The 98,029-nt window shown below is 56.0% G+C and carries 73 protein-coding genes and 1 tRNA gene (1 of these 74 running past the window's edge); 41 read left to right on the forward strand and 33 right to left on the reverse strand.

Features of this window, described 5'->3' with window-relative positions:
• The 9 genes from B5D61_RS19705 to B5D61_RS19745 form a co-directional block, all read left to right on the forward strand.
• Nucleotides 1–2,679, forward strand: partial view of a DUF1592 domain-containing protein gene (locus tag B5D61_RS19705; protein WP_139373382.1) — the 3' portion only. Its footprint begins 51 nt before the window's first position; the window shows 2,679 of its 2,730 coding nt (coding positions 52–2,730); its start codon lies beyond the left edge, outside the window; it ends in the stop codon at nt 2,677–2,679.
• Between the two features lie 119 nt (nt 2,680–2,798).
• Entirely contained in the window at nt 2,799–3,593 is a 795-nt protein-coding gene (locus B5D61_RS19710; protein ID WP_078815152.1) for a hypothetical protein, read from the forward strand.
• Nucleotides 3,594–3,691: 98 nt separating this feature from the next.
• A complete protein-coding gene (galU, locus tag B5D61_RS19715; protein WP_078815153.1) occupies nt 3,692–4,579 on the forward strand; it encodes a UTP--glucose-1-phosphate uridylyltransferase GalU in 888 nt (295 codons plus the stop codon).
• A gap of 363 nt (nt 4,580–4,942) precedes the next feature.
• Entirely contained in the window at nt 4,943–5,386 is a 444-nt protein-coding gene (locus B5D61_RS19720; protein WP_078815154.1) for a hypothetical protein, read from the forward strand.
• A gap of 94 nt (nt 5,387–5,480) precedes the next feature.
• The gene (locus B5D61_RS19725; protein WP_078815155.1) at nt 5,481–6,554 is read left to right on the forward strand and encodes a CHC2 zinc finger domain-containing protein; all 1,074 of its coding nucleotides are present in this window, start codon (nt 5,481–5,483) and stop codon (nt 6,552–6,554) included.
• Between the two features lie 160 nt (nt 6,555–6,714).
• Nucleotides 6,715–7,821 carry an AAA family ATPase gene (locus tag B5D61_RS19730; protein ID WP_078815156.1) on the forward strand — a complete coding sequence of 369 codons (1,107 nt, stop codon included), beginning with the start codon at nt 6,715–6,717 and terminating at the stop codon, nt 7,819–7,821.
• 1,046 nt (nt 7,822–8,867) lie between these two features.
• Nucleotides 8,868–9,527 (forward strand): hypothetical protein, encoded by a 660-nt coding sequence (locus B5D61_RS19740; RefSeq protein WP_078815157.1) that lies wholly within the window; start codon nt 8,868–8,870, stop codon nt 9,525–9,527.
• Between the two features lie 187 nt (nt 9,528–9,714).
• Nucleotides 9,715–9,888 carry a hypothetical protein gene (locus tag B5D61_RS26440; protein ID WP_176159550.1) on the forward strand — a complete coding sequence of 58 codons (174 nt, stop codon included), beginning with the start codon at nt 9,715–9,717 and terminating at the stop codon, nt 9,886–9,888.
• Nucleotides 9,889–10,163: 275 nt separating this feature from the next.
• Nucleotides 10,164–10,406: a hypothetical protein gene (locus B5D61_RS19745; protein ID WP_078815158.1), complete on the forward strand. Its 243-nt coding sequence runs from the start codon at nt 10,164–10,166 to the stop codon at nt 10,404–10,406.
• Between the two features lie 12 nt (nt 10,407–10,418).
• Here the strand turns inward: B5D61_RS19745 and B5D61_RS19750 are convergent, their stop codons facing one another.
• Complete coding sequence (locus B5D61_RS19750) at nt 10,419–11,141, reverse strand: CDP-alcohol phosphatidyltransferase family protein (RefSeq protein WP_217699020.1); 723 nt, start codon at nt 11,139–11,141, stop codon at nt 10,419–10,421.
• 116 nt (nt 11,142–11,257) lie between these two features.
• On the opposite strand from B5D61_RS19750, the gene B5D61_RS19755 reads away from it, so the two are divergent.
• Entirely contained in the window at nt 11,258–12,100 is an 843-nt protein-coding gene (locus B5D61_RS19755; RefSeq protein ID WP_176159551.1) for a helix-turn-helix domain-containing protein, read from the forward strand.
• A gap of 151 nt (nt 12,101–12,251) precedes the next feature.
• On the opposite strand, the gene B5D61_RS19760 is transcribed toward B5D61_RS19755, so the two are convergent.
• The 3 genes from B5D61_RS19760 to B5D61_RS19770 form a co-directional block, all read right to left on the reverse strand.
• Nucleotides 12,252–12,863 carry a hypothetical protein gene (locus B5D61_RS19760; RefSeq protein ID WP_078815160.1) on the reverse strand — a complete coding sequence of 204 codons (612 nt, stop codon included), beginning with the start codon at nt 12,861–12,863 and terminating at the stop codon, nt 12,252–12,254.
• Between the two features lie 73 nt (nt 12,864–12,936).
• Nucleotides 12,937–13,554, reverse strand: a complete 618-nt coding sequence (locus B5D61_RS19765) for a hypothetical protein (RefSeq protein ID WP_078815161.1) — start codon at nt 13,552–13,554, stop codon at nt 12,937–12,939.
• A 111-nt stretch (nt 13,555–13,665) separates the two neighbouring features.
• Nucleotides 13,666–15,255: an excinuclease ABC subunit UvrC gene (locus B5D61_RS19770; RefSeq protein WP_245846573.1), complete on the reverse strand. Its 1,590-nt coding sequence runs from the start codon at nt 15,253–15,255 to the stop codon at nt 13,666–13,668.
• A 168-nt stretch (nt 15,256–15,423) separates the two neighbouring features.
• Between B5D61_RS19770 and B5D61_RS19775 the strand changes: the two genes are divergently transcribed.
• The 3 genes from B5D61_RS19775 to B5D61_RS19785 are packed head-to-tail and all read left to right on the forward strand — an operon-like array spanning nt 15,424 to nt 19,404.
• Complete coding sequence (locus tag B5D61_RS19775; RefSeq protein ID WP_078815162.1) at nt 15,424–17,703, forward strand: FdhF/YdeP family oxidoreductase; 2,280 nt, start codon at nt 15,424–15,426, stop codon at nt 17,701–17,703.
• 24 nt (nt 17,704–17,727) lie between these two features.
• Entirely contained in the window at nt 17,728–18,501 is a 774-nt protein-coding gene (locus B5D61_RS19780; RefSeq protein WP_078815163.1) for a dienelactone hydrolase family protein, read from the forward strand.
• Between the two features lie 6 nt (nt 18,502–18,507).
• A complete protein-coding gene (locus B5D61_RS19785; protein ID WP_078815164.1) occupies nt 18,508–19,404 on the forward strand; it encodes a hypothetical protein in 897 nt (298 codons plus the stop codon).
• 23 nt (nt 19,405–19,427) lie between these two features.
• On the opposite strand, the gene B5D61_RS19790 is transcribed toward B5D61_RS19785, so the two are convergent.
• Nucleotides 19,428–19,916, reverse strand: a complete 489-nt coding sequence (locus tag B5D61_RS19790; RefSeq protein WP_139373383.1) for a hypothetical protein — start codon at nt 19,914–19,916, stop codon at nt 19,428–19,430.
• A gap of 246 nt (nt 19,917–20,162) precedes the next feature.
• Here B5D61_RS19790 and B5D61_RS19795 point away from each other — a divergent pair.
• A tRNA-Leu gene (locus tag B5D61_RS19795) sits at nt 20,163–20,247 on the forward strand.
• A 293-nt stretch (nt 20,248–20,540) separates the two neighbouring features.
• On the opposite strand, the gene B5D61_RS19800 is transcribed toward B5D61_RS19795, so the two are convergent.
• The 16 genes from B5D61_RS19800 to B5D61_RS19875 all read right to left on the reverse strand — a co-directional run bounded on the left by B5D61_RS19800 (nt 20,541) and on the right by B5D61_RS19875 (nt 46,021).
• Entirely contained in the window at nt 20,541–25,166 is a 4,626-nt protein-coding gene (locus B5D61_RS19800; protein ID WP_139373384.1) for a beta strand repeat-containing protein, read from the reverse strand.
• A 262-nt stretch (nt 25,167–25,428) separates the two neighbouring features.
• Nucleotides 25,429–26,244 carry a sugar phosphate isomerase/epimerase family protein gene (locus B5D61_RS19805; RefSeq protein ID WP_078815167.1) on the reverse strand — a complete coding sequence of 272 codons (816 nt, stop codon included), beginning with the start codon at nt 26,242–26,244 and terminating at the stop codon, nt 25,429–25,431.
• A 78-nt stretch (nt 26,245–26,322) separates the two neighbouring features.
• Nucleotides 26,323–27,267: an ADP-ribosylglycohydrolase family protein gene (locus tag B5D61_RS19810; RefSeq protein WP_176159552.1), complete on the reverse strand. Its 945-nt coding sequence runs from the start codon at nt 27,265–27,267 to the stop codon at nt 26,323–26,325.
• Nucleotides 27,268–27,326: 59 nt separating this feature from the next.
• Nucleotides 27,327–29,516, reverse strand: a complete 2,190-nt coding sequence (locus B5D61_RS19815; RefSeq protein WP_078815169.1) for a molybdopterin oxidoreductase family protein — start codon at nt 29,514–29,516, stop codon at nt 27,327–27,329.
• Nucleotides 29,517–29,518: 2 nt separating this feature from the next.
• Nucleotides 29,519–31,147 carry a DmsC/YnfH family molybdoenzyme membrane anchor subunit gene (locus B5D61_RS19820; RefSeq protein ID WP_078815170.1) on the reverse strand — a complete coding sequence of 543 codons (1,629 nt, stop codon included), beginning with the start codon at nt 31,145–31,147 and terminating at the stop codon, nt 29,519–29,521.
• 20 nt (nt 31,148–31,167) lie between these two features.
• Nucleotides 31,168–32,919 (reverse strand): NirA family protein, encoded by a 1,752-nt coding sequence (locus B5D61_RS19825; protein WP_078815171.1) that lies wholly within the window; start codon nt 32,917–32,919, stop codon nt 31,168–31,170.
• A 73-nt stretch (nt 32,920–32,992) separates the two neighbouring features.
• Entirely contained in the window at nt 32,993–34,642 is a 1,650-nt protein-coding gene (locus B5D61_RS19830; RefSeq protein WP_078815172.1) for a diflavin oxidoreductase, read from the reverse strand.
• A 36-nt stretch (nt 34,643–34,678) separates the two neighbouring features.
• The gene (locus B5D61_RS19835; protein WP_217699021.1) at nt 34,679–35,098 is read right to left on the reverse strand and encodes a globin family protein; all 420 of its coding nucleotides are present in this window, start codon (nt 35,096–35,098) and stop codon (nt 34,679–34,681) included.
• Between the two features lie 45 nt (nt 35,099–35,143).
• Entirely contained in the window at nt 35,144–35,734 is a 591-nt protein-coding gene (locus B5D61_RS19840; protein WP_078815173.1) for a Tll0287-like domain-containing protein, read from the reverse strand.
• Nucleotides 35,735–35,755: 21 nt separating this feature from the next.
• Entirely contained in the window at nt 35,756–37,123 is a 1,368-nt protein-coding gene (locus B5D61_RS19845; RefSeq protein WP_078815174.1) for a cytochrome c3 family protein, read from the reverse strand.
• On the reverse strand, nt 37,120–39,120 hold the full coding sequence (locus B5D61_RS19850; RefSeq protein ID WP_078815175.1) for an FAD-dependent oxidoreductase: 2,001 nt from the start codon (nt 39,118–39,120) through the stop codon (nt 37,120–37,122). Before B5D61_RS19850 ends, B5D61_RS19845 begins: the two co-directional genes overlap by 4 nt.
• A 39-nt stretch (nt 39,121–39,159) precedes the next feature.
• Nucleotides 39,160–40,542 carry an alginate export family protein gene (locus B5D61_RS19855; protein WP_078815176.1) on the reverse strand — a complete coding sequence of 461 codons (1,383 nt, stop codon included), beginning with the start codon at nt 40,540–40,542 and terminating at the stop codon, nt 39,160–39,162.
• A 41-nt stretch (nt 40,543–40,583) separates the two neighbouring features.
• A complete protein-coding gene (locus B5D61_RS19860; protein WP_078815177.1) occupies nt 40,584–42,368 on the reverse strand; it encodes an ABC transporter ATP-binding protein in 1,785 nt (594 codons plus the stop codon).
• A gap of 11 nt (nt 42,369–42,379) precedes the next feature.
• Nucleotides 42,380–43,519, reverse strand: coding sequence for an ABC transporter permease (locus tag B5D61_RS19865; protein ID WP_139373385.1), 1,140 nt, complete (start codon nt 43,517–43,519; stop codon nt 42,380–42,382).
• Nucleotides 43,520–43,550: 31 nt separating this feature from the next.
• Complete coding sequence (locus tag B5D61_RS19870; protein ID WP_078815178.1) at nt 43,551–44,906, reverse strand: CmpA/NrtA family ABC transporter substrate-binding protein; 1,356 nt, start codon at nt 44,904–44,906, stop codon at nt 43,551–43,553.
• A 17-nt stretch (nt 44,907–44,923) separates the two neighbouring features.
• Entirely contained in the window at nt 44,924–46,021 is a 1,098-nt protein-coding gene (locus B5D61_RS19875) for a CmpA/NrtA family ABC transporter substrate-binding protein (protein ID WP_176159553.1), read from the reverse strand.
• A 94-nt stretch (nt 46,022–46,115) separates the two neighbouring features.
• Between B5D61_RS19875 and B5D61_RS19880 the strand changes: the two genes are divergently transcribed.
• The 12 genes from B5D61_RS19880 to mnmE all read left to right on the forward strand — a co-directional run bounded on the left by B5D61_RS19880 (nt 46,116) and on the right by mnmE (nt 58,337).
• Nucleotides 46,116–47,018, forward strand: a complete 903-nt coding sequence (locus B5D61_RS19880) for a LysR family transcriptional regulator (protein WP_217699022.1) — start codon at nt 46,116–46,118, stop codon at nt 47,016–47,018.
• 142 nt (nt 47,019–47,160) lie between these two features.
• Entirely contained in the window at nt 47,161–47,610 is a 450-nt protein-coding gene (locus B5D61_RS19885) for an NUDIX hydrolase (protein WP_176159554.1), read from the forward strand.
• Nucleotides 47,607–48,377 carry an SDR family NAD(P)-dependent oxidoreductase gene (locus tag B5D61_RS19890; protein ID WP_078815181.1) on the forward strand — a complete coding sequence of 257 codons (771 nt, stop codon included), beginning with the start codon at nt 47,607–47,609 and terminating at the stop codon, nt 48,375–48,377. Before B5D61_RS19885 ends, B5D61_RS19890 begins: the two co-directional genes overlap by 4 nt.
• A gap of 52 nt (nt 48,378–48,429) precedes the next feature.
• Nucleotides 48,430–49,683 (forward strand): ArnT family glycosyltransferase, encoded by a 1,254-nt coding sequence (locus tag B5D61_RS19895; RefSeq protein WP_217699023.1) that lies wholly within the window; start codon nt 48,430–48,432, stop codon nt 49,681–49,683.
• Nucleotides 49,684–49,784: 101 nt separating this feature from the next.
• Nucleotides 49,785–50,999 (forward strand): bifunctional 3,4-dihydroxy-2-butanone-4-phosphate synthase/GTP cyclohydrolase II, encoded by a 1,215-nt coding sequence (locus B5D61_RS19900; protein WP_078815183.1) that lies wholly within the window; start codon nt 49,785–49,787, stop codon nt 50,997–50,999.
• Between the two features lie 41 nt (nt 51,000–51,040).
• Nucleotides 51,041–51,544 carry a 6,7-dimethyl-8-ribityllumazine synthase gene (gene ribH, locus B5D61_RS19905; RefSeq protein WP_078815184.1) on the forward strand — a complete coding sequence of 168 codons (504 nt, stop codon included), beginning with the start codon at nt 51,041–51,043 and terminating at the stop codon, nt 51,542–51,544.
• A gap of 3 nt (nt 51,545–51,547) precedes the next feature.
• A complete protein-coding gene (gene nusB, locus B5D61_RS19910; protein WP_078815185.1) occupies nt 51,548–51,967 on the forward strand; it encodes a transcription antitermination factor NusB in 420 nt (139 codons plus the stop codon).
• A gap of 215 nt (nt 51,968–52,182) precedes the next feature.
• Nucleotides 52,183–53,589: a MotA/TolQ/ExbB proton channel family protein gene (locus B5D61_RS19915; RefSeq protein ID WP_078815186.1), complete on the forward strand. Its 1,407-nt coding sequence runs from the start codon at nt 52,183–52,185 to the stop codon at nt 53,587–53,589.
• 57 nt (nt 53,590–53,646) lie between these two features.
• Nucleotides 53,647–54,540 carry a coiled-coil domain-containing protein gene (locus B5D61_RS19920; protein ID WP_078815187.1) on the forward strand — a complete coding sequence of 298 codons (894 nt, stop codon included), beginning with the start codon at nt 53,647–53,649 and terminating at the stop codon, nt 54,538–54,540.
• Nucleotides 54,541–54,619: 79 nt separating this feature from the next.
• Nucleotides 54,620–56,119 carry a hypothetical protein gene (locus B5D61_RS19925; protein ID WP_078815188.1) on the forward strand — a complete coding sequence of 500 codons (1,500 nt, stop codon included), beginning with the start codon at nt 54,620–54,622 and terminating at the stop codon, nt 56,117–56,119.
• Between the two features lie 146 nt (nt 56,120–56,265).
• Nucleotides 56,266–56,874 carry a hypothetical protein gene (locus B5D61_RS19930; RefSeq protein ID WP_078815189.1) on the forward strand — a complete coding sequence of 203 codons (609 nt, stop codon included), beginning with the start codon at nt 56,266–56,268 and terminating at the stop codon, nt 56,872–56,874.
• A 116-nt stretch (nt 56,875–56,990) separates the two neighbouring features.
• On the forward strand, nt 56,991–58,337 hold the full coding sequence (gene mnmE / locus B5D61_RS19935) for a tRNA uridine-5-carboxymethylaminomethyl(34) synthesis GTPase MnmE (RefSeq protein WP_078815190.1): 1,347 nt from the start codon (nt 56,991–56,993) through the stop codon (nt 58,335–58,337).
• Between the two features lie 23 nt (nt 58,338–58,360).
• Here the strand turns inward: mnmE and B5D61_RS19940 are convergent, their stop codons facing one another.
• Both B5D61_RS19940 and B5D61_RS19945 read right to left on the reverse strand, forming a co-directional pair.
• On the reverse strand, nt 58,361–58,816 hold the full coding sequence (locus B5D61_RS19940; protein WP_217699024.1) for a hypothetical protein: 456 nt from the start codon (nt 58,814–58,816) through the stop codon (nt 58,361–58,363).
• A 181-nt stretch (nt 58,817–58,997) separates the two neighbouring features.
• On the reverse strand, nt 58,998–59,471 hold the full coding sequence (locus tag B5D61_RS19945) for a peroxiredoxin (protein ID WP_078815225.1): 474 nt from the start codon (nt 59,469–59,471) through the stop codon (nt 58,998–59,000).
• Between the two features lie 99 nt (nt 59,472–59,570).
• On the opposite strand from B5D61_RS19945, the gene B5D61_RS19950 reads away from it, so the two are divergent.
• From B5D61_RS19950 to queD, 3 genes are all read left to right on the forward strand, one after another.
• Nucleotides 59,571–61,076, forward strand: coding sequence for a sulfatase family protein (locus B5D61_RS19950; RefSeq protein ID WP_078815192.1), 1,506 nt, complete (start codon nt 59,571–59,573; stop codon nt 61,074–61,076).
• A 148-nt stretch (nt 61,077–61,224) separates the two neighbouring features.
• Nucleotides 61,225–63,267, forward strand: a complete 2,043-nt coding sequence (locus B5D61_RS19955) for a sulfatase (protein ID WP_078815193.1) — start codon at nt 61,225–61,227, stop codon at nt 63,265–63,267.
• Nucleotides 63,268–63,310: 43 nt separating this feature from the next.
• On the forward strand, nt 63,311–63,676 hold the full coding sequence (gene queD, locus B5D61_RS19960) for a 6-carboxytetrahydropterin synthase QueD (protein WP_078815194.1): 366 nt from the start codon (nt 63,311–63,313) through the stop codon (nt 63,674–63,676).
• A 205-nt stretch (nt 63,677–63,881) separates the two neighbouring features.
• Here the strand turns inward: queD and B5D61_RS19965 are convergent, their stop codons facing one another.
• Together B5D61_RS19965 and B5D61_RS19970 are read right to left on the reverse strand one after the other, a co-directional pair.
• Nucleotides 63,882–64,352, reverse strand: coding sequence for a hypothetical protein (locus tag B5D61_RS19965; RefSeq protein ID WP_139373387.1), 471 nt, complete (start codon nt 64,350–64,352; stop codon nt 63,882–63,884).
• A 391-nt stretch (nt 64,353–64,743) separates the two neighbouring features.
• The gene (locus B5D61_RS19970) at nt 64,744–65,583 is read right to left on the reverse strand and encodes a ParA family protein (protein WP_342753395.1); all 840 of its coding nucleotides are present in this window, start codon (nt 65,581–65,583) and stop codon (nt 64,744–64,746) included.
• On the opposite strand from B5D61_RS19970, the gene B5D61_RS19975 reads away from it, so the two are divergent.
• Nucleotides 65,573–68,722, forward strand: a complete 3,150-nt coding sequence (locus B5D61_RS19975) for a DEAD/DEAH box helicase (protein ID WP_078815197.1) — start codon at nt 65,573–65,575, stop codon at nt 68,720–68,722. The two genes, B5D61_RS19970 and B5D61_RS19975, sit on opposite strands and share 11 nt — an antisense overlap.
• A gap of 44 nt (nt 68,723–68,766) precedes the next feature.
• Here B5D61_RS19975 and B5D61_RS19980 read toward each other — a convergent pair whose 3' ends face one another.
• Together B5D61_RS19980 and ligA are read right to left on the reverse strand one after the other, a co-directional pair.
• Nucleotides 68,767–70,038 carry a hypothetical protein gene (locus B5D61_RS19980; protein ID WP_217699025.1) on the reverse strand — a complete coding sequence of 424 codons (1,272 nt, stop codon included), beginning with the start codon at nt 70,036–70,038 and terminating at the stop codon, nt 68,767–68,769.
• Nucleotides 70,039–70,130: 92 nt separating this feature from the next.
• Nucleotides 70,131–72,137 carry an NAD-dependent DNA ligase LigA gene (gene ligA, locus B5D61_RS19985; protein WP_078815198.1) on the reverse strand — a complete coding sequence of 669 codons (2,007 nt, stop codon included), beginning with the start codon at nt 72,135–72,137 and terminating at the stop codon, nt 70,131–70,133.
• A 208-nt stretch (nt 72,138–72,345) separates the two neighbouring features.
• Here ligA and B5D61_RS19990 point away from each other — a divergent pair, with 208 nt between their 5' ends.
• Nucleotides 72,346–73,128 (forward strand): PEP-CTERM sorting domain-containing protein, encoded by a 783-nt coding sequence (locus B5D61_RS19990; protein WP_078815199.1) that lies wholly within the window; start codon nt 72,346–72,348, stop codon nt 73,126–73,128.
• 24 nt (nt 73,129–73,152) lie between these two features.
• Here B5D61_RS19990 and menD read toward each other — a convergent pair whose 3' ends face one another.
• Together menD and B5D61_RS20000 are read right to left on the reverse strand one after the other, a co-directional pair.
• Entirely contained in the window at nt 73,153–74,694 is a 1,542-nt protein-coding gene (menD, locus tag B5D61_RS19995; RefSeq protein ID WP_078815200.1) for a 2-succinyl-5-enolpyruvyl-6-hydroxy-3-cyclohexene-1-carboxylic-acid synthase, read from the reverse strand.
• Nucleotides 74,695–74,718: 24 nt separating this feature from the next.
• On the reverse strand, nt 74,719–75,669 hold the full coding sequence (locus B5D61_RS20000; RefSeq protein WP_176159557.1) for a chorismate-binding protein: 951 nt from the start codon (nt 75,667–75,669) through the stop codon (nt 74,719–74,721).
• Between the two features lie 159 nt (nt 75,670–75,828).
• Here B5D61_RS20000 and B5D61_RS20005 point away from each other — a divergent pair, with 159 nt between their 5' ends.
• Both B5D61_RS20005 and B5D61_RS20010 read left to right on the forward strand, forming a co-directional pair.
• Nucleotides 75,829–76,464 carry a hypothetical protein gene (locus tag B5D61_RS20005; RefSeq protein WP_139373388.1) on the forward strand — a complete coding sequence of 212 codons (636 nt, stop codon included), beginning with the start codon at nt 75,829–75,831 and terminating at the stop codon, nt 76,462–76,464.
• Nucleotides 76,464–77,213 carry a TlyA family RNA methyltransferase gene (locus B5D61_RS20010; protein ID WP_078815203.1) on the forward strand — a complete coding sequence of 250 codons (750 nt, stop codon included), beginning with the start codon at nt 76,464–76,466 and terminating at the stop codon, nt 77,211–77,213. Before B5D61_RS20005 ends, B5D61_RS20010 begins: the two co-directional genes overlap by 1 nt.
• Here the strand turns inward: B5D61_RS20010 and B5D61_RS20015 are convergent.
• On the reverse strand, nt 77,202–77,636 hold the full coding sequence (locus tag B5D61_RS20015) for a hypothetical protein (protein WP_078815204.1): 435 nt from the start codon (nt 77,634–77,636) through the stop codon (nt 77,202–77,204). The two genes, B5D61_RS20010 and B5D61_RS20015, sit on opposite strands and share 12 nt — an antisense overlap.
• A 416-nt stretch (nt 77,637–78,052) precedes the next feature.
• Here B5D61_RS20015 and B5D61_RS20020 point away from each other — a divergent pair, with 416 nt between their 5' ends.
• The 6 genes from B5D61_RS20020 to B5D61_RS20045 all read left to right on the forward strand — a co-directional run bounded on the left by B5D61_RS20020 (nt 78,053) and on the right by B5D61_RS20045 (nt 86,707).
• Nucleotides 78,053–79,342 carry a sulfatase family protein gene (locus B5D61_RS20020; protein WP_078815205.1) on the forward strand — a complete coding sequence of 430 codons (1,290 nt, stop codon included), beginning with the start codon at nt 78,053–78,055 and terminating at the stop codon, nt 79,340–79,342.
• A 14-nt stretch (nt 79,343–79,356) separates the two neighbouring features.
• Nucleotides 79,357–81,153 carry an arylsulfatase gene (locus B5D61_RS20025; RefSeq protein ID WP_078815206.1) on the forward strand — a complete coding sequence of 599 codons (1,797 nt, stop codon included), beginning with the start codon at nt 79,357–79,359 and terminating at the stop codon, nt 81,151–81,153.
• A 44-nt stretch (nt 81,154–81,197) separates the two neighbouring features.
• Entirely contained in the window at nt 81,198–82,859 is a 1,662-nt protein-coding gene (locus tag B5D61_RS20030) for a sulfatase family protein (protein ID WP_078815207.1), read from the forward strand.
• A 36-nt stretch (nt 82,860–82,895) separates the two neighbouring features.
• Nucleotides 82,896–84,464 (forward strand): sulfatase family protein, encoded by a 1,569-nt coding sequence (locus B5D61_RS20035; protein WP_078815208.1) that lies wholly within the window; start codon nt 82,896–82,898, stop codon nt 84,462–84,464.
• 90 nt (nt 84,465–84,554) lie between these two features.
• Nucleotides 84,555–85,559: a methyltransferase gene (locus tag B5D61_RS20040; RefSeq protein WP_078815209.1), complete on the forward strand. Its 1,005-nt coding sequence runs from the start codon at nt 84,555–84,557 to the stop codon at nt 85,557–85,559.
• Between the two features lie 59 nt (nt 85,560–85,618).
• Nucleotides 85,619–86,707, forward strand: coding sequence for an SAM-dependent methyltransferase (locus B5D61_RS20045; RefSeq protein ID WP_078815210.1), 1,089 nt, complete (start codon nt 85,619–85,621; stop codon nt 86,705–86,707).
• A gap of 51 nt (nt 86,708–86,758) precedes the next feature.
• Here the strand turns inward: B5D61_RS20045 and B5D61_RS20050 are convergent, their stop codons facing one another.
• The 3 genes from B5D61_RS20050 to hisB all read right to left on the reverse strand — a co-directional run bounded on the left by B5D61_RS20050 (nt 86,759) and on the right by hisB (nt 88,473).
• The gene (locus B5D61_RS20050; protein WP_139373389.1) at nt 86,759–86,941 is read right to left on the reverse strand and encodes a hypothetical protein; all 183 of its coding nucleotides are present in this window, start codon (nt 86,939–86,941) and stop codon (nt 86,759–86,761) included.
• Nucleotides 86,942–87,246: 305 nt separating this feature from the next.
• Entirely contained in the window at nt 87,247–87,864 is a 618-nt protein-coding gene (gene hisH / locus B5D61_RS20055) for an imidazole glycerol phosphate synthase subunit HisH (RefSeq protein WP_078815212.1), read from the reverse strand.
• A 9-nt stretch (nt 87,865–87,873) separates the two neighbouring features.
• On the reverse strand, nt 87,874–88,473 hold the full coding sequence (gene hisB / locus B5D61_RS20060; RefSeq protein WP_078815213.1) for an imidazoleglycerol-phosphate dehydratase HisB: 600 nt from the start codon (nt 88,471–88,473) through the stop codon (nt 87,874–87,876).
• A gap of 597 nt (nt 88,474–89,070) precedes the next feature.
• Here hisB and B5D61_RS25865 point away from each other — a divergent pair.
• A complete protein-coding gene (locus B5D61_RS25865; protein WP_139373390.1) occupies nt 89,071–89,643 on the forward strand; it encodes a hypothetical protein in 573 nt (190 codons plus the stop codon).
• A gap of 69 nt (nt 89,644–89,712) precedes the next feature.
• The coding region (locus tag B5D61_RS20070; RefSeq protein ID WP_078815215.1) for a hypothetical protein at nt 89,713–98,029 on the forward strand (8,317 nt) is incomplete at its 3' end.

A 98,029-nucleotide genomic window follows, 5' to 3' on the forward strand; every position in this document is an offset into this window, starting at 1 on the left:
GCCTTTGCGGCCGAGCCTCTGGCGACGCGTGGCCAGGCGGCCTACGAGCAGAAGATCAAGCCGATGCTGGTGCAGTATTGCTTCGATTGTCACGCCGATGGCATGGACAAGGGCAACTTCACCTTCGACAAATACACGGATTACACCGCCCTCCGTGCAGACATGAAGTTTTGGGATCATGTGCGTCAGCAGATCGTCACCCACGTCATGCCTCCAGAGAAAAAGGAGAAGCCCAGCCTGGAGCAGCGGGATGAAATGGTGGCCTGGATCGATGATGCGATCTTTTGGTTTGATCCTGCCAGGCCGGACCCTGGCCATGTCACCTATCGCCGACTGAACCGCACGGAGTATAACAACACGGTTCGGGACCTGCTCTTGGTGGATAGCCGTCCGGCACGTGAGTTCCCCCCCGATGACACGGGCTATGGCTACGATAACATCGGGGATGTGCTCAGCCTGTCTCCGATGCTGATGGAGAAATACATGCGTGCGGCTAGGTCAGTGGCCACGGATGCCATGGATGCCAGCTCTCCGGGGCATCTCGACACCGAGATCCAAGGGCGCAAATTTTACAAGCAGAAGGGCGAGACCCAGGAGGACGGCACCTTCCGTTGGTTCTTTGCCAATGCCGAAGTCTCGCAGAAGTTCTACGCACCTGCGGATGGAGCCTACACCATGGAGCTGGAAGCCGCGGCCACTCAGGCTGGCACAGACCCCGCCCTGATCGGTATCAAACTGAACGGCAAAGAACTCTCCACCTTTGAGATCAAACAAACCTGGAAGGCTGAGAATCCGAAGTGGGAGACCATCACCTACACGCTCAATCTCAAAGCGGGTGAGTCCAAGCTCTCTGTCGCCTTTCTCAATGACTTCAGTGATGAGGCCAATCCCGATGCCTCCAAGCGTGATCGCAATGTGGTGCTGAAGGACGTGACCATCCGCGGGCCTCATAGCTTGCTGCCTCCACGCGGTAGCCGTTTCCTCCGTTGGTTGACGGATAACAAGCCTGTGGCACGCCCCTTCCTTCAGCTTACCGGCGAGGATTTTGAAAAAGGGCAGGGGAGTGCCCATAAAGACACGGGGGGCATCCTCCTGGGGAGCAGTGGTTATGTGAAGCATCCCATTCAGCTCACGACCGCGGGCAAGTATCGCATCAACATCAAGGCGGGGGCTCAACAGGCTGGCGACGAACCCGCCAAGTTTGATGTGCGTATCGCGGGTAAGACCGTCGGAGCCTTTTCCGTGACGGCCAAAAACCAGACGCCTCAGACCTTCGATCTCCAGACCGAGCTCCCCGCAGGCAGTCACGAACTCCAGATCTGGTTCCTCAACGATTATTATGAGGCGGAAACCAAAGCGGATCGAAACCTGTGGATTCATCAGGCGCGTGTGGAAGGTCCCTTGAACCAACCCGCAGGCATTGCGGCAGAAGCGGTCCCGGCCCTGGTGGAAAAGATGGGCACCCGTCTTTTCCGTCGCCCGATCCGTGAGGATGAAAAGAAGAAGTGGCAGGACTTTGCCAGCCTGGCGCTCCAGGAAGGGGAAAAGCCGCTCGGTGCGCTCAGCTTCGTTCTCGAAGGAATGCTGGTGTCTCCGTCCTTCCTCTTCCGGGGGGATCCCCAACCTGTCGGCGAGGTCAAAGACGGTGTCGCACTCGTGGATGAATACACCTTGGCCAGCCGCCTCTCTTATTTCCTCTGGTCCGCTCCACCGGATGATAAGCTGCTGCAATTGGCCGCTAAGGGCGAGCTGCGCAAGAACCTCGCGACTGAGATTAAACGCATGATCGCGGATTGGCGTGGCTGGGCTCTGACCGAAGACTTTGCCGGTCAATGGTTGCAAATTCGCGACATGGACATCGTCTCCCCAGATACCCGCACTTTCCCGGAGTGGAAGGGCGGTGTGGCAGGCAGCATGAAGAAAGAGACGCAGCTTTTCTTCGATCACATCCTGCGTGAAAACCGCAGCGTGGTGGAGTTCCTCAACGCCGACTACACCTTTGCCGATAAGAAGCTGGCGCAGTGGTATGGCCTCAAAGATGTCAAAGGTGACAAGTTTGAAAAAGTTTCCCTCCAGGGCACTCCCCGTGGCGGCGTCTTGACTCAGGGCACCGTCCTTCTCGTCACCTCCGGGCAAACCCGCACCTCACCGGTGAAGCGTGGGAAATACCTGCTGGAAAACATTTTGGGCACCCCACCCCCACCAGCTCCCGGGGGCGTGCCGCCTCTGGATGAGGCCAAGGTGAAAAAGACCAAGATGACCTTGCGTGAGCAGTTTGCCCTGCATCGCGAGCACACCTCCTGCGCCGGTTGTCATGCTTTCCTCGACCCGATGGGTTTTGCCTTCGAGAACTACGACGCGATCGGTCGTTACCGGGATTCGGAAAAAGGCCTGCCCATCGATGCCGCAGGGCAGCTCGTGCGCGGACAGCAGTTTAAAAACATGGTCGAGCTGCGCAATATCCTGGCCAAGGACATGGCCGGTGATTTCACCCGCAATCTCACCGAAAACCTTCTCACCTTCGCCCTAGGACGTGGTCTGGAACACAGCGACAAACTGGCCGTGAAGGAGATCACGCAGAAGACCGTGGCGGCTGAATATCACTTCCAGTCCATGATTCAGGCTGTGGTGGAGAGCGTGCCCTTCCAGAAGATGCGTGTCAGCGCCGAGGCTGAATGAGTGGGCGTGGTGGGTGAGAGGTAAGACCCCGAGTGTGCTTCCTCTCCACCTTGCGCCCAAGCCCGCCCCGGCCTATGCATGGCGCTTGAGGCCCGTTACCCACCGGGCTTTTCCCCACCATGTCCGACGTTCCTCCACCTTCCTCTGCGACTCCAGCCAACGCCACTTCAGGGCGCGTCATTCGTGCGGCCCTCATCATCTTCCCCCTAGGCACCGTCATCTTGGGCATCGCCTCCTTTGGCATCTGGTGGGTGAAGCGGGTCCAGGTGGAAGAGCGTGGCTACAAGTATGCCTTGGCCCTGCGTCGAGACATCACTGAAGCGGGGCTGGCCCGACACATCAGCATTCTTCAGGACGTTTACCGTCAAACGCCGGATAAGCTTCTGCCCTCCGTGGCGGCCTATCTGGAGTCCAGCATGGGCGCCGAAAACATGGGCTACCAAGTCCGGCGCGATACCTTCCAGCAGGGCGGGATTGACCTCTCCAACGTGGATGTCGAGCTGACGAACAAAAAGCGTTTCCGCGAGATCCTTCTCGTGCTCGTGCCTTACGGTGACACGGATCCTGCCCGTCAAACCGCCGAAGTTCAGGCCCTCGCCACCCTCTTATCGGTCGCACACGCCATCACCGGAGAGTCCGGTTCTCAGACGCTCCGTCTCGCCGCCATCCCCGCCGCCCATGATGCCACCAGTCTGGAGCGCTTCGTCGCGGCGGCTCGGGGTAAAGAAGAGCGCTTCATGCAGGTCTTCGTGCTCGGAGATCCCTCCCCGGCCACCCAAACCACGCTGCAAAAGGCCTTCCGAGTCGAAGAGACCGGCACCGTGATCCATCATCTCCCCGCCACCCAGGACTCCGCGACGACCTTGCCCGCCGCCCAGGCTCTGAAGACGCGCTTGCTTGAGCTGTTGAAGTGAAGTCAAGGCGGCGGACGGGCCTTGATCGTCGGCAACACCTTTCACAGATGTCCGCCCTCGCAGTTGCAGCCCCGTGCACCGCTGCTAGGCTCGCCCCCATGTCTTCCGCTCCCGTTCGTGTCCGTAAAGCCGTCATCCCCGCCGCCGGTTATGGCACCCGCTTTCTGCCCATCTCCAAGGCCGTGCCGAAGGAGATGCTGCCCCTCGTGGATAAGCCCGTGATCCAGTATGTGGTGGAGGAAGCCGTCGCCTCCGGCATCACCGACATCCTCATGGTCATCAGCCGCAGCAAGCGCGCCATCGAGGAGCATTTCCACCCCGCCTTTGACCTGGAAGCCGAGCTGGAGGCCAAGGGCCGCACGGAGGATCTCCACGCGCTGCGCCGTCTGCAATCCATGGCCCGCATTCACTTCATCTGGCAGCCGAAGATGGGCGGCCTCGGCGATGCCATCCTCTACGCTCGGGACCATGTGGGGGAGGAGCCCTTCGCCGTCTTGCTGGGAGATACGGTGGTGACGACGCAGGATGAAACCCGCCCCGTCACCCGCCAGCTCGCCGATGTGGTGGAGCAGCATGGTGGCTCCGCCGTGGCCCTGCAGCAGGTGCCGGTGGAAAAGGTCAGCCGCTACGGCATCCTCGGCGGACAGGAGATCTCCCCTGGCCTCATCCGCGCCACCCAATTCGTGGAGAAACCCAAGCCCGAGGAAGCCCCCAGCAACCTCGCCGTCAGCGCCCGCTACGTCCTTTCCCCCCGCATCTTTGATCATCTGGAAAAGACCCCGAAAGGCAAGGGCGGCGAGCTGCAACTCACCGACGCCATGGCCTCCCTCATGCAGGAGGAGACCCTCCACGGCCTCCGCTACGACGGCCAGCGCCACGACATCGGCAACAAGCTCGACTTCATCAAAGCCAACCTCCACTTCGGCCTCCAGCACCCCGACATCGGGGAGGCGCTGAAGGCGTGGGTGAAGGAGTTGGCTCTTTGACCTGCCCGCGGGGTCTTGGGCATTCACCGTTCGGAGCCCCGCCTTCAGGCGGAATCTCGGGAGCTGGCTGAGGTCAAAGAGTCCGGCTCAAGCCGGGGCTCCGAGCGGCGGAGGCAGAGCGAAGGGTAGGCCGGATGTGTTCGGTCGAGGACATGCAGCTGCATCGAGCGACTTTGCGACCGAACTATCCGGCTGTCTTTGGATACGGCAGTCGTGACAGTGAACGACACGTCTTCCGCAGCCGGATCGTTTGGCCAAGGAATGGGCTGGTGTCACCAGATCATTTGCGCCAAACACGATTGTGCTTGGAGGACGTTGATGAGTCGGCACACCGTGGATGAGGCCCCCTATCCCCCGACGTGTATGAAGACCTGGCCCAAAGTTCTCCTCGTTTTGGCACTCGTGGCGGTTGTCGGTTGGGCTGCGGGGCCGGTGGTGACACGCATCCTGCATTTTCGGCCTCGGGCTTGCAATCTGAAGAGTCTGTCACCCGATGGCTCGGTGTGGGTGTATGGCCTGCCTTTCCAAGGCGTTGAGCCGCATCCGTTGGATCGTTGCCTCCGACTTTACATGCCAGAGCATGCCTGCTGCCAGACGACCATCCTCTGCGAGGGCGACATCCGCATCGTTTGGCTGAACGACCCTGATCGGAGTTTTTCGGTGTTCAAGAGGGAGGAGCGGGTGATGACCTGGCGCACGGTGGGAGATGAGCCCAAATGCACCTTCGGCGCCCATCGGATCACCTATGATCCCCATGAGCTATGGGCCCGCACGGGCCGTGCGGGCCCTGAACCGAGTCTGCCGTGAATCGGTGTTTAAAACTCAATGATTCACTAAAAACGCAAATAATCACATTTCGGGTTTGATTTCTGGTTAGCCTGTTCCATGAAGGCAGGCAGGTATGCAAAACGATTTGCGGTTACTGAAAGACAAGCTGCTCATCCCTGAGGTGTGGCAGAGACTCGGCCTCCAAGGCTCCCCGGGAAAAGCTTGCCGATCCCCGTTCAGGCAGGATCGACACCCCTCCTTCTCCATCCATGAGGCGGGCCGCCGCTGGAAGGATCACGGCACGGGGCAGAGCGGGGATGTCATCGACTTCATCGCCGCGGCGTGTCAGGTGGACAATGCCGAGGCCACGCGGCGTTTCCTGGCGCTGGCCGGGGTGCAGCCTCAGCCCAGTGGCTCGACATCCCAATCCTGCGCGACGAAGGCCCACCGTGGCGGTCGTCCGGTGAGCCTCAAGAGCCAGCGCCCCAATTCAACGCCAACCCCAAGTCCCGGCCCAGGCCCAGGCCCAGGCAATCCCGGCACGGTTTTGCATCGCGGTTCCGCCGCCAATGTGGAGGCCGTGGCCCGCTCACGCGGCCTCGATCCTGCCGCGGTCGCCCTGGCGCGAGGGCTGGGCACGCTGGCCTTTGCCGAGATCTGCGGCAGCCCCTGCTGGCTGCTGGGGGACGGTGCGCAGCGCATCGTCGAGGCTCGGCGTATGGATGGTCTGCCCTTCCCCGAGTATGCGGGGCTAGGCGAGCGCAAGGCGCACACGCTGCGCGGGAGCCACAAGGACTGGCCGGTGGGCGCGGCGGTGCTGAAGGACCTGCCCCACATCCGCGCCCTCATGCTGGTGGAGGGCGGGCCGGATTACCTGGCTGCGCTGCATTTCATTCTGAGGGCCGAGGCCTGGGATGTGCTGCCCATCGCCATGCTGGGGCGCAGTGCAGGCAGCCGCATCGCCCCCGAGGCGCTGGACCTCATCGGCGGACGCCCCGTGCGCATCTATCCGCATCAGGATGCCGATGGCGGCGGACTGGCCAGTGCCAAGACCTGGGCCGACCAACTCCACGCCCATGGCAGCGCGGTTCAGATCTTTCAGCTCTGCGAACTTCACCGTCAGGATGGCCGCCCGATCAAAGACCTGAACGACGCGGTGGAACTGGACTCGACCGAGCACCTGCATCTTCAAAAACTCACCCCCTAACAAATTTTGATATCAAATAAACGCGGGCGAAAAGCCCAGACTCCCCAAACCCTACCGGCTGAAGCCGGGACTCCGAACCCGTGACTCGGTCCAATGACCCCACCTTCGGGAAACCAAGAACCAACAACAACGAACCAAGAACGAACACCCACACCCTCCCATGACCCCGGAAGAACGCATCATCACCTACATCCCTGAGCCTGTCACCGAGACCCTCAGCGCCCCATCGGCTGAGGTTCAAGAGGAGCCACCACCGCCGCGCATCACCTTCGAGCCGCCTTCGTTTTACCTGAATTACGTCGTGCCGCCCGATGCTCTGCTCATCGGGGAGCATCACTTCGTCCGGGGAGACATCACCGTCATCGGCGGCGTGCCTGGCTGTGGGAAATCTCGCCTGCTCACCTCCCTCGCCATCGCCGGGAAGCTCGGCCCAGGACACGAATGGATGGGCCTCTCCGTCAATGCCCATTTCAAGACCGCCATCATCCAGAATGAAAACGGCCTCGTGCGCGTCCGCAATGAATTGCGCGCCATCCAGGTGCAGGGGCATGATCTGGATGACTGGTTGCACATCACCCCGCCACCGCCCTTTGGCATCGGCTTTACCGACCCTGTTTTCCGCGAGGAACTGCAAGTCTGGCTCCAGCAGATCCAGCCCGGCATCCTGGCCATTGATCCCTGGAACCGCTGTGTGGACGATGATAAGGCCAGGGACTACCGGGCCGTCATCGAGGCCATCCACTCCGTCATCCCCGCCGAGATCCCCAAGCCCGCCATCGTCATCGTCCATCACCTGCGCAAGCAAAGCCTCGGTGACCCGCGCCGTCGTGGGCGTGACCTGCTCAATGAACTCTCCGGCAGCTACATCATCGGCAGCGCCTGCCGCGCCGCCTTTGTCCTGGAGCCCGTCACCGCCCAGGGCAGCGATGACCGCCTCCTCTTCACCTGCGCGAAGAACAACGACGGCCCCATGGGCGAGCCCACCGTCTGGCACCGTCGCGATGGCCTCTTCGCCCGCTGCACAGACTTCGATTGGGATGAGTGGGAGAATGGTGGGCCTAACAAACGACGTGCCATCGACCTCGAAGACCTAGCCGCCGTCTTTGAGGACGGAGATAAAACGATGTCGCGAAAAGAGGCTGCGCTTGCCCTTCAAAGCCATTGCCCCGCTTCCGCCCGAAGCTCCGTTTATGAAGCCCTCCGGACGGACGGGCGCTTCAGCCGCCACCTTTCGGAGGTTAGCGGATTCCTGATCTTCCGTCCGTGAATGAAAGCGTGGCAGCGGTGCAGGGCTGACTCGGCAGTCCAGAAGTCAGTCCTGGAAAAATCCGGGATTGGCCGGACTGGACTGGAATGAAATCAGATCAAAGTCGCCCGAGCTTCCTCAAGTGTCATCCATCGGCCGGTATGAGCGATCAGGCGGTGTAATAGTCGGTGGCAGTTCGCACATAGTAAAGCCACATCCTGCAAGCTGGATACACGCTCGCCTGTGAACAAAGGATTTAAATGATGGGCTTCAAAAATCGCATCTTCATAGGACTCATTGGCCGACTTTGCCACGACTTGACAGATATCGCAGCTTAACGCTCCTTTACTGCGCCTGTGCTTCAGCAATCGGCTTCGGAGTCTAGGATCTCGTTCACGTCGTTTGTGCAGTTCTGTGACCAGTCGTCCCTCCCTAAACTGGTCATCTTCCACCTCAAGGCGCAGTTTATCCAAGGAGTCTAAAGCCCGGTGAATCAAGTCGGCCTGATACCGAAGTTCGTCAGCATTTTCTCCCAACTCCTCCCATATCTGACGATCCATATTCGACACATGCGCCAAGCCCTTTCCAGTCGCCACATTTCTGAAGTTTTGTATTTTAAAGGCGACGCCTGAAGGATTTCGAAACGAGGGTTTTCGGGCTGCCAGGGCATGGTATGGCAGCCGTCTTAGGTCCTCTGATAGCTTTTGAACAAGGGGGTGCTTTGAAGACACTCCCTCTCCCCGAGTTGAACATAGAGGGCCAAAGCGAGAATGGTCTCCTCGCGAGTCCAATCGGGGTTGCCATGTCCATTGGTTTTTGCCATGCGTAAATGATTCACTGTAGAAAATGCTGAAGGTCAAGCCTGTCCAGTCCGATCAATGACCGGACTTTTATCGGACTCGGAATTCGGACAACCCCCAGCCAGCTTTCTGACCCATCAATCGGCGATAGCAAACTCGCACGCTCCGTTTGCACACCCGTCGGGGGGGGGAACCGGACTGGGAAAAAATAGAGGCCTTGGAGAGTTGAATCTCGACATCGGAAGCCGGGGGAAATAGAACAGGCCCATGCGTGTGAAATGGACTGTGGGGAGGATCATTCTGGCTGTCCTGGCTGTTGGCTTTCTAGGCATCGGGTTGACCTCGTTATGGCTGGGTTTTCAAAACGACCGCGATTTTGAAACCTGGGGAAACCACCTTCTAATGGAAGGCCCAGTGGATCTCTCGGAGCCTGGAGAGTTTACCTTCTCCTGCGTGCAGCTCAGCAAGATTCCCCACTCCGCTCAACTGCGGTTAAAGCTGCCCGAAGAGTTTCAGGAAAAAGATCGCGAAGAACTGATGGAGATGATGGCACCTTTAGAGGCCACCTTAACCGTCGGGCCGGAGGTGGAACTCAATATGCCCCTCTTACTTAAACATCGGACCTTGAGAGACAAACAGGTGCCGCTTTTTCGAATCCCTTTGTTAGGCAAGGGAACCCATGAGGCTAAACTGAAAGTCGAGCACGGCGTGCCTGCCCTGAAAGGTGTGCCCCAGAGGATCGAAGGGCGTTACCGTCTATGTGGCTGCGAACAGCTGGTGGGGGTAGTTGGCAAAGTGTTGGGAACGGTCTTGATCCTTCTGGGCCTTCCCTTCGCCATTCCGCTGGTGTGCGGCATTCTCCGGGAAAGGAAAGTCACGGTCACTGCTGATCCCACTCGGCCAGGAAAGACCGACGAGCCATCCTAGTTCCAGTTTTCCATTCCAGTCCAGTCCGGCCAGGGCCGGATTTTTCCAGGACTGACTTCTGGACAAGCGTCCTGAGCGACGACGCGAACCGGGCCACTGACGCCGGGCTCGCTTTGGTCTGGACTCCTTTTCGCCAGCGTGTCAGACTCTGGGGGATGAAGGGCGCAAATTAACCGCAAATCCAACCATGAAATCGTTCTTCTTTTGGCTCAGTGTCGCTCTGGGGATAGGGGCCTTGATGGGGTCCATCTTGCGTCCAGGTGTCTTGGAGATTGTGATCGTCATCGCCGCTTTGAATGGCCTTTTTTATGGTCTCCGAAGCTTCAAAAGCCGCAAGGCCGATCCCAAGGTGAGCTGCTGAAGTTGGGGCCATCGTCTCACTTGCGAAGTGGGTGAAACGATGACGTGAAGATGGGGGTGGCCCGAGGTCCATCCATCTCCGGTTGCGTCATGAGGCTTGGATGAGTTTGAAGCCGGGGCTCCGAGCCATGCCAGCGGCGTGGTGGACGCTTTTGCTCTATTGGCTAGCGCGTGGGTCGGTTTCCGTTTTGATAGGAATCACGAATGGCGGTCTGACCCATTCGTGGAGCTTGACTGTTCGCCCAAACCACAGAGTCTAGCCAGTCATTGATCCCCATGAAATCCTGCACCGCGAAGAAGGCTGCCATCCTGAGTTTGATCTTCGGTGGATTGGTCATTGCCATCGGGATGTATGTCACCGACGTGCATCTCGCGGGAAGAATCACACCCGCTCAGGATGAGGAAATCAGCGGATTGTTCGGTAATCTCCTGGGGATCGGACTCGTGGCGATTTGGGTGCCGTTTTTTTTACGCTGGATGACGGGCATCCGGGATCGGTTGCTCAAGAACCCGAAGTGAAAACAGCCTCTTTTACCTGCCTGCCTGCAAGCCCCTGACGATGAGGTTTAACCGGCGGGCAAAGGTGATGAGGGAGCCGATGAGGATGACGACCAAGGCCCAGTAGATGGCCACGGGCTCGCGACTGGCGAGGCTCTCGCCCAGGGCGATGAGGCTGCCGAGGGTGAGGACGGCCATGCGGTGTTGTTTGGCCATGGGGCCCATGAAGCTCTGCTGGCCGGTGAGGGTGCCCTGGAGGAGGCGGACGTAGGCGGTGGCCATGGCGAGGACGGCGCAGGACCAGCCGAGGGGGAGGGCCTCGAAGAGCTTGATGACGCCGGGCTCGATGCGGGTGCTGTAGCCGGCACCGACGAGGATGAGCACATCGGCGATGCGGTCAGGCACTTCGTTGTAGATGGGGCCGGTGGCGGAGGCCTTGCCTCCTTCCACCGCCACCATGCCATCCATGAGGTTGCACAGGAGGCGGAACTGGATGCCGGCGGCGGCTCCGAACCAGAGCAGGGCATTGCCCAGAGGGGTGGTGGCGTCGGTGACGAACAAAAAGCATGTCATGGCCCCGGCGGCAAAGAGGATGCTGAGCACGGAGATGGCATTGGGTGAGATGCCGGAGGCGATGAGGGCGCGGGAGAGCAGGCGGGCCCATCCGGTCTGGCGGGACTTCAGCTCGCGGCGGGGGCCGTGTTTGGCGTCGGCCTCGGGGGTAGGGGCTGGGGCGGAGTCGGGTGAAGAGGCCATAAAAGGAGATTTGTCACAGAGAATACCCATCGGCGAGACGTTCAAGGGGGACGTTTGTTTACGATGCTATCATGGTGACCCAGTCGCGAACCAAATCTCAGTTTGAGCGCATTGACATGCCGGAAGACTCTTCCTTTGCCTGGAAAGAGATCTCGGGGCGGCATTTCATGGCGCCGTTTCATCATCACCCGGAGATCGAGCTGACGCTGATCACGGCGGGGTATGGGCAGCGTTTTGTGGGGAATACGGTGGAGCCGTTCCAGGCGGGGGATGTGGTGCTGCTGGGGCCGCACCTGCCGCATGCGTGGTTCAGTGACAGCCGCTGCCGGAAGTCCGAGGCCATCGTGGTGCAGTTTCACCCGGAGACGCTGGGCGGCGGGGTGCTGAAGGCACCGGAGCTGGAGGCGGTGCGGCAACTGCTGAAGGAGGCCGTGCAGGGCATCATCGTGCAGCGGGCGCTGGCGGGGGAGATGCTGCGGCGGCTGGGGGAGCTGAGCGGGCTGAGCCCGGTGCAGCGTCTGACGCTGCTGCTGGATGTACTGGAGCAGGTGGCCCGCGCCCCGGAGTCCACCGCACGGCGGCTGAAGGCGGCCATGCCTGAGGAGACGGTGTCTCTGGTGGACCGGAAGCGGCTGGATGAGGTGCTGCGCTACATCCATGCGCATCATCAGCAGGCGGTGACGCTGACGGATGTGGCCAAGGTGGCGGGTCTGGGGCCGGAGTCCTTCAGCCGTTTCTTCCGTCGGCTCACCGGGCGCACCTTCATCGAGACGCTGATCCAGATCCGCCTAGCTAGTGCTCAGGCGCTGCTGCGGGAGAGCACGGACACCATCGCGGCGGTGGCCTATGCCTGTGGGTTTGAGGACTTGTCCAATTTCAATCGCCAGTTCCGCCGAGCCTATGGCATCACACCGAGTGAGGCACGGCGCCAGAGCCTGACGGGGCCGCTGGGGGGATAGAGCGCTGGAGAGGCCAAGGCGGGAGTGAAAACAAGCTCGTTGTTAGGCTGAGCTCATGGTTCCATCGTTGCGCACCAGCTTCCGGCTGAAGGCGGGGCTCCGAACTTGGAATCCCGAATCAGTAACTCTGAATGGAGCCGACTGGGCGGGATCAGGAGAGTTTACTCCGGATGGTCTGCAGGAGGCTCTTGGACTCTTTAGGAGCAGCTTCCTGAGCCGCTTTTTCGGCCATGGCTTTTTTGACGGGGACGGACTGATCGGTGGGATCGTTTTTCACAGCGGTTCCCACGGCGGCTTGGGTCACCCGTTTCATTTGGTCCTCAATTTGGGTAACGCGGGTGGCATTTTCTGTGACTAGCGGCAAGTCTTGGTCGATCCTTTGCTGGTTATCCCGGATGCGGCGCTGGAGCTCCGCCTCGCGCGCAGATCCTGGCACAGCGGTCGCCAGTTCTTCCTGAGCGAATTTCACATTGTCGCGACAGTCGTTGACCATCGCCGTCACCGCCTTGAGCCGATCAATGGCACGGTCCCGATCTTCCATCAGGGCAGGCAGGGTTTTGGTGAGCTCTTTGGCTTGGTCCAGTCGGTCCTTCACAATCGCTTGGACTTTGGCTTTTTCTTCTTTGGTCATGCCATTGCAGAGTGGGTTTTCCACGCCGCAGGCGGCTTTGAGTTTACTGGAGGAGGGATTGAAGCTGCCGCTGCTGACCAGTTGCTTAGCGGCTTCTTGGGCGGCGAGTTCGATTTCTTGTGGAGTGGCCATAACAGGTGTCTATTTGGCGACGGTTTCGGAAGTGTGACGAGATTTTGAAAAGGGTTCACATTTCCAGTCGGGCTCAAGCCCGCGACAGCTTGCTGGGAAAAGGCAGGAGGGGGCTCGGAGTGGCCTGCGGGGTGGCGGCGATGGCGGCTTTTTCGGCAAGGCCTGGATTCACGGGGATGGAAGCATCCATGAGATTGCCCCTGATGGCGGCGGCGAAGGCGGACTGCGCGGTCTGCTGCATCTGGGCATCCAGCTTGGTGATCTCACGCTCAAAGTGGGCTTCTTCCCGCCGTGTCTTGACGAGGCCCTGTTCGTTTTGCTGAATGCGGTCGGTGTAGTGCTGGACGAAGAGGGCATCCAGGCCGGTCTGGCGGAGCTGCTGACTGGCAAAGGCCTGGTCCATGAGGTGGTTCTTGGTCAGGTTACGGGCGGCATTCTGGCGGTTGATGGCGCGGTCACGTGCCTCTTTGAGTTCAGGCAGCATATGCGCGATCCGGCGCGCTTCCTGGAGGCGCCGGGTGACGGTGCGCTGTAGAAGGGCCCGTTCCTCATCGGAAAAACCGAGCGCGAGGGGATTGCCCACTTCACAGGCATCTTGGATGCGGTTGGAGGCATGATGAAAACAGCCCTGAGCGGTCAGCTCTGTCGCCACGAATTGGGCGGCTGTTTCGATTTGTTCGGGAGTTGCCATAGTATAGGTAATACCGTGTGGGCAAATCTCTGTAACAGACTTTCGTCAGAACAGGCTGATTCGAACCATTTTGGGTTCCTGACGAAAGAGGGGCTGCGGTGTAACCGCCCTTCACTCCGCACTGCTGCGGGAGGCGAGGAAGTCCACGATGGTGGCGGCTAGGGTCTGGCTGATGCCGGGGATCTCGGCGATCTGGGTGGCGCTGGCTTTACGCAGGCGGGTGACGGAGCCGAAGGCTTTCAGGAGGGCGGCTTTACGATTCTGACTGACGCCAGGGCAGTCATCGAGCAGGCTTTCCTCCACACGACGTCCGAGCAGGAGTTGGTGGTAGCCATTGGCCCAGCGGTGGGCTTCGTCACGAATGCGCTGGAGCAGCTTCAGAGCCCCCATCTCATGGGGCAGCACGAGCGGGTCGGGATCATGCGGGCGATAGATTTCCTCATGCTCTTTGGCCAAGCCGATGAGGGGGAGATCGGAGAGGCCGAGGCGCTGAAGTTCCTTCATGGCCATGCCGAGCTGGCCTTTGCCTCCGTCCACGATGACGAGGTCCGGCAGGCGGATGAACTTGGTTTTCTTACCCTTGCTTTCAGCGGGGGCAGGGGGCTCCTGGGTCTCCAGGCGGCGCATCATCTCCAGCGGGGTTTCCTGCGAGTAGTCGCCATCTTCCCCCATGACCTCGCGGCCCTCCAGGAGGATGCGGGAGAAGCGGCGGCGGATCACCTCAGCCATGCTGATGAAGTCGTTTTGACCCGTGACGGCCCGGATGCGGTAGCGGCGGTAGTTGGCATTGTCCGGCACGCCGTCTTTAAACCTCACCATGCTGGCCACGCAGTGGGCGGTGCCGATGTTGGCGATGTCGAAGCACTCCATGACGAGCGGTGGCTTCTCCAAACCGAGAGCTTCCTGCAGTTCTTTGACATCCGCCATGGGGTCGATGGTGGAGATGACCTTGGCTCGTGCTCCGCGCTGGAAGGTGCGGGTGGGGCTGAAGGTCTTTTTCAGATCTTCCACCATGTCTCGGAGTTCGGCGGCTTTTTCGAAGTCCAGCTTCTGCGCCGCTTTCTGCATCTCTTCTTCGAGGAGGGAGATGAGGCTCTTGCTGCCTTTACCGTCCAGGTAGGCGCAGGCTTGCTCCATGAGAGCCCGATACTCGGTGATGCTGACGCGGCCGATGCAGGGGGCGGAGCAGTTTTTGATGATGTCGTTGGAGCAGTGCTTGTAGGTCTGCTCATCGGGCCGGATGGGCTGGCAGACGCGCAGGCCGAATTTCTTATTCAGCCAGTTCAGGGTGGTGCGCAGGGCTCCGGAGTGGGCAAAGGGGCCAAAGTAGCGGGCGCCGTCGTCGCGCTTTAACCGGGTGAGGGTGAAGCGGGGGAAGTCGTCCTGCAGGTTCACCCGCACCATGAGGAAGCGTTTATCGTCACGGAAGCTGATGTTGTATTTCGGGCGAAATTCTTTGATCAGCTTCCCCTCCAGGAGCAGGGCCTCGGGCTCGTTGCGGACTTGATGGATGTCGAAGTCCCAGATGCTGGCGATGAGGGCGCGGGTTTTCCGATCCACCAGCTTCGACCTCGCGGGGGTGAAGTAGTTGGAGAGGCGTTTGCGCAGATCACGCGCTTTTCCCACGTAGATGACGCTGTTGAGGCGGTCGCGCATGACATAGACGCCGGGCGTGTGGGGCACGTCACGGAGCTTCGCCATGAGGTCAGGTTTGGAGCGGGGATCTGGCACAGGAATAAGATGAACGTCCCTCAGGCGGGCGCAAGATGCGGGCAGCGGAGGATTCTTTTATCCGCGACGTGCTGAATTGTCTTGTGCGGTTGGCTTGCATTTGGGCGTAATTAGATTTGCTTGCCCACCCCACCAACCATGTCTGCGCCCATCATCCCTGCCCAGCCGCCGGAAAAGCTCACCGGCATCCAAGTCGGTAAGACGAAGCTTTCCGCAGCCGGGGTGCCTGCGGTGGCCAATTCCCTGAAGCATGTCTATGGCAACAGCGGGCTGCTGCGCGGCACGGCGGCCATGCTGAAGCTGAATCAGATGGGCGGCTTTGACTGCCCGAGCTGTGCTTGGCCAGACCCGGATGACCATCGCAGTGCCTTCGAGTTCTGTGAGAACGGGGCCAAGGCGATCGCTTCCGAGACGACCAAGAAGCGGGTGACACCGGATTTCTTTGCCGATAACAGTGTGGCGGAGCTGGCCGAGTGGAGTGACTACGAGATGGATCAGGCCGGGCGCATCACGCAGCCCGTGGTGCTGCGTGAGGGGGCCTCTCACTATGAGGAGATCTCCTGGGACGATGCCTTTCAACTCATCGCGCATGAGCTGAATGCCCTAGCCTCCCCAGATGAGGCGGTGTTTTACACCTCCGGTCGTGCCACCAATGAGGCGGCGTTTTTGTATCAGCTTTTCGTCCGTCAATTCGGCACCAACAACCTGCCGGACTGCTCCAACATGTGCCATGAGTCCAGCGGCGCGGCTTTGAATCAAAGCATCGGCGTGGGGAAGGGGACTGTGACGCTCAAGGACCTGGAGACGGCGGAGACGGTCCTGATCATGGGGCAGAACCCCGGCACGAATCACCCGCGCATGCTGAGCAGCCTGCAAAAGGCGGTGGAAAATGGAGCCACGATCATCGCGGTGAACCCCATGAAGGAAGCGGGTCTCACCGGCTTCATGCATCCTCAGCAGATGAAGGGCATGCTGGGCAGGGCGACTCCGCTGGCCAAGCATTTCCTCCAGGTGAAGCTGAATGGCGACCAGGCTCTGCTGAAGGGCATCGCCAAAACGCTGGTGGAGGATGGCACGCTGGATCAGGCCTTCATCAAGGAGCACACCCACGGTTTTGAAGCCTACCTCCAGCATCTAGTCGGGCTGAACTGGGCTGACCTGGAAAACCTGAGCGGTATCTCCCAGGCGGACATGCAGATGGTGGCCCGCCAATGTGCCAGTGGGGATCGCAAACTGATCACCTGCTGGGCCATGGGCCTGACCCAGCATAAGAACGCGGTGGCGACGATCCAGGAAGTGGTGAATATCCACCTGCTGCTGGGTGCCCTCGGCCGTGAGAGCGCCGGGGTCTGCCCCGTGCGTGGTCACAGCAATGTGCAGGGAGACCGCACCATGGGCATCTTTGAAAAGATGCCGGAGTGGTTCATGGATAACCTGGACCGGGTCTTCGAATTCAAATCCCCTCGCCATCATGGCTGGGATGTGGTGGCCGCCATCAAGGCCATGCATGAAGGGCGCGGCAAGGTGTTCTATGCTCTGGGGGGCAATTTCCTCCAGGCCACGCCGGATACGGAATACACCGCCGAGGCGCTGCGCCGCTGCAACCTCACCGTGCACATCTGCACGAAGCTGAACCGCAGTCACTTGGTCACAGGCCGCACCGGGCTGATTCTGCCTTGCCTGGGCCGCAGTGAATGGGAGGAAGGGGGAGATCTCACGCAGTTTTGCTCGGTGGAAAACAGCATGAGCGTCGTGCATGCCTCCCATGGCACTCTGGAGCCTGCTTCACCCCACCTGCTCAGTGAGCCCGCCATCATCGCCCGCACCGCTGCCGCCACACTGGGGGATCGCTCGAAGGTGAATTGGCTGGAGCTGGCCAGCAATTACGACCTGATCCGTGACCTCATCGAAAAAGTCATCCCTGGCTTTGAAAACTTCAATGATCGGGTGCGTCAACCGGGCGGCTTTTACCTGCCCAGCACCGTGCGCGAGCGCGTCTGGAAGACCCGCACCGGTAAAGCGGAATTCAACACGCATGCTCTGGATATCCTGGTGCCAGGACAGGGGCAACTGGTGCTCCAGACCTTCCGCAGCCACGATCAATTCAACACCACCGTGTATGGCCTGAATGACCGTTACCGGGGCATCGGCAATGAACGCCGCATCATCTTCATGAATCCGCAGGATATGAAGGACCGCGAGATCGGGCCGCTGGAGCCTGTGGATCTGACCAGCCACTTCCGTGGAGAAACCCGCCATGCCCATGGTTTCCTGGCCATTCCTTATGACCAGCCCGCAGGAAGTTGTGCAGCCTATTTCCCTGAAGCAAACGTTTTAGTTCCGATCGATAGCTACGCGGATGTCAGCCTGACGCCGACCTCCAAGAGCGTATTGATCACCGTCAAACCCTCCGTTTAAGCTCTTCTTGCCCCTTTTTTTGCTATGAAACGTGCCCTGTTCGCCGCTTGCCTTTTTGCCACCTCCCTCGCCAGTGCCGCCATCGTGGAGAAGGCGGTGGAATACAAAGCCGGAGATGTGCAGTGTGAGGGCTGGCAGGCCTATGATGATGCCAGCGATGCCAAGCGCCCTTCGGTGCTGATCGTTCACCAATGGACGGGCGTCAGCGATAATGAAAAGATGCGCGCGCGCATGCTGGCAGAGCTCGGTTACAATGTCTTCGTGGCCGATGTCTATGGCAAAGGCATCCGCCCCCAACCTCCCGAGTCCGGGAAGGAAGCGGGCAAATACAAATCCAACCGTCCCCTGCTGCGTGAGCGTGTGAAGGCGGGGTTAGCCGTGCTGAGCAAAGATGCCCGCACCGATACGGCGAAGATCGCCTGCATCGGCTACTGCTTCGGCGGCACCGCCGCTATTGAGCTGGGCCGCAGTGGTGCCCCTGTGAAGGGCATCGTCAGCTTCCACGGCGGGCTGGACTCCCCCACGCCTGCGGACGGGAAGAAGATCAAAGGGAAAGTCCTGGCCCTCCATGGTGCCGATGACCCCTTTGTGCCTGCCAAGGATCTGGCCGCCTTTGAGCAAGAGATGAAGGACTCTGGGGTGGATTACAAACTCGTCCAGTATCCGGGTGCCGTGCATAGTTTCACTCAAGTGAGCGCCGGGAATGACAACTCCAAAGGAGCCGCGTATAATGAAGCCGCCGATAAAGCCTCCTGGGAGGAAATGAAGGCCTTCTTCAAGAGAATCTTCGCCGACTGATCGATCATGAAAGCACCGCGAGTCATCCTGATGCTGGTCGCGGTGCTGACAGCACCTCTCCACAGTGCTGAGCCTGCTCCGCCGACACCCGCACCGGTAGCCATTAAGCCGGTCGAGCAGGGAACCGATTTCCTCCGCTTTGTGGAAGGCGATGACAAGGATGTGCTGCAAACGGCCATTGTCCGTTATGTCTCTCCGGCAGGCGTGCCGGTGGACCTCGTGGGGGCTGTTCACATCGCCGATAAGGCCTACTTCGACGCCCTGAACGCCCGGTTTAAAACCTATGACGCCGTGCTCTATGAACTGGTCGGGCGTCCCATTGAGGAGCGAGACACCCTGAAGCCAGGAGACGGCTCGGAAAAGCTCCAGTGGCTGGGCCAAGTGCAAGAAATGATGCGCAATACCTTGAAGCTGGAAAGCCAGCTCCAATGCATCGATTACAAAGCAGCCAACTTTGTTCATGCTGACATGAGCCTGGAAGGATTCTTCGATGCGCAGGACCAGAAGAAAGAGACCTTTCTCACCCTATGGGTCAAAGCCATGCAAGCCCAGAGCGGTCTTCAGCGTGACCATGAGCAACCGAGCATGCTGGAACTCATCATGATCCTGCGTCAGGAAGACAGCTCCACGGAATTGAAACGCCTTGTCGGTCGTGAGTTCGACAGCATGGAAAAGCTCATCACAGGCATCGAGAGCACCGGCAGCACCAGCATCATCGGTGAGCGCAACAAGCACGCTCTCTCCGTGATGGAACGTGAGATCCAAGCCGGTAAAAAGAGGCTGGCCATCTTCTATGGCGCGGCCCATCTGCCCGATATGGAGCAGCGCCTGATCCAGTGTGGTTTCAAGCTTCAGAATGTCGATTGGGTCACCGCCTGGAATCTGCCGTGGTCGGAGGAGTGAGTCTGACGAAAAAGAAGGCAGCGTTAGCGGCCTGGAGCCTCCCAGGTATCGAGAGGCTTCATCGCCTCACCTACTGCGTGGAGTTCCTGAAACCAAGCCTGCATGGAATCCAGATGGGCGGCTTCCAAAAAGGCTTCATTCACGGACTTGGGACTCAGAACCAGGAGCCAGAGATCACCGTGGAGAGTTTGAAACTGGATCGCCCCTTTCGAAGCGTCCGTCACGATCGCAACCTCAACTCTTTCAGACGAGTCTCTCTGTCCGAGTGACCAATAGCTCAGACCGCGCATGATCCGACCTCTGGTGCGGGTCAAAGCACTGTGAAACTCCACCGGGTAGCCCGCTCGGCCCACGGACTTGGAGAGGAGAAGGCAGACGTGAAAAAACTCCACGGCATCATAGCTCGGTCCAGGCGAGTCCTTGGCCTTGGTCGGAGTCTCTGCCAAGACCCATGATATCAAGATGAGGAGAGGGAGCCATGCGTAGCGGGTGAGGCGAGTCTGCGTTTTCATGTCCATGCGTCCAGAGAAGACCCGCCAAGGTGAGGGAAGGGGCCTCGCCTGTCCATCGCAACGAAGCCCTAGCAATAGGAATGCGAGCACACTGGAAAAGATCCTCTTCATCGGCCCGATGGGACGTCCTTTGATGACCCCGGTCTTCCATCTCGGAGAACATGTTTTTTTGATCAAAAAGCGAAAACATCTCTTGCATCTTTTACGTCCCGGCTATTATTCACGCCCCTGCAAATCAGCACCCCTGCTCGGGTGGCGGAATTGGTATACGCGCAAGACTAAGGATCTTGTGCCGAAAGGCTTAAGGGTTCGAGTCCCTTCCCGAGCACCACTTATCAAAAGTGGTTTTTCTTTTGAGATTTCAAGGTCTCAAAATCGGTCTCTCGGAGCACGCGTCTGAGCCGTGGATGGAAGCATGAAACTCATGGCGAAGTGACAGGCTTGAAAGTCTCCTGAAGGCTCGAAAGGAAAAGACTCCTGTGGGAAGAGTCTTACCCTGCTTTGACTCGGATAACCGACCTCTGGTGAGGAGGCGGTGGGATGGGAGCCCGTACCCTTCCATGCTGTCCCTTCACGGGAATGAAGACGGGGGGCTACTCACAGCCGCCCCGCTCCTGGAGTGATTTAAGCGCGCACTTTCACGGAACGCTTGCGATAGGTGGTCAGCATCATCATGCCGAACGCCAGCAAGAGCATGCGTGAAGGCTCAGGCACCACGGTGGCGCTGATGATGCTCAAGACACCCGTGTCGAACAAAGCGGAGGTATCCCAAGCCAGGCCCTCAGGAAGGCTCGGCAGATCATAATTGACCGTATTCGTGATCGGTGTGGAGAGATTCGTCCAATCGAAGATCCGCCACTGATCATCCACAGCCCATTGAGTCATGCCATTGGGATTGGACACTCGGATCAATGTATCTGAGGAAAAGCTGGCGTTGCCGAGAATGATTGCGAGATCTGCCGCCGTCGAGAGTCCGGTGTTATTGCCCAATCCAGCACCGCTGAAGAGATCGAACGCGATGGTGGCAAAACTGGTTAGGTTGAGGCTGCCGGTGCCGGAAGTTTGCAGTGTGAGCGTGCTGGCCGCGGTGGCCGTGTAGCCGGGTAATTCTGTGCCGACCTGAAGTGTGCCACCGATGATGTCGATGTTCTTATCCGCCGCCGGGGTCACTCGGCCACTGCCGCCGAAGACGCCGTTGGCGTTGACGGTCAGGGTGCCGCTGCCGGTGCCTGACCCTGTGGTGTTGGTGACCAATAAAGTGCCTCCATCGACGGTCGTGCCACCGCTGTAGGTGCTCGCTCCGGTCATGATCCAGGTGCCGGTGCCTACTTTTTCAACCTTGCTGACCGCGACGCTGGCATCCGCATAGCTGACGATTTCATTGGCCCCAGTGTTAGTGCCACCCAATCGCAGCAGGCGATCCACTGTATTGGCACCGGCGGCGGTGAAGGCGGTGGTGAATTTGACGGTGCCTGTGCCGGTGTTTTCCAGCACCGCAGTGACGCTCGAGACATCTTCAGGAATGTCGCCATTGGTCACATTCAGGGGGCGGTTGGTCACGGAGTCGGTGCTGCCAATGTAGCGGAGGGTGCCGACGGCGGCGAAATTCTTGGCACTCGTCGTGGCGGTGGCGATGTCGATGATGTGAGTCGTGCTGCTCGAATCTCCCGTGCCGAGAGAACTGGCTAGGCCGCGGTCGGCGAGGGTGGTGGCCTCAATGGTGTTTTGCAGAATGCTGGTCTTGCCGTTGAAAGTATTGGCAGGGCCGAGCTGCAAGGTGCCGAGAGAGATCTGGAGGTTGAGGTTGTTTTCATTCGTGCCCGTCCCCCCGATCATGCCGGCCCGGAAGTCGGCGACTCCGGTGACATAGTGGAGGAAGATTCCCGAGGCGGAGGTCCCGCCGACAACCGCGTTACCGGTGCCGGAGCCTTCGATTCTGAGCCCTCCGTAGGCGGTGACGGCGTAGTTGTTGCTCGCGCTGCCGAGGATCAATTTACCACTGGTGCTGCCGCTGCCGAGGGTGAAGGTGGTGCCTGCGTAAATGTAATAGCTGATGGCTGTGGACACGGTTTTCGAGAGCTGAAGAGCGCCGTCTTGAATACGCACACCACCACTCATGTCACTCCCGCCTTGAACATAAGCTTGGTTATACTCGAGGACCAAAGTTCCTGCTCCAGTTTTGGTCAGGTTCGAGGCAACTGCCGCAGTTCCGCCTGCATTGAGAGCATTCAGAATGCGGCTGCTGATGACCAAAGGAGCTGCCGTGTTGTTCTGGAAAATCACCAGATCGGTCGAACCTTGTGCTGCGCGGATGCTTCCTCCGGTAATGGTCGTGGTATTGGCTCCGACATTCGGAGTCACCAGGATACCTCCTGTGCTCAGGATGCGATCGGTGGCATTCAGTGTGATGGTCGTCGCTTGAGCTTGATTGAACCGCAGGCTGGAGATGGCGGTATTCGCGCTCAGGGAGGTGCCGGTGATGGTGGCGGCAATGTCCGCATTTCCTGTGAGGCTAGAGGCTGTGCTTGCCGTATAAAGCCCCAGGGTTGAAAGACCTGTGATGGGGCGCACTCCCCCGACCAACGTGCCTGTCGCAGCCCAATCTGAAAGGCCTACGGTGGCATAGGCCACACCGCCTGTGCCCGTCAGTAGGGCATTGTTGGTGCCCGAGGTGGTCCGGATCTCGCCACTGGTCGGCAGCGTGAAATTCAGCGTCGCTCCAATGTTGCGGGTGATGGCGGCTAGGTTGATGGTGGCGCTACCCGTGCCTGTTGAACTGGCGGAAAGCGATGAGGAGCCACTGTTCAACGCTAAAGCGCCGAAGGATTGGCTGCTGGTCCCATCGGCGAGACCGGTCATCTGTAACTTACCCCCTCCCAGGACGAGCACACCGATCGTGGTGCTCAGTGTGGCTCCGTTGGCCAACATGTTTGACGCGGGGGCCGTGCCATTATTGAAGTTCAGATGCAGGACCCCATTGGTGATCGTGGTGTTTCCGCTGGCGGTGCTGGAGCCAAACAGGGTGACGGTGCCACTGCCTTCCTTGGTCAACAGGCCGCTGGCTGCGGTGATATTGCCTCGCACTTCGATATTTCCCGCTCCCGAGAAGGTAAGCCCTGTGGCACTGATTTGTGCGGCGAGACCGCCAGCGAGAATCAGAGTGCCGCTGTCTGAGGCAATGCGTGTGCTGGATTGCATGCGCACGGTAGGCGTGATGGTGTTGGTCCCACTCAGATTGCGGATCGCTCCATCCAAATTGACACCGTGACCATTGACCTGAATGGTTTCAGCGAGCGTGATATTGCCGGGGAGGTTCAGGGAGCCTCCGGCCATGACTTTGGTGCCACCGGCGGTCGTGCCCAGAGCGGTATTGTTCTGGATCTCCAATGCACCGCTGTGGATGACCACGGTGCCGGTGAAGGTGTTCGCTGCCGTCAGAATCGTTTTTCCGGTGCCGTTGATATTGAGGCTTACGGCTCCGCTGCCATTGTTAGCGATGACGGAGTTGATCTGTAGGCTGCCATTGTTGGACATGTTGGTCAGCATCAGTTGCCCTGCGGTGTTACTCGCGCCACCGGCAGTGAGGATGCTGCCATCACCAAGCGTGCCGATCTCCAGCATTTTGGCCCCAGTGACGATTTGAATCCCGCCCGTAGCACCGAGCCTCAAGGTAGTGCCGTAGAAATCGATCAGTCGATCAGCGGAGGTGTCCAGCATGGAAATGGAGGCAATGTCGCTGATTGCACCTATGAAAGAGACCATTTGATCCGAACCATTCGTGACGGCGAGATGAGACTGTGCTGAATAGCCTGCCAACCCATTCACGATGTTGTCATTGGCAAAAACAAGATCGCCACTGAAGCTGCCTATCACACCGTTAGTTAGGCTAGCCCAGCTCCCCAGCTTACCATCGGCGCTACGGTAGGTGGCCCAGGTGCCGATGAGGCCGTCTGACCCTGTCGCGGTAATGACGCCGGAAACGGGCGCGTTGATGGCCAACACCGCGTTGCCGGTACGGCTGATGGGGCCGAGGTTCAAATTCATGCTGCCACCCACACCTGAACTCAGTTGAATGGCGGTGGCGCTCTGCTGGACGCTGAGGCTGCTGAAGTTTTGCACGTTGTCTTCGCCGATATCGCCTTGGAGTCGTAGGACCGTTGGCGTGGCAAGACCGCCGATGAGTTGGAGGCCGCCTGCGGTTTGCCCATGATAGAGGAGGTCGCTGGTCGGTGCGGTAGCGGCGGTGAAGTCGAGGACGTTCGTGCCGCCCTCGGTGCCGATGGATTCTGAAGTGCTGAAAAGCGTCACAGCCCGGCCGAAGATGGTGCTGCCTGTGTAGGTGCTGGCCGTGGTGTAGTTGGTGGTCAGAGCGGAGATGGTATTCACAGGCGAGTAGGCGGTGCGGTTAAAGGCCCAACTGCCTCCGCTCTCGCCAATGCCGCCGCTGATTGTCGTATTCAGCACGTTGATATGAGTATGCAGACGGGAGTCTGCGGTCATCGTGATCGCTCCGCTGAAAATGGTATTGGAGGCATCCACGCGGATGGCTCCATAGTTGGAGGATCCGGCTCCAGCCATGGAGATGGCCATGGCGTAGGTGCCTGCGCCAGTCGGGTTAAAAACCGAGTAGTTTTGGACATCAATGGCACTGACTGCAGCGATGTAGTTGGGGCTGCCCACGCTGAGATAAATACCGCTGGTAGCTCCAGGAGCGCTCTTGAGGGTCAGGGTGCCGGTGAGTTCACTGTTGACGGCACTGATACGCGCAAAGCCTACGTTGGCCCCGCCTGACTTTTGGAAGGTTAAGTCTTGGCCTTTGAGGGCTGAGGTAAAAGTGATCCATTGATTTCCAGTACCCCCCCCCGAAGCGCCGTTGGCGATATTGATGATGCCGCTCGTGCCAAAGTTTAAAGTGCCGCCGCTGAAGCTGTGAGAAAGGCTTCCTAAAGAAGAGCCGAGTGTATTGAAGGTCATCCCTGCCAGCTTGATTTCCCCCTCCACGGTAATCGCACCGCCGCTGGTGCTGGTGGTATTGCCGAATTCTGCAATTGCCAGCCCGCTGTTGTCCCAGGCACTGTAGCTGCCATCCTTAAGCCAACGCAGATTGGTGGAGACAGCGCTATTGGTGCTCCAGTTACCTCCGCCGTTTTGGATCCCGTCGAGACCGAGATCGCCATCGAACTGATAGGTCTGGCCGTAGGTGATGGATGCGACCGTGAGGAAGCTGAGGAGGAACGAGGGAAGTTTCATCGGGGGGATGGGCTGATCTCCCCCTGGATGATGGCCGTGGACTTCCTGGACGAGCCAGTGGCTATCCTTCAAACAATGCTCCGGGGGGATGCCTTCATCATAGCATTGCCCGTGCCTGAAACTCTGGTTAGGCCGTGGTTCGGCACAACAGTATCAATTGTTGGGCCAAGCGGAATAGAGGAATGCCGGAGCCCAATCATCACAAAAAACCCCCGTCAGACCATTGTCTGAAGGGGGATTCGTAGTGTGGCTTGAGCAAGTCTTATAGGCCCATGACTTCCTTCATGTAGCGGATGCTTTCGCGGGCGATGTGCTGAGGGCCTGGCTCATAATTGAAGACTTCCACGGAGAGATAACCCTGGTAGTCCACCTCGCGCAGAGCGGCGATAATTGGCTCAAACTTCACCTCACCCATCCCAGGGCCGAGGAGGTTCGGGTCATTGGCATGGAAGTGAACGAACCAGTCCTTGCTGTCACGAATGATGTCCGGGATGGATTTCGATTCGTCGCTCATGGCCTTCACGTCGAGATGCAGCTTGCAGCTCGGGTGGTCCACTGCTTGGCAGAGGCGGATGGTTTCCTCAGCGGTATTGAGGAAATTGGTTTCCTTGCGGCCCAGAGGTTCCATCGCGATGACCACCCCATATTTGCCGGCTTCTTCAGCCACTTCACGCACGGTTTCGACCGCGCGATCAAAGGCGTCTTCGTATTTCCATTCGGGGAGTAGATTGCGTGCTTTCGGGCTGCCCCAGACCATGATGCGGCCACCCGTCATGGCGCAGATTCGTGCGAGATGTTTGCCGAAATGGGCAGTCTCTTTTCGCTGTTGGGCATCAGGGGTGGTGATGTGAAACCAAGTGGGCTTGGTCAGCAGCCAATGCAGGCCGAGAATCTCAAGACCGAAGGAGGAGGCCACCTGGCTCAGTCTCAGAGCATCGGCTTCGGTCAGATTCCGCGGATCATCCTTGAGCGTGAAGGGAGCCAGTTCGAGCGCGTGGTAGCCAGCCGCAGCGGCATCTTCACACACTTTCTCAAACGGCCAGTTGGGGTAGGTTTCGTTGCAAATGGCAAAGCGCATAGGGGCGTGAGCGTGGAATGGAGGGGCGCACGCGTCAACCCTGGCTTGAGATTTTACGCCGTGGCTTCAGCCTGCGGATTATTCGCTCAGGTGCGAGAACAGTTGGTCGAGGGCTTTTTGGATGCGATCCCGCTGGCTCAGCTTTTCCAGCCAAGCGTTGGGGATACCCTCGATGCCGTGTAAAGCGCCCAGCCAAGCGCCGATCATGCTGGCACGTCCAGCACTGTCACCACCCGCACGGATGGTGCTCAGCACCGCATCTTCGAAGGAGTCAGGATGCTTCCAGGCAGCATGGAGCGCGGAGGGAAGACTCTGCGGCAGCGGACAGCTCTGACCAAACCTGCCCGTGGCTGTTTCGACATCCAACTCACGGAGCATGTAGGCGAACTCGAAATAGTCCGAACCATCACAACTGACCTCACGGGACTTGCGAGTGAGTTCAAAGGCATCGCGAAAAGGAACGCCTGTCAGGATGGTGCGGAGCAGCATGCCATGGGCGATGCTGCAGGCGACGGCGGTCGGGTGATTTTGGGTGACCAAAGTGAGCCGACGGATGGCATCCGCCATGGAGAGAAAGTCTTCTCTTTGATAGGCCACCACCACAGGAGCGAGACGACTCACCGTCGCCATCTGGGAGTCATCAGCACCATTTTGAAAGTGACCGGGCTGCTGTTGCAGGTGCTCCAAAGTTTGGCGAGTGGCTTTGTCTAAATAGCTTCGGCAATTCGGATGGCCAAAGAAACTCTGGAAGCGCATGCCAAAGTCATTTTCACGGAAACGCCCTCCACAGGCAGCGAGTGATTCCAAGACCAGCAGAGCGGCATCTCCGTAGTGGGTTTGCTCCCCTGGCTTCTTGCCTTCGTGGTAGTGGCCCGGCTTGGGAGCCTCAAATCCCACGACTCCCCCCGGATATTTGGCCTTCATTTCCTCCAGGTCATAGATCCAATGAGTGCCCAGTGCAGCGGCATCGCCGACGAATTGGCCCCAGATAGCTCCTTGAAGACTGGTGAGAGAAACGTTCACGTCTTTGTTTGTGCCGCAGATCCGTGATCAGGGCAAGTGCTGACGTGTGCATGTTTGATCTAAACCTCACAAAGTGAAACCTTTACGGCACAGTGCTTGTAGCTGGGCTGCCGACTGTGAGGATCGACGGCCCAGTAGGTCAACTGATTGACGCGGGCGTCATGCATAGGCAAAAAGACCTGTCCTTTGGAAACCGTCGGAGACACTCGTGCCTTGGCGATTAACGAGGCTCGACGTGATGAAATGACGGTCTTGTCACCATCACGAATGCCGAGCTTCAGGGCGTCATCAGGATGGATCTCAATGAGGAGTTCCTCAGGAGCTAGTTTTTTGAGGACTTCCGATTTCTTCGTGCGAGTTTCCGTATGCCACTGAGCACTGGTGCCTCGACCTGTCAGTAGAATGAGGGGAAACTCTGAATCTGGGAGTTCGGGAGGAAGCTGAGGGACATCGAAAACAAAACGTGCGCGTTGGTCGGCGGTGTAAAAGAGGCCATCCGAGAACAGGCGGCGTTCTGTCTCGAAGGACGATGAAGCGGCTCCGCTCAGTGGCCATTGGATGCCTCCTCGATTCTCGATCATTGAATAGTCCGTGATGCCTGAGATGTCACAGGGTTGATCTTCGGTACAGCGCTTGAGGATGTGAAACACCGCCTCAGGGCTGGTCCACTCGGCAAACATGTCCCCCAGGCCCCAGGCATGAGCGATGAGCCGATAGATGCGGAGGTCGCTGAGAGCTTGGCCCGGAGCCTTGCGGACTTGGCGACTGACGCCGATTCGGCGCTCGGAATTGATGAAGGTGCCTTCTTTCTCCCCCCACCCGGCCGCTGGTAAAAACAGGTGCGCTTGGCGCGAGGTCTCCGTGGTGGCATACATGTCCTGCACCACGAGGAAATCGAGCTTGCCCATCAATTCATTGAAGCGGTTTTGGTTAATCCAGGAGTGGCTTGGGTTCGTGGCAATGATCCACAGCGCCCGAATCTTACCCGTCTCAATGCCTTCCAGGATTTGATCATAAGCGAGGCTCGGTTGATCGGGGATCTGCGATTCTGGAATGCGCAGGGCTTGGGCGATTTTGGCGCGATGCAGCGGATTTTTGAAATCATGTCCACCGATCAGATTGGTGGTGTTGGAAAACAGGCGTGATCCCATCGCATTGCACTGACCGGTGATGGAGTTGGCCCCGGTGCCTGGCTTACCGATGTTCCCCGTCATCAGGGCGAGATTGATGATGGCCTGCGCCGTGCGGGTGGCTTGGTGGCTTTGATTGACCCCCATGGTCCACCAAAAGGAAACGCGTGGTGTGCCCAGGCGGATGGTATCAGCAAAGCACTGCAGTTGCTCTTCGCTCAGGCCGGTTTCTTGAGAGACTCGGGCTGGAGTGTAATCTTGGATAAAAGCGGAGAAAGCCTCGAAGTCAGCGGTATGCTCTTCAATGAACGTCGTGTCCAAGGCGTTGTCTCGGATGAGCAGGTGAGCGAGACCATACAGCAGGGTGAGATCGCTCTTGGGCTGGATAGCATAGTGCTGGTGAGCGGCCATGGCCGTCTCGGTCGTGCGTGGATCGACGACGATGATCTTTGGATCGCGTGGATTGCGTAGCACACGCTGCCACATGATGGGGTGAGCAATGCAGGGATTGGCACCGATGAAGACCAGGACATCACTCTCTTCGAAATCCCCATAGGTAAAGGGTGGCGCATCGAAGCCAAAGCTCTCTTTGTAGGCGGTCACCGCCGTGGCCATGCATTGGCGGGTATTGCCATCTCCATGGATCATACCCATACCGAATTTGGCCAGGGTTCCCAGGAAAGCCATTTCCTCGCACATGATCTGGCCGGTGCTGATGAAAGCGACCGACTCTGGTCCGTGCTGGGCCATCACCTCTTTCATGCGCGTGCAAAACACATCCATGGCGGCAGACCAATCAATGGGCTGCCCGTGGTGCAAGGGCGTAGTAGCACGGTCTGGGGCATCCAGGGGCGTCAGAGCTTCCCAGCCTTTGGGGCAGGCGGTGCCGAGATTGACGGGGTAGTCGGGGTCGGGTGTGGCATTGATCGCCTCACCTTCTTTGAGGTGAAGTTTTAACCCACACCCGGTGGAGCAAAAGCCACAGATGGAGCGTGCCGTGCCATCCGGTTGCAGGCGCAGGGGAAGCTGACCCAAACCAAACCGAGAAGGCTCACGGACCAAGTCTGCCGTCAGGGGGCCATTCCATTCTCGGAGGGTGAGGGCAGGTAGCGTAAGCATGATTAGTTCCCTGGCATTTTAGGGCCTGAACAGGCCGTGAAGAAATAGATCCGCTCAATGAGCTGGCTGGTGAAAGCGAGAGCCGTCCACAATGCGAAGAGGATGGGGCGTGAGAAACCTCCTGCGACGAGCAGCGGTAAAAGGAGACCCGTCAGGACGAATAAAAACCTGCGGGCGGCGAGTTGTGGGGCGTGCAGAAACTCCATGCTGCGTGCTGAGCGATGACGAGCGCTTTTTTCATCCTTCAGCGCCGTTTCTTGTTCCCGGTTTTCTATCCCAAACATCAACCATTGCAGAACGAGTGCGGATAAAAAGAAAAGCGAGGCGTTCGGGCTACCTCTAAACGCTGACACCGTGGAGGTCAGGGCCGTGCCAAGAATCAGCAGGGTGCCGATAAACTTCAATGACACCAACTTGGCAGACCAATAGGGCCGGCGCGTATCCACATAGACCATGATGGACGTGGCGACGGCAACGATGCCGACCAGAGTGGAGAGGACCCAAGCAGGCTTCACCAAAAGGGGGAGGGGAAGCAACCATGCCGCAAGGGCCATGGAGCCTGCACCAGCATAGGCACCAAAAGCGAGGATCTCGCGAGACAGCCAGGACTTGCGCCAGCCCATGAATGCCCTCCATGCCTTGAGGGGCTGACCGAGGTGTAGGACACTGAGGTGAATGCCCGCAAAGCCGATGGCAAAAGCAACCCCGCTGATCCAACCCGCGTCGTCGATCGTTAGCGCCTGAAGGCCAAGACCCAGAGTTGCTGTGAGGAAAGCCCCCGCGCTCATTTGAGTCATCACCAGCATCCACGACAGAGGCATGTGCGCATGATCTTTGACCAGACGACCTTCATCGGCCGCATGAGCTTGCTCGGGGAGGGGGCGTTTGCTGGTATAGCGTGTGGTGGGGCCGGTGTAAGAACTGTCAAAGGCTCCTGCGATGATTTGGCCTTCACGCTCGACCTCACCGACCTTACGGTTAATGATCTTGATGGCTTCGTTGGGGCAAGCCTGCACACAAGCAGGCGCTTCTCCTTCTGAAAGGCGCCCGTGGCACATGTCACACTTACGGACGATGCCGCGTTTGAAGTTGAACTTCGGAACGTCGTAGGGGCACTTCAAGATGCAATAGCTGCAGCCGATGCATTGATCATCCAGATGCCGAACGATGCCTGTGATGCGGTCCTTATCGTAAGCGAGAACAGGACAACCGTCTGCACAGGCGGGGTCCACGCAGTGATGACATGCTGTGGTGACCGTTTGCAGATAGGGTTGCTTGCGGGTGCCGACGAGAAGGCCCATGTCTCTCCAGGCCTCATCGTCGTCCAAGCCATTGAGTGAGTGGCAGGCTGCAACACAGGCTTTGCAACCTGTGCAGGCGTCGAGATTCACTTCAAAGGCATATTGCTCATCGCTGTCTGGACGACTGAGTGGGATGAGATGGGAAAAGCGTTTGGAGGGCGCCTTTGAATCGTAGGCTTCGGAAAAGAGCGCGACAGGCGTGCGGAGCGTTTGCTGTTCTTCCAACAGGGATTCGAGCAGAAGACCGTGAATGGCTTGAGGATCAGGGGAGCTGGCATCGGGCTTCGGAACGGGTTTTCCCGAAGCTGATGGGTCCAAGTCGCAAATCATAAGCAGCAGATCCTCAAGGGCTATTCTTCGCAGAAAATCTCCTGGAGTTGGCCAACGCTGTGCCTGTTACAGAACTGGTGAAAGGATTCGTCCGTCTCCCGTTTTTTGAGGAATCCCTTCAGCATTTGTTCCAAGGTCGTGCCCAGGGATTCAAAGGGAACACCGCTGAAGACTTGGCGGCCAATCTTTCGGTTTTCACCGAAGCCACCGCCGACGGTGATGTGGTAGCCTTCACCTGACTCGGATTTCACCTTGGTGCCCAGCAGCCCGATATCGCCCATGAAATGCTGGGCGCAGCTATGAGGGCAGCCTGTGAAATGAATGTTCACGGGTTGATCCAGCTTCACTCGCTTATCCAGATACTCCATCATGGCGATGGCGTGCCCCTTGGTGTCAGTGGCGGCGAATTTGCAGTAACGATTGCCCGTGCATGCGACGAAACCACTCTTAAGGTTAGACTGCTCACAGGGGAAACCTAGTTTCCGCAAGGACTTGGCCACCGTGGCTGCGTAGGGGGCTTTGATATTGGGGATGATGAAGTTTTGCCAAACGGTGAGGCGGATTTCGCCACTTCCATAGCTGTCTGCCAGGTCGGCAATCCGCTGCATCTGTTTGGCGGTGAGTTGTCCGACAGGCACGCTGGCTCCAACGTAAACCAGGCCCTCTTGCTTTTGCGGATAAACGCCGACGTGCGAGTGCCCCTGCTGAGAAAACGATCTTGCGGCTTGGATACTAGCCTCGGCCTTAAGGCGGGTCAGTTTGAAGGGCAGGAAGGTTTCGGTTTCGCTCAGGACACCTTCGAGGCCCATATTCTCGACGACGTATTTGAATCGTGCCTTCTTCCGGTTGGTGCGGTCTCCATGTTTGATGAAGACACGCAGCAGGGCGACGATGACGTCGTTGATTTGTTCGGGTTTGACAATGACTCCCCAATCGCTGGCGAAGGTCTGATGGCCGGTCACGCCTCCTAGCGCGATGCGGAAATAGATGCCGGGCTCGATGCCCTGATCGTTCTCTTCGATCTTAACAGCACTGGCTCCGATGTCGTTGGTGTCTTCAACGGCGCTGATCAAACCTCCGCCATCGTAGGCAATGTTGAATTTTCTGGGGAGGTCATAAAACTCCTTGGTGCCGATGATGAGGGTGGCGAGTTCATTGACAAAGGGGCGCACATCAATCAGTTCGTGCGGGTCATAACCGGCGCACGGATTCATGGTGATGTTGCGGATGTTATCGGCTCCGGCTCCCTTCGAGTGGAGGCCGCAAGACTGGATGCGGCGCAGCACTTCCGGGCAGTTTTTGGGCTCGATCAGTCGGATCTGGAAGTTGTTCCGTGTGGTGATCTGGATGTATCCCGTCGTCAGTTCAGTGGCGATGGCGGCCAGTTCACGCAGTTGATAGCTTTTGACCACACCGCCGGGGATGCGCAGGCGGCACATGTAGCCGTCCTTCACTGGATTGAGCCAAAAGAGGCCATTCCACTTATAACGAAAGACGGACTCTGGCTCAGGCTTCGCGTTCCAGCGGGCATCCATGACCAGTTGTTCGATGGCATCGAAGGGGTGCAGCTCGCGCTTGATGCGCTCTTCCTTAGTGAGGTCATCCAGAGATGGGCCGTCGGGAAGGGCGGGGGCCGGAGCAGGTGCTCCCGATAGATCGGCAAAGGAGATCCCACCGGCGGCGATGCCGGCGAAGAAACCTTCGAGATAACGTTTTTGCTCAGATGAAAAATCTGATGTGGAAGAAGAGGGTAAGGTAGAAAGGGCGGTCATGGCTCAAGGCGGCTGAGGTTTGACGGATGCCTGTTAGGGACAAGGGAGGCGTGATCTCTAAGAGAGGGAGGGCTCAATACACATCCCGCTGATAGCGTTTGTTTTTCTTCATCTCAGCGATGTAAGCGGCGGCTTCGTCGGCTGATTTACCGCCCGCGGTTTGGATGATTTCATGGAGGGCGGTGTCCACGTCTTTGGCCATGCGCTTGGCATCTCCACAGACATAAAAGTGAGCCCCTTCTTCCAGCCACTGCCAGAGTTCGCTGGCGGCCTGGATCATGCGGGTCTGGACGTAGATCTTCTCTTCTTGATCACGAGAGAAAGCGGTATCCAGGCGGGTGAGGACTCCTTTGCGAACCCACTCGATGATTTGATCCTGATAGAGGAAATCGGTCGTGCGACGCTGGTCTCCGAAGAATAACCAATTTTTACCAGGTGATCCGGTGGCTTCACGTTCTTCAAGGAAGGCACGGAAGGGCGCAATGCCGGTGCCTGGGCCGACCATGATGACCGGTTTCTTGGGATCTTCCGGCAGGCGGAAGTGTTTAGCGACATGGAAGAAGACGCCTGTTGTTTCTCCAAGAGGCAGGCGATCAGCCAAGAACGTGGAGGCCACGCCCTTGTGCTGCAAGCCGTGCAATTCGTAACGGACAGCACCGACACAGAGATGAACTTCTTCTGGGTGCGCTTTGAGGCTCGAAGCAATGGAGTAAAGGCGTGGTTGAAGCTTCCTCAAGCCGCCGATGAAATCTGAGAGGGTGATGGGATTGACGGGGATGACTCCATGCAGATGCCGGATTTCATAGAATCCGATCAGGGCGTCTCTCAGGGGAGCAACACCATCATCGGGGAGGGCCACATCGGCATTCGGGTCCAAGGCATGAGCGGAGATGATGCTATCCACCACTTCGGGGCAGTTCTTGACATAGACCCCGAGGGCATCTCCGACTTCATAGTCTAAGCCCGATCCCGCGAGGGAGAAGGCAATGTGGCGTGTGTCCTTAGCGCTGCCCGAGGTATTGAGCGCGAGGTTGGCCAGGAGTGGTGCTGGGAAGGGGTTTTTCTTGGTGTAGCCCGTTTCTTGAACGGAGGGTTCTGCGACAACCGCTGGAGCCAGCGTGAGGGTCGTCGTGGGTTCACTGGCCAAGGCATCGAAAGCGGAACTGCTCCAGGTTTTAGCGAGATCGTCGAATTCGACATCGCAATCCACGCGGTCAATGATCCGGGTGGCACCGAGTTCGGCGAGCCGCGCGTCCATCTTTTTCCCCGCTAAGCAGAAGGTGTCGGCATAGTTCATGTCTCCCAGTGCCAAGACGCTGTATTTGACACCGGCTAAGCTCGGGCTGTTTCCATTTTGATTGATCGCGTCCCAGAACGAGGTGGCATTGTCCGGCATGTCACCCTCACCCCAGGTGCTGGTGATGAGTAACACATTTTGTTCGCGCACGAGATCCGCCGGTTGCAGCGAATCGAGGCCTGCTGCGCGCGCAGCAAAACCTCGACCCGCTGCTTCCCTGGCCAGCCGCTTGGCCAAACTTTCTGCGTTGCCGCTTTGACTGCCGAAGGCAATCAACAACGGACGTTGTGACGAGGCAGAGGACCCAAGTGAGGTCGGGCCTGCTGAGGCTCCTCGATTGAGGAGACCCGCTAAAAAGCCATTGAGCCAGGCTCTTTGCTCTGCCGAAAAGGGGGCGGATTCAGGTATGATCGGAACGGTGTTCATTGGAATGAAAGCGGCTTCTTCCAGAAAACAAAGGCGTTAAGCGGTGGGCTCCTTGGCGGCTGCCTTCATGACGTCGGCAAGGAGGGTGTAGGTGGCCGTCCAGGCTTCTGCCACCTCGGGGGTGTAGGCATCTCCCAAACCCTTTTCCAAGGTCCAAAGCAAAGCTCCGGCAACGGTGTCATAGTGCGCGTCAGTGACGCCATAGGCCACGTGCCGACGGCCCAGCGCCTGCACGGCTGGAACGATCTCATCCAGATGGTCCAGGCCTCTGACGGCGATGGTGATCATCTGCATGAGCTTCTTACCTTGCTCCTTGATATCGGAGGTGAAGAGCGGGCGGAGGGAGGGGTCCATCTCAAACAGACGATTGTAAAACAATTCGGCAGCGGTTTCTGAGATGGGGACAACCTGAGCCCAAGTCGTTTGGACCAGTGTTTTTTGTTCGGGTGTAATCATGGCAGGGCTGAGTGGGGTGGGTTTGGGAGGTGTGGGAAAACGCCTCTAGTTGGAGGCGGTGAGAGGGATGCGGATGACGACGCCACCCATGACATCTCCTTCTTTGAAGTCGGTGCGGGGGGAGTCGTCGTGGCCGTTATGGCACTTCACGCAGGCTGCAGCGATGGCGATGTCTGGATAGACCGCAGTGAAGTATTTTTTGCCGCCAAGCGTCTCTTCCGTGTAGTAGTTCTGGCCGACGTTTTTGACGATGTGCGCCAGGCCGGTTTTTTCGGCGTCCGTTTTCGGCGAGTTTTGCTTGTTGATCGGCCACTCGGAAAGCAGGGCATAGGTGAAGCCTTTCTTTTTCCCGGCGACCATCTCGGCTCCCATGCGGAACATTTGAGCCGGTAGGGGCAGGGCTTTGTCATCTTGCCAGTGTTCGCTAGCCTTGATGACCTTCTCTTCGTTTTGCAGACGGTTGACGACGGCTTTCGTGTAAACCGTGCGGTCAGACTCCATGACTGCATGCAGCGCATCAGCCATTTGTTGAGGTGAGATTCCGCCGGCGGATCCAGTTTCTGATTTGCCTCCGCAGGAGCTGAGAAGGCCGATGATTGCCGCAAGTGCCAGAATAGATGTTGAGGATGTTTTCATGATGCAGGGTGGGGGATGATGTCATTGCTTTTTGGCGGACGCTTTCCGGCGGCTAAGCACCATCTCGATGGATTCGATGTGATGTTCAGGATGTCCGTCAAAATTGGTTGGGCCGAGTTTCGGATCGGCCAAAGAGTCGAGAGAAAAACCAAGGCCATGGCAGTTGATGCAGACGCCCCGGGCCATCTTCTCCACAGGTCGGAGATTCATGCTCTGGTTATGCTGCACGCTCACGGTGGTGAGTTCGCCTTTCACATGCGTCTCCCGGGGCATGTGGCAGGTGGCACAACTGACGCCACTGCCTGCGGGGGTCTTACCGCTGATCTCGGAGAGCCAGAGCTGATAGTGAGAAGATTCTTTGTAAGCCAAGCTATGATTGTCCGCGTGGCATTGCAGGCAGGACTCCACGGCTGCACGGCGGGTGTTGCTGTCATGAGGGCTGTGGCAGGAGTTGCAGGTCAGGCTGAGGTGTGCCGACTTCTCTTGCATGGGCAGGCGTGCTTGGCCTGGCTGCATGGCTGGGAGTCCCTGAGCCAATCTCATGCCGTGCAGCCCTGCGAGAAAACCTTCATTCTCTTGCTTGTGGCATTCCGTGCAGGAATCCATGCCGGGTTGATCTCGCCATTCGGTTTCTTTGCCATGGCAAGAGGTGCAGTTGACGGCTGCGGCTGCGTGAGCGGAGGCGGCCCAGTCATTCAAGATCTTGTCTGCATTGGGGCCACTGGGGAGGCGTCCGTCATGTTGAGCCGAGGACAGTGAAGCCGTCATCGGAACTCCATGGGCCGTGTCTTTTGGAGCTTGTCCATGACCGTGAACCTTGGTGCGCTCCGGCAGAAGGGCGCGCAGCAGTTGAGCCGGTTCGGAGGCATGTTTGGCGAGGAAGTCCTCATACAGAGCGGTGTTGTCGTGATAGTTATGGCAACCGACATTCAGACAGGTGGCGAAACTCATGCCTTCATGGCTCGGGCGCTCTTGGGCCACATCGGCATGGCAGTGGAGGCAGTAGTCGATGGGCTGCGTCACCCCCATGGCGGTCGTGGCTTCGGGACGATGTTCGATATGGCAAGTGATGCACTTGTCGGCGGCGATCGTGGTGAGGCGATCTGCGTTGCGTGGATCGGTAAATTTGGCCATCGGGTGTGAATCTTTGGCCGCTGCCAAGGCGCTGCCGTGGCAATCGATGCAGGATTGCTCACGCACACCGCCCCAAGGTTCATGGCAGGCCGTGCATTTCATCTCGATCTGGTAATGGCCGTGCGTCGTCGCCCCTGGAAGGAAGACAGTGGAGGCTCCATCATCCTCGCGGAAGCGGCCAGCCAGATAGCTGCTCAGCAAAGCGGCAGAGCCGATGCCTAGCACCCAGGGCAAGATGGAGAGGGACGTGTTCAATAGCGATAAACAGTGAGAATGTGAAACAGCACCAGCACCAGGAGGGGCCAAGTGAGTAAGGCATGGACGCAGGTCCAGCCTACCTGGAGCCAACGGGCGGAGACGGGGGAAAGCCGATGGGCGAGTGCAATCACGGCACCGGAAAGGGCTCCGGTGATGGCCAAGGTCAGCATGTTCATCATGAGCACCTTGTTCAGATTAAAACCCAGGCGGAAACCGGTATGACTGACCAACACCATGAGTGACAACACCCCCAGGGAGGTGTGGATGATTCTCCATGCACCATAGTCCCCCAGATGCATCAAGGCGCGGACCCGCTTGCGCAAGGGTAGAAGGAGGGCCAAAACCATCAAGCCTAACAAGGTGTATCCCGTGACTTGCTTCCAGAAACCATCCAGCCAGATCAGATCGTAACGGAAGCCGGAGACGGTTGGGCTCAGCGGAATGGGGGAGAGCACCGCATGGAGCAGCGGTAGCAGCGTCGCCACGACGCAAGTCCATAACAGTGGCTTGGCCAGACGCACCGCAGGTGAGGTCGTGCTGCCGCAGAGTTGGGCCAGCAGTGGCCGACAGGAACCGCAGACAGTGCCAGCTCCTGTTTCCGCAGAGAGGGCCGCAACGGTCTTGCAGCCGGCCGCATAAGCACAGCTCAGTTGGCCACGAGTCACGCCTGTGCATTGGCAGACGGCGGCAGTGGCAGGCCACTGGGTCACATCCTGGCTGATGGGTTTCCACGGAGAGCCTGTTTTGACAAAGCGGGCTTGTTCCCAGAAGCGTAGCCGTTGCTTCTGCATCACCGCGGTTTGCAATCTGCCGACATCCTCGGTGCTGCCAAAGAGACTGACTCCACTCACCCGGCCTTCGTGAAGAAGGATCTGTTTCAGCATGCCTTGGTTCTTCCAGGTCAATAGGTTCCCTTCGGCTCGGATATCGCCGATGGTGACCACGTCCGTTCCGGCCAGTTTAAGCCTAACGGGATATTCAGTGGGCGTGAAGCGAGAATCCCGTCCCGCCAGCTTTTCAGCCAAGACCCGAGCCATGTCGAAGCCTGGGGCGGCAAATCCATAAAAGACCCCGCGTGGCACGGCGCACTCGCCAATGGCAAAGATAGCAGGGTCGGAGGTTTCCAGTGTTTCATTGACCAGAATGCCACCTCGGGCACCGGTCTGTAGGCCGCAGGCTTGGGCCAGCTCATCACGAGGCTCCACGCCCGCTGCCATGACGATCATATCGGCGGTGAGCGTGCGTTCGTCTCGGAAGTGCAATTGCAGGGAAGCCTCCTCCTGAGTGATGGCGGTGGTAATGCAGCCGGTCAGTACTTTGAGCCCGCTGGCCTTGACGCGTTGCTCCAGCAATTGGGAGGCTTCAGCATGGAGCTGACGGGTCATCAGGCCATGCGCTGTCTCCAGCACATGAGTCTGCACGCCAAGATCCAGGAGGGCGCGTCCAGCTTCCAAGCCCAACAGACCCCCACCTAACACTGCCGCAGTCTTTGCCGTTGCGGCCCGCTGACGGATGGCGGCCAAATCGGCCAAGGTGCGATACACAAAAACATCAGGTAAGTCGGCCCCTGGCACGGACAATCGTCTGGCGGAGGAACCGGTCGCGAGGATCAAGACATCGTAAGCATGGATGTGTCCTGATCGAGTTGTGACCTGCCGCTGCTCTCGATCAATGTGCGCGGCGGCATCGCCTAAAGTTACCGTAATGCCGTGCTCCGAATACCAGGAGGCTGGAGCTAACTCAAGGTGAGCTTCTCCGCTACTGCTGAGCCCCTGCGTGAGATGAATGCGGTCGTAGGCAAAAATGTTTTCTTCGGCAAGAATGGTTAGACTGAAGCCGTCGTGCCCCAGCTTGACCCACTCCACACAGAAACGGTGACTCACCATTCCGTGACCGATCATCAGCAGTCTCTGCTTCTTGGAAGACACGACCCCGCCCGCCGCTGCCTGGGAGAGAGGCAGCGCGGGAGCTTCGGCGGGCGGGTGTGTTTTCATCGGGTGGTTTTTTGAGAGACCGGAGGGATGAATTGAGATTTAGAAATCAATCTGAAGCTGCAGGTAGCCGAAGTGAGCGTTGTCACCGGCACCCGTGTCGTTCAGGTAGTCTCCTGCCATGTAGAGGCTGTAGCCGGTTTGGAGGGCCACATGGGCGTTGAGCTTGTAGATGGCGGTGAAGTCGAACTCTTGACCACGGAAGCTGCTGGCATCACGCGCGGCGGCATTGACCGGGCGCACGGCAGTGACACCGTTCACACGTCTCCAGGCATCATCGTTGCTGGCATTCCAGTAGAGATGATAGTCCAGCATGACCTTCAGCTTTGAGGTGGGGCTGAAGCTGATGTTGAGCTGGGGATTGTGAACGTTGACCCAGCCGGAGGTATCCATGTAACCGTAGAACAGGTGGTTCGTGGGATACAGGTTCTGGAAGGTCTCGATATCTCCATCCGCAGGATCTTGATCACCCGTGGCATAGTTGTATTGCAAGCCGACGCGTGGTTTCCAAGGATGCTTGAAGTTATACCCGAGACCCCAGTGACCCGCAAAAGCGGTGAGATCTCGTCCGCTGACCTCGCCGGTTTGGAAGGCCATTTCGGTTTCATAATCCCAGCCACCCAGCTTTTTCGGATCGCCCTTCCACAGGGTTCCGATGGTGTAGAAGCTGGTGTCTCCCAGGCGTGGTCCGAAGGCACCGTTGCCGTCGTCGCGTTTATGGAGAACGTAGAAGTCGGTGGTGGTATTGATGGGCACCCACTGAGTGCTCAGGTAGAGACCACTGAACATTTCGTTCACAGTGTCATCGTCATCGAGGAAGGTGGATTTGTTCCACTCGTGATCTTTGAAAACGACGGGGCTGCCGCTGAAGAGATCCAGAGACCATGAGGAGGCTGCATAGCGCAGTTTCAGAGCATCGAAGGCTCGTGCGCTGTTTAGCCACTCGAGAGGTCCGATCAGGCGCTGATCCCCGTAAGCGAGAAACTGGCGACCAGCGGTGACACTGACGCCTTTTTTCAAGTCTCCCGCTTGGACATAGGCCTTCAATATATCGAAGGTATCATCACCCTCCGCGCCAAAAGTTCCCATCTCATTCGGACGGCTGCCGCCGATCTCGCGCAGGTCTTGACCCTGGACATACAGCTTCAGCCAAGGGGCGACACTGTAGCCGATGCCTAACCTGAAACGTTGGAGCAGCCAGGAAGCGTCTTGAGGGCCGTTGACGGCGGAGTTGAAGTCGAAGTTGTTTTCACGGATCTCTGCGCGCATCTTCTCCTGAATGTCCACAGTCAGCTTGCCGTCAAAGAAGGTGATCGGAGCGTAACCGGGAGGGGGAGGCGGCGCGGGAGGTGCCGGTGGAGTTGCAGTGGGGGTTCCCGCATGGGCGAGGGAGGCCGATGCGAGCAGGAGTGCTAGCCTTTTCATTGATGGGTGGGGGTGTGTGTTGGGTGTTGCATGTATCGGGGCTAAGCGGCGGCTTGCAGGGAAAGGGATGCGGCGCGACGCAAGAGAGTGGCGTCGGCACGGCGGTGATGGGTGGTGACTCCACGCAGGTGGGCCCGCTCTTCCAGGAAGGAGAGCAGGTGCTCGCGGTAGTGATGCCACTCGGGCTGCTCCATGAGCAGCTTGCGGTGACGCGGGCGTGGTAGATCAATGTGGAGGATCTCGGCGGCGGTGGCGGCTGGGCCATCACTCATCATCACGACTTGATCGGAGAGGTAGATGGCTTCATCCACATCATGAGTGACCATGATCGCGGTGGTGCCAGTGCGCTCACGCAGATTCAGCAAGACATCCTGGAGTTCGAGTTTGGTCAGCTTATCCAGCATGCCAAACGGCTCGTCGAGCAGCAGCACCTTCGGTTGGAGCGCAAAAGCTCGGGCTAGACCGACACGCTGGCGCATGCCTTGAGAGAGTGCGCCGGGCTTTTTATCAAAGCTGCCCCCTAAACCTAAGGTTTCGAGGTAATGAGCGGCGATGTCCTTCTGCTCCGTCTTGCTGAGCTGATAAAACACCTGGCGGACGCCGAGCATGACGTTCTCCAGTGCGCTCATCCATGGCAGTAGGTTGGGGCTCTGGAAGACCATGCCGCGATCAGGTCCAGCCCCATCGATTTCGCGTCCATCCACAATGATGCCGCCATGAGTGATGCTGCTCAGGCCGGCCACCATGCCGAGAACGGTGCTTTTGCCGCAACCGCTGTGGCCGATGATCGAGACCAATTCACCGCGCTGAATATTGAGGTTGAAATCACGGACGATCACAGCCTCGCCACGCGGAGTCGGGTAACTTTTCGCCAATTGAGAGATGCTTACAAAGCCATGTCCTGAGCCATGGGGAGCCGTTTGATCCTTAGCTTTAACAGGCTGAATGGCGCTGTGAGCGGGAGCCCAGCGAAAGGTAAAGGTCGGCCGTGAGCTGCGGATATCCACCGGTGTGGCTTCGGGTAGAGCACGGATGCTGCTGCTCTCGGCTTGGTCATCCCGCTGCGCGATGAGGAAGTCGAGAAGGCGGGTGCGTGAGGCGAGAATCTTCGGATCTGCCAGCAGCGTCGCCCGGTCCCGTGGATGTGCTTTATCGATCATCTCTACGGCACCGAGGGTGGCAGCAGGTCCCATGGTCAGCGGGATCACCTTGTCTGCCATGTACAGCGCCTCATCGACATCATTGGTGATGAGGAGGATGGTCTGTCCGGTGCGCTTTTTTAGCTCCAGGATCTGATCCTGTAACTCGGATCTCGTCAGGGCATCGAGAGCGCTCAGGGGCTCATCCAGTAGAAGCACTCTTGGCGCAAAAGATAACGCACGGGCGACCGAGACACGCTGCCGCATGCCTCCGGAGAGCTCACGCGGCAGCTTGCGGGTGGCGGGTGTGAGTTTCACCTGATCCACCGCATCGGCAACTCGAGTGCTGCGTTGCTCGGCCGTCTCGCTTTGACACACTTGATCGACCGCTAGAGCCACATTTCCCTGCACGCTCAACCAAGGAAGCAGTGCGTAGGTTTGAAAGACCAAACCACGCTCTGGACCTGGTCCTGTCACAGGCTTGCCATCAAAGAGCACCTGCCCCTGATCCGGCTTTACCAGACCAGCGATTAGGTTCACCAAAGTGGTCTTCCCACTGCCGGAATAACCAACGATGGCGACGAGTTCTCCTTCCTCAATGGAGAGATTGAGATCTCGAAGAACTTCGGTCCTCTGGCCGCTGCTGCCAAAGCCGACGTTGACGTGTTTAATTTCGATCAGAGACATGGTCGGTAGGATCAGAGGGTCTGACTTTCGAAGGTGACTAGGCGCTGGAGAGCGAGCATGAAGCGGTCGAGAATGAAGCCGATGAAACCGATGGCGAAGACGGCCACGACGATCTGGGCCATGCTTTCGGTCGATCCATTTTGGAATGTGTCCCACACGAACTTCCCGAGTCCGGGGTTCTGGGCGAGCATGTCAGCGGCGATGAGCACCATCCAGCCCACGCCGATCGAAAGCCGCATTCCCGTGAAGATCAGGGGTAGGGCTGCGGGAAGGATGATCTTCCATATCCGCTGCCATGCATTCAGCTTCAGCACGCGTGCCACGTTCAGATAATCTTTATCCACACCTGCCACACCGACGGCTGTATTGATCAACGTGGGCCACAGGGAGCAGAGGGTGACGGTGCCTGCGGAGATGAGCAAGGCACGCGAGATATTACTGCCATCGGCAGGGCTGTAGAGTGCCGTAACAAAAACGAACACGATGGGTAGCCAAGCGAGGGGGGACACGGGCTTGAAGATCTGAATCAACGGATTCATGGCGAGGTTAAAGCGCGGACTCAAACCGCATAGAAAGCCGAGCGGCACGGCGATGAGCGTGGCTGCACCGATGCCGATTCCTACCGTGATGAGGCTGGTGATAATCTGCGTGCCAAAGGTGGGCGGACCTGCGTAGCGTTTGCTACGGTAGTTCTCCGCTTTTTCACGGTACTGAGAGGCCGAAGAATTTTTTCCTGCGGCTTCGGCATCGCGGGCTTTCGTTTCCCACTTCTGCGCGATGGCTTCCATGCTGGCTTTGAACTCGGTTTTCTTCACCGCTTCATTGCGGGCGAATTCGCGCATACCTTGCCAGGCGCTCCACGTTTCTGCGGGGCTAGGGATACGCTGGCTATCGGTGTGAACGGTGTGCGAGCACAAGGTCCAAAAGCCCATAAACAGAGCGATGACCACCCCCGGCAGGACGGTATTCATGACGATCTGCTGCCACTGAGAGCGCACATCATGCCCGGCAATGAGGCGGATAATGGGGCTGAAGTAGCCTAGACCCAGCTTTTCAAGCAGGGCAGCACTGGCGAGCATTTTTAGAGGCTCCCGTTTGGCCTTCGAGGGCTCGGGCGGGGATGTGGACGATTCACAGGTGATGGTATTCATGGCGGCGGCGGCTTTCAGGGACAGGGGGAGATCACTTGAGTCCGATCTCGAAGGACTTAAGATAGTCATTGGGTTTGTGCCCATCGTAGGTCTTGCCATCGATGAACTCCGAGGTGGCCGGGCGGTAGCCATCTGTGCCGAGAGGGAAATCTGCTTCGGTGAAAAAACCTTCCTTGATCAGTAGCTTGGCGGCCTGCTCATACAAATCGGCTCGATAGACAGACTTTGCGGTTTCGGCATACCACGCGTCTGGCTTCTGTTCTTTCACTTGGCCCCAGCGCACCATCTGGGTCAGATACCAGACACAGTCACTCAGCCAGGGATAGGAGGCATGATGTTTGAAGAAGACATTGAAGTCAGGGGCAGGCCGCTTGTCTCCAGGCTCATATTCAAAGGTGCCAGTCATACTGTTGGCAATGACAGCTTCATCGGCGCCGACGTAGTTAGGGGCGCTCAGAATTTTGACGGCCTCTTTACGGTTCTCCGCATTGGCATCCAGCCATGCACAGGCACGAATGATTGCCTTGGTCAGTGCTAACGTGGTGTTCGGATTGGTTTCGGCAAAAGCCTTGGTGATGCCGAAGACCTTCTCTGGATTGTAGGCCCAGATTTCGTGGTCTGTGATCACTGGGACACCGATTTTTTTGAAAACGGCTTGCTGGTTCCAAGGTTCACCGACGCAGTAACCGACAATGGTGCCCGCTTCCAGAGTGGAAGGCATTTGCGGCGGCGGCGTGACGGAGATGACGAGGTCGCCATTGAGCACTCCAGGGATGTTTTCTTCGCCGGATTTCGGATCGAAGTAGTAGCCAGGACTGATCCCTCCAGCGGCTAACCAATAACGCAACTCATAGTTATGTGTGGAAACCGGGAAGACCATGCCGAACTGCAAGGGCTTGCCAGCGGATTTGGCTTCCATCACGATCGGCTTGAAAGAGTCCGCTTTGATCGGGTGTTCGGGTTTACCATCGCTACCCAGGGGGATGGCTTTTTTCATTTGCGCCCATACCGCATTGGATACCGTGATGGCGTTGCCATTGTAATCCAGGCTGACAGGAGTAATCACCTCGGCTTTCGTGCCAAAACCCACCGTGGCGCCAATGGGTTGTCCCGCCAGCATATGGGCACCGTCCAGCTCGCCAGAAATCACCCGGTCGAGCAGGACTTTCCAGTTCGCCTGGGCTTCGACTTCGACAATCAGGCCCTCGTCTTCAAAAAAACCTTTTTCCTTGGCAATGACGAGGGGTGCACAGTCGGTGAGTTTGATGAAGCCGAGGCGGAGTTGATCTTTCTCCACATCGAGCAGTTCGGTTTCTGCGCCGAAGGCGGAGAGGCTGAGGAGGGCCAAAAGGCCGGGTACAGTCAGGTAGGTCTGGGGTTTGCGCATGATGATTTGGCAATGGGTTAGGCTGATAGGGAAGGGGATGTTTTCTTGGTCTTGGACGCGGCGGTGGCGGCGGGCGGTAAGAGGTGATCCGCGCTCCAGCATTCACGCAGAGCCTCGGAAGCTTCGGCTCTTTGAGTCGCCAGGATGAGGCCGTGCTGGACGAACTGATTCAGCAGCCACATGCCCCGCTCATTCAGAGGTTCATTGGCCTCACGGCGGTGAAAGATGTGGAAGGCGGAGGCGTCCATGCTTTGGCCGGTGCCGAGGTCGAGAGGACCAATGAGGGACTTTTTCAAAATCGCTTCGCCATTGAGGAAGTAACCGCTGGCTGCCAGGATGCGGACGACCTCGGGGCGATTCTCTAAGACATCGCAAAAAGCGCAGGCCTCTCGCAGGGCGGCTGTGATGGCTTGGGCTTGGTCCAGATGACTGCTGATGAAACTCTCATTCATCAGCAACACTTTCTCAGGGTGATTGGGGGCCAATTGCTCGCTGGTGGCGACGATCCAACCAACGGCTTTATCCACGGCCACAGAGTTCCAAGGTTCTCCCACGCAGTAGCCATCGATCAGCCCGGCGGCCATGTTGGCGGCCATCTGAGTGGGGGGCAATGCGACGATGCGGACGTCTTGATCGGGATTGATACCACCCGAGATCAGCCACTGGCGCAGCAGGAAGTGGTGCGCTGCATAGCGGGAGACCATGCCGAAGGTGAGCCGCCGAGATGTGGTGCTGCGGATCAGTTTCTTTAGGCTGGCGGCATCCCGGACCCCGCGATTCCACAAGTCCCGGCTGAGGGTGATGGCATCTCCATGGAGATTGAAAACGAACGGAGCCACGACGCGAGAAGGTGGTGTGCTCAGACCTAACCGCATGGCTAGCGCGAGACCCGCGATGGCATGCGCAGCATCCACCTGGCCGTAGAGGAGCTTTTCCCGGATGGTGGCCCAGCCGACCTCGCAGCTCAGCTCCACCTGCACACCGTGCTTCCGAAAGAGATCTTGCTCTTTCGCCACCAGCAGAGGGGCACAGTCTGCCAGCGGGATAAACCCGATGCGGACTGGCTGAATGACCCCGGAGAGAGAGGGGCCTGAAACAAGGGCGGCTTTTGGCATAACGCCCTCCTTTATCAGCAGCGGTGGTGCCACCGTGCCAAACTCATGCAGAAACAACGCGCAATCTTTTTCACATGGTGTATGAATGATATTCATGGATCAGCCCCTCGATACTCGGCAGCTTCGCGCCTTTATCTCCCTCGCCCGCAGTGGTAGCTTCACGCAGGCCGGGCGGGAACTGCACCTCACTCAGTCAGCCATCAGTCATGGCATCAAGGCCCTGGAGACAGACCTCGACTGTCAGCTTTTTCATCGCCAGGGAAAGAGTGTTCATCTCACTCATCATGGTCGCGAGTTGCTGCCTCATGCAGAAACCATCATGCGCGCGATGAGTCAGGCACGTGCTTCTTTAGGGGCTCTGGATAAGAATCCGCGCGGGCGCCTAACCATTGGTTGCACACCAGCAGCGTCTCAATACATCCTGCCGACGGTTTTTCGCGAGTTTAAGGAAAGTTTCCCCCAGTATGAAATCCGTGTGTTGCCTGGGGAGACCCCGGAGATCATGGAGAAACTGCAGGACAATCAAGTGGACCTCGCGGTGACGTTGGGCCCGCCAGACACCTCACAACTCGTCTGCCAGACCATCTTCGAGGACGAGCTAGAGTTCCTGGTTTCTCCTCTGCATCCCTGGGTTTCGAAAGTGCCCAAGATTAAAGATGCGGTGACGGAGACCTTCATTGTTTCCAGTCGAAGCAGTCTGAATTTCCTGATGATCCAAGAGTATTTTTTGAAACAAGGAGTGCGTCTTCAGCACTTCATCGAGCTGGGGAGCAGTGAAGCCATCAAGGAACTGGCCAAACTGGGATTGGGCATCGCTGTGGCAGCGCGCTGGATTGCGCAGTCGGAGATTGCGGCGGGGCAACTCGTGCCCATTCGGCTACCCAAGGCCAAGCTGCGCCGCCGGTGGGTGACATCGTTTTTAAAGGGGCGTCCCTTGAATCTCGCCGAACGCACCTTTATCGGTTTGTGTGAAGAGGTGGGACGTCGGATGAATTGAGTTTTCTCGCTTCTCGCTTTTCCGCATGGATTCTGTTTCACCCTATCAGCATTGCTCCCGATGTGGTGCGGGAGCTTTGATTTCAGTCTCTCGACGAGAGTTTGTTTGTTCGCCTTGTGGTTATAGGCACTTCATTACGCCGGTGCCTGCCGCCGTAGCTTTGATCTTGGATGATGAGGGGCGTCTGCTCGTGACTCGTCGTGGTCACGAGCCTGGCTTTGGCAAACTTGGACTGCCGGGCGGGGTTATCGAGCCCGGTGAGACGGCCGAGGAAGCCGCATCTCGTGAGACCTTGGAGGAGGTGGGGCTCGCCGTTCCCGTGGGTGCCTTCGAATCTTTCCTGACTTTGCCTAACATCTATTGGTTTCAAGATTACCCATGGCCCACCTTGGATCTGTTTTATCTGGCTCGCGTGCCTAGCTTTGAAAGTGCGCAGGCTTGCCCTGAAGAAGTTTCCGAATTGTTCTTCATCTCGCTGGCCGAGGTTTCGGTGGCGGACTTCGCCTTTGAGTCCAATGCTCGTGCTGTGACCAAGCTGCAAGAATATGCTGCTCAGTCTGTTGTTAGCTTTCGTTCTCCTTCTCACCCATGACGCATTCACTTTTCGACCTTTCTGGAAAAAAGGCTCTCGTGACCGGTGGCAGTAAAGGCCTTGGCAAGGCCATGGCGCGCGGATTTGCTGAAGCCGGTGCGGATGTCATGATCTCTAGCCGTAGTGAAAATGAGCTGACAGCTGCGGCTGCCGAGATTCAGGAAGGTCTTTCGATCAAGGTGGAGTGGATGGTGGCCGACATGACCGACCGTGCCCAAGTGAAGGCCCTGGCTTCAGAGGCTGAGCAACGCTTGGGGAAAGTCGATATCTTGATCAATAACGCAGGGGCGAATCATCCCCAGGCAATCGATGAAATCACAGATGAGGTATGGGATCGAATGGTTGAGCTTGATCTTACCAGTTGCATGGCGCTGACTCGTTATCTCGTCCCGGGTATGAAGGAGAGAAAATGGGGACGTGTGATTCACATCTCGTCGGTGCTCGGAGTGGGCTCTAAAGAAAAGCGTAACGCCTACTCGGCCTGTAAAGCGGCTCTCATCGGTCTGGCTAAAGCTAGCGCCATCGACCTCGGCCCTTTCAACATCACCGTTAATTGCCTCTGTCCCGGTCCTTTTCTGACGGATCTGCCCATGAGCCTGCTCAGTGAGTCGGAGAAGCAAGCCTTTGCCAACCGCACGGCCCTTCAGCGCTGGGGACTCCCTCGTGAGCTTGCTGGACCGGCTCTCATGCTGGCCAGTGAGGCGGGGAGTTACATCACAGGGGAAGCTCTGCTGGTGGATGGCGGAGCGTTTGCTCGGGCTTTGTAATTACTATAAAGTTTGCTGGCGTTCTACGAGAGGTGTCGTTCAGTTAAATGGAATGTCTTCGGCTCCATCTCTCTCCATTCTCAATTCACCGCGTCTTGCCACAGGGCTCGTGGTCGTGACATTTTTGATTTATGCGGTCTTGGCGGTGCTGCGTCACTCGGATCACCCGATCTGGGATGAGGCCCGATATCTGGAATACGCGAGGAATCTGACGCATGGATTCTATGTGACGGACGAAGATCCTAACTTTGTCAATGGCCCGGCTTATCCCATCGTTTTGATGCCCTTCTGTCAGAGTCCGCAGGCCGCGCTCGGGGGGCGGTTATTGAATGCCTTTTTCATGGCGGCTACCGTGGCCTTTGTCTGGCTGACCGTCCGGCGTTATGCCAATGGCCCGTGGGCTCTGGCGGGAGCGGCCTTGACAGGGTTTCACCCCACCTTGTTATGGATGGGCTTCGCCCTGATGAGTGAACCCATGTCGGTTTTTTCTCTGACCGGTTTTGTCTTGGCCTTCACGACTGCACTCCGGCAGCGTAGCTGGGCCTGGAGCCTGCTTGCCGCTCTATTTTTCGGGTGGCTGATCATGACTCGCGTGTTCTTTGGGCACGTGTTGATGGCGACCGCCGTGCTCTGTCTAGCCTTGCTGCTCATCCGGGAATGGCGGGCAGCCCTCGTGCGGACACTGGCCATACTGGCGCTCTCCTTCGGGCTTTGTGTTCCCTACCTGGCCTACACTCAAGCTAAGACAGGGGAGTTTCTGTGCTGGTCCACAAACGCAGGCGAACTGCTTTACTGGATGAGCAGTCATCATGAGGGGGAAAACGGACACTGGTTTGGCAAGGCGGATGTTCGCTCCGTGCCTGAGGTGGCTGTTCTTCACGACGCCTTTTATGAGCAGGTGCTCAAGCATCCTATTCTGGAACGGGAGGCCATGCTGAAAGCGGCTGCTGTGGCCAATTTTAAGTCCAATCCAGGCAAGGTGGCTTACAATTGGGTATGTAACCTCACTCGCTTGGCTTTTGGATTCCCACGCTCTCATCAGCCGGAAGAACTCCGCACGGTCGTGCTCATCCTGGCCAATGGTCCCTTGATTCTGATGGCCATTGTGGCCGGATATCTCGGGCTGCGATTCTGGCGCACCATGCCTGTCGAAATCTGGATTCTCATGGGGATGACGGCTTTTTATCTCGGTGGAACGACCCTGGCCCCCTGTCTGCCGCGCTATTTTGTGCTGATGGTTCCCGTCCTCTGGTTGGGGGTGGCACAGGCTTGGCACCGTCACTTGCAGGTAACGATCAAGCCCTGAAAAGATCAAATCGGCACTGGAATTGAGCCGAGGAGGCGTTAACATCGTCCTCCCAGCCAAAGGCGTGCGTATGTCTTGGCACGGCTCTTTCCAACCTCTCTATGCCCAGCAAGAAGACTCCAGTCTGTGACTCCGTTGAATCCGTCATCGCGGACATCCACGCCGGCAGGATGGTCATTGTGACGGACGATGAAGATCGCGAAAATGAAGGTGATTTGATCTGTGCTGCCGAAGCCATCACCCCTGAAATGGTGACGTTCATGGTGCGAGAGGGGGGCGGAATGCTCTGCGTGCCGGTGTCGCTGGAGATCGCCACCCAGCTCAATTTGGAGAGCATGGTGCCGGAAAATCGGGAAGCTTTTCGGACGGATTTCACGGTCACGGTTGATGCTGCTGTCGGTATCACGACAGGTATCAGCTCCGCTGACCGGGCTCGCACCATCCGACTCTTAGCGGATGCGAAGAGCACCATTGCTGATTTCGTCCAACCTGGACACATCAATCCGCTCGTGGCGAAACCCGGGGGCGTTCTGCGCCGTGCTGGACATACTGAGGCGGCGGTGGATCTCTGCCGTCTGGCTGGCCTGCGTCAGGCGGGGGTGCTCATCGAAATCATGAATCCGGACGGCACGATGGCACGCATGCCGGATCTCAAGAAGTTTGCGAAAAAGCATAAACTCAAGATCTGTTCGATTGCGGATCTCATCGCTTACCGTCGCCGCAGCGAGAAGCTGGTGGAGAAAATGGAGGTGGTGGACATGCCCACCGACTTCGGAACTTTCAAGCTGCACCTGTATAAGAGCAGCCTGGATGGCGTGCATCATGTGGCTCTGGTGATGGGTGAGATCGATGCAGAGACACCCACCCTCGTGCGAGTGCACAGTGAGTGCCTTACCGGAGACATCTTTGCCTCCCGCCGCTGCGACTGTGGCAGTCAGCTACACGCTGCCATGAATAAAGTGTCCGAAGCCGGGCGCGGCGTCATCATCTACATGCGCGGTCATGAGGGGCGCGGGATCGGTCTGCACGGCAAGATCATGGCCTATAAACTGCAAGAGCAGGGTCTGGATACGGTTGAGGCTAATCTCAAGCTCGGCTTTGCGATGGACCTTCGGGACTATGGAATCGGTGCCCAAATCATCTCAGATCTCGGCGTGCGTAAGATTCGCCTCATGACCAACAATCCACGTAAAGTCGTGGGGCTGGAAGGTCATAAACTGGAGATTGTGGAGCAGGTGCCCGTGATCTCTCAGCCCAATCCGCACAATCAAAAATACCTGGAAACCAAAAAGAAGAAGCTCGGTCATAAACTCTAATGAGCGAAGTGTTTCCCTCCTGATTTCTTTCTCCTCCCTCCATGTCACAACACGGTCCCAGTCGTCCACGCCCCATCCAAGATCGCGTCTCCATCGCGATCGTGGCCAGTTTGTATAACAATCAGTTTGTCCAAGGCTTGCTGGATGCGGGTCGTGCGGAGTTGGAGGAATTGGCTCCCAATGCCATCATTACCGTTTACCGCGTTCCAGGAGCGTTTGAGATTCCGGTCTGTGCTGAACTGGTGATCAAAAACACCAAGCCGGATGCCGTCATCACCTATGGTGTCATTATCCGCGGTTCCACCGAGCACGCTGATCTCGTTGGGGCTTCCGTCACGGAGGCATTACAACAAATGGCCGTGCGTCATACCACTCCGGTGGTCCACGAGGTACTGCTGGTGAATTCTGAGGCTCAGGCGCAAGAGCGCTGCCTCGGCACTGAGATCAATCGTGGCACGGAAGCCGCCCAAGCGGCAGTCAATATGGTGGCGTTGTTCCGTAAAATGCGCGCCAATTTCACCGGTCAACCTGAAGAGCTTGCCTAAACCATGGGAAAACGACGCGAAGGACGCGAAGCTGCCGTCCAATTTCTCTTTGCTCATGAGCTTCATGGCGAGCACACGGCTGAAGAGCAGGAAGCCTTTTGGACCATTCATAATGCGAAGACCTCCGTGCGCACGTATGCGGAGACTTTGATTCAAGGTGTATTGGCGGATATTCCCGCCATCGACGCTCTGATCGAGCCCGTGCTGGAAAACTTCCGCATTCAGCGTCTTGCGGCCGTGGATCGTAATGTCCTGCGTCTGGCGGTCTATGAACTCGTCCATGTGCCGGATGTGCCAGCGGCTGTCGTGATTAACGAAGCCATTGAAATCGCTAAAGCGCTCGGGGCAGGGGAATCCGGTTCCTTTGTGAACGGTATTCTGCACAAAATCGCCCAAAAAGTCAGGAGTAAATCAAACACCTGACATCAGCGGCAGGTCAGAAGTGAGACGATTCGTGGTCAAAAGGTTTCGAAATGACCACTTTTGTGCAAAACCAGCAAAAGGAAGTGCACAAAAGAGAAAAGACTTGTTGATCCAATCACTGCCGCTTTGATAAAACTCCATTTTGCCAAAACCCCAATCAAACATCAGGAACCAAGGAGAATCGAACTGTGAAATTCAAGTGCCCATCTTGTGACATGCAGCTGAAGGCCGAGCCCGAAATGGCTGGCAAAGTTGTCCGCTGCCCAGGTTGCAACAGCAAGCTTTCCATTCCAGCCAATCTGGGAGGTCTGCCTCCTCCCTCCGGACTGCCAAGTCCAACGGGCGTCTCGGCTCCTGAAGGTGGGGATTACAGTGGCGACGGTGCCTCCTATCAAGCTCCGGAGGGAGCTGGTGAGGAGCAACAGCAGACCTATTACGAACAGCATCAGCGGGCTCGTGGTGGCTGGGAAGAATCTGATCCCACCAACCCAAGCCTGTTCGGTTCCCTCAGCATCGGGGTGATCGCTACCCTGGCTTGGTATGGCATCTTGTTCCCCTTCGGTGTGGGAGCTTACAATTCTCCTGCCGTGAATACGATGGATTACATCCACGATCTCTTTTATGAGCGCACGTGGGTGAACTACACGGAAACTTTCTTCTTCTTCTGGGCCGTGGGCATCCTGTGGCTGAAGATGAAAAAGCTGCGTCATCAAAAGGATGCCATGTTCCTCGACATTCTGCCGACTGACATCAGCCAGGAAGTCAATTCTCAGAATGTCAGTCAGTTCATCGATCACCTCTACGGTCTGCCATCTCGTCTGCGTGACAGCATGATGGTCAACCGTATTCGCAAGGGCTTGGAACTCTTCGAAGTTCGTCAGAACAACGGTGAAGTCAGCGGTATGCTGGATGCTCAGAGTAACATTGATGGCGCCCGTATCGGCGGCAGTTACTCGCTGGTGAAAGTCTTCTTGTGGGCCATTCCGATTCTCGGGTTCATCGGGACGGTGTTGGGTCTCTCTCAGGCCATTGGTAGCATGGACCTCACAAACGTCTCCGACATGGATAAGATCATGGCTTCCATCGGTAACGTGACCAGCGGTCTGGGAACGGCCTTCGATACTACCCTCCTCGGTCTGGTTCTGGCCATGTTCTTGAACTTCCCGATGAATGCCTTATCCAAGGCTGAAGACGATAACCTGAACAACATCGATGCCTTCTGTAACGAAGTGTTGATGCCTCGTCTCAATGACGGTGGCGGTCTGGCCGGTGGTGACACCAATGGCATGATGGATGTGCTGGTCAAAGCTGTGGCCAATGCCCAGAAGGAATTCCTGGTGGACCTCAATTCGCTGTCTGCCAAAATCAAAGAGCAGGCGGACAACCTCGACAAACGTGCGACCGCCCACCAAGAGCGTGTGGACGCCGAATTTGCCGCGACTCTCAATCGCATGCGCGAGGAATTCTCGAACGCGGTCAAAGACAGCGTCAAGACTACCACCGACTACACACGTGCGCTGGCGACCGGCATCCAAGGCCTGAACAACGTCCTGACTGAGCTGGGCAGCAAGCAAGTCATCGTGCAGCAGGTGCAGAAGAAAGGCTGGTTCAGCCGCCAGTAATTTCTTTCCAAAAACTCCCCTCTCTTTTTCCTCCCTCCTTAATTTTTTCATTCTGCTATGGCCCAGCGACGTGAGTCATCCGGCGACGAGGTCTCGCTTTTCCCATTCTTGAGTATTCTAGCGTGTCTCATCGGCGCGCTAGTCCTCATCATTGTCGTGCTTGTGGTTGCACAGGCCGGGAAAGCGGAAGGTCGCACTCCAGACGAGATCCGCATGGCGCAGGATTTCCAGCGCATGAAAAAGGAGCTTGAGGAGCGCAAGAAGCTGGATGTCATCTTGAAAGAGAAGCTGGCTGAACTGGAGAAACTCCAGAAGCAGATTGATGAAACCCAACAGCGTTACATCAAGCTGCGTAAACTCCTGGACTCCTCCAAGGAAGTCCAGGAGCAGAACAAGGAGATCAGCCAGAAACTTCAGAAAGAACTCGATGACCTTTTGACGGAAATCGACGGTCTGAAAATCCAGCAAACGGAGACCAAGAAAGAGATCGCTGCTTTGATGGCAGAGATCAAAAAGCGGCAGGTGTCGCCAGATAAAAAGATCCCACCCGTTGTGGTCCAGCCTTCAGGTTCCGGCATGACGGATGAAACCAAGGTCTATTTCGTCGAATGCTCCTCTGGTGGTCTGAAAGTCTTAGGCGCTTGGGGCGAAGATTATCGCTTGGGAGCTACTCCCAGTATCGTGGTCGCTGATGTCAGCTACAATCACTTCCTGACCGAAGTGGCGAAGAACAAAAACTCACTGATTCTCTTCCTCATCCGTGACGATGGTCAGGGTGCCTATAATACAGGGGCAGGGCGTGCCGAAAACGATTACAACATCCGCACAGGTAAGCTTCCAATCCCTGGTCGCGGGGTGTTAGATTTGGCTTTGTTTGACAAGTATCGTGGCAAGATCCCGCCACCGCCTGCTACTAGCAGTGCTCCCGCGACACCTGCGCCCAAAAAGTAAGTTTTAACCTTCAACCTTTCTCAAATTCATGGCTAAAAGAAGATCTGGTGGAGGCGGCGAACTCAATCTTGACTCGCTGATGGACGCTGTCACAAACGTGGTCGGCGTGCTCATGATCGTGTTGGTGATGATGGCTCTCAACACAGCCCGCACAGTCCAAAAAATCCTTTCGGACCTGCCTCCTGTGACCAAGGAAGAGCACGAGCAGATGCAGGCACAGATCAAAGCGCTGCCACCGCCTCCTGCTGATCCCAAAAAGATCGAGGAAGATAAAATCCAAGCCGAAGCTGATCTCAAGAAAGCCATTGAGCAGCTACGCAGCGTGGACACGTCCGACATGGCTGCAAAAATGAAGTTCATGGATCTGGATTCTTTCCGGGCGAAGTTGGAAGAAGCCAAGAAAAAGCGTGATGGCGAAAAGACCGAGTTGGATAAACTCTTGGCTGAGATCGAAAGACTGAAGGCTCTGTTGGATGAAACTCCTGTCTATGAGCCGCCACCGCCTAAGTATGTGCGGTTGCCGAATCCAAGGCCTTTCCCAGAGAAGGCTGTTAAAACTCGTGTCTTGGTTGCTGAGCAAGGCGTGTTGATGCTCAATGAACAGGAGTTTGTGAAACCCATCATTGATGGGCTTGATAAGGTGAAGAGCCAACTCGAATACAAAGAGACCAAAATTGATCCTTTTAAGGACATGCTGACCAAAATTTTTGGTTCGCCTCAGGCAGCTCAGCAGGCTTGGCCGGAGATTGCTCCACTGGTGAACACTTTCCAAATGGATCAAGTGGCCAATGCCTACAAAGCCTTAGCTGCAGCTGGTCTTCAGCCTAACAAAGCGATGCTGACAGCGCTGGGGGATGTGACTTTGGCCATCCGTTCAAATCTACAGTCGGTTGCCGAAGCCGTGGTGGCCGCGACCAAAGGTGATTTGGCTAAATGGCTGGCCTTGGATCCCTCGAAAGATCCCTTGAAGCCAACGCTTAAAGCGGTGCAGGAAGGTAACAAAATCACCTTCACTTACGGTTCGAAGACAGCCGAAGTCAAAACCAGTGCTAAAGACGTCTTGAATTATTTCATCAAAGATCTTGCCGATCTCGATGGGGTCAAAAACCGCGGCCGCAGCAAGGTGATCTATGACGCCTTCAAGATCCAGGCCATGCTCGAGAAGGCGGCTTCCAGTCCGACCATCACGGGTGCGTTTGCCATCAAACCTATGATTCGCCCTGGTTCGACCACGGTGCAAATTGCCTTGGCTCCTAAAGCAGGTGGGGGAGAAACCTTGGCTCAAATGCAGGCGGAGGGCTCTAATTATCAGCGCACGATGCGTCAGATCAAAGGTGATCCAAACGGTGTGGCGGTTTTCCAAGTAATGTCGAATGCCTTCGATACTTATCTTGAGGCACGTAAAATTGCCGATGACATTGGCGTTCCTGCGGCTTGGGAATTTCTGGCCAAGCTGGATCTTACCGTCAATGTAAATGGCTACGAAGTTCAGCGCTTCGCGGAGGCTCCTAAGCCGGTTCCACCTAAACCAGGGCAGGATACCGTGACGATCAAACCCCCCACAGGAGGTTTGGACTAGCCTCTCCCTGCGCGTCATTTTACTTCTGTGGCTTGCCCTTCAAAAGCTCTTGAAGCCACAACGTCCCGTTTCTCCATTTGACCTTCTCTAAGGCGCGGTCTAAAAACCCCGAACATTCCGCATCCATGCGGGTCTAAGCTGATTCTATGCATTCTGCCCATCCTCTGTTTCGTCTTTCTTTGGCTCTTAGCTTCCTGGCATTGGCTGGGTCTTCCTGGGCTACCCAACTCCCTCTTGATCATCCTTGTGCAGGTTTGGTGAAGAAGTATCTCGAAAGTGTGGTTTCGCAGGACTGGAAGACTGCCGCAGCGATGCTTCTGCCGAGCTCACTGGAGCGGAAGCAGAAAGAGACCATTGCCATCATCAAGACGGCTCCGACCATGACGGAAGAAGCCCAGATGCTTGAGCGCTTCGGCGTGAAAGAAATTCGTGAGCTTGAAACCCTCAGCCCCCAGGAGTTCTACATCACAGACCGCACTGCTTGGCATAAGCGCATCAATGCCGCTCCTGAAGTGACCAAGAAGAAGCAGGACACGCTTAAAATTGATGTGCTGGGTCTGGTGGAAGAAAAGGACAAAGGTTATGTCCATGCGACTGTCCGCACTTCTCAGGAAACCCTCACCGACCGGATCGAAGAACTCTTCCTCATCTCCTTTGTCAAAGAGGGGGATAAGTGGCTGATCTGGCCTGAAATGAAAGACCGTCCGATCATCACCCCGCTTGATGGTGCGAAGAAGGACGAGGACAAGAAATAACATTGTGTTTTGACGAGGCCTTGTAGGCTTCATATCTGCGGCTGACTGTCCGATGGAGTTTTTCCGTCACCGACAAGTCAGCCGTTTGCTTTTAATCTCACGCACTTTTTTCTTCGATGCTCCAGGACACGATTGCTGCTATCTCGACGGCTTTGGGTGAGGCTGCCATTAGCGTCATTCGCATCACTGGAGGAGGGGCTTTCCCCCTGGCAGAAAAGGTTTTTCGCGGGTCGCGATCCTTGCACGAGCTTCAACGACGGCAGGCCCATTTGGTGACAGCTGTCGATGCCTCCGGGGACACGTTAGACCAGGGCTTGCTCCTGCTGTTTTCCGCCCCCGCAAGTTACACGGGAGAAGATGTCGTCGAGTTTCACGGTCACGGAGGGCTCTTAGTCACGCAGAAACTCTTGGAAGCTGTTTTGACGGCTGGAGCACGACCTGCCGAGCCGGGTGAGTTTACCCAGCGGGCGTTTCTGAACGGCAAAATGGATCTTACCCAGGCGGAAGCTGTCATGGACTTGATCCATGCTCAAAGCACGCTGGCACTGAAAGCCGCTCATGAGCAACTCGGCGGTGCCATCGGGCGCGAAGCTACGGTCTTGAGGGAAGAACTCATCCCCGTCTTAGCTCATGTCGAGGCATACATTGATTTTCCTGAAGAGGATATCTCTCCCGACACGGGCGCGGCTTTAGTGGCCAAAATGGATCATGTGCTGGAGCGCACTCACCGACTACTGGCCACCAGTGAGCAAGGTAGGATCCTGCGTCACGGAGCCCGCACAGTCATTTGCGGTGAGCCGAATGTCGGTAAATCGAGCTTACTGAATCTTTTGTTAGGTTTTGAGCGTGCCATTGTCAGCTCGATCGCCGGCACGACGCGAGATACCATTGAGGAGATCATCCAGGTTCACGGCATCCCTTTGCGGCTGGTCGATACGGCGGGTCTCCGCTCCAGCACGGATGATATCGAGCGCATTGGCATCGAGCGCACACAGCGCGAGCTTGAGCGTGCAGATCTTGTGCTTGAGGTGGTGGATGGCAGCCTGCCTCCTGCTCAGGCAAAACGTGTTACACTCCCTCCTGGTGCAGAGGGACGTCATCTCTTGATTCTCAATAAAGCAGATCAAGGTCTTGCTCCTGGCTGGCAGGAGGGGATCTCTTTATCATGCCGTGAGACAACGGGCGTCGATGCCCTTCGTGATGCCATCCGCGCGGTCGTTATGCGCGCAGGCACGATGCAGGCGGACCACCCTGTCGCCATCAATGCGCGTCATAAAGCTTGCTTTGAGCGCATTGCAGACCGGGTCATGGCGGCGCGTGTGGCCTTGATCGATGGGGCAGGTCCAGAATATGTAGCGCTGGATCTGCGTGAGGCTCTGCAAGCGCTTGGAGAGGTAACTGGCGGTGTCGATATCGAGCAGATTCTGGATGTGATCTTTTCCTCGTTCTGCATCGGGAAATAACGGCACCACCACCCTATCTGGCTTTAGCGGCGAGATTCGAAAGCATCGTAATAGCCTCGTTCAAAGCTGCGCCGAAAGCGTGGATCATAACTTCCCACATGGGCACCGGCATCCGCTTGCCTTCCGGCCACACGATCTCTCAAGCCATATTCATACCCCTGGTTGTAAGAGGGATCGTTGCTCGGAGCTTGTGTGGAAGGCGAGTCGTCGGGATACGCTGGAGTCGGTCGGTTTTGACCATATCCCGGGGCGGCACTGGAGTTGGACTGATAGCCTTGGGTGTAGCCATCCTGATACGCTTGGGCTTGAGCCGAGTTGTAACCATAAGGATTGGACGAACCGCGTCTTAGGCCGCTGCGGCCGTCATCGGCTCCGTCCTTCCATCCGCGAGTGTAGGCCTGCTGAGATTGATTTCGGTCATACTCCCGCATGTCAGAGCGGTATTCCTCCCGTCCTGATGGATAGGGAGGCGGTGCCATTGGCGGACCGAAGGGAGAAATGGGATTCCCGTAAGGATCGACGCATTGAGTAAGCGCCAGGGGTAGGCAGCAAAGAATCAGAAGACGCATGGAACTGGTTTTAGCTCAAACGGTGCTGAATGGCGAAGCGTTTAAACGATTTCTTGGGGGTAAATGAGATCTTCTCGTGTTGGCCGGGAACTCACAGAACCTCCATGATTTGCGCTAAGTGTGCCTCTGGCTTTACTTTCGGGAAAATGGCTTTGATCAGGCCATCAGGTGAAATCACGAATGTGGTGCGTTCGGTGCCCATGTATTTTTTGCCATACATGTTTTTCTCCACCCAAACACCGTAGGCGTTCACGATCTTCTGATCGGGATCGCTGAGGATGGGGAAGGGTAAGGAGTGCTTTTGAATGAACTTCTCGTGACTCTTCACGCTGTCGATACTGACCCCAAAGACTTTCGCTCGGTTTTTGAGATCACTCCATCCATCGCGGAGCGCACAGGCTTGTTTCGTGCAGCCAGGGGTGTCATCTTTGGGATAAAAGTAAAGAACCACGGTATGGCCTTGGAGATCGGCGAGGCTGATTTCAGAACCACTGCGATAGCCACCTCCCACAACGGGGGCATTGAAGGCGGGGGCAGGGGAACCAAGATCGGGATAGGTCGTCATCGGCTGGATTAACGCACCGAGTTCAGACATGCGCTGCATCTTTTTACAGAGGAACGATTCGGAGAGGTAAGACCCGTCTTTCACGGGCGTTTTCACGCCATGGGATGGGTTCAATATTTTCGTTGGGTAGCAGGTGTCTCCACCTGTGTTTGGAGCATGACAGTTCAGGCGGCAGAGCGGCCAAACATCTTGCTGATACTGCCAGATCAGATGCGCGCTAGCGCCATGGGCTGTGATGGTAACCCCGATGTCAAAACGCCGAACATTGATCGCCTCGCCGAGGAGGGCATGCGATTCAAACGCACCTATGCCAATGTGCCGGTCTGCTGTCCCGCACGGGCCATCATGCTGACCGGCACTTACCCTCATGTGAACGGGATGATCGCCAATGACCTGCGTCTGCGCGAGGAGCAGGCGACCTTGGCTGAGAAACTCCAAGAGGCAGGTTATCGCACGGGTTTTGTCGGTAAATGGCACCTCGATGGTGGCCCACGCGATCCCGGTTTTGTGCCGCCGGGGCCACGCCGCCAAGGCTTTGAATTTTGGGCGGCTTATGAGTGCCATCATCGGCATTTCGAGCCCACTTACTTTCGCGATACCCCTGAGATGATCACGGTGCAGAAGTTCGAGCCTGAGGCTTCCTGCGACTTCGCTGTGGAGTTCCTACGCTCTCAGCCCAAGGATAAGCCCTTCTTTCTCACTGTGCAGATGGGACCACCTCATGATCCCTATGGTGCGCCGGAGGAATACATGAAGCAGTATGATCCGGCGAAGCTGACTCCACCCGTGAGCTGGCAAGCCGGAAGTGAAAGCCGACCCACGCCCAAGGCGGGGCTGCGTCGTGGGCCTCTGGCCAATCGCTTCGTGCCTCTGGGGGGGCGGGAGGAGATCGCAGCTTACTACGCCGCTATCACGGCTATCGATGATCAGGTCGGGCGTCTGCTTCAAGTACTCAAGGAAACCGGAGCGGATGAGGATACCCTCATCCTTTTCATCTCTGACCATGGCGATATGCTGGGAGATCACGGGCTGCGCCGGAAGCGTAAACCGCATGATGAATCTGCGCGTGTCCCAGGCATCTTCCGCTGGCTGCACAAGATTCCTCAGGGCCGCGTGGTGGACACGCTGTTTAGCCATGTGGATGTAGCACCGACTTTGTTAGGCCTAGCCGGCCTGGATGTGCCACCCCAGATGCAGGGGGCCGATCTCTCCAAGGTGGCTTTGGGGCAAACCACCGAGGGACCTGAAGCGGTGTTGCTCCAGATTTTTGTGCCGTTCAATCCTGATCAAGTCAGCAAGCCATGGCGTGGGCTCGTGACCCAGGACTACACCTATGCTCGGTTTGAAGACGAGCCTTGGGTGCTTTTCGATCATGCGGTGGATCCCCACGAGATGAATAATTTGGCGACCGATCCCAAGCATACCGCTCTGCGTGGCCGACTGGATAAGCAGTTGAGCGCTTTGATGGAAAAGAATGGAGATTCATGGTCTTTCAATTCCAGCGACCTCGTTGAAGAAGGGGGGCGGCTCTATCGCTTCGAAACCTTTTACACTTTGGACGAGTTTCGAGCCTGGGCCAAAGCCAACCCCGAGAAGGCGAAGTAACCTAGCATGATGGAATGATCTCCTGGGTAGGAAGTCTGTGAGATCAGCCTCGAGCTTCACTTCATTGCCTTCCCAGTGACCGGGCGTTTTTCAATGTCTGTGGCATGAGGTTGCAAGCGATGCCCGCGAATGCTCCAATGGCGGGCACATGTTCTCTTCGAGAAAATTTCTTCTGCTTTGGCTCGTCCTCTGGCCATGGCTTGACGTAGCTGCCGCGCCTGTTCGCAGTGCGTATGGCAAACCCAATGTTCTTTTCATCATTGCCGATGATCTGCGGGACTATCCCGCTTGGCTTGGCGGGCATCCCCAAGCCCAGACGCCCAACATGGATCGCTTGGCCAAGATGGGCATGCGCTTCACCAATGCCCATTGCAATTACGCCCTGTGCAATCCTTCCCGCACAAGCCTTCTCACGGGGCTGTTACCCTCCAGCAGTGGGGTTTTTGGCAATGAGCAGGACTGGCGGCGCAGCGTGCAGGTCCAGGGGAAAATGACGTTGCCCGAGTATTTTAAATCCCGCGGGTTTCTGACAGCTGCGGGCGGGAAGATTTTTCATGCGAATCACGGTGGACCGGAGGGACGGCTTGCGGGTTGGCATGGAGGGCGTCGCGGCTTCGAGCAAGATGCGGCATGGGAGACCCGCTTTCCTGAGCCAGGAGTCCAGATCCCTGATCTACCCGTTCACACGGGGCAGAATTTCAATGGCCTCGATATCTGGCATTGGGATTGGGGTAAGATCGATGTGCCTGATGCCCTGACGGACGATGGAGCGGTGGTTTCTTGGGCAACGGATTTTCTCTCGAAGAAGACGCGCAAACCCTTCTTCCTTTCAGTGGGACTTTATCGACCGCATTCCCCTTGGTATGTGCCGCAGAAGTACTTCGATATGTTTCCTCTCGAAGGCATTCAGCTTCCCGAGGTGAAGGCCGATGACCTGGCTGATGTTCCAGACTTTGCCAAAGGCCAGGAGAAGCCCGGGGGGAATCATGACCGCATCGTCCAGGCCGGAAAATGGAAAGAGGCTGTGCAGGCTTATCTGGCCAGCGTGGCTTTTTGTGATGCCATGCTGGGGCAAGTGGTCGATGCCGCTCTAGCTGGACCCAATGCCAAAAATACGATCATCGCCTTCACGGCGGACCACGGCTGGTATCTGGGGGAAAAACAGATGTGGCATAAAGGAAAGCTCTGGGAGGAAGCCACTCACGTTCCACTCACCATTTATGCCCCTGGAGTCACGAAGCCGGAGACCCTCAGTGATGAACCCGTCTCGTTGGTTGATCTCTACCCCACATTCTGCGATCTGGTGAAAGTGCCGAAGCCCGAGCACCTGGATGGCAGCAGCCTGCTACCGTTGCTCAAAGATCCTTCCGCGAAGAGAGCGAAACCTGCCGTTACCGCAATGGGCGGTGGCGAGAAAGTCAGCTATGCCGCGCGAAGCCAGCGCTGGCGCTACATCCGCTATGCGGATGGGAGCGAGGAACTTTATGATCATCAGGCAGATCCCCATGAGTGGACCAATCTGGCCTCAGATCCTGCTCATGCCGGATTGAAGGAGGAATTGGGGGCTACGTTTCCCAAGGAATTCAAAAGGGCCTCCCGAACGGGAGTCGAAGTGGGGAGCACGCCCAGTGACGACGGTAGCGTGCATCTCAAGCTGCAGATCGGTGATGATCTGACTCCTGAGGAGTCTCCTCGGCTGGAAGGCCGGGGCATTTTTGTCGATGCTGCTTTTGACTACAATCCGCAGGTGGATGCCGACAGCTCATTGGTGACCCAAGGGGGCGAACAAATGGGCTGGGCGCTGCACCTCGTGGCGGGAAAACCCACTCTCACCGTCTTTGTTGACGGGAAATCGACCTCCATCAGTGGCGATGGTCTCTCCGCCGGGCGTTGCAATGTCCGAGCCATGATCGATGCCGATGGCCTCATGTCCCTGGCTGTTCCTGGTCGTAGCGAGGTTCTTGCACCGACCCCTTTTGCAGAGGGGTTTCCCCGCCAACCCAATCAGGGACTGAGGGCGGGACAAAGCTTTGGCCCGCTCTCCAACAAGGCCTATCCCAACAGCACGCCTTGGGATGGGGCGGTGCAACGCCTGCGAGTGACCGTATTTGCACCGAAGGCAGCGCCGATTCCACCCTCACCAACGCCGGATCAGCCCCTTCCGCAAGATACGGGTAAGTCGAGCAATTGACCTTGAGCTCATTGAGGTTTAAACCCTATCTTCCATTTCACTCATGCGCTGCCGCATCATCAAAGACTTTCGTTTCGAAGCCGCCCAAACGCTGCCGAATCTCCCTGACAGCCACAAGTGCACCCGCATGCATGGTCATAGTTTTAAGGTGGAAATCGCTGTTGAAGGGGAGGTGGACCCCCATATCGGCTGGGTCTATGACCACGCGGAAATCAGCAAAGCCATGAAACCGCTCGTGGACCGCATGGACCATGCTTATCTCAACGAGATCGAAGGGCTGGAGAATCCCACGATTGAAAACATGGCCGCTTGGCTCTGGCGCAAGCTCGCACCCCAGCTCCCCGGCCTTTGCGAAATCGTCATCTACGAAACCCCCTCAGCCCGCTGCGTCTTTCGAGGCGAGTTTTGACAGTCAGCTGCTTGCTCTCGCACGATGAAACTAGGCGAGTCCGATACTAAGCAGGCATCCAGATCAAGGCGAGATCACCAACCCAACAAGATGTGAATCTTGCTGCTACATCTACCGTCTGTTTGTTTGAGCGAGTCGCAAAAACTGCGATGATCAATTTCGCAAAGCGTCAGTGACACAAATCGTTTTCCCATTGGCCCTTAGCTCAACGGAAAACAGGCGTGAGCAAGAAGGGGCTGGACTGACGAACGGCAGCAGCCTGGCGACCTTCTTTAGCAGGGCGCACATAAGAAGTGTTCACCACTGCTTCACGTTTGCTAATGGATACATGGCTAACCCGACGATCCAGGGAGCGTAAAAACTGAACCAGCATGACAATCAAGGCCGAGTTCAAAACGCTGGCAGCCAACAGCAGAACATACTTGCCAACAGTCGCTGCCAGAGTTGCGATCATGGACGGGAGCCAACTTGAGACATCCGTGATGGTTCTAAGCATTGAACTCTCCTGGCCGGAGCTGTGAGCGGCGGCGAGATCCAGCATGAAGAAACAGCCGCCAATGATGAACAAAGTGGCGGTGAGTAAGAACACAAAATCAAAACCAGACAGACGTGCCTGACGAGCTTGGCGGGCGGGAGGCTCGGCCAGCAGCATAAGTGGGGTGGCTGAACGGATCATAATAATTGAAATGGATTATAGACTCCATACGCTACGTGCCAACTAAATATTTAAACAAGTTAACAAATTTTTAGTTAGTGTTCGTTTGATTATGTTGTTGCGAGTTGGCCTAACTGAAGGTGTGGAATGGATGTTGTTACTTGGCTGTATTTCCAGGCTCTTCGGCAGGCAGTGAGAGTCTGGGGATCAAAGATCAGATGACGCTGAACTCGATGTGCTCTTCCGCGCAAACTCATCTAACCTCACCTTCGGGTAAGCTCACATCGTCGCAGAAGATTCAGGCCCTTGAGGGGCCTTGTGCGGGACATGGAGAGTTCGCAAAAAGGACCTATTAAGGACATCCATGGCAGTTCCTTTTTTGCGGAAGGTGGTATCCGCTAATGCTAGCTGCTTATTTGGTGGCACGTCGGGCAAGGAACTCCTCGGCCAGCGCTCTGTAGGCTTGGGAACCACGGCCATTGGGCTCGTATTCAATGATGGATTTACCGAAGCTTGGGGCCTCTCCGAGGCGAATGGTGCGCGGAATGATGGTGTTGTAAATCACTTCCGCGAAGTAACTCTTCACATCATTCACCACTTGGTTCGCCAGGTTGGCCCGCTGGTCGTACATCGTCATCACGATGCCTTCGAGAAGAAGGTTCGGATTCACGCCGCAGTCACGGATTTGCTGCACGACTTGGACGATGCTGGAGAGACCCTCTAGGCCGAAATATTCGCACTGGATCGGTACCAGCATTTCATCTGCTGCGGCCAGGGCTGAGGTCATCAGTACGCCAAGGGAAGGGGGGCAGTCGAGGAAGATGTAATCGAAGTGATTACTATGACGCAGTTGGTCCAATACTTCACGGAGTCGGGTGAGGTGATTGCCGCGCTGAGCCAGCTCAATCTCACATCCTGCCAATTCCTGATGGCTGCGGATGACGGACAGATGAGGCATGCGCGTGCTACGAATCACCTCATGAGGATCGGTGCCCTCCACGAGAGCTGAATAAATACTGCCTCCCTCTTCCTTGGCTAGACCCAGGCCGCTCGTTGCATTGCCTTGGGAGTCCAGATCGATCAGGAGACAGCGCACGCCCATTTGAGCGAGACATGCTGACAGATTGACGGAGGTGGTTGTTTTACCCACGCCGCCCTTTTGATTGGTGATCGCAACTATCCGCATAAACTTGCCTTGACGGGCGACATTGAACGGGAACCATGCCCCGCGCCAGAAAGAAATGGAATTCACGGAGAAATGGTTGGGAGAAATTGGTGGCTGGCAGGCCATGAAGGCTGCGCGTGGCCTTGTGGACGCCGGGTTGGTCGAGCTGCAAAAAGCGGAGGCCGGACTCGTGCGTGGCCTGGCCGGTAGCGGAAGGATGAAGTTTGCCTGTGGTCTGCGTATCCGCAGTCGCAGTGATGTGGATAATCTCTGCACCTGTCCATCCTCCCGCCGAGGCCTGATCTGTGAGCATTCGCTGGCGGTGGCACTGGTGTATCTGAATCCCACGAAACCCGCTGCTGCCAAGGTTCCACCTCCGGGGATTCGTCAAGAGCAAGCTGGAGCAGGCGCACGCGCATCCACACCAGCAGTGGCATCGGCGCCTTTGCCCCCTGTGCCCAAGGCGCGTCAGCCTCGACGTGTGCTCGGACGCTTTACGCTATTTTTGCCGGAAAACCTCCTCCAGGGCATCACTCGCGAGCCCCTGGGCGCTTACGTGAAGTTTGAATCTGGAGGCGAGCCTGAGGAGTCGCTATTCGCGGCTTGGCTGTCCGAGCAGGGGATCAAGGCCCAGAGTGCACCGATGTCCCTGACGGCCAAAGCCATGGCTGATCTCCTCTCAGTTCTGGCGGATCATCCTCGTGTCATTGCGGGTAAGCCCTCCGGTGGGGGGGTATCCCTGGCTGTTGCTGCAGAGCCAGTTCGCCTGCCTCTGATCGTCGAAGCCGAAGGCGCTCAGGTGAAGCTCAGTTTGGAAGGTGCGGGACAAGGGCCTCTTTTCAAAAGTCAGCCTGCAGGGTGGTGGCTGTGCCGGGAAACCCAGAGCCTGTTCAGTCTTCCACCTTTAGAGACAGAGTTGTCTCGTTTGTTGGCGGAGTTGCCTTGTCGGCGACCCATCGCCTGGTTCATCCAGCAGCGCGAGGCGTTGGCTGAAGGGTTTCTGGTCGAGACCCGAGGGCGCGAGCTGGAACACTTCCATGTCGCCCCCGTCCCGTGCACCTTTGAACTGCGTCTGGAAGGTTCTCTCCAGGCCGTCGATGTAACGCTCTCCGCCGAATATCAGGGGTTGAGATGGAACATTAACTCTTCCGGGCTTTCTAGCGAAGTGGATAAAAAGTTTCCTCTTCAGGATCAAGAATCTCCGGGGACTTTTTACGTAGCCAACAGAATGGCCGAAACGCGTCTTTTGGCCCGTCTTCAGTTCTTGGGATTCAAGTCGGCGGGGCTAAGATTGGGCTCGGTGGATACCGAGGTTTTCCGTCTGATAGGGGCGGAGAGTGTGATGCGCTTTTTTGCCACTGACCTGCCACGTTTGCGTCAGGAGGTGAAGGTGATCGAGGGGGAGAAATGGCGCGTGGCCACTCGCGGCGTGGCGCGGATTCAACCGCAGGTGCGTCAAGTGCCGATGGACGGAGAACGATCCTCTGGAGCCGATTGGCTGGCCATGGAGTTCGGTTACGAGTCTCCCGATGGCTTCAAATTGTCTCGCTCGGAAGTGCTGCGCTTGGTGCGGTCTGGTCAGCGCTCAGTCCAGGGCAAGAATGGCAAACGCTACCTGCTTGATCTCCAGCAGGTGGAGGAGTTTGAGGACACACTGAAGGACGTGCCTCTTCAGATCACGCCAGATGGGGCGCGCATCAGTGCGCTGCACGCCTCCTATTTCTTGCCTGAGCAGGAGTCTGCCGTCCCGTTACCGGAAGAGAAAAAGACCCTGGACGCATTGGGCGAATTGGGAGCCCGACTTCGCCCCTATCAGCTTCTAGGGGTGCGCTGGATGACCGGCCTTGCTCAAGCAGGGCGGGGAGGACTTTTGGGCGATGAAATGGGGCTGGGAAAAACCGTCCAGAGTATCGCGGTGGTGTCGAACTACGTGGGGGAGAAAAGTGACAAAGAGAGACAGGTCTGTCTCATCGTCTGCCCAAAGTCTCTGACAGGCAACTGGCGGGCTGAATTCGAGCGTTTTGCACCCCACCTGAAGGTGGCTGTTTCACAGGGGGACAAGCGGGATCGAGTGCTCAGTCAATTGAAGGAATTGGATGTGCTCATCACCACCTATCAGTTGGTCGTCCGTGATGAGAAGGTGATTCAAAAACAGGCTTGGGGGTTGGTCTTGCTCGATGAGGCCAGCTACATCCGAAATCCTGATACCGACGCGGCCAAAGCTCTCCGCAGTCTCAAGGCGCATGCACGCATCGCCCTCACCGGCACACCGGTGGAGAACAGCACCCGAGATCTTTGGTCGATCTATCAATTCCTCCTGCCGGGGTATCTGGGCAGCCGCGATGGCTTCAAAGAGCGCTTTGAGCAGCCGATCCAAACCGCTCTGGGAACTCCTGCCGGACAAGCTGCCAGTGAGCGGCTGAAAAAACTCATTCGCCCCTACTTCCTCCGGCGGACGAAACGTGAGGTGCTGAAGGATCTGCCCGAGAAGATTGAGCAGGTGCTCTGGTGCGAACCGAGCCCCGCTCAGGGTGAGGTCTATCGTCGTCTGCTCGAAGAAGGGCGCGATGAGATCAAGGCGGCTCGCAAACGATCCGGTCAGAATGGGGCCAAGATGACCATGTTCACGGTCTTGTTGCGTTTGCGTCAGGCTTGCTGTGATCTTCGTCTCACGGGTTTACAGGCGGATACTTTAGGCAAGCTGGAGCGCGAGGACCTCTCGGGTAAGTGGCCCATGCTGGAAGAGCGTCTGGAGTCCATTCTGGAGGGCGGCGGCAAGGTGCTGATTTTCAGCCAATTCGTGCAGTATCTTCAGCACGTGCGCACCCTGCTCAAAGAGCAGAACCTGGAGCATGCCTATCTCGATGGTAGCAGTCAGGATCGTGAAGCTCAGGTCAAACGCTTCCAGACAGACCCGAACTGCCGCGTCTTCCTCATCAGTTTGAAGGCGGGTGGCTACGGTCTTAACCTAACGGCGGCCGATCATGTGATCCTGCTCGACCCCTGGTGGAACCCCGCTGTTGAAGCGCAGGCCATTGACCGCGCTCACCGTATCGGTCAGCAACGTGTCGTGACCGCTTACCGCCTCGCCATGCGCGGCACGGTGGAGGAGCGCATTCTGGCCCTCCAGGCGAAAAAGCGTGGTCTGGTCGAAGCCGCCCTGGACGAGAAATCACCGCTCATGGCTGGGCTGAATGAATCCGACTTGGAGGAGCTGATCAGTTGACCAAGTGAGTCTGACTTGTCGTTCCAGAGGTATGACTTGCCCATTTACAGCAGGCCATGTCGACGTGCCTTCCAGTAGGCGCCAAGGTGGTAAATGATTCCACAGCTTGAGTTGTGCCGGTAGTCGCACTGGAGGATGACGTCGCGAAGGCGTTGTTTCTGCTCGGCGGGAATTTCGGGCTGCGGGAGCATGAGGGGGACAATGGCCGATTCACCAGCTTCACGGGTGATGTGCCAGATCTCGCGGTAGGCTCCCCACTGGGGATTGGGGTAACCCTTTTGATTCTTCCAGACCGGCACTTTGCGCCAGTCGGGACCGAGCATCTGCATCTCTGTGGGGGACTTTTTGGCGATTTGTGAGCAGATGTAGGCCGTGCGCTTGGTGGCCAACTGGGCGACGTGGGCCATGACCTTTTCGATCTCGCTCTTCAGTGAGTTCTCAGGTTCCAGAGCTAGGAGTAGCTCCAGCGAGCACTGCATCTGGAGGAGGGCGTAGGCGGGTTTGTGACCATCCGGTGTGGCGGATTGCTTGACCGCTTCCGCGACGTATCGGCGCCACTCTTTGCGGTAGCGCTCATCCTGAGTCACATCCCAAGCCGCTGCGTAGATCATGGGCAGGCGGGCAGCTTCATGGGCCTGCACATTCCACATGCGACAGATGCCGAGGGGACAGTGCTGGCCATCGGCGCGGCAGAAGTCGTAATCGTTCTCTGGGGTCACGAACTGGATCATGCGATCCGCCACCGCTGCGAGAATATTGCGGATTTCGCCCTTCGTGGCCTCGTCCACCAGCGGGCTGTGGTAATACTTCCACAGACCATGAACAAAGTGGGTGTATTGATCTCGCGAGGAGTTGATGTAAACGCTCTTTCGGTCTTCGGGGCAGACGTTGCGTGCGACATAACCCGGGACTCCGTGGACGGTGGCGCTCAAGCGCATGCCATTAAAAACCTGGCTCATGCGCTCGCGTAAAGCCTCGTCCTGAGTCACCGCATAACGATCCGCGAGAATGCTCAGCATGGCTCCCCCGAGGATCATGCCATCCTCCATGCCAGTGCTGTAGCCACAGGGATTGGGAAACTGGTGCTTCACTTCCTCCGCCGTAGGTAGGTGGGCCAACTCCTTGCCCGGCTCATAACTGCTGAGGTAGTCCGCGAAGGTCTGCACATCCTTATGGAAAAAGCGATCCCAGGTGACTTGCCAGGCCTCGTCGATCTTGGTTTCCAGCGCAGCAGGCGGACCTTTCGCTGCTGAAGAAAATGGAGTTGAACCCGCGTAGAAAACAAGGGCAATGAGGAATGCAGTCAGGAACTTCATGAGAAAAGCCCCGGCATCTCTTCGAGCGAATCGGATACCGGGGAGAAATGTATTACAGAGCGCCAACCGAGAAGCTTCAGGAAAAATGTAATTTAGAGCATTCCGCGAAACTCTTCTTCACTGAGGATCTTCACACCCAGTTTCGTGGCCTTGTCGAGCTTGCTACCGGCTTCGTCACCGGCTAGGAGATAGGTCGTCTTGCCACTAACGCTGCCGCTGACTTTGCCTCCATTGGCCCGGATGATGTCGGCGATGCTTTCGCGATCTTGGCTGAGGGTGCCAGTGATGACCCAGGTGGTGCCCTGGAGCTTGTCACTCGCGGCTTCGACGGTTCGCTGTGCCAGGGTTAAACCCGCTTCACGCAGACGATTCAGGAGGGTGAGATTCGTGGCATCTCGGAACCAGGCATGAAGGCTCTGAGCAACCACGCTGCCGATATCTGGACACTGCGAGAGTTCCTCGATACTGGCTTTCTCAATGGCGTCGATGCTGCCGAAATGCTCCAGCAGCTTGCGTGCACCGCCAGCGCCGACGTGCAGGATGCCGAGACCAAACAGCAGACGCCAGGCATCCTGTTGTTTGCTGGCTTGGATCGCTTTCAAAAGGTTGTCGATGCTCTTGTTGCCCATTCGCTCCAGGCGGGAGAGTTTGAAAATATCGAGCTGATAGAGATCCGCCGCGTCTTCGACCGTGGGTTTACCATTCAGCGGGGTGTCCACCAGTTGAGCCACCACGGATTCGCCGAGGCCGCTGATGTCCATGGCGCCACGGCTCACAAAATGTTCGAGTCGGCGCTTCACCACCTCGGGGCAGTGAGGGTTGGGGCAGCGGATCACGACTTGCTCTTCATCGCGATGCACAGAGCTGCCGCAGATCGGGCAGGTGGATGGCACGGGGATTGGAGTTTCCTCGCCTGTGCGCAGTTCCTTTTTCACCATCACCACCGCAGGGATGATCTCCCCGGCTTTTTCAATCACCACCGTGTCCCCCACGCGAATGTCTTTGCGCTCGATTTCCTCAAAGTTGTGCAGGGTCGCGTTGCTCACGGTGGAGCCACTGAGGAAGACGGGCGTTAAGCGTGCGACGGGAGTGAGCGCTCCGGTGCGGCCAACCTGGATATCCACCGACAGCACCTTGGTCTCGGCCTGTTCGGGCTGATACTTGTAAGCGATGGCCCACCGTGGGGCTTTGCTGGTGGCTCCGAGCTCGCGTTGATCGGCAAAGGCATTGACTTTAATCACTGCGCCATCGGTTTCATAGGGCAGGGATTTGCGGCGTTCATCCAGCTCGCGAATGGCCTCCAGCAGGCCTTCAGCCGTGTCTTTTCTCCAGATGAGATCGGCCTTGCGCAGGCCCGCTCGTTGTAGCAGCTCATGCACCTCAGACTGGGATGCAATCGGGTGATCCCAGGAATCGGCGAGGCCATAGAAAACGATGTCCAGGGGCCGCTTGGCCACGATCTTGGGGTCCAGCAGCTTCAGTGTGCCTGCTGTGGAGTTCCGCGGATTGGCAAAGCGGGGTTCACCGGCTTCTTCACGCTCCTGATTCAGTTTGGCAAAGTTGGCCTTGGTCATGAACACCTCGCCACGCACCTCGAAGGTTTGAGGGCCCTCTTTGGGCAAGCGCAGCGGCAGGCTCTTGATGGTCTTGAGGTTATGCGTCACGTCATCGCCAGTCTGGCCATCACCACGGGTGGCACCGTGTTTGAGCACACCGTTTTCATAACGGATGCTGATGGCGACTCCATCCACCTTCGGCTCAATGACGCAGTCGATCGTCTCCCGATTCAAACCTTTCTGAAGACGGGCAAAGAAGGCCACCAACTCGCTCTCAGAATAGGTGTTATCCAGGCTCATCATCGGCACGCTGTGGCGGATCTGGGTAAAACCTTCAATGGGGGCACCGCCCACACGCTGCGTGGGAGAGTCCGCCGTGAGCAGATCGGGAAATTGGGTTTCCAAGCCCTGCAATTCGCGCAATAACGCATCGAACTCCTGGTCCGTGATCTCCGTCCTCGCCTCGACATAGTAGAGGTGATTGTGGCGATGCAGTTCAGTGCGGAGATACTCGGCACGAGAGGAAGCTTCAGCGTGGGTCATGCGCGGATCTGTTTAGCGGGGAAGATAGGAATGGGAAACTGGAAATCACATGGCTCCGGAAACCGTAGGTTTCACTGGCTGACTCAGGGTGAGGGGAAAACGGATTCTTGATGGTTAAGTGAAAGCTTTATTAGATTCGGTGAACGTCTTGTGAGACATCCAAGTTATCGCGAATTGAATAGGTGAGAAATCCGTGAGAGGGGAAGAAATGACAAAATGGATTTTTACCCTCACACTGGCGAGTGTCTTGAGTTGGACTGCACTGACTTCAGGAGCTGTCTTGCTTCAGCAAGAAGCGGGTGTGTTTGCTTTTGAAGCCGAGGATTATTCGTCGCTGACGGGCAGCGGCTGGTCGGTGATTACGACTTCTGGTGGCACTCAGACCATTCCTACCGGCTCCAATGTGGTCGGTGATGCACTCTACACTCATGGTGGCGGCTCACCGAGTTCCTTTGCCACTTATGATCTCCAGTTCACTTCGGATGGCACGTATTACGTGTTCACAAAATACTCCATGTATGATCGGTCGAACTCCACACCGCCTCCGAGCTATGGAAACGAGGACTCCTTTTACCTGCCGCGTGATCTCGGGATCGCCGCAGCCACAGGCGCAGGGCAGGACAATGATTGGTATGCCCAGCACCTACCAAGCCAGGGGCACCTTCCTGCCGCCAGTGAGACACCCAACCCCAATGAAGGACAGTATTTTTACTGGGATATGGGACAGTTTTCAGGGGATTCTACGGCAGCGTTGACCTTCACTGTTACAGGAGCCAGTGTTGAAAACCCCTTGGATGTTACTTTCACCATCGGTAACCGCGAGGGTGGGGTAGCGATTGATCGTTTTGTGCTCAGCACCACCAATTACAATGCCTCCATCAGTGGCGGTAACAGTGCGACTCTGGATGGCATCGCTTCCGTACCGGAGCCCTCACGGAGCTTGTTCATATTGCTCGCGTTGGTTGCTTTGGCACTGCGGCGCCGCCGTTGAGTCAAAGGGCACCTGCCGACAGCACTAGGCGAGTTTGGAGTAGAAGGTGTCGGTTTGCTCAGCATCGGGAATGACCTCGATGAGAAGGGGCCCTTCGGGTAGATCGTCCAGTTGGTCGGGATGTGTGACCTTGAGGTAACCGAGCCCCCACATCTCGGCCCACGGCCCGAAGTGAACGCGATGGCGGTTCTCAATGATGTGGCGAGCTTCGCGCGAAAGGCCACGGAGAGATTTAACGCGGGCAAAGATCTTGCCGCCTCCATTATTGATTACCACGAGGCGACGATTGGCCTTTGGAAGTTGAGCCATGATCCAGGGGGCGGCCAGATCATAGAGAGCACTGAGATCTCCCAAGATCAGCCAACTCTCACGAACGATGGCCGAAGTTCCCAGCCAAGTAGAAACGAGTCCGTCGATGCCATTGGCTCCGCGGTTAGCTAAAAACTCAACTTGGGGATGGATGAACCCTACCCCGAGATTGAATTCGCGGATGGGGAGACTGTTTCCTAAAAAGACCTGCGAGCCGTCGGGGATGTGCATGGCTAGTTCACGCATCCAACCTGGCTCAGACAAGGGATGATCACTCAGGGCCGCCTGGATGTCAGGAACCTGACTGGCGACGATGGCAGGAGGGAGTTGATAACGGCCCATTTCGGCCAAGCATGACCAAGGCAGCGTCTGCACCCGCTCTCGCCGAGCCAGCCCAGGAAAGGGCAGTCGGGTAATGTTGGTGACATGGATTTCGGGATGATTTTCCAATTCTCTCCACCACGTGGCGGTAGGCACACCACCGATCCTCAAGATCTGTTGGGCATCCAGAGCCGTGAGATGGGACTCCCCCGCTGGATAGAGAAGATGATCCAGCTTGGGGCGATTCGGCCACTTCCCCCAGAGATTGGACGTAGCTTCCGCCATGACAGGCAGGCCCAGCTTAGCAAGCAAGGGGGCTGCCTCTTCTGCTTCAGAGACGGAGAGCCCCGAGGCCAGAACGGCGGTCGGTTCGTTCGCCAAAGCAAAGGCGGGTGATGCGGGTTGTTTGGGAGTGCCCGGTCCGTGGTGCGCCAGGAAATCAATGCCGCTCAAATTGGTGGCTAGAGGTTCGTCCAGGCAGATATTGATGTGCAAGGGGCGCGGACCGATGCGTGTTGGCCAAGAGAGACTGGCCCCCACCTCGACATCCAGGCATGCTGACACGTAGGGGCCAAAAAGATCTTTTTGCTCGATGGCCTGGGGAGCCCCCGTGCCACGATATCGGCGTGGACGATCTGCTGTGATCAGCACGAGAGGTAACCCTTGATAATGAGCCTCGATGACCGCAGGCAGCAACTCCGCTGAGGCTGTGCCCGAGGTGGTCAAGACAGCCACGGGAGCTTTATCGGCCAAGATGCGCCCAATGGCGAAAAACGCTGCACTGCGTTCTTCAAAAAAGTTCCAGAGTTTCACTCCTTCACTTTCAGTCAGTGCGGCAATGATCGGAGCATTCCGAGCGCCAGCAGCCACACAGACTTCGGCGACACCCATGCGGGCGAGCGCCGTCAAAAGGGAACGGACGATGAGGGTGTTCATGCAGAGGGAGCGGAGCTAACTGCACTAGAGGCCGAGCATGGTCACCACGGACTCTCGCTTGAGACGCAGTTCACGCCATTCGTGATCGAAGGCGCTACCTCCTACAATGCCACAACCCGAGGGAAGTTGCGCTTCATCCTTGGTCCAGCCAAGGCCTCGGATAGCCACCACCATATGACAAGTATTTCCCTGACCGGGCTCGATAAAACCAAAGGGAGCCCCGAAGAAACTTGGCACATCAAGTTGAGTGCGGTATTCACGCAGCTTGGTCAGCCAATGTTCCTCTCGTGGTAGGCAACCCACAGCAGGGGTCGGGTGCAGTTGAGTTACCAAGGCTCCGGGGTCCATCGTTTGATCGAGCATCACCCGCAGATTCGTCTGAAAATGCAGCAAATTGGCGGCTTGGCAGAGGCCGCGTGGGTCTCGCTCCACGTTGCCGAGGGCATTGAGTCGTTCGGTGAGGTAACGCACGACGATTTCATGTTCCTCAATCTCCTTCACATCGGTCAGGAAGGCTTCCTGGGCTCCTGGTTTGGCCGTGCCAGCCAGGGCCATGGTTTCCACGGAGGAACCTTGAGCTCGGAACAGTAACTCGGGAGTCGCTCCCAGAAAGCCCTGCCCAGCCTGCACCCAGCCGTAACCCCAAGTGTTGGTGGGAGCGGTCATCACTTTTTCCAAAAGTCGCACGGGGTCTCCCTGAGTGATGGTGCCGCGCTCGGTCAGCACGGGCACCATTTTTTCCAGCCGTTTCGACAAAACTTCGCGCCGGATGCGACGGAATGCCATCTTGAACCATTCTGTCGAAGGCTTGGCCCACTGAATTTTGGGGGGCGTAGCTCCATTCCATCCGGCTTTCTGAGCCAGGGAGTCAGCGCTTACCTCCACGAGCTGAGAGGGCTTTTTCCATGGACGCTTATCACTCAGGTCAAAATCGTTGACGTAGAAGACGCCGCCCTCGGCCGGGGCTTCCGCCAAAGATTCAAATGGACCTTGGCCGATCCACGCCCTTCCTCCGGGCAACCTGAATAGTGCAATATCAATCATGTGAGCTTCTATAGTGAAACGCGTCGCACGGCGTGCAAGGGGCGAGGATTTCGCTTTTCCGTTTTCTCAATCCGCGTTTACATGGAGATCATGCGATTGACTCAATTTGCTCTTGCCCTCACCATCATTCTTCTTGCCATCACCGGTTACCTCGCCTGGGAAGGCCAGCAGGCGGCCAAAGGAGCACGTGAGGAGCTGGCGTTTGTGAAAAAACAGCAGGCGGCAGATCGAGCCGCCAGCCCTGAGGCATCCAGTTTGGTGCCCTTGCCGAGCGTCCCGGCGACTTCCGTTACTCCGCCACCCGAACCCGGCACGATTGCCAAAAAAGAAGCGGATCCCGAATTAGCCGAGGTGATGGCGGGTGCAGGAGCTCTGCCAGGAGGAGGTTTGACGGTGCCTAAATCCGTGATCCAGGCGGAAAGCCAAGGAATCTCCACCAACACCTTAACTCCCATGCAGAAGCAGGTGCTTGCCATTCCAGCGGTGGCTAAGGTCAAAACGGTCGTTAAAGAACAGGGTTTTGTCGTGCTGGATGCAGGTTCCAAGGCTGGGCTGACCAAAGGTCAGCAGCTCGAAGTGCGGCGTGATAGCGCTATCCTTGGCAAAATCACCGTTACAGACTCGATTGAAGAAACCGAAGCCGTGGCGGATCTGGACTTCGCCTCCATCCCAACCGGTGTGAGTATTGAACCAGGGGATGAGGTCATCGCTCCCGTGTCACGCTAATGGCGCGCATTCGACTCGATCTTGCTCTCGTTCAGCGGGGGCTTTCCTCTTCACGAGAGCAGGCTAAGCGACTCATCATGGCCGGTGAAGTCCTGCTCGGTGAAGAGATCATCACCAAGCCCGGCTGGCTGGTGCGTCAAGATGCGCCATTGCGTGTGAAGGAGATGCCTCGTTTTGTCAGTCGTGGCGGATTGAAAATGGAAGGTGCTCTGGAGCACTTCGGCATCGATGTCACGGGCTGGGTGGCGATGGATGTCGGGGCTTCGACGGGTGGTTTCACGGACTGCCTGCTGCAACGGGGTGCGGTGAAGGTTTACGCCTTTGATGTCGGCACCAATCAGATGGTGTGGAAGCTGCGCAGTGATCCCCGGGTGGTCTGTCGGGAAAATTTTAACGTGCGTCATCTTCAGCCCATGGATGTCCCAGAGCTCGTGGACTTTATCGTTGCCGATGTGTCCTTCATTTCCCTCACCCTCGTTCTGCCAGGAGCTCTGGCCGTCCTGAAGCCCGGAGGTCAGGCCCTGGTCCTGGTCAAACCCCAGTTTGAACTCAGTCGGGATGAGGTCGGTAAGGGGGGCATTGTCCGGGAGCCGGAGTTGCACGCAAAAGCCTGCTCACGTTTGCAGTCCTTCATCGAAAAACGCCCGGAATTCGAATGGAAGGGACTTGTCGAGTCTTCGATCCAGGGAACGGACGGCAATCGTGAATTCCTGGCATGGTTCGCACGTCGCCCAACGTCACCAGAGTGAAAAGCCGATCGTCGTCGCCCTGCGGACCTTACGATTACCGATCAGGCATGCACCCGCCACCGCATATAAAATGTTCAAGGTGCCGAGCCAGAATGGTAGAAGTCCGGCAGGGACGAGACTGAATTGATCCTCATCCAAAGACGGCTCCACCTGAGTGAGGAAGTAAACGCCTAAAGCGCTGAACAGCAGAAATAAAACCCCGAGGAGGTGCCGACAACAGGCCTGAGCGCGCATCATGCCGTGCATCGGCATGATCGTGAGTAGGAACCACAGACTTGCAGCAACGGCCCAACTCATCACCCCGTGAGCGGTCAGTAAGACAACAATGACAACGCCTACGCTCAGGTGAGCGATCAGAATTCGACGTGTGAAATACACATCTTCTTTGAGTAGGCCAACTCGTTGGCGCTGGATATCTAACATGAGGGAAAAAGCGGAGGGCGTGGGCCTTTCTTGAAAAAGTTAAGAATTTGCTTCGATCTAAACCGAGATGCTAATCCAAACTAATACAGTGAAGACTTGGACTCCTTTCGGATTGAGTCAAGATTGTAGGATGAATTAGGGGATATCTGATGTTACCGAAAATCACTGCAAAGTTGCACCGGATGTCTCGTTTTGGTGATGTCTCTGGGGCGAAAGGCTTCATTCGAGCTTCTTAGTGGTGAAGTCGGCACAGCATATTCAGGGCCAGATTTCACAGGCTAGGACGCCAATGGCCAAAAGTTTCGGAGTCATTCGCTCAACACCTCCTCTTGTTTATAGTGAAGCCATTCATTCATTTTCTAGCTGCCGCTTGGGTATTGATTCTTAGTTCGAGTCTGTGGGCAGACGCGCCAAACATGGTCGTGATTTTTGCCGATGATTTAGGTTATGGAGACCTGGGGTGCTACGGTTCACCGACGATTCGCACGCCGCACCTGGACCGAATGGCGGCTGAGGGAATGCGATTCACGGATTTCTATGTGGCTTCGGAAGTGTGCTCCCCCAGCCGTGCCGCGCTCTTAACGGGACGTTATCCCATCCGCAGTGGGATGTATGGGCCTCGGCGAGTGCTGTTTCCGAATTCAAAAGGAGGATTGCCTGATTCTGAAATCACGATTGCAGAAGCTCTGAAAGCGAAGGGATATGCCACCGCGCATGTGGGCAAATGGCACCTTGGAATCCACGAGGGATCGCGTCCCCTGGAGCAGGGATTTGATCTGAGCGTGGGGCTTCCTTACTCCAATGACATGGACGGTCGCCCTGGATTGCCGAAAGGATCGTCGGGTTCCCCGAATCCGCCTGAAGACGGCTGGAATGTCCCCTTGATGCGCAATGGAGAAATCATCGAGCAACCCGCGAAGCAGACGGCGTTAACGCGTCGTTACACCGAGGAGGCCGTGAAGTTCATCGAGTCGAATAAGCAGAAGCCTTTCTTTTTATACATGGCGCACAGCTTTCCTCACGTGCCGCTTTTTGCGTCTCCGGCTTTTAAAGGGAAGAGCCGTGCGGGGATTTTTGGGGATGCCGTGGAGGAGTTGGACTGGAGTGTGGGCGAAGTCTTGGATTGTTTGCGGAAGCAAGGCTTGGCTGAAAATACCCTGGTCTTCTTCACGAGTGACAATGGTCCTTGGCTTATTATGGGAGACCAAGGCGGCAGTGCAGGGCCTCTGAAAGATGGTAAGGGAAGCACCTGGGAAGGCGGCATGCGTGTGCCCGGAATCGCCTGGATGCCGGGACGCATTCAACCTACGGTGAGCTCCGTGATGACTCAGTCCATGGACTTGTTACCGACCTTTTTGGCCATGGCTGGAGCCGATAAGCCGCAGGGGGTGACTCTGGATGGTGAAGACCTTTCGAGTCTGTTGTTTGAAGGCAGCCCATTGCCCGAGAGGCCCTTCTTCTTTTATCGCGGAGATAAGCTTTATGCCTGCCGCTTAGGAGAATGGAAGGCTCACTTCAAAACGCAGACGGGTTATGGCCAAGCCAAGCCTGATCTGTATGAGCCGCCTCTACTGTTCCATCTGGGTAAAGACCCTTCAGAAAAGCGTGATGTGGCTGCCCAATATCCTGAGGTGGTGGCTCAAATTCAAAAAGCCGTGGAGGCTCACCAAGCCGGTGTCGTTCCCGGGAAAATGCAATTCGACTGAGTGGGAGGTGTGATATGAAACATGCCCTTGTCATCGCTTTTTGTTGGCTGACTCAGATGACCCTGTGGGCGGCCTCGCCCAATGTGTTGCTGATCTTAACGGATGATCAGGGGTTCGGGGATCTCTCGATCCATGGTAATCCTCATCTTCAAACGCCCCATATTGATCAGCTCGGGCACAGTGGGGTGCGCTTTGACCGCTTCTACGTGAACTCTTTTTGTGCCCCCACTCGCGCGGCACTGCTCACGGGGCGCTACCCATTGCGAACAGGATGCCATGGCGTCACGCACAATCGGGAAGCCATGAAGCCCTCCGAGGTGACGCTGGCCGAAGCCTTCAAACGGGCGGGGTATCGGAGCGCTTGCTTGGGAAAGTGGCACAATGGCGAGCAATATCCCTACACCCCGGCTGGGCAGGGCTTCGATGAAGTCTTTGGGTTCAACAATGGCCACTGGAACAACTATTTCGATGCCACACTTTTGCGAGGATCCACCCCGGAAAAGACCACGGGTTACATTTCTGACGTGCTGACGGATGAAGCGATTAAGTTCATCAGTGCGAGCAAGGATAAGCCTTTCTTTTGCTACTTAGCATACAATGCCCCGCATTCACCGTATCAGGTCCCTGATCGCTATTTCGATAAATTCAAAGCCAAAGGACTGGAGGATGTCTTAGCCGCCTTTTACGGCATGTGTGAAAACTTGGACGACAATGTGGGGCGCCTTCTCAAGCATTTGGATAAGACGGGATTGGCGAACGATACCCTCGTTCTGTTCCTCACCGATAACGGTGGCACGGCTGGGGTGAAAACATGGAATGCAGGGATGCGAGGAGGCAAAACCAGTGTGCATGAAGGGGGGAGTCGAGTGCCTCTGTTTATGCGCTGGCCAGCCGCGAAATGGAAGCCCCATGAGGTAAAGCCGATTGTCTCGCACATTGATCTCTACCCGACTCTACTGGATCTTTGTGGCATTCATCTGCCTGCGGGACCTCCCTTGGACGGTCTGAGCTTGCGGCCCTTATTGGAGGATGAAACGGCCCATTCTTGGCCGGAGCGGGTGCTTTTTACTCACAATCCGATTGATGAAACCAATCGTTATCCCGGGGCTGTCCGCACCCAACGATACCGACTCGTGCGCGAGATCAAAGGCCCATCGGGGGGCTCGAAGGCTAAGGCGGCTGACGACACCGCCTCCCCTTGGCAACTTTACGACATGGAAAAAGATCCCGGTGAGAAAGTGGATATCGCCGAGACTCATCCCGAAGTGGTGGAGGAACTGAGCACAAAATATGAATCGTGGTTTGCCGATATATCTAAAGACCGACTGAAGCGGTATCCTCTTCCAGTGGGGCATTCAGAACAGAACCCCGTCGAGCTACATGCCCCGCAGAGCTTCTTCACTCCTCCGCTGCATTTTGCCTCCGGCCCAGGATTCGCGAATGACTGGCTCACGGGCTGGACAGACTCCAAAGCGAAGGTCTGGTTTGATCTCGAAGTGACTCAAGGCGGCCTTTATGAGGTGGAGTTGGCCTTGGCTTGTCCCGACATGGACGCGGGTTCTCAGCTGAAGTTGGTGGCAGGTGAATCTTCATTGTTTCTGACCGTGCCTTCGGCTCCTCCTGTGGAGGTTCCTTTGCCGCATCGAGATGAAGCTAGTAAAGGCCGCTACCGCAATCGAAACTGGACGCACCTCTCAGCGGGGACACTTGAGCTTCCCAAAGGGGCTGTGACGTTGGTGCTTGAACCCCTTTCCATGCCGGGATCGCAAGTGCTGGAGCTGAAGCATGTGAAGCTAAGGCTCGTGAAATAAGCTTTTCGGAAAGCTCTGCTTCGTGGCGTCGTTCCAGACTGTCCATGATTCGCCGCTTTGTTCATCTGATTGCTTGTTTCACTTCGCTCTGGGCGTCGTCACTCATTGCGGCCCAGCAGCAACCTAACATTCTATTTTTCTTTGCGGACGATTGGGGGCGCTATGCCAGCATTTATGCAGAAGTAAACGGCAGTGGTAGCATCAATGATATCGTCAAGACTCCGAACTTTGACCGGATTGCCAAGCAAGGGGTGCTTTTTAAACACGCGCATGTGAATGCCCCATCCTGCACGCCTTGTCGAAGCTCGCTTCTATCGGGACAGTATTTCTGGCGCACAGGGCGTGGTGCGATCCTACGGGGAGCTGTGTGGGACGACCAGATTCCTGCTTACCCCTTGCTGCTGAAGGATGCAGGTTATCACATTGGCAAGACCTACAAGGTGTGGGGGCCGGGATCACCTGCGGATGCGCCGTATGGTGGTCAGAAGTATGCCTTCCAAGCGGCAGGTGGAAGATTCAATCAGTTCTCCCAAAACGTCACTAAGCTGGTGGATGCGGGGAAAGATTTGGATGCCGCCAAGGAGGAGCTGTATGCGGAAGTGCGTGGCAACTTTACCGACTTCTTGAAGGCCAACGAGGGGGGGAAGCCCTTCTGTTACTGGTTTGGCCCGACCAACGTGCACCGTTCTTGGACTAAGGGTAGTGGGAAGAAGCTCTGGAACATTGATCCTGACTTACTCAAAGGGAAAATGCCCCCCTATCTTCCCGATGTGCCAGAAGTGCGTGAGGACTTAGCGGACTACTTCGGAGAAATCCAGGCTTGGGATCACAGCATCGGCGTGCTGATGAAGGAGCTGGAAAAAGGCGGTCAGTTAGATAATACCCTCGTCGTCATCAGTGGTGACCATGGTGCTCCTGGATTCCCCCATGGGAAGTGCAATCTCTACAACTTCGGCACGGGCGTCAGTCTCTCCATCACGGGACCTGGCGTTAACGGAGGTCGAGTGGTGGATGACTTCGTGAATCTCACGGATCTTGCACCCACGTTCTTGGAAGCTGCGGGCCAACCGATTCCTGAGGTGATGACAGGACGCAGTCTCTGGCCTGTGTTGAAGTCCGACAAATCCGGTCTGGTGGATCCCACCCGCACGCAAGTGTTTACCGGACGCGAACGCCATGTCGAGAGTGCTCGTGCCGATTACACACCCTACCCTCAACGCGCCATTCACACGGCAGATCACCTTTTCATCATCAATTTCCGTCCTGATCGCTGGCCCATGGGAGACCCCTATGGCTTGGATGGTCCTAATGAGCCGACAGCTCAGGAGATCGAAGAAACCACACGTGTGACACATCCCGATGACGATGCGGGGCCAACCAAGGCGTGGCTGGTGGGGGCTCGTAAGACCCCCGAATGGAAGGCTCATTACGAGTGGGTGTATGGAAAGCGGCCCAAGTATGAACTTTACGATCTGAAAAAGGACCCGCATGAAACCAAAAACCTAGCGGAAGATCCTGCCTATGCGGAGATCAAGAAGGATCTGGAAAAGCGTTTGATGGACGAGCTGGGCCGCACCGGAGATCCCCGTTTGATCAATGAGGGGGCGTATTTTGAGAACCCTCCGTTGGCGGGTCCTGTCCTGGACGATGAAGCTCCTAAAGCGGGTAAAAAAGGTAAAGGGAAGGGGAAGGCGAAACAAGAATAAGTAACCGTCTAAACCGATCTGTTCATCATCACGATCATGAAGTTTTACTTGTTTGCTTTTCTGGCTGCTGCCGTGAGTTCCACATTCGCTGCTGAACGGCCTAACATCTTATTTGCCATCGCGGATGATTGGGGGCCCCATGCAGGCGTGTATGGCACCCCTTGGGTGAAGACTCCGGGCTTTGATCGAGTGGCCAAGGAAGGCTTGCTCTTCAATCACGCTTATACGCCCGTGGCCAAGTGTGCTCCCTCTCGGGCGATTGTGCTGACGGGACGTTATGCTTGGCAGAATGAAGAGGCTGGAAATCACATGGCCTTCTTTCCGGCGAAGCTGAAAAGCTGGCCTGAGGTGCTGATGGACAAAGGCTGGCACATGGGGATCACCGGAAAAGGTTGGGGACCTGGGATCGCGAAAGATAAGAACGGTCAACCGCGTCAAATCACCGGTAAGCCCTTCAACAGACGTAAACTTGAGCCGGCGACCCCCGAAATCTCTAACAATGACTACGCTGGAAACTTCGTGGACTTTTTGGATGCCGCTCCCGAAGGGAAACCCTGGTGTTTTTGGTATGGTAGCACGGAACCCCATCGCGGTTATGAATTTCAATCCGGCGTGAACAAGGGCGGTAAAAAACTCTCAGACATTGATCATGTGCCAGGTTACTGGCCGGATGTCGATACGGTGCGCCATGACATGCTCGACTATGCTTATGAGGTGGAGCATACCGATAATCATCTGGTGCGGATGATGACCGAGTTGGAAAAGCGCGGCATGCTGGATAACACGATCATCATTGTGACCAGCGATCATGGCATGCCTTTTCCACGGGTGAAGGGTTACGCCTATCACGATTCCAATCACATCCCGCTCGCTATTCGTTGGCCTGGCGTGGTGAAGAATCCGGGGCGAGTGATCGAAGACTTCGTCAATTTCACCGACATCGCGGCTACCATTCTGGATGTGGCCGGCATTACGGAAAAAGAGAGCGGCATGATGCCTCTCACAGGGAAAAGCTGGCGGCCGATCTGGGAGAGTGAAAAGAGCGGTCAGGTCCTGGCTGAGCGCGATCACACCCTCATTGGTAAAGAACGGACCGACGTGGGGCGCCCTCATGATTGGGGATATCCCATCCGGGGGATCGTCACGAAAGAATCTCTCTACCTCAAAAACTATGAACCGACTCGCTGGCCTGCGGGAAATCCAGAAACGGGTTACCTCGACACGGATGGTGGCGCCACGAAGAGTCTGATCTTGGAGATGGGGCGCAAGGATCGCTCCGACAAATACTGGCGGCTGAACTTTGGCATGCGTCCAGGGGAGGAGTATTACGACCTCACTGTAGATGCCGATTGTGTACACAACCTGGCCGGAGAGTCCGTGCATGTTGAGAAAATCCGCAGCCTCAAAGAACGGATGGAGAGCGAACTCAAAGAGCAGGGAGATCCTCGCCTGAGTGGCAACGGCAAGATCTTCGATGAATACCCTGCCACGAATAACGCCGGGTTTTACGAGAAATTCATGAGTGGTGAAAAGATCAAAGCAGGTTGGGTGAATGAAACCGACTTTGAAAAAGAGGTTATCACTCCATCGACAGTCACAGAATGATGTCATGAGGTGGCTCACCTAAAGTGAGTCGGCTTATCCTTTCATACTGCTGATGGACGTCCGTGAATCATTTTCCTCGCACCGCAATATATGAGTCTTTCTCCCGATCGTATCCTCCAGACTGGCATGGGCTTCTGGGCCTCCAAAACCCTGCTAAGTGCCGTTGAAATGGACGTCTTCACGGAACTGGCCAAGCATCCAGGGGATCTCGATGCTGTTCAAGGACGCTTGGGTCTCAATGAACGAGGGGCGCGTGACTTTCTCGATGCTTTAGTGGCGCTTGGGTTTCTCATCCGCGACGAAGAGATTTACAAAAACGCCCCTGAGACCGACCTCTTTTTGGACAAGGGTAAACCCAGTTACATCGGGGGCATTTTGGAGATGTGTAACCATCGTCTCTACGGATTTTGGGGAAGTCTCACCACGGCTCTGCGCACGGGAGAATCGCAAAACGAATCCAAGGGTGGGCATGATCCATTCAAGGCTCTCTATGCAGATCCTGCGGCCTTGAAGGAGTTTCTCCGGGCCATGTCTGGCGTCAGCCGTGGTGCCAATATGGCCATCGCAGCTCAGTTCCCCTGGCAAAACTACCGCACCTGTGCGGACATCGGCACAGCCCAGGGGGATTTAGTCACTCAGATTAGCTTGGCGCATCCACATCTTCAGGGTATCGGTTATGACCTGCCCGAGGTGGCTCCCGTCTTTGAGGATTACATTGCTGACAATGGACTGTCTGATCGAGTCAAGTTTCTGGGCGGTAGCTTCTTCACGGATGCGCTTCCTCAGGCCGATGTGCTTCTGTTTGGCCACATCCTGCATGATTGGGATCTGCCAACGAAAAAAATGCTGCTGGCAAAGGCCTACGCGGCATTGCCGAGCGGTGGCGCTGTGGTGGTCTATGACGCCATCATTGACGATGCGCGTAGCCAGAATGCCTTTGGCCTCTTGATGAGCTTGAACATGCTGATTGAGACTCCGGGAGGGTTTGACTATACAGGTGCTGATTGCATCTCGTGGATGCAGGAAGCGGGCTTCCGGGACTGCCGTGTCGAGCATTTGGTCGGACCGGATTCCATGGTCATTGGCATCAAGTAAACGTCAAACAACCACACCCAGCTTGCGCATCAGCCTTGCTGAGGCGAGGTCATGGATTCATGCCAGACTCCGTGCCCTCCTCTCTAACCCCCCAGCCCAGACCTTGGCTGGTGCGCATTCCTGAGATTTTCGAAAGTATCGCTGATGATGTTTTGAAGCATCTGGGGGCGGCTTCGAGCACTCGGCTGGGCCACGATTATTATCTCCTCAAGGCCTTAGATTCCAAGGCCTTGAGACAATCCGAAGCGGCCAAGTTTACCCGCTGGAATTTGCCGATGGATCACACCTGGCCGTGCAATCCCCAGAAAATGGACGGCTTCATTGAAAAGGCGGCCCAGACGCTTTTGAAAAAGTTTGGGGATCGTCGTCCGCAGGGCCTCTTCATTGGGCAACTCAATCCCATCTCACCCGATAAGTATTACAAAAGCCTCGCCTCGAATCTTCGCGGAAGAGCGCTGCAAATCTTTCCTCCGTTGGCGGCCAATGCCGTCGAGGAGCAGGACCCGACAAAGGAGACCTTATTCTGTCTTGTGGGTAAGGAAGGTCTCTTCTGCGGCATGCAGACACCGCGTCTAGCCAATGGTCTCTATGCAGGAGGCAGCAAGTACATTGACCAGGACTCACCGGATACCATCAGCCGAGCTGGGGCGAAGATTGCTGAGGCGTTGCACTACCTTTTGCTGCATCGACCAGCGATGCCGGAAGGCAGCCACTGGATCGAACTCGGCGCTTGCCCTGGTGGCATGACTGCCGAACTCCTGGCCCGCAAACAACGCGTCACTGCGATTGACCGTGCCCCCTTGGATAAGCGCTTGGACAAGCGTCCCGGGCTCCGATTTGTGCATGCCGATGTGGCCACCTTTGAAGCCAAAGACGGCACGATCTACGATGCCATTCTCTCGGATCTCAACGGCCCACCCCATGAGTCCATTGATCACGTCATCCGCTTGTCCCGTGCTTTAAAGCCCGGCGGACTCATCGTTTTCACGCTGAAAGTCCCGCGCATCGAAACCGTGGACGAACCCTGTGAGCTATTTCGCCGAACGGCTAAGACCGCCAGGAAGGCCGGATTGCAGTTGTTTGCCCAGACGCACCTCACCTACAACCGGCATGAGTTCACGCTTTTTTTCGAGAAACGAGGAAGCTGAACCTCCACGGTGCCTTAAAACTGGAGCAGGTTTTTAAAGCACCGCCTGAGATCAGACCAGCATGGCTGCATGAGCCTCCTCCAATTCCTCTTCAGCGTAGTGCCAATCAATCTCGCCATTGTGATGAACACAAGGCGGGAGTGAATTGGGGAAGTAGATGTGGCGTAGACCACAGGTCACTCCAAGACTCACATGATGTTCGGCAATGGCTGCCGGACTTAGCAGACAACGCACGCACATCGCACGTCCGCTCCACGGACACCGCAGGTGGCAGGGATCACCAAGGTCTGGCTCAATCATATAGAATTCCTTTCCAGCAGAGTTCGGTTGGGACCGTCTTGTGGAAATGATGGGCACGTTGCTCGGGAGAGCGATGCTTGAAACAGTCGATTCGTCGGATGGGAATGAATCGCTATTTCACTGCATTTATCACAGAGAGTGAACGGAGGCTAGCGCCAAATGATGTTCACGAATTAAACGTAAAATTAGTTATACTTCTGACCTCTTGATCATTAAGAGGTCAGAAGACTCTGTGAACTTCACTCAAACGCCGCTACCGCATTGCGCAACAGAGTCAGGCCCGTGTCTTGGCTTTTCTCAGGGTGAAATTGCACCGCCATCAGGTTCTCTTTGCAGATGCCCGCGATGAATTCACTGCCGTAGGTCGTGCGGCAGAGCGCCAGAGATTCATCAGTCACATCCGGGTAGTAGCTGTGCACATAGTAGAGGTAGCTCGGGTTAGGCAGTCCCTTCCACCACTTCGCCCCGCGTTCTTCCCAGTGCACTTGGTTCCAGCCCATGTGCGGGATTTTCAGGCCGTGCTCGGCTTTGAACTTCCGCACGATACCCGGAGCCACACCAAGACCTTCCACACCAGGAGATTCCTCACTGGCTTCGAACAGCAATTGATAACCGAGGCAGAAACCCAGGTAAGGACGATCTGCCGCCAGCCACTCCTTCAGCGGCTCCCAGAGTTGGTTCTGTTTCAAGATGCGCACGCTGTCCCCAAAGGCACCTTGTCCTGGAAACACCAGCACATCCAGGCCCTCGAATCCCTCCGGACCCGTGACCAGTTTCGCCTCACGGCCAATGGCCGTGAACGCATTCAGCACACTGCGCAGATTTCCTGCGCCATAGTCAAGCACTCCGAGATTCATGAGGGTGAATTAGAGTACGTCCTTGGTGCTAGGAATGCCGGTGACACGTGGATCTTTTTGCGTCGCCGCATCCAGAGCCCGGGCCAGACCTTTGAAGATCGCCTCCGCCATGTGGTGAGAATCACGACCGCGCTTGATCTCGACATGCAGAGTGCACATGAGAGCACTGGAGAAGGCCCGCAGGAACTCCTCCACCAATTGGTAGCTGAATACCCCGGCACGACCGCCGATGGCCTCCATCTTCTCTGGTGCATGATAGCTCAGGAAAGGGCGACCGCTCAGATCCATGGCCACCTCAGCCAGGGTCTCATCCATCGGTAGCAGGAAGAAGCCATACCGCACGATCCCGGCCTTGTTACCCAGAGCTTCGCGGAAGCAATTGCCCAGCACGATGCCGGTGTCTTCGACGGTGTGGTGATAGTCCACATCCACATCGCCGATGACCTTCACCTTCAGATCGAATAGCCCATGCTTGGCAAAGAGAGTCAGCATGTGGTCGAAAAACGGCACTCCAGTGTCAATGGTGGAGCTACCGGAACCATCCACATAGAGTTCAATCTGGATGTCCGTTTCGGCGGTCTTGCGGGCTTGGGTCGCGGTGCGAGGCATGGGAGAAAAGGGTCGGTCAACAGGAAGCGGGAGATAGTATTCCGTGAAATCCCACCCCGGGCGAACGAAAAGTGCAGGTTGTCATTGGTTTCGGGGATGCTTACGCCTGGCCCTCAGAGGAGGCGAACTCAGTTGTTTATCAAATAACGCTCCGTGAGCCACGCCAGTGCTGCTCGGGACCGGAATGACTTCAGATCGGTCGCGAGTTTCGAATTCAGTAAAAATCGCCGCAGAATCAAGCGTCGGGCAGTGACGTCTAATTTGTCCTCGTTGATGCAGGGAAAATCGGGCTTGGTTTCGACAGCTTGATCCAGCGTTCGCAGATGTTGACCAGGCCGGATTAGCCCGACGACCATTAAACCTGCCTCAATGCTGTCAGCCCATATTGCCGAACGAGAGCACACAGTTCTTGGGTTGAATTAGACGAGGTGTGGTTTGCGTTTTTTTTGAAACACTCAATCAGTTATTATGATTATTCTATAATTATTTATATTATTTAAACAATTAAGTTTTTTTAAGAAACAAAAAATAGTCTTGTGATAATTTTTTATTGTTCAAAATGTCACCATGTGCTTTAGAAGCGCATCAATCTTATAAATGGAAACTGCATCACATACTTGGTATAAAATTTTAGCACTCGCATTTTTTTGGGATTATGCCAAATCGTTTCCTTCTTACAGACTTGAGGTGTTTTTAGTAGTTTTAGGGTTGGTTTTTTACCTCGATTCAATGCTGGTCAAAAATTCCAGTCATGTGCACTCTGCTAAAATGTCTTGGTCTGCTTGGCCACTCTTTGCGGCATTGGTGGTGTTGTCCTTAAGCGTGACTTTTTTGGACCCTAAAAACGAGAGTGTGGGTTCCCCGGGACGAGTGAAGCCAATTTCATCGCTGCAAGCTGGAAATCAGAGGCCTCGCCAGCAATCTATTCCCGGGAGCTCGGCTAATGTGACCTACATCCCAGTGCAGCGTCCTCCTGTTCCCATGAAACCTGCGTCAGTGAAAAGGACTTTCAACTCAGCCTTAAAGCCCACTGAAGAAGCAGCCACTTCACGACTGCCTGAGACTCATCCGCAAGGTGCACCTATCCGATCACCGAGTATTCCTGAGAAAGCTCAGTCAGTTAGTGCGCCACAGCCTGTGAGCAGTCAGTCCGCAGCCGATAAAAAGTAAAATCCTTGATTCAATACGTATATGAAGCATCCATCTAGGCGTTGGTCTCGGGCTTATCGTAGTCAAGTCTTGTCCGTTCTGCGAGCTTCTCGCATTCGGCGTTGGTTGGCCTTATTGCTTTTGGTGATGATGCCTCTATCAACCACACCGTATTTACACGGTGTCAATCTAGGTGAGGCTGAATATGACCCAGGGACAGGTACGCTTTATATTCAGTACGAAGACTGGAACGAAAATGGCGAATTTGACCCGGGAGACGAGCTCTATTGGGAGTATTCTGGATCCGATAGTGACAGCGACAATGATGGCATCTCAGATCTGAGGGAGGCAGCCTGGGGAACCAATCCTTACAATCCCGATACGGATTATGATGGTATCACGGATGGTGATGAAATCGACTTATTAGAAGGGCTAGGTGGAGGTTATGATCCCCGGCTGTGGGATAGTAATGCCAACGGCTACAGTGACCATGACGAAGCGTATGGCTATTACGAGGTGAATTACAATGTCGTCGGTCAAGGTTATAGTTATTATGATTGGGATGGTGATGGTTATAAAAACCCCGAGGATTCGCATCCTTTAAATTCGTCATTATATTGTGATTGGAATGATAATGGCACGAATGATGGGGAAGAGGGTGGTTCCCCTGATGATAGCGATAATGATGGCCATCTCGATCCAGACGATTCGCATCCTTTTGATCCGTCTTTGTGGGACGACTGGAATGAGAATGGGGTCAGCGATACCGCTGAAGCAGAGATGGATTCAGACGGAGATAGTTACAATGATCTCTTTGACTCTAACCCTCATGACTCTTCGCTGTGGGACGATTGGAATAATAATGGAGTTAACGATAGCGAAGAAGGACCATGGGAAGAGATGGACTATGATGGCGATGGCTATTTAGACATAGACGATTCTCATCCTTCAGATGCTTCGTTGTGGGACGATTGGAACGGGAATGGACTTAGTGACTATTATGAATCTACAACCGATTCTGATGGAGATGGGCACAATGATTTGTATGATTCACATCCAGACGACTTATCGCTGTGGCAAGACTGGAATAATAACGGATACAACGATGATGAGGAAACTGTAGATTCAGACGGAGATGGCAGAGCCGATATTTTTGATTCACACCCAAATGATGTCAGTCTTTGGAGTGACTGGGACAACAACGGGATTAATGCAGAGAACGAGCCGGATGAAGATTTTGATGGTGATAGTTATGTAAATCAGTATGATTCTCATCCAGAAGACGCGAGTTTGTGGAATGACTGGAACTATAACGGCATACCTGACGACTGGGAATTCATAGACACAGATAGCGATGGTGACGGTTACAACGATTCGGAGGATAGTCACCCAAGTGATGATCAGCTTTGGGATGACTGGGATTACGATGGACTTAACTATTCTGACGAACAAATTTTTGGCACTTATCCCGAATATTATGACTCAGATGGAGACGGGTTGAGTGATGGTGAAGAGATCGTTGCTGGCACGGACCCTCTCGCGATGGATAGTGATGGTGATGGTCTAACAGATTATGAGGAATTAGTTGTTTATACCTCTCCTATTCAGGGTAAACACCTTAGTCCTTTAAATGGTCACTCCATCAGCTCTATTTACTTGGATTATCTGATGGTAGATAATGCGGATGATGATGGAGATGGTATTCCAAATCCAATTGAATTGTTTTATGAAATGGACCCCAATAATAGTGCAGACGCTCAGGGGGATCTCGATGCCGATTACGTTAGCAATCTTCAAGAATACCTTGATGGAACGCCCCTGAATGGCAACTTGCCGATCTATGATTTCGATCAAGACGGTATCACGGATATTGAAGAAGACTATTGGAATGGGATCGGACCTGTGGTGCTGAATAAATATGTCTTTGGAGATTCGGTCAAAGATCCCGACGGTGATGGCCTGTTGAATTTTGAAGAAATTCGATTCGGTTTGGACCTTGCCAGTAAAACCACATACGAAGGGATATCCGATCTCGAGTGGATTAATGCTGTGAGGGGGACGGCCTGGACCGCCTCATTAGCACCCGGCGATATGGATGCCGATGGTCTGCCGGATGCCTGGGAGCATCAATATCATCTGGATATCCGTGATCCTGGAGACCGAAATGAAAATTTCGATGCGGATGCATTGACTAATTGGCAAGAATATTGGGCGGGCCGAAGTCCGAGGGTGCATGATTATCAGGCACCGACGGAATCCACCGGGCAGTTTACAAAACCTCTGGATTGGAATGATTCACAACCGTCGGATCGAAGTCTTGCATTGCCTCCGGCGCTTCCTCAGCCTCCTGAATTGAGTTCGAGTTTTGTTAAGGATTTCTTTCTCAATATCCATGTGGAGCCATTGCGATCTATATCACCTGAATTTTCATATAAACACGCAAGCTATAGTGGCAATGATAATGCTTGGTATAAATTAGAAAATGGGAGGCAGGATGGGTGGCCTTTGCCGTGGTATGACGAAAACTTGGATTGGGATCAGCCCATTTGGTATCCTACAGAGCCTGAGCCAGGTGCAGGTAATTTGAGTCCGAATTGGGAGACTTACAAAGATGGCGATATCGTCATGGCAGCAGATCTAGAGTCAGCTACAAAAACAAAGACTTGGTCTAAAGTTAAGTTTGGGCTACCTGCTGGGTGGTTGGCGACTTGCCGATTCATTCAGGAATATTACCTTTTAGATGAGTATCAGAATATGGGTGAGAGCGCGCCCAGACATGAATTTGTCATTAGTGCAGGGCAGAACGCAAGCGAACAATTATTCTTGCCTCCTTCTAATGAAAGCTTGTTTCCAGTTTATCTCATGTTTGCTAATCCTAAAAAAGTTAGGGGGCTTAATCCTTCAGATACAGCAGGGCCGCGGTATCGTAAAATTGGTTTAAACGGAGTTCCGTTATCCGATGCTCCACCTCAAATGTCGGAAGAAAATGACATCCCTGCGGATGAGACTTATGTGGACGCTTATTCCCGCGCATTGCGTCATTCTGTCACGGACATTTGGAGCCGTGCAGGAGCATCTGAGATTCCGCTTTGTGTCAGGCGCACGCTCAGTCCAGAGATTTGGTCTTGGAACCATGGTTTACGTCCGGATGAACGCCCTGATCGACCTTTCGGCGCAGGATTCACGTCCAACTTAACCCCGAGCATTACTTTTTCGTATCCAGAAAGTGAAAGTAATCAACCTTTCAGGGCCACTGCTGTTGATGAAAATGGCATAGCACACAGCTTTGTACATGTAGGAGGAGCTTTCGGTGGAATTAACGAACAATGGCTCCCTGATTTGGAAGAGAAACAAGATGCGAAGACTTGTTACGATAGATTGATCAGAACCGGAGGTGGTTGGTTATTAATCAAAAAGTTTGGCACTGTATGCAGCTATGAAATGACTCATTTAACCGATCTTCGCGCAAAGGTGGGTGAATTTGAAGGAAAAGCTTCACAAATCATTTCATCCGATCGGCGGCTGGGAAGTAAGCATAAAACAATTTATGAGTATGGAAGAATGTTTCAAGTTGAGGATCGACTTGGGAATAAGCTGTTTTATGAATACCCAAATTTAAACACACTTATCCCATCCAAGATTTATGACCCGGATCGACCGAATCAAGTCTTGTCAGTCGAGCAGAATGGACATGGACGCGTAGTTGGAGTTCGTGGTCCGGCTGGAGATACAGTGCGTTATCAGTATGACATTTTAGAATCTGCTGGAGCTTTAAATAACGTGCAGGTTTTGAAAAGTGTTACTCGTGGAGAGGTGGAAGATGAAAAAAGAGTAGAGTATGATCACACCTTTGATCTTCAATACGAGCTGGATCCAGATCCAACTTCTCCAATGCCTGATTGTTATGGGTATGTGGACTTGAGATTGATTAAAGATGAGAGAGGATATTCTCATTTCTTCGATTATGAGTTTGTCTCCCAGGCAGCTGCTTATTCTTGGAGTGGTTATCAAAGTGAGCCGCCTCGGATGAAAAGACTTTCTGGCGTTCCCAAACTTTTGAAAAAGATTACTCGGCCCAATAATCAGATAGTCACCTTTTCTGGAGATCGAACCTTGGAATATCGTTCCGATCGAACGATAAACACGCCAGGCATCGTAACAAAGGTCGAATCAAGTTCTGCTGGGACTTATACTTATCATTTCACATCGCCAAGGATTTTCTGTCCGGTTCCGTTGTCGATTGATAGTGCTCAGAATGTGTGTGTTTCGTTTACGCGGATGAAGCTCACGTCTGCCGCTGGCACAGAGATTTATGAGTTTGATCCAGATGCAGGGATGGCCTTGAAAAAAATCACGGATATCGGCGGAAACGTGACAAGTTATTCATACGATGACTACACTTTAGGGTCTTCGCTTTCATCCATTTCTGGGGCCTATTTGGGTGCGCTGAAATTTGACGATCCGACCACGGAGACAAATGCTCTAGGTCAGTCCAAACATTATGAATATGAAGACAAGTTCCGTCTTCTGACCAAAATTACGGATGAGCTCGGTGTTTCCACCGAATATCAAATCAATTCGACCACCGGATTACGCACCAAAGAAACCGTTAAAGACGCCTCGGGGCATACTTTGCGTGCGACCCGTTTCGAGTATAACGATCCCGAATTCGTTGGTTTTATGACTTCTCAGATCGTTGAGACAACAGGCCTTGATGATGTGCCTGCGGGATCGCCTGACCCGATCGGAGAGATGAGAACGGATTTCGTTTCGGATGTGAATGGACGAATTGCCCATCAGATCACTTATGCTGGGAATGAAGACAACCCTACAACACTTACGGTTAACGAGTCTTTACCATTGATCACTTCATATACCTACACGGGTAATGGAAGCAAGAAGACGGTCACTGATCCGCGAGGTTACACGACAGAATTTGAATATGATCCGGTCACTCTCCGGTTAAGGAAAGTCATTTACCCAAATGAGACTTTCAAAAGTCTCGATTATGATGATCACGGTAATCTCGTGGAGGAACTCAATGAGATAGGAGTGAAGACCTTTCACGATTACGATAATCTCAACCGACGTGTCAAGACGACCGTTGATCTCAATGGCAATGGAACGAAGGATGCACCTTACACGACGGTGACGGCTGGAACGACAAGCAGCTTACCTATTTACGATGGTGATTTGGTGACAGAAACCATTTACAACGACTTTAATTTGCCCGTGTATGAAACAGATGCACGCGGTGTGCGCACCAAGCATGAGTATGATTTGATTGGGCGGCGCACTTTGACAACGGTCAACTGTGACAGTCAGGATGCGAATCTCAAATTGATCACTCACTACGTCGATGATAATCCCAATACGCAGGACTGGGTAGGCGGGTCTATTTTGACAACGGGTGATTTCAAGCCCCTTTGCACGATTGATCCGCGCGGTTTTGTCACGAAGTATGAATACGACGCCATGTATCGTCAGACGCGGACGGTGCTGACAGATACTTCTCATAGTCCTCCCCTCAAGATCGAAACTCGAGCCGACTATGATGATGTCGGTAATCCGGTTAGCAGTACCGATCCACTGGGGCGAGTGACGAGAACTGAGTTTGATGGTTTAAGGCGTGCGGTGCGGGTGGTGTTGCCCGCAGATCCGCAACACGCGGAGTTTCCAGTGCCGGCCTCCGAAAGGATAACCCGCTACACGCCATCTGGACTAGTCTGGAGCAGCACGGATGAACTGGGAAACACGACCCGGAACTTTTATGACAACGCTGGTCGCTTGACTGTCACCATGCAGCCTGGAGTTCTGGTTCCAGGCGAGGGAAATCAACTGATTCAGCCTCAAGTATGGCAAGCTTATGATGCGGCTGGCAATGTCATCGCCCAAAGTGACCCGCGTGGCAACATCACGGAAACGGAGTATGATGAACGCAATCGCCCTGTGAAGGTTGTTTTTCCAGAAGTGGCTGATGCGGAGACGGATAGTGTTGCCCACCCTGAGACATCGACGGAATACGATGATCTGGGGCGTGCTGTGAAGGTGACGGATCCGCTTGGGCGCTTCACCTTGACTCGTTATGATCGTGCTGGTCGGGCTTACGCTTCGATCGCTCCCTCAGTCGAGTCTCAAACTCAGGTGACGATCAGCACGCATGATCCTGCGGGGAATGTGCTGACAGTGACCAATCCCGGTGAGCAAACCATCACCAATAATTATGATGTGTTGGGACGTCTCGAAAGGACAGTCGATCATCAGGGAATTATCAATCAGTTTGAATACGATAAGAGCGGCAATCGAGTGTTGGTGAAGGACGGGCGAGAGCAAAAGACGCTGTTCACGTATGATGCTCAAAATCGCCTTTTATCACAGTCGTTTGCCAACGGAGACACGTGGTCTTATCAATACAATGCGCTGCATAAAATCGGCCAAACAGATGCCAATAAGGTTTCCACCTCTTATCAATATGATGTGCGGGATCGCTTGTGCAAAGTCACGGCACCTGATTTGGAGAGAACTCAAACTTACGATGCCGCAGGTCGCCTGTTGAGTGTCTTCGAAGCGGGTCGCTCCGAGGCAACGGTCGGGTACTCCTATGATGTTTTGGGACGTGTGGAAGCAGAGGTGTCACAAGGATTACTGCACACTTATGGTTATGACTTGGCTGGGAATCGAGTTTCGGCCTTCTACGGCACGGGTCGAAGTGTCGCTACAAGCTATGATGCCTTAAATCGCCCCGAGGTGATCCATGAAGGGGGGCGCACAACCACCTATGGTTACGATCTGGCAGGGCGGGCACTCATGATGACCGTAGGCAATGGGCAGGTCACCCGGAATCGGTATGATGAACTCGGGCGGCTTCGATACCGCACTCTGTATGCCCACTCATCTAACCTGACTCCGAGCGGTGTCCTAGCGGCTTTTGAGTGGATACATGATGCTATCGGTAATGTGACCTTCCATGCGGAGGAATGGAAAGCAAATGCTGCTAGAACGGCGGGTTTACGCTCCACCACGATGACCTATGATGATGCCAACCGGCTGCTGACGGAAACGGTTGTTGATCCGGCGAGTGGGAATATAGCGACGGTTTATACCTACAATGAGGCGAACAATCGGCTGAGCAAATCCGTGACTGGCGGTGATGAGCCTGGTTATTGGACCTATGACTACAATAAGGCGAATCAACTGACAGGATGGTCGAAATTCGATCAACCTGAAGGCACCTTGATCGAGAGCAAGCTTCTGCGTTACGATGGCAACGGCAATCGGACCAGCAGTGCTGAGCTAATGGCAGGACAGGCTAGCCTGACTAGCCAGGGCATCAGCTACGAGGCCGTTGCTTCAGGTGCGCCGGGTTACGACGTGAGTGTGAGTTTGAAAGCTGACGAGAGCAATCAAGAGCTCGGTGTCACCGTCGAGGGGGAGAACCATGTGGTCGTGAACCTAGCGACAGGGCAGGCAGCGACAGATGCACTGTTTAATCAAGGGGTGACTTATACAGCCACCACAACTTCATCCCAACCTGTGGACGGAACGACTCTGGAGCTTTATCGACCGTCTGTTCCAGACCAGGCGGCGTATGTTCACGTCGCTGGTGTTCAAGCGACGGCGTCACAGCAAGGGCTCACTTATCAGGCCACCGCCCAAGGTGAGGCGGGAAATGGCATTACCGTTTCTCTTGAAGAACCTCTTGAGGCAAATCAGCCCCTAGGAGTCAGCATGGATGGAGATGACCATGTGGTTGTCAGACTCGCGACCGATGCCGGGGTGAAGGATTCGTTGGTTAATCAAGGGATTACTTATGAGCAAAAGTCGCCCCATATTATGGGTCAGGAGGTGGCTATTACACTAAAGGCTGACGAGGCTAACCAAGAGGCAGGGGTGATAGTTGATGGCCGCGACATTGAAGTGCAACTGGCCACCGATGCAGGGGCGAGGGCCAGCATTGAAGATCAAGGCATCACCTACAAAGCCAAGGTTGCTGGTGCTGCAGGCAATGATCTGAGAGTGATCTTGGAGCCAGGTGAGCTTGACGAGCCTCTGAGTGCCACTGTCGATGGAAACGATATCACCGTGAAACTCTCAAGGAAAACTGGAGAAGGTGCCAAATTCGCAAGCTGTGAGTTTCCTAGTATCAGCTATAGAGCAGCAATGCCCGGTGTGGCGGGTAATGCCATTCAGGTCAAACATATCGATGATTCTCATGGTCTTTACGATGCCTATGGACCACTTTATAATGAGAAATGCACAGCCAATCGATTGGCTTCGAATTACTTTCTCATTTGCTTAGCGCGTGATCAGGGAGACGCAGCCCAAAAAAGCTATTTTGATGGAGGCTTGGTGATTAAGGCCAAGGAAAAAGGAGCCGCCGGAAATGAGTACCGCATCACCTTCGTCG

Origin of the sequence: Prosthecobacter debontii (genome assembly GCF_900167535.1) — a bacterium.
Taxonomy (GTDB): Bacteria; Verrucomicrobiota; Verrucomicrobiia; order Verrucomicrobiales; family Verrucomicrobiaceae; genus Prosthecobacter; species Prosthecobacter debontii.

Excerpts from the sequence above, each read along its gene's own strand:
- B5D61_RS19710 (WP_078815152.1), top strand. The coding sequence starts at position 2,799 with ATGTCCGACGTTCCTCCACCTTCCTCTGCGACTCCAGCCAACGCCACT.
- galU (WP_078815153.1), top strand. The coding sequence starts at position 3,692 with ATGTCTTCCGCTCCCGTTCGTGTCCGTAAAGCCGTCATCCCCGCCGCC.
- B5D61_RS19720 (WP_078815154.1), top strand. The coding sequence starts at position 4,943 with ATGAAGACCTGGCCCAAAGTTCTCCTCGTTTTGGCACTCGTGGCGGTT.
- B5D61_RS19725 (WP_078815155.1), top strand. The coding sequence starts at position 5,481 with ATGCAAAACGATTTGCGGTTACTGAAAGACAAGCTGCTCATCCCTGAG.
- B5D61_RS19730 (WP_078815156.1), top strand. The coding sequence starts at position 6,715 with ATGACCCCGGAAGAACGCATCATCACCTACATCCCTGAGCCTGTCACC.
- B5D61_RS19740 (WP_078815157.1), top strand. The coding sequence starts at position 8,868 with ATGCGTGTGAAATGGACTGTGGGGAGGATCATTCTGGCTGTCCTGGCT.
- B5D61_RS26440 (WP_176159550.1), top strand. The coding sequence starts at position 9,715 with ATGAAATCGTTCTTCTTTTGGCTCAGTGTCGCTCTGGGGATAGGGGCC.
- B5D61_RS19745 (WP_078815158.1), top strand. The coding sequence starts at position 10,164 with ATGAAATCCTGCACCGCGAAGAAGGCTGCCATCCTGAGTTTGATCTTC.
- B5D61_RS19750 (WP_217699020.1), bottom strand. The coding sequence starts at position 11,141 with ATGGCCTCTTCACCCGACTCCGCCCCAGCCCCTACCCCCGAGGCCGAC.
- B5D61_RS19755 (WP_176159551.1), top strand. The coding sequence starts at position 11,258 with ATGCCGGAAGACTCTTCCTTTGCCTGGAAAGAGATCTCGGGGCGGCAT.
- B5D61_RS19760 (WP_078815160.1), bottom strand. The coding sequence starts at position 12,863 with ATGGCCACTCCACAAGAAATCGAACTCGCCGCCCAAGAAGCCGCTAAG.
- B5D61_RS19765 (WP_078815161.1), bottom strand. The coding sequence starts at position 13,554 with ATGGCAACTCCCGAACAAATCGAAACAGCCGCCCAATTCGTGGCGACA.
- B5D61_RS19770 (WP_245846573.1), bottom strand. The coding sequence starts at position 15,255 with ATGGCGAAGCTCCGTGACGTGCCCCACACGCCCGGCGTCTATGTCATG.
- B5D61_RS19775 (WP_078815162.1), top strand. The coding sequence starts at position 15,424 with ATGTCTGCGCCCATCATCCCTGCCCAGCCGCCGGAAAAGCTCACCGGC.
- B5D61_RS19780 (WP_078815163.1), top strand. The coding sequence starts at position 17,728 with ATGAAACGTGCCCTGTTCGCCGCTTGCCTTTTTGCCACCTCCCTCGCC.
- B5D61_RS19785 (WP_078815164.1), top strand. The coding sequence starts at position 18,508 with ATGAAAGCACCGCGAGTCATCCTGATGCTGGTCGCGGTGCTGACAGCA.
- B5D61_RS19790 (WP_139373383.1), bottom strand. The coding sequence starts at position 19,916 with ATGAAAACGCAGACTCGCCTCACCCGCTACGCATGGCTCCCTCTCCTC.
- B5D61_RS19800 (WP_139373384.1), bottom strand. The coding sequence starts at position 25,166 with ATGAAACTTCCCTCGTTCCTCCTCAGCTTCCTCACGGTCGCATCCATC.
- B5D61_RS19805 (WP_078815167.1), bottom strand. The coding sequence starts at position 26,244 with ATGCGCTTTGCCATTTGCAACGAAACCTACCCCAACTGGCCGTTTGAG.
- B5D61_RS19815 (WP_078815169.1), bottom strand. The coding sequence starts at position 29,516 with ATGCTTACGCTACCTGCCCTCACCCTCCGAGAATGGAATGGCCCCCTG.
- B5D61_RS19820 (WP_078815170.1), bottom strand. The coding sequence starts at position 31,147 with ATGATTTGCGACTTGGACCCATCAGCTTCGGGAAAACCCGTTCCGAAG.
- B5D61_RS19825 (WP_078815171.1), bottom strand. The coding sequence starts at position 32,919 with ATGACCGCCCTTTCTACCTTACCCTCTTCTTCCACATCAGATTTTTCA.
- B5D61_RS19830 (WP_078815172.1), bottom strand. The coding sequence starts at position 34,642 with ATGAACACCGTTCCGATCATACCTGAATCCGCCCCCTTTTCGGCAGAG.
- B5D61_RS19835 (WP_217699021.1), bottom strand. The coding sequence starts at position 35,098 with ATGATTACACCCGAACAAAAAACACTGGTCCAAACGACTTGGGCTCAG.
- B5D61_RS19840 (WP_078815173.1), bottom strand. The coding sequence starts at position 35,734 with ATGAAAACATCCTCAACATCTATTCTGGCACTTGCGGCAATCATCGGC.
- B5D61_RS19850 (WP_078815175.1), bottom strand. The coding sequence starts at position 39,120 with ATGAAAACACACCCGCCCGCCGAAGCTCCCGCGCTGCCTCTCTCCCAG.
- B5D61_RS19855 (WP_078815176.1), bottom strand. The coding sequence starts at position 40,542 with ATGAAAAGGCTAGCACTCCTGCTCGCATCGGCCTCCCTCGCCCATGCG.
- B5D61_RS19860 (WP_078815177.1), bottom strand. The coding sequence starts at position 42,368 with ATGTCTCTGATCGAAATTAAACACGTCAACGTCGGCTTTGGCAGCAGC.
- B5D61_RS19865 (WP_139373385.1), bottom strand. The coding sequence starts at position 43,519 with ATGAATACCATCACCTGTGAATCGTCCACATCCCCGCCCGAGCCCTCG.
- B5D61_RS19870 (WP_078815178.1), bottom strand. The coding sequence starts at position 44,906 with ATGCGCAAACCCCAGACCTACCTGACTGTACCCGGCCTTTTGGCCCTC.
- B5D61_RS19875 (WP_176159553.1), bottom strand. The coding sequence starts at position 46,021 with ATGCCAAAAGCCGCCCTTGTTTCAGGCCCCTCTCTCTCCGGGGTCATT.
- B5D61_RS19880 (WP_217699022.1), top strand. The coding sequence starts at position 46,116 with ATGGATCAGCCCCTCGATACTCGGCAGCTTCGCGCCTTTATCTCCCTC.
- B5D61_RS19890 (WP_078815181.1), top strand. The coding sequence starts at position 47,607 with ATGACGCATTCACTTTTCGACCTTTCTGGAAAAAAGGCTCTCGTGACC.
- B5D61_RS19895 (WP_217699023.1), top strand. The coding sequence starts at position 48,430 with ATGTCTTCGGCTCCATCTCTCTCCATTCTCAATTCACCGCGTCTTGCC.
- B5D61_RS19900 (WP_078815183.1), top strand. The coding sequence starts at position 49,785 with ATGCCCAGCAAGAAGACTCCAGTCTGTGACTCCGTTGAATCCGTCATC.
- ribH (WP_078815184.1), top strand. The coding sequence starts at position 51,041 with ATGTCACAACACGGTCCCAGTCGTCCACGCCCCATCCAAGATCGCGTC.
- nusB (WP_078815185.1), top strand. The coding sequence starts at position 51,548 with ATGGGAAAACGACGCGAAGGACGCGAAGCTGCCGTCCAATTTCTCTTT.
- B5D61_RS19915 (WP_078815186.1), top strand. The coding sequence starts at position 52,183 with ATGCAGCTGAAGGCCGAGCCCGAAATGGCTGGCAAAGTTGTCCGCTGC.
- B5D61_RS19920 (WP_078815187.1), top strand. The coding sequence starts at position 53,647 with ATGGCCCAGCGACGTGAGTCATCCGGCGACGAGGTCTCGCTTTTCCCA.
- B5D61_RS19925 (WP_078815188.1), top strand. The coding sequence starts at position 54,620 with ATGGACGCTGTCACAAACGTGGTCGGCGTGCTCATGATCGTGTTGGTG.
- B5D61_RS19930 (WP_078815189.1), top strand. The coding sequence starts at position 56,266 with ATGCATTCTGCCCATCCTCTGTTTCGTCTTTCTTTGGCTCTTAGCTTC.
- mnmE (WP_078815190.1), top strand. The coding sequence starts at position 56,991 with ATGCTCCAGGACACGATTGCTGCTATCTCGACGGCTTTGGGTGAGGCT.
- B5D61_RS19940 (WP_217699024.1), bottom strand. The coding sequence starts at position 58,816 with ATGGCACCGCCTCCCTATCCATCAGGACGGGAGGAATACCGCTCTGAC.
- B5D61_RS19945 (WP_078815225.1), bottom strand. The coding sequence starts at position 59,471 with ATGACGACCTATCCCGATCTTGGTTCCCCTGCCCCCGCCTTCAATGCC.
- B5D61_RS19950 (WP_078815192.1), top strand. The coding sequence starts at position 59,571 with ATGGGATGGGTTCAATATTTTCGTTGGGTAGCAGGTGTCTCCACCTGT.
- B5D61_RS19955 (WP_078815193.1), top strand. The coding sequence starts at position 61,225 with ATGTTCTCTTCGAGAAAATTTCTTCTGCTTTGGCTCGTCCTCTGGCCA.
- queD (WP_078815194.1), top strand. The coding sequence starts at position 63,311 with ATGCGCTGCCGCATCATCAAAGACTTTCGTTTCGAAGCCGCCCAAACG.
- B5D61_RS19965 (WP_139373387.1), bottom strand. The coding sequence starts at position 64,352 with ATGATCCGTTCAGCCACCCCACTTATGCTGCTGGCCGAGCCTCCCGCC.
- B5D61_RS19975 (WP_078815197.1), top strand. The coding sequence starts at position 65,573 with ATGGAATTCACGGAGAAATGGTTGGGAGAAATTGGTGGCTGGCAGGCC.
- B5D61_RS19980 (WP_217699025.1), bottom strand. The coding sequence starts at position 70,038 with ATGAAGTTCCTGACTGCATTCCTCATTGCCCTTGTTTTCTACGCGGGT.
- ligA (WP_078815198.1), bottom strand. The coding sequence starts at position 72,137 with ATGACCCACGCTGAAGCTTCCTCTCGTGCCGAGTATCTCCGCACTGAA.
- B5D61_RS19990 (WP_078815199.1), top strand. The coding sequence starts at position 72,346 with ATGACAAAATGGATTTTTACCCTCACACTGGCGAGTGTCTTGAGTTGG.
- menD (WP_078815200.1), bottom strand. The coding sequence starts at position 74,694 with ATGAACACCCTCATCGTCCGTTCCCTTTTGACGGCGCTCGCCCGCATG.
- B5D61_RS20005 (WP_139373388.1), top strand. The coding sequence starts at position 75,829 with ATGCGATTGACTCAATTTGCTCTTGCCCTCACCATCATTCTTCTTGCC.
- B5D61_RS20010 (WP_078815203.1), top strand. The coding sequence starts at position 76,464 with ATGGCGCGCATTCGACTCGATCTTGCTCTCGTTCAGCGGGGGCTTTCC.
- B5D61_RS20015 (WP_078815204.1), bottom strand. The coding sequence starts at position 77,636 with ATGTTAGATATCCAGCGCCAACGAGTTGGCCTACTCAAAGAAGATGTG.
- B5D61_RS20020 (WP_078815205.1), top strand. The coding sequence starts at position 78,053 with ATGGTCGTGATTTTTGCCGATGATTTAGGTTATGGAGACCTGGGGTGC.
- B5D61_RS20025 (WP_078815206.1), top strand. The coding sequence starts at position 79,357 with ATGAAACATGCCCTTGTCATCGCTTTTTGTTGGCTGACTCAGATGACC.
- B5D61_RS20030 (WP_078815207.1), top strand. The coding sequence starts at position 81,198 with ATGATTCGCCGCTTTGTTCATCTGATTGCTTGTTTCACTTCGCTCTGG.
- B5D61_RS20035 (WP_078815208.1), top strand. The coding sequence starts at position 82,896 with ATGAAGTTTTACTTGTTTGCTTTTCTGGCTGCTGCCGTGAGTTCCACA.
- B5D61_RS20040 (WP_078815209.1), top strand. The coding sequence starts at position 84,555 with ATGAGTCTTTCTCCCGATCGTATCCTCCAGACTGGCATGGGCTTCTGG.
- B5D61_RS20045 (WP_078815210.1), top strand. The coding sequence starts at position 85,619 with ATGCCAGACTCCGTGCCCTCCTCTCTAACCCCCCAGCCCAGACCTTGG.
- hisH (WP_078815212.1), bottom strand. The coding sequence starts at position 87,864 with ATGAATCTCGGAGTGCTTGACTATGGCGCAGGAAATCTGCGCAGTGTG.
- hisB (WP_078815213.1), bottom strand. The coding sequence starts at position 88,473 with ATGCCTCGCACCGCGACCCAAGCCCGCAAGACCGCCGAAACGGACATC.
- B5D61_RS25865 (WP_139373390.1), top strand. The coding sequence starts at position 89,071 with ATGGAAACTGCATCACATACTTGGTATAAAATTTTAGCACTCGCATTT.